Origin of the sequence: Brumimicrobium oceani (assembly GCF_003143775.1) — a bacterium.
GTDB classification, from domain to species: Bacteria; Bacteroidota; Bacteroidia; order Flavobacteriales_D; family Crocinitomicaceae; genus Brumimicrobium; species Brumimicrobium oceani.
In genome coordinates this window covers 1-115343 of record NZ_QFRJ01000007.1, presented here as the reverse complement: position 1 = coordinate 115343, position 115343 = coordinate 1, and the positions used below count along the sequence as shown (strand labels likewise).

82 protein-coding genes, 1 tRNA gene and 1 riboswitch (1 of these 84 running past the window's edge) are annotated in these 115343 nt (G+C 35.6%); of the genes, 38 read left to right on the top strand and 45 right to left on the bottom strand.

The window, feature by feature from the left end; genetic code table 11:
• Positions 1-1723, bottom strand: partial view of a tetratricopeptide repeat-containing sensor histidine kinase gene (locus DIT68_RS10150; protein ID WP_146194184.1) — the 5' portion only. It extends 95 nt beyond the left edge of the window; the window shows 1723 of its 1818 coding nt (coding positions 1-1723); its start codon is at positions 1721-1723; its stop codon lies beyond the left edge, outside the window.
• A 335-nt stretch (positions 1724-2058) separates the two neighbouring features.
• Between DIT68_RS10150 and radA the strand changes: the two genes are divergently transcribed.
• Complete coding sequence (gene radA, locus DIT68_RS10145) at positions 2059-3423, top strand: DNA repair protein RadA (RefSeq protein WP_109359692.1); 1365 nt, start codon at positions 2059-2061, stop codon at positions 3421-3423.
• A gap of 13 nt (positions 3424-3436) precedes the next feature.
• On the opposite strand, the gene DIT68_RS10140 is transcribed toward radA, so the two are convergent.
• The 5 genes from DIT68_RS10140 to DIT68_RS10120 all read right to left on the bottom strand — a co-directional run bounded on the left by DIT68_RS10140 (position 3437) and on the right by DIT68_RS10120 (position 11177).
• Positions 3437-3784 carry a Rieske (2Fe-2S) protein gene (locus DIT68_RS10140; protein WP_109359691.1) on the bottom strand — a complete coding sequence of 116 codons (348 nt, stop codon included), beginning with the start codon at positions 3782-3784 and terminating at the stop codon, positions 3437-3439.
• Between the two features lie 256 nt (positions 3785-4040).
• Positions 4041-6323 (bottom strand): alanine racemase, encoded by a 2283-nt coding sequence (alr, locus tag DIT68_RS10135; protein ID WP_109359690.1) that lies wholly within the window; start codon positions 6321-6323, stop codon positions 4041-4043.
• A 655-nt stretch (positions 6324-6978) separates the two neighbouring features.
• Positions 6979-7554 carry a thymidine kinase gene (locus DIT68_RS10130; RefSeq protein WP_109359689.1) on the bottom strand — a complete coding sequence of 192 codons (576 nt, stop codon included), beginning with the start codon at positions 7552-7554 and terminating at the stop codon, positions 6979-6981.
• 138 nt (positions 7555-7692) lie between these two features.
• Positions 7693-8046: a hypothetical protein gene (locus tag DIT68_RS10125; RefSeq protein WP_109359688.1), complete on the bottom strand. Its 354-nt coding sequence runs from the start codon at positions 8044-8046 to the stop codon at positions 7693-7695.
• Positions 8047-8360: 314 nt separating this feature from the next.
• Complete coding sequence (locus DIT68_RS10120) at positions 8361-11177, bottom strand: alpha/beta hydrolase family protein (RefSeq protein WP_158276160.1); 2817 nt, start codon at positions 11175-11177, stop codon at positions 8361-8363.
• Positions 11178-11318: 141 nt separating this feature from the next.
• Here DIT68_RS10120 and DIT68_RS10115 point away from each other — a divergent pair, with 141 nt between their 5' ends.
• Entirely contained in the window at positions 11319-13124 is a 1806-nt protein-coding gene (locus tag DIT68_RS10115) for a T9SS type A sorting domain-containing protein (protein ID WP_109359686.1), read from the top strand.
• Between the two features lie 2614 nt (positions 13125-15738).
• Here DIT68_RS10115 and DIT68_RS10110 read toward each other — a convergent pair.
• Positions 15739-16083, bottom strand: coding sequence for a hypothetical protein (locus DIT68_RS10110; RefSeq protein WP_109359685.1), 345 nt, complete (start codon positions 16081-16083; stop codon positions 15739-15741).
• A 293-nt stretch (positions 16084-16376) separates the two neighbouring features.
• Positions 16377-16484: riboswitch (SAM riboswitch) on the top strand.
• 122 nt (positions 16485-16606) lie between these two features.
• Here DIT68_RS10110 and DIT68_RS10105 point away from each other — a divergent pair.
• Together DIT68_RS10105 and metH are read left to right on the top strand one after the other, a co-directional pair.
• Positions 16607-17608, top strand: coding sequence for a homocysteine S-methyltransferase family protein (locus tag DIT68_RS10105; protein ID WP_109359684.1), 1002 nt, complete (start codon positions 16607-16609; stop codon positions 17606-17608).
• Between the two features lie 59 nt (positions 17609-17667).
• The gene (gene metH / locus DIT68_RS10100) at positions 17668-20352 is read left to right on the top strand and encodes a methionine synthase (RefSeq protein WP_109359683.1); all 2685 of its coding nucleotides are present in this window, start codon (positions 17668-17670) and stop codon (positions 20350-20352) included.
• A gap of 604 nt (positions 20353-20956) precedes the next feature.
• Here metH and asnB read toward each other — a convergent pair.
• A complete protein-coding gene (asnB, locus tag DIT68_RS10090; protein WP_109359682.1) occupies positions 20957-22795 on the bottom strand; it encodes an asparagine synthase (glutamine-hydrolyzing) in 1839 nt (612 codons plus the stop codon).
• A 51-nt stretch (positions 22796-22846) separates the two neighbouring features.
• Positions 22847-23476, bottom strand: a complete 630-nt coding sequence (locus tag DIT68_RS10085; RefSeq protein WP_109359681.1) for a hypothetical protein — start codon at positions 23474-23476, stop codon at positions 22847-22849.
• A gap of 143 nt (positions 23477-23619) precedes the next feature.
• Here DIT68_RS10085 and dusB point away from each other — a divergent pair, with 143 nt between their 5' ends.
• Positions 23620-24615 carry a tRNA dihydrouridine synthase DusB gene (gene dusB, locus DIT68_RS10080; protein WP_109359680.1) on the top strand — a complete coding sequence of 332 codons (996 nt, stop codon included), beginning with the start codon at positions 23620-23622 and terminating at the stop codon, positions 24613-24615.
• Between the two features lie 205 nt (positions 24616-24820).
• Entirely contained in the window at positions 24821-25012 is a 192-nt protein-coding gene (locus DIT68_RS10075; RefSeq protein WP_109359679.1) for a YwbE family protein, read from the top strand.
• Here the strand turns inward: DIT68_RS10075 and DIT68_RS10070 are convergent.
• Positions 25009-25836, bottom strand: coding sequence for an FkbM family methyltransferase (locus DIT68_RS10070; protein ID WP_109359678.1), 828 nt, complete (start codon positions 25834-25836; stop codon positions 25009-25011). The two genes, DIT68_RS10075 and DIT68_RS10070, sit on opposite strands and share 4 nt — an antisense overlap.
• A gap of 50 nt (positions 25837-25886) precedes the next feature.
• Positions 25887-26726 (bottom strand): universal stress protein, encoded by an 840-nt coding sequence (locus tag DIT68_RS10065; protein WP_109359677.1) that lies wholly within the window; start codon positions 26724-26726, stop codon positions 25887-25889.
• Between the two features lie 417 nt (positions 26727-27143).
• On the opposite strand from DIT68_RS10065, the gene DIT68_RS10060 reads away from it, so the two are divergent.
• From DIT68_RS10060 to DIT68_RS16695, 4 genes are all read left to right on the top strand, one after another.
• Positions 27144-29297 carry a tetratricopeptide repeat-containing sensor histidine kinase gene (locus DIT68_RS10060; protein WP_109359676.1) on the top strand — a complete coding sequence of 718 codons (2154 nt, stop codon included), beginning with the start codon at positions 27144-27146 and terminating at the stop codon, positions 29295-29297.
• A gap of 11 nt (positions 29298-29308) precedes the next feature.
• Complete coding sequence (locus DIT68_RS10055; protein ID WP_109359675.1) at positions 29309-30055, top strand: LytR/AlgR family response regulator transcription factor; 747 nt, start codon at positions 29309-29311, stop codon at positions 30053-30055.
• Between the two features lie 274 nt (positions 30056-30329).
• Entirely contained in the window at positions 30330-30959 is a 630-nt protein-coding gene (locus DIT68_RS10050) for a DsbA family oxidoreductase (protein ID WP_109359674.1), read from the top strand.
• Between the two features lie 45 nt (positions 30960-31004).
• Positions 31005-31151 carry a DUF2281 domain-containing protein gene (locus DIT68_RS16695; RefSeq protein ID WP_109359673.1) on the top strand — a complete coding sequence of 49 codons (147 nt, stop codon included), beginning with the start codon at positions 31005-31007 and terminating at the stop codon, positions 31149-31151.
• A 9-nt stretch (positions 31152-31160) separates the two neighbouring features.
• Here the strand turns inward: DIT68_RS16695 and DIT68_RS10040 are convergent, their stop codons facing one another.
• Positions 31161-33092, bottom strand: a complete 1932-nt coding sequence (locus DIT68_RS10040) for a glycosyltransferase family 39 protein (RefSeq protein ID WP_109359672.1) — start codon at positions 33090-33092, stop codon at positions 31161-31163.
• A 174-nt stretch (positions 33093-33266) separates the two neighbouring features.
• Complete coding sequence (gene leuS / locus DIT68_RS10035; RefSeq protein ID WP_109359671.1) at positions 33267-36077, bottom strand: leucine--tRNA ligase; 2811 nt, start codon at positions 36075-36077, stop codon at positions 33267-33269.
• A 153-nt stretch (positions 36078-36230) separates the two neighbouring features.
• Here leuS and DIT68_RS10030 point away from each other — a divergent pair, with 153 nt between their 5' ends.
• Complete coding sequence (locus DIT68_RS10030) at positions 36231-36545, top strand: DUF3817 domain-containing protein (RefSeq protein WP_109359670.1); 315 nt, start codon at positions 36231-36233, stop codon at positions 36543-36545.
• 414 nt (positions 36546-36959) lie between these two features.
• Here DIT68_RS10030 and DIT68_RS10025 read toward each other — a convergent pair whose 3' ends face one another.
• The 6 genes from DIT68_RS10025 to DIT68_RS10000 form a co-directional block, all read right to left on the bottom strand.
• Positions 36960-38147: a 1-deoxy-D-xylulose-5-phosphate reductoisomerase gene (locus tag DIT68_RS10025; protein ID WP_109359669.1), complete on the bottom strand. Its 1188-nt coding sequence runs from the start codon at positions 38145-38147 to the stop codon at positions 36960-36962.
• 249 nt (positions 38148-38396) lie between these two features.
• Complete coding sequence (locus DIT68_RS10020; RefSeq protein WP_109359668.1) at positions 38397-40799, bottom strand: TonB-dependent receptor; 2403 nt, start codon at positions 40797-40799, stop codon at positions 38397-38399.
• A 213-nt stretch (positions 40800-41012) separates the two neighbouring features.
• A complete protein-coding gene (locus DIT68_RS10015) occupies positions 41013-41552 on the bottom strand; it encodes a hypothetical protein (RefSeq protein WP_109359667.1) in 540 nt (179 codons plus the stop codon).
• Between the two features lie 185 nt (positions 41553-41737).
• The gene (locus DIT68_RS10010; RefSeq protein WP_109359666.1) at positions 41738-42133 is read right to left on the bottom strand and encodes a hypothetical protein; all 396 of its coding nucleotides are present in this window, start codon (positions 42131-42133) and stop codon (positions 41738-41740) included.
• A gap of 55 nt (positions 42134-42188) precedes the next feature.
• Complete coding sequence (gene ileS / locus DIT68_RS10005; RefSeq protein ID WP_109359665.1) at positions 42189-45608, bottom strand: isoleucine--tRNA ligase; 3420 nt, start codon at positions 45606-45608, stop codon at positions 42189-42191.
• A 283-nt stretch (positions 45609-45891) separates the two neighbouring features.
• The gene (locus DIT68_RS10000; protein WP_109359664.1) at positions 45892-48456 is read right to left on the bottom strand and encodes an adenosylcobalamin-dependent ribonucleoside-diphosphate reductase; all 2565 of its coding nucleotides are present in this window, start codon (positions 48454-48456) and stop codon (positions 45892-45894) included.
• Between the two features lie 870 nt (positions 48457-49326).
• Here DIT68_RS10000 and mfd point away from each other — a divergent pair.
• Positions 49327-52683, top strand: coding sequence for a transcription-repair coupling factor (mfd, locus tag DIT68_RS09995; RefSeq protein WP_109359663.1), 3357 nt, complete (start codon positions 49327-49329; stop codon positions 52681-52683).
• Between the two features lie 136 nt (positions 52684-52819).
• On the opposite strand, the gene DIT68_RS09990 is transcribed toward mfd, so the two are convergent.
• Positions 52820-53443, bottom strand: coding sequence for a carbonic anhydrase family protein (locus tag DIT68_RS09990; RefSeq protein WP_109359662.1), 624 nt, complete (start codon positions 53441-53443; stop codon positions 52820-52822).
• 240 nt (positions 53444-53683) lie between these two features.
• Here DIT68_RS09990 and DIT68_RS09985 point away from each other — a divergent pair, with 240 nt between their 5' ends.
• Positions 53684-54262, top strand: a complete 579-nt coding sequence (locus tag DIT68_RS09985) for a hypothetical protein (RefSeq protein ID WP_109359661.1) — start codon at positions 53684-53686, stop codon at positions 54260-54262.
• 96 nt (positions 54263-54358) lie between these two features.
• On the opposite strand, the gene DIT68_RS09980 is transcribed toward DIT68_RS09985, so the two are convergent.
• The 3 genes from DIT68_RS09980 to DIT68_RS09970 form a co-directional block, all read right to left on the bottom strand.
• Positions 54359-55387, bottom strand: a complete 1029-nt coding sequence (locus DIT68_RS09980; RefSeq protein WP_109359660.1) for a hypothetical protein — start codon at positions 55385-55387, stop codon at positions 54359-54361.
• Between the two features lie 124 nt (positions 55388-55511).
• Positions 55512-56672: an iron-containing alcohol dehydrogenase gene (locus DIT68_RS09975; RefSeq protein ID WP_109359659.1), complete on the bottom strand. Its 1161-nt coding sequence runs from the start codon at positions 56670-56672 to the stop codon at positions 55512-55514.
• Between the two features lie 505 nt (positions 56673-57177).
• Positions 57178-57828 carry a nitroreductase family protein gene (locus DIT68_RS09970; protein ID WP_109359658.1) on the bottom strand — a complete coding sequence of 217 codons (651 nt, stop codon included), beginning with the start codon at positions 57826-57828 and terminating at the stop codon, positions 57178-57180.
• Between the two features lie 116 nt (positions 57829-57944).
• On the opposite strand from DIT68_RS09970, the gene DIT68_RS09965 reads away from it, so the two are divergent.
• The 3 genes from DIT68_RS09965 to DIT68_RS09955 all read left to right on the top strand — a co-directional run bounded on the left by DIT68_RS09965 (position 57945) and on the right by DIT68_RS09955 (position 59637).
• On the top strand, positions 57945-58328 hold the full coding sequence (locus tag DIT68_RS09965) for a TraR/DksA family transcriptional regulator (protein ID WP_109359657.1): 384 nt from the start codon (positions 57945-57947) through the stop codon (positions 58326-58328).
• 11 nt (positions 58329-58339) lie between these two features.
• Complete coding sequence (locus DIT68_RS09960; protein WP_109359656.1) at positions 58340-58999, top strand: signal peptidase II; 660 nt, start codon at positions 58340-58342, stop codon at positions 58997-58999.
• Between the two features lie 104 nt (positions 59000-59103).
• Entirely contained in the window at positions 59104-59637 is a 534-nt protein-coding gene (locus tag DIT68_RS09955; protein ID WP_109359655.1) for a hypothetical protein, read from the top strand.
• A 284-nt stretch (positions 59638-59921) separates the two neighbouring features.
• On the opposite strand, the gene DIT68_RS09950 is transcribed toward DIT68_RS09955, so the two are convergent.
• Positions 59922-61184, bottom strand: coding sequence for an LETM1-related biofilm-associated protein (locus DIT68_RS09950; RefSeq protein WP_109359654.1), 1263 nt, complete (start codon positions 61182-61184; stop codon positions 59922-59924).
• A gap of 141 nt (positions 61185-61325) precedes the next feature.
• On the opposite strand from DIT68_RS09950, the gene DIT68_RS09945 reads away from it, so the two are divergent.
• Both DIT68_RS09945 and hxpB read left to right on the top strand, forming a co-directional pair.
• The gene (locus DIT68_RS09945; RefSeq protein WP_146194183.1) at positions 61326-62174 is read left to right on the top strand and encodes a hypothetical protein; all 849 of its coding nucleotides are present in this window, start codon (positions 61326-61328) and stop codon (positions 62172-62174) included.
• On the top strand, positions 62171-62836 hold the full coding sequence (gene hxpB / locus DIT68_RS09940) for a hexitol phosphatase HxpB (protein ID WP_109359652.1): 666 nt from the start codon (positions 62171-62173) through the stop codon (positions 62834-62836). Before DIT68_RS09945 ends, hxpB begins: the two co-directional genes overlap by 4 nt.
• Positions 62837-62933: 97 nt before the next feature.
• Here the strand turns inward: hxpB and hemL are convergent, their stop codons facing one another.
• On the bottom strand, positions 62934-64223 hold the full coding sequence (hemL, locus tag DIT68_RS09935; RefSeq protein WP_109359651.1) for a glutamate-1-semialdehyde 2,1-aminomutase: 1290 nt from the start codon (positions 64221-64223) through the stop codon (positions 62934-62936).
• Between the two features lie 407 nt (positions 64224-64630).
• On the opposite strand from hemL, the gene kynU reads away from it, so the two are divergent.
• The 4 genes from kynU to DIT68_RS09915 all read left to right on the top strand — a co-directional run bounded on the left by kynU (position 64631) and on the right by DIT68_RS09915 (position 69111).
• Positions 64631-65908, top strand: a complete 1278-nt coding sequence (gene kynU / locus DIT68_RS09930; RefSeq protein WP_109359650.1) for a kynureninase — start codon at positions 64631-64633, stop codon at positions 65906-65908.
• Positions 65909-65994: 86 nt separating this feature from the next.
• On the top strand, positions 65995-66876 hold the full coding sequence (locus DIT68_RS09925) for a glycerophosphodiester phosphodiesterase (RefSeq protein WP_109359649.1): 882 nt from the start codon (positions 65995-65997) through the stop codon (positions 66874-66876).
• 233 nt (positions 66877-67109) lie between these two features.
• Positions 67110-68183 (top strand): saccharopine dehydrogenase family protein, encoded by a 1074-nt coding sequence (locus DIT68_RS09920; RefSeq protein WP_233244184.1) that lies wholly within the window; start codon positions 67110-67112, stop codon positions 68181-68183.
• Positions 68184-68343: 160 nt separating this feature from the next.
• Complete coding sequence (locus tag DIT68_RS09915; protein ID WP_109359648.1) at positions 68344-69111, top strand: patatin-like phospholipase family protein; 768 nt, start codon at positions 68344-68346, stop codon at positions 69109-69111.
• Positions 69112-69307: 196 nt separating this feature from the next.
• On the opposite strand, the gene DIT68_RS09910 is transcribed toward DIT68_RS09915, so the two are convergent.
• Together DIT68_RS09910 and DIT68_RS09905 are read right to left on the bottom strand one after the other, a co-directional pair.
• Positions 69308-69682 carry a DoxX family protein gene (locus tag DIT68_RS09910; protein WP_109359647.1) on the bottom strand — a complete coding sequence of 125 codons (375 nt, stop codon included), beginning with the start codon at positions 69680-69682 and terminating at the stop codon, positions 69308-69310.
• Positions 69683-69887: 205 nt separating this feature from the next.
• A complete protein-coding gene (locus DIT68_RS09905; RefSeq protein WP_109359646.1) occupies positions 69888-70238 on the bottom strand; it encodes a four helix bundle protein in 351 nt (116 codons plus the stop codon).
• A 237-nt stretch (positions 70239-70475) separates the two neighbouring features.
• On the opposite strand from DIT68_RS09905, the gene polA reads away from it, so the two are divergent.
• Positions 70476-73283 (top strand): DNA polymerase I, encoded by a 2808-nt coding sequence (polA, locus tag DIT68_RS09900; protein WP_109359645.1) that lies wholly within the window; start codon positions 70476-70478, stop codon positions 73281-73283.
• A gap of 263 nt (positions 73284-73546) precedes the next feature.
• On the opposite strand, the gene DIT68_RS09895 is transcribed toward polA, so the two are convergent.
• A complete protein-coding gene (locus DIT68_RS09895) occupies positions 73547-73903 on the bottom strand; it encodes a helix-turn-helix transcriptional regulator (RefSeq protein ID WP_109359644.1) in 357 nt (118 codons plus the stop codon).
• Positions 73904-74125: 222 nt separating this feature from the next.
• Here DIT68_RS09895 and DIT68_RS09890 point away from each other — a divergent pair, with 222 nt between their 5' ends.
• The gene (locus DIT68_RS09890; protein ID WP_109359643.1) at positions 74126-74746 is read left to right on the top strand and encodes a PD-(D/E)XK nuclease family protein; all 621 of its coding nucleotides are present in this window, start codon (positions 74126-74128) and stop codon (positions 74744-74746) included.
• A gap of 65 nt (positions 74747-74811) precedes the next feature.
• Positions 74812-75216: a hypothetical protein gene (locus tag DIT68_RS09885; protein ID WP_109359642.1), complete on the top strand. Its 405-nt coding sequence runs from the start codon at positions 74812-74814 to the stop codon at positions 75214-75216.
• 19 nt (positions 75217-75235) lie between these two features.
• Here DIT68_RS09885 and DIT68_RS09880 read toward each other — a convergent pair whose 3' ends face one another.
• Positions 75236-75775 (bottom strand): hypothetical protein, encoded by a 540-nt coding sequence (locus tag DIT68_RS09880; RefSeq protein WP_146194182.1) that lies wholly within the window; start codon positions 75773-75775, stop codon positions 75236-75238.
• Positions 75776-76011: 236 nt separating this feature from the next.
• Here DIT68_RS09880 and paaZ point away from each other — a divergent pair, with 236 nt between their 5' ends.
• Positions 76012-78090 (top strand): phenylacetic acid degradation bifunctional protein PaaZ, encoded by a 2079-nt coding sequence (gene paaZ, locus DIT68_RS09875; RefSeq protein WP_109359640.1) that lies wholly within the window; start codon positions 76012-76014, stop codon positions 78088-78090.
• A gap of 59 nt (positions 78091-78149) precedes the next feature.
• Here paaZ and DIT68_RS09870 read toward each other — a convergent pair whose 3' ends face one another.
• The gene (locus DIT68_RS09870) at positions 78150-79187 is read right to left on the bottom strand and encodes an AI-2E family transporter (RefSeq protein WP_109359639.1); all 1038 of its coding nucleotides are present in this window, start codon (positions 79185-79187) and stop codon (positions 78150-78152) included.
• A gap of 203 nt (positions 79188-79390) precedes the next feature.
• Here DIT68_RS09870 and DIT68_RS09865 point away from each other — a divergent pair, with 203 nt between their 5' ends.
• Positions 79391-80608 (top strand): glycosyltransferase, encoded by a 1218-nt coding sequence (locus tag DIT68_RS09865; protein ID WP_146194181.1) that lies wholly within the window; start codon positions 79391-79393, stop codon positions 80606-80608.
• A gap of 164 nt (positions 80609-80772) precedes the next feature.
• Here the strand turns inward: DIT68_RS09865 and DIT68_RS09860 are convergent, their stop codons facing one another.
• The 4 genes from DIT68_RS09860 to DIT68_RS09845 all read right to left on the bottom strand — a co-directional run bounded on the left by DIT68_RS09860 (position 80773) and on the right by DIT68_RS09845 (position 84385).
• Positions 80773-81306, bottom strand: a complete 534-nt coding sequence (locus tag DIT68_RS09860; RefSeq protein WP_109359637.1) for a hypothetical protein — start codon at positions 81304-81306, stop codon at positions 80773-80775.
• A 153-nt stretch (positions 81307-81459) separates the two neighbouring features.
• Entirely contained in the window at positions 81460-82848 is a 1389-nt protein-coding gene (locus DIT68_RS09855) for a hypothetical protein (RefSeq protein ID WP_109359636.1), read from the bottom strand.
• A 167-nt stretch (positions 82849-83015) separates the two neighbouring features.
• A complete protein-coding gene (locus tag DIT68_RS09850) occupies positions 83016-83192 on the bottom strand; it encodes a hypothetical protein (RefSeq protein ID WP_199223411.1) in 177 nt (58 codons plus the stop codon).
• 203 nt (positions 83193-83395) lie between these two features.
• On the bottom strand, positions 83396-84385 hold the full coding sequence (locus DIT68_RS09845; protein WP_109359635.1) for a glycosyltransferase family 9 protein: 990 nt from the start codon (positions 84383-84385) through the stop codon (positions 83396-83398).
• Between the two features lie 387 nt (positions 84386-84772).
• Here DIT68_RS09845 and DIT68_RS09835 point away from each other — a divergent pair, with 387 nt between their 5' ends.
• The gene (locus DIT68_RS09835; protein WP_109359633.1) at positions 84773-87067 is read left to right on the top strand and encodes a helix-turn-helix domain-containing protein; all 2295 of its coding nucleotides are present in this window, start codon (positions 84773-84775) and stop codon (positions 87065-87067) included.
• A gap of 134 nt (positions 87068-87201) precedes the next feature.
• Here the strand turns inward: DIT68_RS09835 and DIT68_RS09830 are convergent, their stop codons facing one another.
• The 5 genes from DIT68_RS09830 to DIT68_RS09810 form a co-directional block, all read right to left on the bottom strand.
• Positions 87202-89805, bottom strand: a complete 2604-nt coding sequence (locus DIT68_RS09830) for a T9SS type B sorting domain-containing protein (RefSeq protein ID WP_109359632.1) — start codon at positions 89803-89805, stop codon at positions 87202-87204.
• A 202-nt stretch (positions 89806-90007) separates the two neighbouring features.
• Positions 90008-91288, bottom strand: coding sequence for a M28 family metallopeptidase (locus tag DIT68_RS09825; protein ID WP_109359631.1), 1281 nt, complete (start codon positions 91286-91288; stop codon positions 90008-90010).
• Positions 91278-92273: a hypothetical protein gene (locus DIT68_RS09820; RefSeq protein WP_109359630.1), complete on the bottom strand. Its 996-nt coding sequence runs from the start codon at positions 92271-92273 to the stop codon at positions 91278-91280. Before DIT68_RS09820 ends, DIT68_RS09825 begins: the two co-directional genes overlap by 11 nt.
• 111 nt (positions 92274-92384) lie before the next feature.
• Entirely contained in the window at positions 92385-93545 is a 1161-nt protein-coding gene (hppD, locus tag DIT68_RS09815; protein ID WP_109359629.1) for a 4-hydroxyphenylpyruvate dioxygenase, read from the bottom strand.
• Between the two features lie 39 nt (positions 93546-93584).
• Positions 93585-94754, bottom strand: a complete 1170-nt coding sequence (locus DIT68_RS09810; RefSeq protein WP_109359628.1) for a homogentisate 1,2-dioxygenase — start codon at positions 94752-94754, stop codon at positions 93585-93587.
• Positions 94755-95154: 400 nt separating this feature from the next.
• Here DIT68_RS09810 and DIT68_RS09805 point away from each other — a divergent pair, with 400 nt between their 5' ends.
• From DIT68_RS09805 to DIT68_RS09775, 7 genes are all read left to right on the top strand, one after another.
• Positions 95155-95511, top strand: coding sequence for a four helix bundle protein (locus DIT68_RS09805; protein WP_109359627.1), 357 nt, complete (start codon positions 95155-95157; stop codon positions 95509-95511).
• A 214-nt stretch (positions 95512-95725) separates the two neighbouring features.
• Entirely contained in the window at positions 95726-96682 is a 957-nt protein-coding gene (locus DIT68_RS09800) for an NAD-dependent epimerase/dehydratase family protein (protein ID WP_109359626.1), read from the top strand.
• Positions 96683-96828: 146 nt separating this feature from the next.
• A complete protein-coding gene (gene cysS, locus DIT68_RS09795; protein ID WP_109359625.1) occupies positions 96829-98310 on the top strand; it encodes a cysteine--tRNA ligase in 1482 nt (493 codons plus the stop codon).
• Between the two features lie 169 nt (positions 98311-98479).
• Positions 98480-98555: transfer RNA gene (locus DIT68_RS09790), tRNA-Met, on the top strand.
• Between the two features lie 361 nt (positions 98556-98916).
• Complete coding sequence (locus tag DIT68_RS16690; RefSeq protein WP_109359624.1) at positions 98917-99159, top strand: four helix bundle protein; 243 nt, start codon at positions 98917-98919, stop codon at positions 99157-99159.
• Between the two features lie 303 nt (positions 99160-99462).
• Positions 99463-100269, top strand: a complete 807-nt coding sequence (locus DIT68_RS09780; protein ID WP_146194180.1) for an AAA family ATPase — start codon at positions 99463-99465, stop codon at positions 100267-100269.
• 885 nt (positions 100270-101154) lie between these two features.
• A complete protein-coding gene (locus DIT68_RS09775) occupies positions 101155-101901 on the top strand; it encodes an SDR family NAD(P)-dependent oxidoreductase (RefSeq protein ID WP_109359622.1) in 747 nt (248 codons plus the stop codon).
• Between the two features lie 66 nt (positions 101902-101967).
• Here the strand turns inward: DIT68_RS09775 and DIT68_RS09770 are convergent, their stop codons facing one another.
• From DIT68_RS09770 to DIT68_RS09745, 5 genes are all read right to left on the bottom strand, one after another.
• A complete protein-coding gene (locus DIT68_RS09770; RefSeq protein ID WP_109359621.1) occupies positions 101968-102843 on the bottom strand; it encodes an OmpA/MotB family protein in 876 nt (291 codons plus the stop codon).
• Between the two features lie 893 nt (positions 102844-103736).
• A complete protein-coding gene (locus tag DIT68_RS09760; RefSeq protein ID WP_109359619.1) occupies positions 103737-104954 on the bottom strand; it encodes a metallophosphoesterase in 1218 nt (405 codons plus the stop codon).
• Positions 104955-105137: 183 nt separating this feature from the next.
• Positions 105138-106328: an acetate/propionate family kinase gene (locus DIT68_RS09755; protein ID WP_109359618.1), complete on the bottom strand. Its 1191-nt coding sequence runs from the start codon at positions 106326-106328 to the stop codon at positions 105138-105140.
• Between the two features lie 9 nt (positions 106329-106337).
• Positions 106338-108446, bottom strand: coding sequence for a phosphate acetyltransferase (pta, locus tag DIT68_RS09750; RefSeq protein WP_109359617.1), 2109 nt, complete (start codon positions 108444-108446; stop codon positions 106338-106340).
• Between the two features lie 305 nt (positions 108447-108751).
• Complete coding sequence (locus DIT68_RS09745) at positions 108752-109588, bottom strand: universal stress protein (RefSeq protein ID WP_109359762.1); 837 nt, start codon at positions 109586-109588, stop codon at positions 108752-108754.
• A gap of 235 nt (positions 109589-109823) precedes the next feature.
• Between DIT68_RS09745 and DIT68_RS09740 the strand changes: the two genes are divergently transcribed.
• Entirely contained in the window at positions 109824-110459 is a 636-nt protein-coding gene (locus DIT68_RS09740) for a carboxymuconolactone decarboxylase family protein (protein WP_109359616.1), read from the top strand.
• Between the two features lie 361 nt (positions 110460-110820).
• Positions 110821-112089, top strand: coding sequence for a DEAD/DEAH box helicase (locus tag DIT68_RS09735; RefSeq protein ID WP_109359615.1), 1269 nt, complete (start codon positions 110821-110823; stop codon positions 112087-112089).
• A gap of 626 nt (positions 112090-112715) precedes the next feature.
• Here DIT68_RS09735 and cls read toward each other — a convergent pair.
• Positions 112716-114173 carry a cardiolipin synthase gene (gene cls, locus DIT68_RS09730; RefSeq protein WP_109359614.1) on the bottom strand — a complete coding sequence of 486 codons (1458 nt, stop codon included), beginning with the start codon at positions 114171-114173 and terminating at the stop codon, positions 112716-112718.
• A 147-nt stretch (positions 114174-114320) separates the two neighbouring features.
• Here cls and DIT68_RS09725 point away from each other — a divergent pair, with 147 nt between their 5' ends.
• On the top strand, positions 114321-115106 hold the full coding sequence (locus DIT68_RS09725; RefSeq protein WP_109359613.1) for a DUF3108 domain-containing protein: 786 nt from the start codon (positions 114321-114323) through the stop codon (positions 115104-115106).
• Positions 115107-115343: the final 237 nt, after the last annotated feature.

The following is a 115343-nucleotide window of genomic DNA, read 5'->3' as shown; positions in this document are numbered from 1 at the left end:
GCATATTTCGCAAACCAAAACCTTTTCGAACCGCTAACTCATCGAATCCTATACCATCATCCACAACTGTAAAAACAATAGCATCCCTTTCCTCCTTCATGCTTATTTCCACCTGTTCTGGAGAAGCGTATTTAATGGCGTTATTTACAGATTCCTGTAGAATTCTAAACAGGTTGATTCCTTCGCTTGGTGAAAACTCAAAACCCTTATCTTCAACCGTGTTCTCAAAACTAAACTGTATATCTTTCGTGTTCTCTTTGGCAATTTCCAAAAAACTCAAAATACGAATATGCATATCTTCTATGGAAAGTTTATCCTTATTCATTGCCCAGATGGTATCGCGCAATTGTGAAATGGTTACCCTTGCAAATGAAGAAAGATCAGTGAGTTTAAACTTGAGTTTTTCCCCGTCCGAAATATATTTCATATTGTCCATGGAAGAAATCAGAAATGTTAACTGAGAACCAATATTGTCATGCAAATCTCTCGAAATACGCATTCTCTCCTCATAAATCTTGTTTTTGGTTTCTGTTTCCGCAATGAGGTCTTTCAGTTGATTTTCCTTTTGAAGATGAAGTTGCTTGGCTTTGAGCTGCCTGTAAATCAAAAGGGCGATAAATAAAAGTAAGGCTAGGGTAATCAAAACACCTATAAGGAGCGATGTTCTTCTGCGAACTTTGGTCTTTTCTTGAATCACGCTTGCTGATTTTATGGCCAATTCCTTCTCCTTTCTCTCTGTATCAAATTGAACTTCTAAAGCAGCAATGGCTTTATTACTTTGCTCATTAATGATTTTATCTTTTAAAGTCTGATTTAAATTTCTGTAGTGCAAAGCTTGTTTGTAGTCTCCAATTTTCTCATAACTAATCGCCAGTTGATCGCTATTTACTTGACATAAATAGGTGTAATTTATTTCCTCTCCAATCTTCATGGAGGCCAAATAATTTTCAATGGCTTTGTCATATTCTTGCTGCTCGAAGTAAACATCCGCCAAGAATCTATAGTTTTCGGCTATTCCGTTTCTGTCCTTTTTAATTGAACGAATTTTGAATGCCTTTTCATAATAATTTAAAGCCTTATCAAATTCTCCTTTAGCAAAGAAAGCCTGTCCTATATTGTTTAAACTATATGGAATTCCCAAACTGTCTTTATTGGCCAAAACAAGGTCATATCCTAAATAAAAATAGTACAGCGCGCTATCTAAATCATCATTGAATTGATGCAAAACCCCAATGTTGTTGTAAGCGGCAGACAAGGCTGTTTCATCTTGGGTTGGTTTTAATATTTTAATACCTTCCCGCATATATTCGAAAGCTGTGGGAAGATTTCTTCTTTTCATTTGGTAACCAATAGAAGCATAAGTTGAGCCCATCCGAACTTGATTCCCACTTTTCTCATAGGCTTCAATTGCTTTGGTCATGGCTAAAACTGAGGTATCGTACTCACCCAAATAATAATAGGCCAAGCCCATTTTCTCGTAAACTCTTCCTACCCGATCAGCATCATTTATCTCTTTGGCTATTGTCAATGCCAATTTATACTGCGCCACGCTTTCATGACCTTCACTATTCATTATTTCAAATGGAATGGCAACGATGGTATCAATTTTTTCTTTACTAGACAGCTTGGGCAAAATCCGATCTAGATTTTCGAAAAACCTTGTTTGCGCTATTGAAAACACACCCAACGAAAGAAATAAAAGAAGAGTAGCGTATTTTATCACGGCTTGTTTTTTAATGAATTACTATCAAAAATATGAATATTATTGATTTGTCCTCAAGAAATCAAATCATATTAAAGAACAGTTTAATGATTGGAATAGCAGCCTATTGCATTTTTATGCACCACCTTCTTGTTTGTATTTTAATAAATCCAATGTCATGGATTACATTTTGAAGATCAGATCAGTCCAACTAATGACTAAATTTAGAGCATTAATTTCTTTCGAATTTCGAAATTTACGTTCACTATTTGGGCAGAAAGCCTTACTTTTATTTCTTGTAGCTTTCTCAACTGAAAAAGTAATGTTGAAACTTTAATCTTATAACGAATTGTAACATGGCGAAGGTAAAAACAGCACATTTCTGTCAAAATTGTGGTCACGAATCAGCAAAATGGTTGGGCCGCTGTCCTTCTTGCAGTGAGTGGAATACTTTTGTTGAAGAGGTAATTAGCAAAGGCAAAAATGAGGTGACTGTTTTTTCAAAAAGCACAAAGAGAACATCCACACCAAAAGCAATTCATGAAATCGTCGACATTCCACAGCAGCGAATACAAATGGTTGATTTAGAATTGAACCGAGTCTTAGGTGGTGGTTTGGTTCCTGGTTCTTTGATTCTATTTGGTGGAGAACCGGGAATTGGAAAATCTACTTTAATGCTGCAAGTCGCGATGCAAGAAACAAAGCAGAAAATCCTCTATGTTTCTGGTGAAGAAAGCGAACAACAAATTAAAATGCGTGCCAGCAGAATTGGAGCGCTAAATGAAAATTGTTATTTACTCACCGAAACGCAGCTAGAGAGCGTATTTAAGCACGCTGAAGAGTTGCAACCCACGCTATTGGTCATCGACTCCATACAAACTATTCACACAGAAGTAATTGAAAGTTCGCCCGGCAGTATTTCTCAAATTCGTGAAAGTACCGCCCAGTTGTTGCACTTTGCGAAACAAACAGACACGCCAGTTTTCCTCATTGGTCACATTACAAAAGAAGGTTCATTGGCTGGTCCTAAGGTTTTGGAGCACATGGTAGACACTGTTTTGCAATTTGAAGGAGACAGAAATCACGTGTATAGATTATTGAGAAGCATCAAAAACAGGTTTGGTTCTACCAACGAATTAGGAATTTATGAAATGTTGGGCACAGGATTACGCCAAGTCGAAAATCCTTCTGAGATTCTAATTTCTAACAACAAAGATAAGCTTTCCGGAAGTGCAATTGCTGCAACACTTGAAGGGTTACGTCCAATGCTTATCGAAGTTCAAGCTTTGGTAAGCACGGCTGCGTATGGAACTCCGCAAAGAAGTGCTACAGGTTTTGACTTGCGAAGATTGAACATGCTTTTGGCGGTAATGGAAAAACGCTGTGGATTCAAACTCGGAGCAAAAGATGTCTTTCTCAATATCGCTGGCGGAATTAAAGTAAATGACCCCGCAATAGATTTGGCAGTGGTAGCTTCAATTCTTTCATCAAATGCAGATTTAGCCATTGAAAAAAACATTTGTCTTTCGGCTGAAGTTGGGTTATCAGGAGAAATTCGTCCTGTAAATCGAGTGGATCAACGCATCTCAGAAGCAGAGAAGTTAGGCTTTGATAAAATCATTATCTCCAGTGACAACAAAGGAATTAAGCAAGAAAATTTTAAAATTGAAATTGTTGGCTGTACGAGAATCGAGGAGGTTTTAAAGGAATTGTTTTCTTAGGTAGTGATTTGTTTCACTCTCCAAACCAACTAAAATAAGTACGCAGCAGAAAAAAACCGTCTTCATTTTCTTCTAAAGGATAAAAATCAAGATATAATCCATGGCCGCGGCCTGTTTTAACATCGAATTTATATTTGTGAACTGGACAAATTACACGTCCATCTACAATTGCACAGCCTTGCATTTTTTGACCTTGATGCGGACAGTTGTTAATAAAGGCATAGATTTCATCTTCTTTTCTTACAAATAGTACTTCACCGAAGGGAAAGTTTTTCGTGACTTCATTGTTCTCTGGGAAATTTTGTAAAAACTCCTCCTTGGAATCTGCTAAATGATATTTTTTGGTTTTATCTGAAAACATGATAGTGTGAAGTTACATAAAGTTTTGAGGAATCCAGACGCCAAATAAAAAAGAGCTACTCCAATTTTAGCTTTTTAATACAGTTTTATAACACATAATTGGATAGAAAATCGATTTATATTTCCCCAATTTATAGCTAAGATTACAAACTAAATATAACGCAAAAAGCAGTTCCCGATTAGTGATAAAACATGATTTTAAGCTTTTGGAAGACCACAAAAACAGAAAATCAAGCACAAAAGTAGACTCATCGCCATCACCTTAAGTAAATACGTGATACTCTTTTACTTATACTAGTCATCACTTCATATGGAATAGTTTTTAATCGATTTGAAAACGTTTTAATCGGAATATTTTCTCCAATTATTTCCACTTCATCACCCGCTTGACAATTCGTATTGCTCACATCTACCATGGTCATGTCCATGCATACATTTCCAACCACCGGACAGCTAATTCCATTAATAAAAACTTGCCCCACTCCATTGCTTAAACTGCGTCTAAACCCATCGGCATAACCTATGCGTAAGGTGGCAATTTCCATGGGTTTTTCTGCGGTGAAAGTTCTGCTATAGCCCACGGTTTCTCCTGCTTGTATAGTTTTGATTTGAGAAATCGTTGTTTTCCATCTTATTGAAGGTAAAAGTTCATCCTCTGCAGCTGTCGAAGTATAACCAAAAACGCCAATTCCTAAGCGCACCATGTCAAAACTGGCAAACTTTCCAAATTTACTTGCTCCTTCACTGTTTAGGATGTGATAGAGAATTTCATCGTCCTGCAATCCATTTTTAAATGTAGTTTTCATCGCTTTAAACTTCTCAATCTGTTCTAAGCTATAAGCAGGATCCGCATTGTCTGCGTCAGCAAGGTGAGAGTAAATAGATTTTACTTTCACTTCAGGGCGCAACTTTAGCTTTTCAATTAGTTCTGCAATGTCTTCGGGGTAAAAACCCAATCGATTCATGCCCGTCTCTACAGTAATGTGAATTGGAAAATCGCTAATATTGTCTTCTCTCAATCGATTACAAAAGGCCTCTAATTGCGCAATAGAAAATATCGAAGGCTCCAATTGAAATCGGATGACATCATCAAAAGCATCAATTTCTGTGTTCATTATTAAAATTGGCAACGAAATTCCATTTTCGCGCAATGTTGTTCCTTCATCTGTATATGCCACACCCAAATAGTCTATCCCTGTTTGCTGCAAAAAATGAGGAATATTGATGTCGCCGGTTCCATAAGAAGAAGCTTTCACCATAACAAGAAGTTTCGTTTTCTCTGGCAGTTTCTTTTGAAAGACAGAAATATTATGCTGTATTGACTTCAAGTCAAATTCTACCCAAGTTTCATGCTTTCGGTTTTTAAACATCAGAACGGTTTCTTTCAATCGTGAACGATAAGATCCTTTAAACAGAATACTGGAGTTTTTTACTGCCAATAATTCCGCTGGAACCTCATTGTTTTCGATAATGAACAATTGAGTAGGCGAGTAACTATTCACAACATTTAAAATGTCCTTTTTTCTGTTCTCCTCAACATAAGAGAGGTCAAGTACTACAATTTTATCTTTGCGTTCATCCGAAGAAAACTGATAGGAAAGTGCCTGTTCAAGTGCATCAACATCAATATTATAAGAATCATTAATAATCAAATTATCATCTTGACCCTCAAACACTTCCATTCTATTAGAGAGCACTGGTAATTGTTCCCCTTTTTTAAACAATATGGACTTCTCAACTCCCAAAAATTCAGCTACATGAAGCGCGATAACACGATTGTTGGAGTAAGACAACTGAGAAAAATCTAATTTTTTCCAAGCATCGTAATCTACAATATCTGAGTTGATTTTATTTTTGCGTAATTCATTTTTGTGTTCGCTTAAAACAAAAGTAATATTGGCATGCTTAAACAATTTTAAATGCTCTGCAGCATGAGCTTTTTGAGATTCAAAATTATCAGCATAAAAATGTCCAACCCCAGTATAAATGCCTAGAGTCGGCGAAACCATATCTTCTATGAACTCCATTTCGTTGGGGTGAGAAATATCCGCCTCTATAATCGCTAAATTGTGCTGGTCATTCATTTCAAGCAAAGAAATGGCTACACCAATTTGAGAATTAAAGCTTTTTGGACTGCGAACAATATTGAATTCATCTGACAGAAGAAAATAAAGCCATTCTTTAATGGTAGTTTTTCCCAAACTTCCTGTTATCGCCAAAACAGGATAAGAAAATTGATTTCTATGGTGCTTTGCAACAGCTTGCAATGCACGCAATGGATCTTCAACAGTAATAATTGTAGCGTCTGCGGGTAGATCAACCGTTTTGTTAACCACAAAAGTTCGAATGCCCTTTTCGTAGGCCTTGTTTATAAAATCATGTCCATTTCTACGCCCATTTAAAGCAAAGAAAACACCATTTCTGCTGGTATTGATTAATCGGGTGTCATAATAAATAATGTCAATCGGATACTCGGGAAAAGATGAGGATTCTCCTGAAATAATTGTGATCAACTCTTTGTGCGAAAGATTTAAATTCATTCTTCGAAGATATAAATAATTCTTTTTCTCAGCATTCAGATTTCAATTGTCCATCTGTGGATTGAAGGAAATAAAGCTGGCTCTATTTGTAATACTGTGGATAATCAATTTGTTCGTTGTTACACGAGAGGGAATTTTAATTGGTATTTCCTGTTAGTTCGTCCGTAAATTGACGGACGAAATATAAAAAAATGTGCATATCCGCTACCATATCAGTTATATATAATAGGTTTAACTATATGAAAATCATGTCTGTGAGGCTGAATTAACATTTAACGATAATCAAAAAGAGATCCCTCATTCGTTTAACTCCTTCGGAGTGAACGGTGTTATACATTATTGATTGGGGAAACTCTTTTGTTGATTAGAAAATCTTCAATAAGTCATATTCAACTAATCTCAAAGGTTTTAAGTTGAAATTAGTGGAAACTTTAAGTGGAATCAAATAAAAAAACCAAAGACTAGGTCCATCCTTATTAATTTGCCTTTCCTTTGGAACTTTACATAATAAAGTTTTAATGCTTATCCGATACTTTACCAGTAAATACATCTCACCCAACAATAATGTGATGCAGCGGTAAACTGATAAGATCCTTCGCAAATTTCTTTTTTCAACTGGTTGGAAAAAGAAATCCGCTTCAGGAGGTCATTAGGGTTAATGCTTAATTTTATTGTAACACGCTCTACATAAAGGCTCATATTCTTGCACCGCTCCTACTAAAACTTGTTCAGTCTCTTTGCTTTTACGATGAGAAAACTGTGCTAAATTTCCGCAAGACATACAAATGGCGTGTACTTTCGTTACATACTCCGCAGAAGCCATTAATAAAGGCATTGGCCCAAAAGGTTTTGCTTGGAAATCCATGTCCAAGCCGGCACAAATAACGCGAACTCCATTGGAGGCCAAATGATTCACTACATCAACTATTCCCTCGTCAAAAAACTGTGCTTCATCTATGGCAACAATGCGCTCTTTTTCCCATAGCTCGAGAATCTCTTTAGAAGAATCCACTTGAATGGCTTCAAAACTAGCACCATTGTGACTTACAACACATTCTTCGCTGTATCTTTTATCAATTCTAGGTTTGAACAATAAGAGGTCTTGTCCAGCAAAATTAATTCGTCTCAATCTACGAATCAACTCTTCTGTTTTACCGGAAAACATAGATCCACAGATCACTTCGATCCAACCTCTGTACTTACCATCTTCTGGGAATTGCTCTAAAAACATAGCTACTTTTGATTTTTTACAAAAATACAAAGTCAGCAAAGCTTTACTATTTTTTAGCAATGAATAAATAAAAAGTTATTCACTAAAACTATTCTCTCGGCTAGACAAAGTCGCTGGGAAATCGGAGCTCATTGAGGATTACTGCTGGTAAGGACAGTTCACCAAAGCAGCTTGATAAGCTTTAGAGAATTGTTCTTGTCCATCCGGCGAAGAATATTTATTACGTAATTCGCGCGAAACTTGGTCAGCTTCCTTTCTTAAGGCATTACTCCTATTCAGAGCGGTTCTATCTCCTTTGTCTACTTTTCTTAAAATGTTAATTGCTTTACAATGAAGGTCAACCAGTTTTTCTACCTCACGTTTTAAAGAGATATCAATAACAGTGCTTTTTCGCACCTGAGTGTCTTCATTAGTAGGGTTTTCATTCGAACAACTGTTAAATGAAAAAACAACAAGGACGGATAGCGAAATTATTAATAATAGATTTTTCATTCTTATTTCTTTTGATCAATTCTAAATCTTTGCAGCGGGCAACTCAATTTCATTGTGTTTCAGAGCTACAGTTTCTGTGCAAAAATAAGAAGTTGTGGAACGATAAACAATCTCACAAAATGGAATAGAGGCATTAAAATCAATATAATGACATAAATCATAATTGTGATCGGACTTTTTAAAGTCTGTTTCCGACCAACCACTATTTACCAACTTTCTTGAGTAAGCGTCTACAATTCCCAGCTTATCTTAGACTATGCATCCAAGTTATATTTCAAAAGATTTTAATCATCAGAAAAAACCCGCTTCCCGAATCAATTGTCCATTTCATAATTCTCCAGTCCATAGTTTTTCCCTTTATCCAAAGCCGGAATTCCAATTTCCAACCATTCTGGCGCAGGTTTTCCTTGTAGGAAATGATCGAAGAACTGACGCATTCGAATACTTAAATCCATGCGGTTTGCGTTTTTCATCAAGTTGTGCTCGTCACCATTGTAGTTTAACATCCATACAGGCTTGTCTAAACGTTTCATGCCGTTAAACATTTCAATTCCCTGATACCATGGAACAGCACCGTCATTGTCATTATGCATAATCAATAAGGGAGTTTCAATTTTTGGAATGCCAAACAGAGGTGAATTCTCTATGTATAACTCAGGTGCTTCCCAAATTGTTTTTCCAATTCGACTTTGTGTATGTTCATATTGGAAGGCACGACTAAAACCACTACCCCAACGAATTCCTCCGTAAGCTGAGAACATATTACTTACCGGAGCTCCCGCCATTGCTGCCGCGTACCTATTGGTCATAGTTATTAGTTGCGCTGTTTGGTAACCTCCCCAAGACTGTCCTTGAAGCCCCATACGTGTACTGTCAATATTTGGATACAGCTCCAGCACTTTATCAGTTCCACTCATAATACTGTTGTATGCACTTTTCCCCGGATAACCCGTCTCATAACGAATGTCTGGTATAAAAACTAAATAGCCCGCAGATGCATATTCAGTGGCGTAAATAATAGAGGCTGTGGGTTTAGGGATGTAATGTGCATTTTTTTGATCGCTGTACATTTCATAAAAATAAACCATTAAAGGGTAGGACTTTGTAGTGTCAAAATCTTCTGGCTTATATAGCAATCCTTTCAAAGTATCTCCAGTGTAAGATTTCCATTTCACCTGTTCAACTGTTGTCCAATTATATTCCGATTGTTGTGGGTTCGTTTCTGAAATCTTCTTCACCCCTTCAAATTTTGTATCTGTGAAATGTAGCTCAGGATATTCTTTTGTTGACATTTGACGGAAAATCAAGACATTACTTTCTTTTGCTTTTTCGATTGATATGATTTTATGATCTGTTTCGTACCATTTTACTAAGTGCGGACTCAATCTGTCGTCTACATAAGAATAAACAAACTCATCCATTGATTCTTGATCTACCCCGAGAATAAAAGAGTGGTCTAAATCCACAAATGTACTGTCGTATTCCAGGTCCCTCAATCGATACAACATATTTGTTGGGTTGCCTTCTTGTTTTGTTAAAGCGATTAATTCTGAGGTCACAAAATTATATTTCCAAATATCAAATTCAGAATATAAGAGAATTTCATCATTATTTAAGTAGCCAGGTGACCTCTCTGGATTTGCTTCAAATGGCATTCCATTGATATCACTTCGCCAATTAATAGAATCCTTGGCAAAACACGTCATGCATTTCTCGACTTTAGTTGCTATGTCGATAAAGTAGTAATTGTTCTCCTCGCTTTTAAAATAGGTAAAACGATTCCCCTTTGGATTAAATCCTGTTCCATAGTTTAAATTGGCTTTAATCAATTCTTTTTCACCCGTAATTATATTTACTCTGTAATAATCATCTGGCCAAGGGTATCTCCAATTATTGGCATAAGCATATTGCTCATTTGACATTCCCATGGCGTAATCGCTATTACCTTGGTCTAGCGGTCTAACAGATAAGGTATCGTTGGCTAGCTGTACTAATTTATTGGTGCCTAAATGAATTACAGATAAGAAGCTTTCCTGTTGGTCACGTTTTAACTCGTTCAATTGCTGAGGTTGTAGTCGCTTGTTTTTATAATGCCATATGTCAAGCACTGCTTTTTCACTATCCAGCAGAGTGTCTTTTTCCTCTTTTACTGGCATCCCTCTTAAGCTGAAAAACAGTTTAGACTCATCCAGAGAAAAATACATTCTACCTTTTGGAGCTGGAGTGTAAGCTTCTGGTAAATCGATACGGTCTTTTGAAATTAGGATTTCCGGCAAATCGTTTCCTATTGACCAATGATAAAGATCATAGGTGCGTAGAGTTTTCGAAGTATCCGTTGAAGCCATAAAGACCAATTCATTTCCTTTATCGCTAAATCCATAATTACCTATATCAGTAAATTCTGTAACGAGCTTTTTCCCGTCTTTGCTAGCAAGGTCATACAATTGCACAGTCGATAAAATTTCTCCAGACTTTTTCATTGCTTTAACAAAATACAAATGTGTGCCTTTCTTATTAAATTCAAAATCTGTTACATTTTCAAATTTCTCTTTTTCGCCAGTCTCGGTATCTAATAAGTACAAGGTATAACCTTCCTTATTGAGTGTAGTTTCTTTTATGCTCTTAAAAGTAGAAAATAAACCCAGTCTAGGTTTTGGAGCCTTCTTCTCCACATCTAAGGTATAAGCCAACACATTTCCCTCTTCGGCAATTGCATAATCATGCAATTTTGAAATTTTCACCAAACTATCTTGCTGCGTAAAATAAATACCTAATGTATCTCTCACCCACTTATCTTTTTCAACATCATTCAGTTTCATATATCTGATGGTGTCGTAGCCCGCGTGGATAGCAAATGCAATCACTTTTTCATTATGGCTGATGACAGCGTTTTTACCTTTCGCTATTTCAATATTGGTATTGTTCTTTGCATTATAAATATTGATTTTACCATCTCCACGGTGAGGATTTATCTCATAAGTCACGAGGTTTCCTTTAGCCGAAAGGTTTTGATTTCTTAAAGACTTCCACTCATTGTATACTGTATGGTCTATAATTTTTTTCTGTGCATTTACCGAATAGCTTATTATTAGACACAGAAGCAAAGTAACTGAAAAGCGTATAGTATTCATGAAATTTAAATTTTTGTTAAAACGAGAAGTTAAAAGCATTATTGGGTGGAAATATACATTTTTTAACGAATTAAAAGCACTTCATGATTATTATAATTGCATTTGTTTCTCTATATTTGTTGAAAATTAAAAGATAATATTATGAAAAAGATTTACGTAATGGCAGCTTTTTTAGGAGCATCTTCATTTGCTTTTAATCAAGTTGTTCAAAAAGCGCCTTCTCAAAAGACTCTACAGACTGAGAAAGCGATTTCTAATAATAATGACGTAGCCAAGGCACAAGGTGTTTCTATATGGGCTAACGATTTCAGTGTAGCAGGTGACTGGGTAATCGATGGGAGTGGACTTCAAGGTTCATGGGTAATTGGTACAACAGCTGATTATAATCCTTTTGTATTCCAAGGTCAGAACGTTACTTTAGACAACTTTATGAATTCACCAGGAATGACTTCTGCCGGAAATGGTTATGCTTTCTTTGATGGGATTCAGTTTGTGGACAACACTTTGGATCAAGTTGCTTGGATTCAAATGGCGAACAGTGTAGATTGTTCAACAGAATCAATTGTAACTTTAAAGTTCGAGCAAGAGTACCGTGCGTTTAGCTCAAACAAAACTTATGTTGAAGTAAGTTTAGATGGTGGAACTACTTGGGAGCAAACAATTGATGTAAACCCAACTGTTGCTGGAAACACAAGTACTACTGAAACAACAGTTTTCAGAAACTTCAATGTAAACAACTCATCAGATGTGAAATTCAGATTCCGTTGGGAGTCTTTAGGAACTACAGGTGGTTACGGATGGCAAGTTGATGATGTAGATGTATTGACATTGGCTGATCACGATATCGCTGTAAGAAGTCACAACTTTGGATCTGTTGGTCTTTACTACAAGCAAATTCCAGTTGACCAGGTAGCTCCAATTGAATCATCAGTTGTTGTAATGAACCAAGGTGCAAATGACGAACAAAACGTTAAATTAAACGCAAACGAGGTAAATGCAGGTGTTTACACTAGTTCTTCAGCGCCAATTACTTTGGTTTCAGGAACAGAAGATTCAGTTGTTGTAACAAACACATTCACTCCAAGTGGACAAGGTTCGTACAAAATTGATTACTCTGTATCATACGATGCTGTTGATGATGTACCATCAAACAACATGTTGAATTCTTATGAATTTAACGTAAACCAATTCATCTATGCAAGAGATACTTCAACTTCTCCAAACACAGTTTATGGTCAGTTGACTGGAAGTGCTGATGCTCCACCAACAGAGGTGATTCCAGCTAACTTATTTGACATCTTTGCTGATGCTCAATTGACAGGTATTCAATTCCAATTTGGAAATGTTGTTACTGAAGGTGCTTTAGTTTATGGTGAAGTATTAGACAATAACTTAGACCCAGTTGCAGCAGGTGAAACTGCACCATACGTTGTTCAAGCAGGTGACGCAGGTAAAACAGTAAACTTAATTTTTGACACACCATTAAACGTAATGGCAGGAGAAACTTACGCAGTATCTGTTAAATGTTTCGAAAACGACTTCTCTGTTGCAACAGCAGGTGAAAGTCCAGCTCAAACATCATTTATCTATTACTTAGATGATGCGACTTGGTACTACACAACAAGAACTCCAGTGATTAGAATGAACTTTGACCCAACATTGAGCGTAGAGAACAATGAGTTATCTAACTTGAATGTTTCTTCAAACTTCCCAAATCCTTTTGCTAACACAACTACAGTTAACTTTAACTTGAAAGAAGCAACTGATGTTTCTTACACAGTTGTTGACTTAACTGGAAAAGTTATGACAGAAGTAACGGAAGGAACTACATTGGCTGGTGATCACTCAATCACTATCGATGGTTCTTCATTCGCTAACGGTGTTTATTACTTAAACATTACAGCTGGTGAATCTACTGTTACACGTAAAATGATCGTGAACAAGTAATCATCACTTGAAAACAATATAGAAAAGAGGAGCCAATTGGCTCCTCTTTTTTTTAACCTTTATTTAAGAGATCACTTTGAAACAAATATAAAATTGGTGCGTTATATAGCTGTTAGGTTTCATAAGTAGTAGTGTTAAACAAGAGAGGAGACGCCCGTTTTCTCTCTTGTTTTGTTTAGGGCAATAATGAATCCCCCACTATTACATAGCTCACTTTTCTATTAGACCAATAAGAAAAGCTTCAATCGAGTACTCTTACAATTTCCGAACTGCTCTTTCTTTATTGCCTTAATTTAAAAGCACATTTATTTTATTCCGAAGTAGCACCTATTTATCTCAATTCACCTTTGAAGTTTACCGCTAAGAAAACTCAACTTTCGGCATGCTCACATTCACAATCTATCATCAAGCATACTCACTCGTTTTGGATGAATGTAAACTAACAGCTAGCGCTAACGACTATTCAACACTTTAACAAGGATAATTACCCAATCTTTACAGCGAAAGCCTTTCTCCATAATCGCGATTGTCCAATTAAAATTAACTTCTACAACTTTGGATTGGAAATCTCTAAATCAACAATCCTTTTTATTCAGTTTTTAAAACCTTTCCAAGGTCTTCATGAGCTAGCTTCGCTACGGCTCTTTTCAAGTAATGCAATTCTGCATGAAAACTCACATTCGGCAGGCGCTCAGTGCAGCGCATTTTCGCTGTGAAATCCCAAATGCTCCGAACTAAGATATTTGGTTCTATATGCAATACTGTCGATAATCAACCTTAATTCTTTTGAAAGTTTATTAGATCTAATACGAATTTAAACATAATCTTAATGAGTTGTATTTTATAGTAATTATCAAATAATTTTTTCTTTCGTGTTGCAAAAAAGAAAATTTTCATTCGTATTTCAGTTAGTTAGTCCCATCATGACGACATATTAAAAACCAAGGCCGTAAGTCCTTGGCTTAAAACAAATAGATATAAAACAAACCCACACAAAATCATATAGAACCAGTTATTTGAAAAATCAAGGGATATAATCAAACAGCTAACCAAAATCCCTTCAAATAAAGAGATATAAAGATGCTGTGAAATTTATTTCGGACGCCAGTGTCTCCATAACCGATTATTCTCAGGGACTTATTACCGGACAAGCTATAAAAACTGACTTAAACCTTCATAATTCTCAGGTAAAATCGGATAAATTTGGATTTAACATATTTTCAGAATACTAAAGCAATAAACCAAAAAAATGGCAGTTTAAATGAATGTTAGGTTTCATAAGTAGTAGTGTTAAAGAAAAGAGGAAACGCCCGTTTCCTCTTTTCTTGCTTTATAGAGTAATTAACAATACCTGAAATCAAAATTCTTGTCCAAAAACAGGCACCAAAGCTAAGATTAAAATTAGCGACTTCTAATTCAATATATTTTCAGAAAATTCAAGGCACAACCCGAAGTGCCTTAAATCTAATTTTTGGAATCACAAAAGCGTTTGGATGATCAACTCTCCATTAGAACATCATTATGGCGGCCAAGCAGGTAAGCCTTAAACATCTTATGTCAATCCACATAAAATAGTTAGTTACAGCTGAACAATATTTTATTAATAAAGATGCCCTAGCTCCCATTAGATGAAAAATAAAAATCATTAACATATTTTTGGAATACGAGGGCAACAAAAACTAAAATTAGAGGTTTATAAGAATGTTAGGTTTCATAAGTAGTAGTGTTAAACAAGAGAGAAGGCGCCCGCTTTCTCTCTTGTTGTTTTTAACAGCTTCATTCCTGTTGAAATACATTAAAGGCAGTATTAAATAACTATTTATTCCCCTATTGAAATTATCGATCTACTATGTTTTAGTTACAGCCGCTTTATCATTACTTCCGAAAAGATTTCCGTTTTTAGGTTTACGCATAGCAAATACGCTACTTTTATCGGACAATTTTGTAAAAATAAAAGGATACAATATGAATCTGTGTGGATAGTTTTCAAATCTTAAATGCTTACCGCTATCTTGCCAGTTCTTTGTGATGAAAACAACTAGCAAAAAATCATCTCTTTGAAGCCAAATTTATATTTAACGATAATCAAAAAGAGTTTCAGTCGGAAGCCTGCGAACTCCTCAGTCGTTTGACTCCTTTGAAATTACAGTTGTCATATATTATAGATTGGGGAATCTTCAATAAGTCATATTAAACTCAAAGCTTTTAAATTGAAATCAGTGGTAACTTTGAGTGCAATCAAAAACTTAATGTGCTAAACGTTATCAACACTTTAAAATACATCTCGTATAAGATGGAGTTCGATTCGCAGTAGAACAATTCATTTTTCAAAGGATTAAAATTGGTTAACTATAGTATTTTATTTAGAACCGATTAAAGGACTACCTTAACTTAAATCATTAACAAATATTTGACTTATTGAGTACAACAAAAGCGTTTTTAAACAGTTATAGAAGCATAGTAGTTAAGTTTCATAAGTAGTAGTGTTGGTTTTAGAGGGAGGAAGATTTAACGTCTTCCTCTTTTTAATTTCACCGACTTAGAGCATCAGCTACACCACATCTGATAGTAGTGCAATAAACTAACATCAATGCCTAAAAATAACGAACTGAGTCTACTTAGACTCCTCTCTCCTATTCGGAACTATAATCCAAACCGCAACGAGTAATGCACCCACCAAAAGAAGATATTCTGCATTTGGAATCTTCAATGCGCTTAATGAAAATCCAAAAATGATTGAAAGGATACTTATAAGTAACAACAACGCAGACCCGTTTAAGCTATTTGATTTCAATAAAGAAAAAAGATGAATTATGACACCAGCCCCTCCAAAAATCAGAGAAAACAATGGAAACAAAGGGCTACTGCTTAAATCGGAAGCCTCAAAAGCAGAGAGTATAAAAGGCAGTAGCATTGCCAGTAACGCCACAACAATTGAATATGTACCCCATTTTGCCATACTTCAAAAGTACCATTTTATTTGAAAAACCCGCTTAAAAAATTAAGTACTGTTTGAACGAAGTTTGAAATTCTACCTTTCTATCGCATCGCTAAATAGGTTCAATGCATACCAGGAATTCAAGATATTCTTTATTCGATGAGAAAGATTACAAAATGACCAATAAATCACCTCATCTATTTTCTTGTCTACTTATTTGTTATTACATTTGAAAAGTTCTTTAAAAGTGCTCCGTCGGAAAAATGAAATTTAAATTTGTTTGTTTTCGGCAAGGTGCTAAGTAGAAACAATAATACTTATAAAGAAAGGTGGAGGGACAGGCCCAACGAAACCTTGGCAACCTTTTAATTCATTAATTCCGGTGCCAATTCCTATTCCAATATTATGGAAATAGATAAGTAGAAAACAAGCCAACATTGGCTTTTTCTCCATCTTACTTCTTTATAAATAATCTACATTTTACTTCAATCAAAAATACTTGGTAGTGAAGATTATGGTATTTATTAATACAATCAAATAAGAAATGAAAAAAGACATTCGTGAAATAGTTAAAGAAAGAACATTGATTCTGGATGGAGCCATGGGAACCATGATTCAAAGATATGACTTAGAGGAAGCCGATTTTAGAAAGGGCTGGTTTGAAGACCACGTTAAGCTATTAAAGGGTAATAATGATTTGCTTTCCCTAACACGACCAGAAATAATCAAGGAAATTCATGCTAGTTATTTTGAGGCAGGAGCAGATATTTGCGAAACGAACACCTTCTCAGGAACGACGGTTGCACAGGCAGATTATGATTTAGAAAAGGCTGTTTATGATATAAATTATCAATCTGCAAAAATTGCAAAAGAAGTAGCAGATGAATTTACTGCTAAAGATCCAAATAAACCACGATATGTCGCAGGAGCCATTGGGCCAACCAACCGAACATGCTCCATATCACCAGATGTAAATGATCCTGCTTTTAGAGCAATAAGCTTTGATGAATTGGTTGAAGCTTATAGTTTGCAAGTAAAAGCATTAATTGAAGGGGGCGTGGACATTCTGCTTGTAGAAACGATATTCGATACACTTAATGCAAAAGCTGCGTTATATGCAATTGACCTTGTTCAAGAAGAAATGAACACTGAACTCCCAATTATGATTTCGGGGACAATCACGGATGCCTCCGGAAGAACTTTAACGGGACAAACAACCGAAGCGTTTTTAATTTCAATATCGCATCTGCCTGTCTTCAGTGTTGGACTAAATTGCGCACTAGGAGCGAAAGAACTAAGACAGTATTTAAAAATAATGGATGAAAAAGCCCCATTTTACGTCTCTGCCCATCCCAATGCAGGACTACCCAATGAATTTGGGGAATATGACGAGACTCCTGAGATAATGGGTGCTCAGATTAAGACATTTCTAGAAGAAAAATTGGTCAATATTATCGGTGGATGTTGCGGAACAACACCCGAACACATCAAAGTTATTGCAGATTTAGTAAAGAAATATGAAGTGAGAAAAATTAAAGCAGAATAAATCTCTATTAAAGAATAGAATTCACTTTCCCATTGAAAAAAGTCCAAAAATATTATAAAATGAACAGCAAAACACTTCCTCCATTAAAACTCTCAGGTTTAGAACCTTTGGTTGTTACACCTGAGTCCAACTTTATCAACATAGGTGAACGTACAAACATGACAGGATCTAAGAAATTCTTGCGTTTAATCAAAGAAGATAAATACGAGGAAGCACTTGAGGTTGCTCTAGACCAGGTTCAAGGTGGTGCTCAGATTATCGATGTAAACATGGACGAAGGAATGATAGACGGAAAGGAAGCTATGATTCGCTTCTTAAACCTAATTGCCTCGGAGCCAGACATTGCTAGAGTACCTATAATGGTAGATTCTTCTAAATGGGAAATTATAGAGGCGGGCTTAAAGTGTATACAAGGAAAAGGAGTTGTAAATTCTATCTCTCTAAAAGATGGAGAAGAATTGTTTATTGAAAGAGCCAAAATTGTGAAGCGCTTGGGAGCTGCAGTAATTGTTATGGCATTTGATGAAGTAGGTCAGGCGGACAATTATGAAAGGAGAATTGAAATTTGCAAACGTTCTTATGATATTTTAGTTGAAAAAGCGAATTTCCCACCGCAAGACATCATTTTTGATCCAAACATTTTTCCTGTTGGAACAGGAATGGAAGAACATAGGAATAATGCTTTAGATTTTTTCAATGCAACAGAGTGGATTCGAAAAAATCTACCAGGAGCAAGTGTATCAGGAGGAGTTTCTAATGTCTCCTTTTCCTTCAGAGGAAATAATGCTGTTCGAGAGGCAATGCACTCTGCTTTTCTATATCACGCCATTCAGAAAGGAATGAATATGGGGATTGTAAACCCTGCTTTGCTTGGTGTATATGATGACATAGACAAAGAACTGCTGGAAAAAGTTGAAGACGTTTTACTGAATAGAAGAAATGATGCCACTGAAAGGTTGTTGGATTTTGCAGAAAATTTCACAGGTAAAAAAAAAGAAAAACTTGTCGATTTAAGCTGGAGAGAACAAACTGTTCAAAAGAGATTGTCACACGCACTCGTAAAAGGAATAACAGAATTTATAGAGGAAGATACAGAAGAATGTCGCCAAAAGTATAAACGTCCAATCGAAGTCATTGAAGGCCCATTAATGGATGGAATGAACGTAGTAGGTGATTTATTCGGAAGTGGAAAGATGTTTTTACCACAAGTCGTTAAATCTGCACGTGTAATGAAAAAGGCTGTTGCTTATCTATTGCCTTATATTGAAGCTGACAAACAAGAAGATGATAAGCCCAATGGGAAAATCGTGATGGCTACGGTCAAAGGAGATGTCCATGATATTGGTAAAAACATCGTTGGCGTTGTATTGGGTTGCAACAATTATGAAGTAATCGATTTAGGCGTCATGGTTCCTGCAGAGAAAATCATTCAAACCGCAATTGAAGTAAATGCCGATGCCATTGGTCTAAGTGGTTTAATAACACCATCCCTAGATGAAATGGTAACCGTTGCCAAAGAAATGGAACGTGCTGACATCAGTATTCCTTTGCTCATTGGTGGTGCTACAACCTCTCGGGTGCATACCGCCGTAAAAATAGAACAGTTTTATACTAAAAATCAAACCGTTCATATTTTAGATGCTTCACGCTCTGTAACCGCAGTTGAAAGCTTATTGGGAAATAAACGTGATATTTTTGTCTCCAACATTAAAGAAGAATACAAGAAACTTCGTGACCATCATGAAAAAAACAATGCACGCAAATCTTACATATCACTAAAAGAGGCACGTCAAAATAAATTCCCTATAGAATGGAAGCAAAGTGATATTAAAGTACCCAATCAACTTGGTGTATATAGCTTTCAAGACTACGACATAAATGAAATATTGGAATACACCGATTGGACACCTTTTTTCCAGACGTGGGAGCTAGCAGGTAAATTCCCTGCTATTCTAGAGGACGAAATTGTTGGTGAGGCAGCAACTAAGCTCTTTGTTGATGCCAAAAATATGCTAAAGAAGATAGTAAATGAAAAATGGCTTCAAGCCAAAGGAGTTTATGGTCTATTTCCTGCAAACTCAATCAATGACGACGATATTGAAATCTACACAGACGAAAGTAGAAAAAAAGTCCTCTACACCCAACGTTCATTGCGCTCACAATTGAAAAAATCTAAGAAAGCTCATAATATTGCCTTAGCAGATTTTATTGCACCAAAAGACACAGGAATTAAGGATTACATTGGCGGATTCGCAGTAACTGCTGGTATTGGCATAGAAAAGCATGTACAAAGATTTAAAGATGACCATGACGACTATAACGCCATTCTATTGCAAGCATTAGCCGACAGATTAGCGGAATCTTTTGCAGAATTACTTCATGCCAGAGTAAGAAAAGAGTTCTGGGGCTATTCACCAGAGGAAAACTTGGATAATGAGGCCTTAATTCGAGAAAAATACAAAGGTATTCGACCAGCACCTGGCTATCCAGCATGTCCGGACCACACAGAAAAACCTGGCTTGTTTAGAATTTTAAACGCCACAGAACACACCAGTTTGAAACTAACCGAACACATGGCAATGTATCCTACTGCTGCAGTTGCGGGGTGGTATTTTGGACATCCAGAAGCCAAGTACTTTGGGGTTGGGAAAATTACTAAAGAACAAGTAGAAAGCATAGCAGCGCGAAAAGGAAAAAGCACTGAGGAAATGGAAAAATGGCTGGGCTCTAATCTCAGTTATTAGTTCAAGTAAATGCTGTTGAATAAGTCTGTAAGGAACAAATTGGCTGAAGCAGCCCACCTTAAAAACGAACTAAGCTTACTGGATTAAACCATTTCTAAACAATTGCTTGACGCGTAAAATAATAAATAATGCTTGTCGGGAACTTTACCAGCAGTTCAATAAATTACAATAGAAAACGGTTTTCTCTTAAATTTGACAAGATCCTTCCATTGTTGAAAATCATAATTTTCAACAATGATCAGGATGACAGTTGTGGAAATTGGTGGGGCAAAGGAGAGGGAAAAAACAAAAGCGCTCTGGCGCTTTTGTTTTTTCCCTCTCCTTTGAAATATGCCCCTAGCCTAATGTCATCCTGAAGAAAATTTCTTTTTCAATTTGTTGAAAATAGAAATTTGCGAAGGATCTTGTCGGTTCACCGCTTAATCACATCATTGATTAGATGTATTTACTAGTAAAGTATCGGATAAGCATTTAATAAATAAAGCAACTAACCAGTAAGTTTAAGAAGCGTAAGAAAGGGAAAAAACGGACGAAATTTAAAACTGGGCTAAGCATAATAATGCGCAAGTGTTATTCAATACACTTACTGCAGAGCACTGTGAAATCATACTCTGCTTTCTGCCCACATATTAAAAACAACAATCAACCACAATTGATTGAAGAGATATGTTTTGCCCGCTAAATATTCTTTTTTCAATTTCAAGATTTCTTCAACTCTATAGAAGTCATATTTTTCCAGAACGTCCTTATTCACATACTGATCTAGAAGGGGCTTTAACTCATTACTCAACCATAAATTTAATGGAATACCGAAGCCCCATTTTGGTCGTTCAAAAATTTCTTTTGGTGCGTATTCGCAGAGCACTTGTTTTAATAAATACTTGCTGCTTCCGTTTTTTCGTTTGAGTTTCTCATCCAGATTTAACGAAAATTCTACCAAGCGATGGTCTAAGAGAGGAACCCTCGCCTCAAGGCTATTTTGCATTGTTGCTCTATCAACTTTAGTGAGCAAATCGCCTGGTAAATAATATTTTAAATCGTGAAAAGATTGACTTTCACTCACCAATAACCTTCTATTTGTTTTGTCCAACAACAAGGGCGCGTAATCATTAGAAAAGGAAAAGTGATTTTTCAGACTTCTCGCCGAATACAAACCCTGGTCTACAGAGAAAATATGAGTAGGAAGGTGCTCGTCTTCTTTAAAATCAAAATACTGACTTGCTCTATTGTTATTTATTTTAGGAGAAAGAGAAAGCCCAGTTTTAATCACCCAGCGTATGGTTTTCAAAGTGGTTAATCGGTCGGCCCAAGTGTACATTCCATATCCCATAAACTGCTCATCTCCTCCATCACCAGTAAGCACCATAGTTACCTGTTCACTGGCCATTTTAGAAACCAAGAAAGTGGGAAAAGCAGAGGCATCAGCAAATGGCTCATCATACCAAAGAGGAATTTTAGGAATTAAATCTTGAACATCTTTATGCGATAAAACAAATTCGTGATGCTTTGTCCCTAAGTGGTTTGCTACTTTTTTGGCATACTCACTTTCATTAAAAGACGCCTCTTCAAATCCGATAGAAAAAGTAGAAATTTGCTGATCGGAAATTGACTGTGCTACGGCAGCAACGGTTGAAGAATCTATTCCTCCACTTAAAAAAACACCAAAAGGAACATCGGACTGAAGTCTGTATTCTACACTAGATTTTAATAAGTCATGATATTGTCTTTTGGCTGCTTTTTCATCAGAAATAAGCTCCTTTTTCACTTTATCTTCTATTTTCCAGTACTTTTTTATCAGAAAATCAGCTTTATTCAATTGAATATATGCGCCTTCTTCTAGTTTATTTACCGCTTTATAAATGGTGTGTGGCGCAGGAATATAACCTAATCTAAAATAATGCTGAATAGCTGCTTCGTTCCACTCCTTTTGATTAACAAATGGCGCAATGCTCTTAAGTTCAGAAGAAAAATAGAGCGTTTCTTCATCCCAAGAATAATAGAGCGGTTTAATACCTAATCGATCCCGAAAAATAAAAAGCTCTTCCTTTTCATCATTCCAAATAGCAAAAGCAAACATTCCATTAAATTTCTCGACACATTCTGGACCCCAAGCGATAAAAGCATTTAGAATTACTTCAGTATCAGAAGAGGTAGAAAACTCCACTCCATCGTTTTTCAAAATCCCTCTGATTTCCTTAAAATTGTAGAGTTCACCATTGTAAACGAGCGAATACTTCCCACATTTCGAATGCATAGGTTGGTTTGCTGCATCCGACAAATCAAGAATACTTAATCTTCGGTGACCTAATCCGCAAGTTTTGAAATCATTCACAAATACACCATCTGCATTTGGTCCACGGTGAGCAATTGTATCGGTCATTTTACAGAGCTGACCTTTATCTACCTTTGCTCTTCTGTTAACAATTCCGGTTATTCCACACATGATATAATTATTGATTAGGAGCTTGAGCCATTGAAATAAATGAAGGATTAATTACTTCGTTTGACCTGCTTTGATGTCTAAATGAAAGTTACTATTATAAGCATTTTGAAGCACCGTAAACTTAAATATCGATCTATCATGATAAACTTTAATCCATCCCATTCGATTCGAAGAAAGCCTAACTCCGATGAACTTATTACCCGATTCCAGTACAACATCTTCCGCTACTTCTGCATCTTCTAGAAATATGAATGCATTACTGGAAACGGAGCTTGTGTTACTAATCAAGTCATCCTGCGCCAAAACCCTCACTTGATTCATCGCCTCTTCTTTTACAATAATTTTATTTTCCAAACCAATAGCTTCCATGAGGATACTTGAATTGTGATTCTCGCAGGAATCTACTGAACTTACGAATTCATAATGGGTAGTGTAAGTGAATTTGAAATCTTTTAAACCATCATTATCCACATCTATTTCCAAAGACTCAGCTGAATCTAGAGGAAAAGGGATTAATTCTGAGCAATGCGGAGAATAAATACGAGACAAGCTATCCACAGGCTTTAGTACCAATTGCGGACTGTATTTATGAGAAGATATTTCATCTTTAAGCTCCTTCACTTTGTCACAAGAAGAAACAATGAATGCAATTAACACAAGAAAAATCAGGTATTGTTTCATTGAATTAGTTTAAAAGGGTTAATCCGTTAGCTCTTAATTTACAAGCATTATCGCTTTAAGCTAGCTTCAAAATTAATCATTTCTAACTGTTAATTCAAAAAGTATTTTGCTGTTGTTAAACTTAGACGTAATTTTGCAGCGCTATGGTAAAAATTCGTGATATAGAATTAGGAGACTTTCCTTTGTTGCTTGCTCCGATGGAAGATGTAAGCGACCCGCCTTTTCGTGCTTTATGCAAGGAAAATGGTGCAGACTTGATGTACACGGAGTTTATTTCTTCGGAGGGCTTAATTAGAGACGCTGTAAAAAGTGTAGAAAAGCTAGATATTTTCGAATATGAACGCCCTGTGGGAATTCAGATTTTCGGAAATGATATTGAAAGCATGAAATTAGCCACAGAAATTACCGCCAAAACAAATCCTGATATCATCGATATCAACTACGGTTGTCCGGTAAAAAAAGTAGCTTGTAAAGGTTCTGGCGCTGGAATTCTTCAAGACATTCCTAAAATGGTGAAGATGACCGCGGAAATTGTTAAAAGCACATCTTTGCCTGTTACAGTGAAAACGCGTTTGGGTTGGGACGATGACACCAAATACATTGTTGAAGTTGCCGAACGCTTACAAGACGTGGGAATTGAGGGGATTTCTATTCACGGTCGCACCCGAAAACAAATGTATAAAGGCGAGGCAGATTGGTCTTTGATCGCAGATGTAAAAAACAACCCAAGAATGCATATTCCTGTTTTTGGAAATGGCGATATTGACACCCCAGAAAAGGCGGTTCTTTATAAAGAAAAATATGGCGTTGATGGTATTATGATTGGACGCGCCTCGATTGGTTATCCATGGATTTTTAATGAAATAAAACACTTTAGAAATACGGGGGAACATTTACCCGCTCCAACTTTGGAACAACGTGTAGACGTAGCCAGAAGGCATTTGGAAATGAGTGTGAAATGGAAAGGCGAAAAACTCGCCATTGTTGAAATGAAACGCCATTATTCAAATTATTTTAGAGGCGTTCCTCACTTCAAAGCTTTTAAAACAAAGTTGGTCACCACATTCGATTTAAATGAGGTTTATGATACGCTAGATGAAGTTGCTGAAAAGTTTAAAGGTGTTGAGCTCTTGGTTTAGCTCCTCCCTATTCTAAACTGTTTTCATAAGCTTTGTTCACAATTCGTCTTGGCGCTTGCGTTTTGAGATTGCAAAAAATCGGATACAACTTTGGGACGCTTGCATAACTGCTAACAAAGCGCTATCATTGTATAGAATTGTAGGGATGCATTGCTGTCTTTACTTTATTGGTAAATCATTTTATACGAATCAAAAGCACATAAAAATGTCAGGGAATAATCGCAATAACGTGCACATTGGTGCGGAGGTGAAAATAGTGCTAAAAAAGGATCAAAGAAGCGGAAAATTAACTGAAGGAGTTGTAGAAAAGCTTTTAACCAGCTCCCCTACTCATCCTCATGGAATTAAAGTTCGTTTGGAATCTGGTGAAGTTGGAAGGGTGAAAGAAATTCTTTAAACGCTAAACAAATAGTTTTTTCGATCTAGGCAAATTGGGCTTTCTGAAAGCTTCCCTTCGTCGGAAATAAAGTTCTTTTTGTAGCCCAAATCAGTTAAAAAACCTTCTACTTTTTCTTTGGACGCACCATCATCCTCTCCTTCTAAAATTTCAATCAGGATTTTTGGATAAAATTTTCTTAAAGTTTGCTCCAAGCCCAAAAGTGTAGAATATTCAAATCCTTCAATGTCAATTTTAATAAAATTGATCGTTAAGCTTGGAGCCCGCAATAAATAGTCATCAATTGAAACGACTTCAACTTCTTCTTTTACTGCGTTTTCCACATAGTTAGCAGTCACCATACCCAAATTATCTTCGCTTTCGTCATGATATAAAGTAATTCTACCTGATTCGCTACCAACGGCGAGTTTTTCGATTTTTACATTTGTTAAATGATTAACTTCTGCGTGTTTTTTTAAAGCCTTATAATTGGTTAGAAAAGGTTCAAAACTTATAACTTTTCCATTTATACCGACAATTCTGGAGGCATGAAGGGTAAAAACACCCAAATTTGCACCTAAATCAAGAAAAGTATCTCCAGGTTTTAGGTGATTTTCCAATACACCAAGTTCTGCTTTTTCGTATTCTCCAAGAAAGAAAATATTCTCTTGGATCCAATCATCTAATTTCAAATCTAGCGTAAAACCATTATAATCAATAGAACATTTCACCCCTTTAAACAGCTTATAAGGTTTAAAAATTCGTTGATGAATTCCGTAAAATCTTTTTCTAAAGAATTGTAATTTAAAAGCTTGTTTAAATATTTTAGCCAGTAAGATTCTCATTCAACTCGTCTAGTAATTCTCATTTCTATCATTGTTTAGTACTCAGCCTCTTACTTTGCAGGTAAAGTAAACAGCGGAATACTTAATCGTTGAACGATTTGTTTTGAAATACTCTTTTTAAATATATGCGTGAAAAAGTTGCGTTTTCTTGGTTGAATCGCCAAAATATCGATGTTTTGATTGATGTATAATTCACAAACTGCTTCTTCAAAGTTATTGCCAGAAACCACAAAAGAGTCTAATGCTTCATAATCAACTCCAAGTTTCTTTTTCCAATTTTCCATATTTTCTGATGTCACATCATCTACATCTTTTTCATAATGGATACTGCAAACATCCGCATTAAAATGAGATGCAAATTTATTTACCTCATTAAAAGAAACTATTTCCTCATCCTTATAATTGGTAAGATAAGCGATTCTATCGATAGAATTTGTAGGGCTACTTTCTTCTGGAATACTCAACACATTACAAGGTGCACCATCGATAACACCCGAGGCTACAGATCCCAAAAATACTTCCTTCAATCCTGTGGCTCCAGTGGTTCCCATCACAATATAATCCGCCTCTTCCAATATAGCCAGATTAATTATTTTAGGAACAATTTGACCTTCTGCCATAAGGTGTTTAAAGTCCACATCGCCATATCCTTTTTCTTCTGCTTTTGAGCGCAATTTTCCAACTGATTTCTTAAAAGATTCCAGGCTTTCCATTTCCATAATTTCAAATACCTCTTTTGAAGTGTTATGTAAAGCTCTGCCCAATTCGGGCAAACTGTATACATGGGCTAAAACTAATTCCGCATTTAATTTACGGGTTAAATTTAATGCATAAAAGAAGGCGTTTTCCGCTGCATCAGAAAAATCTGTAGGAAAAAGTATTTTAATCATTGTAGTTTGTTTTACTAAAAAATTCCGTGTCAATTCAAAACACTAAGTTAATGTCAAAATATGTTTTTGTCCTATTATTTCTTTAATTATTCACATTTGCGGATAAAAAAGTTTTTAACCTCTCGGAAGGCCTGACAATAATCAGTGCATCATGCATTTAACCCAAGCGAAAATCAAGTGAATTATTATTCCTTTTGAAGATAAAAATGGAGTGTGCTTAATTTATTCTGTGATTTTCATTAAATAAGCTTTTATTTTTATACATTCATTGCTCTAACTGTCTTTAGCGCTTGATGAGAAACAAAAATAATTTACAATATAAATTGTTTTAATCTTAATGTGTTACCGTCCATAAACGGTTTACTCAAGGAAATAAAAGCGATGGAGACAGTACTGTTTTAGCTATACACTAGATTTATGAAATTCATTATTTCGACTTTTATTCTAATTATCTCATTTGCACTTTTCGCAGGCAATGAAATAAACTATGAACGAAAAATCGTAAATGCACAGACCAATGCAGAAAAAGAAAAACACTACCTCTCCTGGATTTCTTATCTGAGTCAAAGTAATACTTTGGCGTGTGATTCAGTGATCAAACAGCGTTCGAATTATATTTCACAATTATCAGACAAAGGAAAAATTGCCTTGCTTGTAACGCAATTTAACAATACCAGATTGGGTGGCACAAAAAACACCTTTGACATCATAGGGCAGGAATTACAGAAAGAGGATTTACTTTTGGTTGAGGGAATAATAAAATGCTTAAAAAAGGAAACTATTTCTGAAGAAGAATACGCAAAAATTAAAGGCAACATCGAACACTACAAAGATGCGACACGAAAAAGTGTTTTCTATGCCATATCTACTTGTAAGGCGAATATAGATGAGCAATCCATCATAGACTTCTTTAATTTATCTATCAAATACGCAAAACAAAGTGATGTAAAATCTTTAGCCTCTTCCATTCATGATATTGCCTCATTATTTTATTTAGAAATTGAAGATTTTCAAAAAGCAATTCAAAATCAACAAAAAGGAATCTCTTTTGCAAAAGAAAACAAGCTTTCTGCAAATACTGTGAGTCATTTGGTGAGTATAGGACACATTCATTTCGAATTAGGTCAGTTCGACAAAGCAGAGGAAGCATTTCTAGAAGCTCAGGAACTACTTAAAGGTCTAAACATAGATTATGTTTCGGGTCAACTTTACAATTACTTGGGAGAACTATACAACGCCAAAAAGGAGCTAAGCAAAAGTATACAGTACTATCAAAAATCATTAATCAATTTTTATAACATTCAATATAATACAGGGCTGGTGAATGTCCATAAAAATATTGGAAAAGCTTATTTCGATAAGGGCGACATTGATTTAGCAGCCAAAAACTATGAACTCAGTCTGCAATTCTCAGCCATCACCACAGGAGATGAAGAAAAAGGCGAGCTCTACTGTTTAATATCTCAGCTACACTTATCGAAAAACCAATTACAACAATCTGAAGTCTATATTAAAAAAGCGATAAACTATTGGCAGAATAAAAATCTAGTTTTACCACTTCATAAAGCCTATTTTAAATATGCCGAAATTAAGTATAAACAAGGAAATCATAAAGAGGCCAATCTTTACTACAGACAATATATAAAAATGAGTGACAGCATTTATAGTCAAGAAACTGATCGTAAAGTAGCAGAACTCAGTGAACTTTTTAAAACGGAGCAGAAGGAGCGAAAAATAATTGAGCAAGAGAAAAAGTTGGAAGAAGAACTCTCCGAACGTTTATTAATTCAAAATAAGCTTACTTACTCAAAAAAGCTAAATCAACTAATTCTAGCTATTCTTTTGGTCTCCATTGGTCTTTTCGTGGCCATTTTTGTCCTCATAAAAAACAAAAACAAACAAGAGCAACTGAAGAAAAAACAGAGAGAAATAGAATTACAACAAACCCTCCTCCGTTCCCAAATGAATCCGCATTTTATTTTTAATGCAATGTCTGTGATTCAAAGCTATATTTATGATGAAGACATTAAAAACTCCTCAAAATTCTTAGTGCATTTTTCAAAGCTAATGCGCTTAATGCTAGAAAATAACGCCAAAGAATTTATTAGTTTAGAAAAAGAAATAGAGATTATTAATCGTTATTTAGTCATTCAGAAAATGCGTTTCGAAGACAGATTTGATTTCACCATTGAAAGCGATTCAATAGAAGACCAAGCAAGAGTTTTTATACCTCCCATGTTGGTTCAACCTTTCATCGAAAATGCAATTGAACATGGCGCTTTAGACAAAGTTAATAATGGATTAATCCGAATAAAATATGAAATTGTTGGAAATTTATTTAAATTTATCATAGAGGATAACGGTGTTGGAAGAAAGGCTTCCTCAAAGAAAAAAAAGTCTGCTGACTCAGAAAATCATCGCAGTATGGCCATTGATTTAACGAAAGGAAGGATTTCATTACTCAATGAAAAGCACAAAAGTAAAGGATATTTACGCATTGAAGATTTAAACCAAGAAAAAGAGACGGGAACACTAGTCACCATTACAACGCCCTTTAAAATTAATTATTAAAATACTCGCTTATGGACTACAAGGTTATCATTATAGATGATGAAAGACGCACGCGCTCAATGTTAAATAAAATGGTTTCACAAACAAATTTCCCTTTGCAGGTGGTTGAAGAAGCAGATGGTGTTGAAGCGGGCTTATTGGCAATTCAGAAACATCAACCAGATATCGTTTTACTTGATATTCAGATGCCAGACGGTTCCGGGTTTGATTTGCTGGATAGACTAAAAAACAGAGATTTTCAGATTATTTTCGTGACCGCTCATCAGGAATTTGCTATTCGTGCCATAAAATTCTCAGCATTGGATTACATCTTAAAACCTGTGGAAATAGAAGAACTGGAAAGTGCGCTTGAAAATGCAATTGATGCTATACAAACAAAGTCTGATCTATCAGTGAGATACGAAGCTTTGGTCAATAATCTAAAACACAACAACAAGAGAATCGTTATTCGCACCAAAAGCTCCATGTACGTTTTTGACGTGAAAGATATTGTTCATTGTCAATCCGACAGAAACTATACTTATTTTCATTTAAACGATGGTCGAAAAGTCTTTACTTCTCGCACTTTAAAAGATTATGAAGATACTTTGTGTTTGCCAGATTTTATACGTTGTCATCGATCTCACATCATTAACATCAACTATTTAGAACGTTACGATAGAGGAGATGGAGGAACAATTGTAATGAAAGACGGAACTGAAATCCCATTGTCTAGATTAAGTAGAGAAAGGTTTATGGAAATTCTAGACTCTTTGTAATCTGCATTATCAAACGCTCGGGCCTGTAAAAAATGAAATTCAGTACTCCTAAAAAACAAATTCTATTGACAATTGTTAGGATTCACAGTTTTGGGACTCGCAATTATTAAATAGTGTTTGGGCGGAAACACAACTTGAGTTTATCTTATCTTTTTTCTTGTCGGCTGATGCTAAGGCATCTCCTAAAGAAATAAAAATAAAATAATTCTCAAAATCTATACAATTTGTAAAAATCGTCTGTTTCCGACCAAGCAAAATAGAAAAAGATAAAAAAATGAAGTTAGAAATTTGGAGTGATGTCATGTGCCCTTTTTGCTATATTGGAAAACGCCGATTGGAGAAAGCCATTGCCGCCTTGAAACTCGAGGATATTGAAATTGAATACAAAAGCTTTTTACTTAACGCTGATTTAAAAACGGATCCCAGTTTAAATGCTCAACAGCATTTAGCAGACTCTAAAGGGATGTCTTTGGAGCAGGTAAACCAAATGTTTGGCCAAGTTACCGCCATGGCAAAAGGCGAAGGATTAAACTTTGACTTCGACAAATCAATTGTAGCCAATTCAATTAATGCCCATAGAATTTTACATTTAGCCAAAAAAGAAGGAAAGCAAGCAGAAGTTAAGGAGCTTTTACTCAAAGCGCACTTTGAGGAAGGAAAAAACATAGATGATGCGCCAACGTTACAAGAATTAGCTGAAAAGGTGGGAATCTCTAAAGATAAGTGCATGGACGTACTACAAAGTGATGCATTTTCTGATGATTTAAGAGCTGATATTCAAAAAGCAAGAAGTATTGGAGTACAAGGCGTTCCGTTCTTCGTAAAAGATGGGAAATATGCCATTTCTGGTGCTCAGAGTGTGGAAGTTTTTATGGAGTTTTTGGAGAAGGCAGGGATGGAATAGAATTTAAACTGAAGGCTCTGGCGTGATTGGAATTGGGGAGTTTACTTGGGAGATGAGTTAGTCGATTTTATAGAGGTTCTGAAAAAGCAATCAAAAGATGGTGGAGAAAAGAATATTCCAAAATTCGGAAGTTGGAAAGGGCTTTTCAAGATGAAAAAATATTTTGATGACACGATTAAAGATTTTAGGTAAATAACCCTTCTAAAAGCCATTAAAAACGCCATAAACAACTTCATTTCCCTCTCTCAACTTCACACTAAAATCATCGAGTAAAAACATCCCCTTATTTTTATTCCAAACCACGGCTTTCAGCTTTATATCGCTGTAATTCAAATAAATATCCGACAGCTTAAGCGTAACATATGCTTTCGACCAATCTGAATTTGAACGGTCTGAAGTTTTTAAAGCATCCAATGGAATTCCCGTCCAGTAAATTGACTCTCCTCCAGCCTCTAATGCCACCACCAGTAATGCACCATTAAAATCTTCCAATGACTTTGCTTGAACCGAAAAATCAATGAAATTCGAGTTGCCTTTCATGATTTCATTAAGCCCAATATCATAGCTGGGTCCCCATTCATTTAAGGAATCCATCAAGTAAGATTTATGTCCGGAAACAGCGCTTCTACTCGTAAGATTTTGAGGAGCATAACTCCAAAATGATTCAGTATCCTTTTCAAAATCCAAATGAGAAATTGTGGAAATGCGATTACCAGATTGAGTAGCTTTCTTCGAGAAAAGATAAGTTGCTCCACCAAAATAATTATTCTCAATTTCCATATTTGGATAATACTCCATAATGATTGGAATAGCCACCGGATCTATATTATGTAAACTTCCTAAATAAAGTTTGTCGTATTGATCAAAACGCTCAGAGATAAATGATTTTAGTTCCTTCATCGATTCAAAATCGGCATACCATTTATAGTTTCTATCAATTTCTAATTGTTCTGTGTAGTAATCATTGATGTGCTCAACAGATTGAATAATGGACAGCACACTTTCTTCTTTTTCGTTTATTTCCTTATAATCCTCAAGCACTTTAACGTAACAAGACTGATAGAAATAAGTGTAATGCTGTCTTTCAAAAATCAATGAATAGCATCCAGCAATAAGAACAATTGAAACTAAAATAAGATTCGTTTTGGGCTTACAGTTTGGCAAGTGACCAAGGATTAAAAACAGAATAAAGGTGAAGCTAAAAATCAACACAGAGTAATGTAGAACAGCGCTAAAATAAACCGAATAAAAATAACCCACTAAAAAGGGAATTAAAAACCAAGTAAAAAATAAAAGATAGTGCTTCCAGTTGATTTTTACCGACTTTTTTGTGAATACAAATCCCAAAGCGATTCCTAAAATCGTGAGCATAAAAACCCAAGAATGATTAAAGATGAAACTGATAAAACCAATTAAAAAATCAGGCTTCGGTTTGGCGAGCCACTGGTCTATACCGCCTAAACTCAATTGATAAAAAAAGATCTCAAGATGAGGGACGTACAAAACAAAAATCGCGACTCCCATTAATGAATATTTGAGCAAATATTCTCTTTTTATAAAAAAAGCACCACTTATTCCAACAATTGCAGCGAAAAGCAGACTAAAATGATGATTGTAGGCACATAATGCTCCAGAAATAACAAATAAAACTCCATTCAAATAGAAGTTCTTTTCAGGTTTTTGGATGAGTTTAGTGAGGTAATAAACCATCATTAGTGAGAACAACAAACCGCTAATATATGGTCGCGCAATTTGACTAAACATTACCGTATACTGCAAAGTTGCGACAGTTGCAGCAGTTAACAATCCAACAGTTTCATTAAACCATTTTTTTCCGATGAGATAAGTAAAATAAACCGCCAAAACTCCAAAAACGATGAATGGAAACTTGAGTGCTTGTTCTGAAAGACCAAATATTTTTGACCAATAAAATAGAAAAACTTGCACTCCTGCTGGGTGTCCGTCAATTTTAACTCCTTCGTTAATTAAAGCAGAAAAAGAATCGAAATGGAGGCGATCTAAAGCGCTAAATTCATCGTGCGTAAACGGAATTTCCGAGAAATTGAACATTCTTAAAACAACAGAAATCACCAAAATGACGATGAGAATCCATTGATTTGAGCCTTGTTTCATAGAGATCGGGGTTACAATTTTATGATAGATGTAAAATTACTGAAAATTAACCGTATTTGCGCTGTAATGGAACGCGGATGACGCGGGTTCATCCCCACCTGTAGAGGCGCAATGCATTGCGCCTCCACGGGTGGGGTCACATTGCGCCTCCACGGGTGGGGAATTTTCAATTACCTAAACCACAATATTCACAATTCTACCTGGAACAACAATCACTTTTTTGGGTGCTTTTCCTTCCAAATATTTTTGAGATTTTTCCATGGCTAAAACCTCTTTTTCGATGTCTTCTTTCGATAAATTGTTTGGCAATTCAACTTTGAAACGCATTTTCCCGTTGAAACTTACTGGATATTCAAATGCGTCTTCTACCAAATAATCTTCGTTGCAAACTGGATATGTTGCGTCATTTACAGAGCCTTCATTTCCTAGAATAGACCATAATTCCTCAGCAATATGTGGCGCGTAAGGGGCTAACAAAACCACTAAATCTTGTAAAACTGTTTTGTTGTTGCACTTTTGCTCTGTCAATTCATTCACACAAATCATCATCGCAGAAACGGAAGTGTTGAACACATATCTGTCCATATCTTCCTGCGCTTTTTTGATGGTTTTGTGTACCGATTTCAATGCTTTTGCATCAGCTTTGTCATCAGAAAGATTCACATTTCCATCTTGGTCATGGAACAATCTCCACAATTTACGTAAGAAATTATTTACTCCATTGATTCCTTTAATGTCCCAAGGTTTTGCTTGTTCAATTGGCCCCAAGAACATTTCATACATTCTTAAAGTATCTGCACCGTATTTTTCAACTAAATCATCTGGATTCTGAACGTTGAATTTAGATTTTGACATCTTTTCAACTTCATTTCCACAGATGTATGTTCCATCATCTTCTAAGATAAATTCTGCATTTGCATATTCTTCTCGAGATGCTTTGAAAGCTTCAATATCTAATTTATCGTTGTCTACAATGTTGATATCGACGTGCAATCTTGCAACTTTATATTCTTTACGTTTTCCGAAGCTGATGAATTTACCACTTGCTTTATCACGGTAAACAAAACTACTTCTTCCCAAGATCATTCCTTGGTTAATCATCTTTTTAAATGGCTCTTCGAATGGAATATGTCCCATGTCATTCAAGAACATTGACCAAAAACGAGAGTACAACAAGTGTCCCGTAGCGTGCTCTGCACCACCGATGTATAAATCTACATTACTCCAATAATCCACTTTTTCTTTGGCAACAAATGCTTTCTCGTTGTGTGGATCCATGTAGCGCAAGAAATACCAAGAACTACCTGCCCAACCAGGCATTGTGTTCAATTCCATTGGGTGAACATGCTCTTCTTCGGCTCTTTCTCTTCCAACTAATTCGTTCTTTTCAGTATCCCAAAACCAGTTGTCTGCATTTCCTAATGGTGGTTTTCCATCTGGAGTTGGTAAATATTTGTCTACTTCTGGTAATTCGATTGGCAAAAATTGATCTTCAATAGTTTTCGCTACGCCATTGTCGTAATACACTGGAAAAGGTTCTCCCCAATAACGTTGACGAGAGAAAACAGCATCACGTAAACGGTAATTTGTTTTCGCTTTCCCTATTTTTTTGTCTTCTAAAACTTCAATTGCTTTTTGAATCGCTTCAGCAACTTCCAATCCGTTTAAGAAATCAGAATTAGCGATTTTTCCTTTCTTTTCAGTGTATGCTTCTTCTTCAATTGAAACGTCAGCAAATATATTTTTAATTGGAATTTCGAAATGCTTCGCGAAATCATAATCACGCTGATCTCCACATGGAACCGCCATTACAGCACCTGTTCCGTAAGAAGCCAAAACATAATCTCCAATCCAAATTTGAATTTTTTCTCCACTCAACGGATGAACAGCATAAGCTCCTGTGAATTGCCCAGAAATCGTTTTTGTGTCCGCCATACGGTCACGCTCCGACTTTAATCCAGCTTTTTGCTGATAAGCATTCACTTCATCTTTGTATTCGTCTGTTGTAATTTGAGTTACCAATTCATGTTCTGGTGCTAAAACCATAAATGAAACACCATAAATTGTATCAGGACGAGTAGTAAAAACTTGGATTTCCTCATCATGATCTGCAACAGCAAAATTAACGGAAGCACCAACAGATTTCCCAATCCAATTGCGTTGAATGTCTTTTACTGCATCCGACCAATCTAACTTATCTAAACCTTTCAATAAACGTTCAGCATAAGCTGTAATTCGCATGGACCATTGACGCATTAATTTTTGCTCCACAGGATGTCCACCACGTTCTGAAACGCCATTCACGATTTCATCATTGGCCAAAACAGTTCCCAGAGCTGGACACCAATTCACCCATGAATCTGCCAAATACGTTAAACGGTAATCCATTAAAACAGCATCTTTTTGCTTGGCATCAAAAGCATTCCATTCCTCTGCAGAAAACTCTGTTTCATAAGCAGTAACAGCATTTACACTTGTATTTCCTTCTTTTTCAAAAACAGAAACTAGGTTTTCAATTGGCATTGCCTTACTGGCGTCATTACAATAATAAGCAGCAAATAATTGTTTAAAAATCCACTGTGTCCATTTGTAATATTGCGGATCTGAAGTTCTTACTTCACGAGACCAATCGAAAGAGAAACCAATTTTATCCAACTGCGAACGGTAGCGTTTCAAGTTTTCTTCCGTTGTAACCGCAGGATGTTGACCTGTTTGAATAGCATATTGTTCTGCTGGCAAACCAAAAGAATCATATCCCATTGGATGTAAAACATTGAAACCTTTCAATCTTTTGTAACGCGCATAAATATCTGAAGCGATGTATCCCAGTGGGTGTCCGACATGTAATCCTGCCCCTGAAGGATAAGGAAACATGGATAAACCGTAATATTTTGGCTTTTCACTGTCAATTTTGGCCACATAAGTATTGTTTTCTTGCCAATATTTTCTCCACTTCTTCTCTATCTCGTTAAAATTGTATTCCATGCCTTTTGCTGTTTCGTTTTTGAAAGGGCAAAGATAATTTTTTTTAAGGTTATATAGTTATGTAAGGGTTTAGAATAAAAACTCGGTGCAGCGTATTTTTAACAAATCACTAACCCAAACCACTCTTTAAAATCCATATCTTTGCACAAAAAAATGAATTTTTCAACTAGTTTAGGAATACTCCGCGTTTTGGCTTTGGTAGAGGGAATTTCTTACCTCGCTTTAGGATTAACGATGCCTTTAAAATACATGTATGAAATGCCAATGCCTAACAAAATTGTAGGAATGGCCCATGGCTTTTTGTTTATTTCTTATTGCATCATGGTTTTCGTGGTGAACCAAGATAAAAAATGGTCTTTCATGACCAACTTCTGGGCTTACTTTGCTTCCTTGATTCCTTTTGGAACTTTCGTAGCAGATGCTAAGATCTTTAAGAGAGAGCAAGAGAAGGAATTGATTTCTAGGTAATCATATTGAAAACACCTATATTTGCTTTAGAATTTAGGCACGGCCAGGACCCTTCTAACAATCTTGTTAGAAAAACGAGCGTTATGTTTATTGCATAGCGCTTTTTTTGTGTCTCTCGTAACCAAAAAACACTAGAAAAACAGACAAATAAAAAGTCAGGTCTAATGCGTAATCAACCTAGAAAAGCGCCAAATTTCTTTAAAAAATCGAAGAAAAGAGACAAAAACGTGAATAATTAAATAAAAGCCGTTAACTTTACTCAGAGAAGATAGTAGGTATTTTTAAAAAATATATTCAACACACCCTAAACCATTTAACTTACTACTCAAGGGCGCTGTGTTGAATTGCACAGCGCTTTTTTTAGCGGAAATCTAAGTTCTAATTTACACAAGCATAGCCTTGAAACCCCAACTACTACTTATCAACAATTAATTCCATTGCAAGTTCCCTTGCAGCCGCATCAATAGAAACATAGTCTTCATATTTTGGCTTCAAAATATTGTTAACCCCCATCATTGTTTTCTCATTGATGATGGCAATATCCAAAAAGCCTATTTTCTTGTCTAAAAATGCCTGAACAGTGATTTCATTTGCCGCGTTTAATGCGCATGCCGCTGTTCCTTCCATTTCCATTGCTTTGTAAGCCAAATCTAGGTTTCTAAAAACTTCTCTGTTCGGTTGTTCGAATGTTAAGTTTGGGTAATCCATAAAATTGAATCTCGGGAAATCAGTTTTCAAACGCTCGGGATAAGTCAATGCGTATTGAATTGGTAATTTCATATCTGGTAATCCCATTTGTGCTTTCATGCTTCCGTCTTCAAACTGCACCAACGAATGTACAATCGATTGTGGATGAACGATTACATCAATTTGATCTGGTTTTAAAGCAAAGAGCCATTTCGCTTCAATTACTTCCAAGCCTTTATTCATTAAAGTGGCAGAATCAATCGTGATTTTCGCTCCCATTTCCCAATTCGGGTGCTTTAAAGCTTGTTCTGGTTTTACCGTTTTTAATTCTTCCGTTGTCCAACCACGGAATGGTCCTCCAGAAGCTGTCAAGTAGATTTTCTCAATTTTATTGTGGAATTCTCCTACCAAACATTGGAAAATAGCGGAATGTTCAGAATCTACAGGGTAAATATTCACTCCGTTTTCTCTGGCCATTTTAGTGATCATCTCACCCGCTACAACTAAAGTTTCTTTGTTGGCCAAAGCAATTGTTTTCTTTGCTTCAATGGCATGCATCGTTGGCTTTAATCCGGCATAACCCACAAGAGCTGTTAAGATAATATCAACATCAGAAAATTCAACCACCTGACATAAAGATTCTTTTCCACCGTAAACATGAATATCGTGTTCTTGCAAAGCATCTTTCACCTTCATCAAGTGGTCTTTATTGACAATCACAACCGTATTGGGTTGGAATTTTATCGCTTGTTCAATCAACAAGTCTGCATTGTTATTTGCTGTGATGACTTCCAAATCAAACAAATCTGGATAAGCTTCAATTACTTCCAAAGCCTGTGTACCAATAGAACCAGTACAACCTAAAATGGCGATTCCTTTTGTCTTTTTCTCTTCTTGTTGGGCTCCTGTATTCACGTTGATGTATTTTAATTGCGAAAATAGGAAACAATTGGGAAACAAATACGAATTACGAAAAGGAGAATTGCGAATTGTGGATCTTGCGAGAGGATTTACGGATTTTCTTTATAATTATTTTATTGCGGAATGTACGGACATTTGCAAATCGTCCCTACTCATTACCGCGCAAAATATCCTTCTGTTTTCAACCTAAAAAAAAGGACTGCCCATCGACAGTCCTCTTCCATAAATCAACTTTTCTGCTTTTTAAAAATTAGCAATCAAAGACAAAACAAAGTTTCTTCCTGCTCCGGAAAGCCCTGAGCTATAAGAACGATACCTTTGGTCTGTGATGTTTTCTAATCCTCCACTCACTGTGAAATTATCATGGAATTGGTACATTGCTTTTAGATTAAGCGTGTACCAACTTGGTGAGTAGGTATTTCCATTTTCATCCAATGCGTAAATATCAGTTTTACCTTGCTCACTTACGGATAAATCAGCATGCAATCTTTCTCCCTGATATTGTGCATTCACTTCTAATTTCAACTTACGATAAGTATAGCTGCAACGTGTTACACCAAACCAAGGCGCTGCATGACGTGAAGGACTCAACGAGCCATCGTCCATTTCCTCTTCACCCATTTGGTAGTTGAATTTTGAACTCAGAATAAATCCTTTGGTCAAGTTAATATCAATTCCCGCTTGGATTCCGTAAACATTCGCATTAGCTGCATTTTGAAGTGCTTGAACTTGGCTCATTGAACCATCAAAAATGATACTATCCATTCCGTTCAACTGAAAATCTCGGCGAACCAATGCATTTTCAAGAATTGTGTAGTAAGCTGTTAAATCTATCTTCAACACATTTCCAAACACTCTCGTTAATCCTAAATCTGCATTATACGCATACTCTGCTTTCAAGTCAGGATTTGGAATAACCACTGCGCCTGGTTCAGAATCAAAAACTTTTCCAATATCATCCACATTTGGAGATCGAAAAGCCGTTGAAGCATTGAAACGAAGAACAGTTTTTGAATTGATGCTATACACCGCTCCAATTCCTCCAGTTAAGGCTCCGTTATTTAAGTTTGCTTCTTGAAATGGGAAATCGAAAAAAGTATTATCAAATTCCGCATCCAACAGATAATGTGTATAACGCACACCCCCTTGAAGCGTTAATTTTTCCGTGATTTTGTGTTCATCGTTCAAATACACGCCCATTGATTGCCATTCTGACTGCGGATAACGAGAAGAAGTTGGTGCAGAAATCTCTGTATTGATGTCTTCTCTAATCCCCGTTGATGTTACATCATTCATCACATATTCAACACCATAAAACAAGTTGTTCTTCGCACTGAAACGCTTTGTGAAATCCGCATTTAATGAATAAGCAGTCACGTTTTCTTCTCGTGTTCTGCGGCTGTTGTCGTTGAATTTTCTATCAATACGACTTTCCACAAAATTCTGATGTGCAATTCTGATACTCATTTGGTCATAAATTGCATTAGAAGAATAGTTTGTGATTGACAACTGATTCATCATCCATTTTTGTGGACCATATCCCCATTCTGCATATTTCGGCAAGCCATTCTTCAATTCTGTATGCCTATCATAACGCCCATAAGAACTTGTTTCTGAAAAATGAAATCCATATTCGATGTCCCAATTTTTATTTGGAGCAAAGCGCACTTTTTGCATTAAATTGATCTGACTGTATGCACTTGGCACCTGTAATAACTCATCTTCTTGATTAATCACCACGTCTACAGTGTCAATTCTTTGTACATGAAAAGGCTTCAGGTAATCGTCTGGGCCTTTACTTCCTTGACGTAAGTGATCAAATTTATTAGCAGAAACACTGGTCACGATTGCCCATTTTTCCCAACCCACATTCACATCAAAATGGCCTGTGTTTTCATTGTTTGCTGATGAATAACGCATCAGTGCTTTTCCTTTCACGTAAGGTTGATCATCAAGCGAAAATTGTGGTTTAAGCGTTTGAAAACTCATCACACCTCCGATGGCATCACTCCCGTAAATTGTAGAACTCGATCCAAACAAAACTTCAGCATTCTCCATAGCTAAAGGATCTAATGAAATTACGTTTTGAAGATTTCCACCCCTAAAAATCGCTGTGTTCATTCGCACACCGTCGATGGTGTACAATAAACGATTTGTCGCAAAACCACGAATCATAGGGCTTCCACCACCTTGCTGACTTTTCTGAACGAAGACATCTCCAGAAACACTCAATAAATCTGCGGCGGTTTGAGGATTTTGTAAAGCAATATCCTTTGCCGTTAATCGACTTATTTTGTGTGGAACATCAGAGGAGATTTGACTCCATCTGTTCGCAGAAATCACGACTTCGTTAATCATAAAAACGCTTGAAGCCATTTCTACTTTAAAGTTATTCGCTTCCAAAGTTTTGAAATCAATCTCCAAAGGCTCATAGCCATACAATCTAAATATGATATCACTCATTCCGCCAAACTCAGCAATATCCGCTTGTCCTTTGGCATCTGTGAGCACCATTTTTGTTGCACCCTTATTGCCAATTTGAACAAATTCAATTGGCTCCATTGTAGTTTTATCAACGACAGTAATTTGTTGCGCCATTGATAAGGAAATACTAAATAGCATTCCCATGAGTATTTTAAATCTCATTTATTTTGTTTTAGTTTAAAAAATATGATTCTATTGTACAGCCATTCCCCTCCATATAAAATGAAGAAATTCTGTACTTCGTCTCTGCAAGAAAACCGGATATATTAAAGGCTTTGATTCATTTCAAAGATACACCTACTGCAAAACTTCCCGAGATATTCCTATCACAGAGTCCTGTAATCTCTTGCAAAAACGACTAAAATTTGAATTATTTTAAACTAAAAACTGCGGTGGTGGTGACAAAGGTTTAGTTTCTCTTTGGAGTAAATTGGATTTATCTTTAACAAAAGGTGGAGAATACTGGTCTTGTTGAAAGGGAGGTTCTAAATCGATTTTAAGGTCATCACAATAAACATTTCGAATCACAAAATTCAAATAATTCGATTTAGAACGTTCCTCAGGATTTTGATTGATTAAAGCATTGGTTAATGAAGCGAGTTTCCTGTTCAACTCGGTTTCTTCATGATCCCACCATAAATCATATTTCACAGAGTCTTCAGAGTAATAACGGGTGACAATATCATACATTTCACCTTGAAATTCAAATTCTTTTCCATGAATCCAATTCAACAAAGTTGCTGTATCATTTTTGGCAAAAGTAAATTGAATCAGTTCATCTTTTGGAATTCCTTCCATCAATTGGCGCTTTACCGTCTTTTGAATCGCTCTTTTTTCAAACTTCAACCATCCATAAATTCCAATAAATGGCAGTATAAGTGCCAGAATAAATAATATTGGAATTCGGTTTTTCATTATAGCAAAAGTAAACATTACATACGAAAAAACTGCATTTGCAGCTTACTGATGATTGATTGGTAACTTCTCAATGATTAGTGCTGTTGATAAGAGACTAAAGCTTAATTCAATAGTGATAGATGAACATCGTATTGCACTTGCTCAACTTATAAAAATGTTTAGTCGAAACTTAAAAAATCGTATTACGACAAAATAAATGCAAGAAAAACAGCTGCTATTCCAATAATCCAAACCCTTGAAAAAAGTGAAAATAATTTTATAAGCTTTTCTGTTTTTATTGAGATAGCTTGATGATTTAAGCGCTCAATTGCTGAAAGATTTATTAAGCTATTGACATATTTACGAGTAAATTTAATTGATCCGAAGTTAATAATCATCCTTAAGAAATGAGTAGAACTACTGCCAATTTTATCGGTAGACTGAGCCAAAGGGTTCGTGCTTGCAGTATGTGTATATTGAGTAGGAATTGAAGCTAATTCGGAATTTATTTTCTTCTTAACAACTGCTATTCTCAGCATAGTTACCATTCCGATAACCCAGCAAATAAGAAAAACGAAAGCAAAAGAAATTCCAGTCATAAAGCAATTGAAAAACTCTCGGTGAGGCCGAATACCTCTCCGAGAGTCTATTAAATTATCCTATCTTTTCTAAACCAATCGTAGAATCGCCTTCCACTTCAATATCGGCATCATAAACATTCCCTTCAGCTTTTCCAAGAACAATATCTTGGGCCAAAACTTCTGCTGAAATATAAGCCTTATTGGCTTCAACTGCTGCTTTAATTTCTTCTGTTGTTTCCACAGTAACAAGAATCTTATCTGTCACTTCAAATCCAGCTTCTTTTCTGAAATTCTGAATACGGTTGACCAATTCTCTAGCAATTCCTTCTTGTTTCAACTCAGGACTAATTGTAATGTCCATTGCTACAGTAATTCCTCCTTCTGAAGTAACTAACCAACCTGGAATATCATCTGTTACGATTTCAAAATCACTTATTTCAAGTTCAATATTTTCGCCATTTAACTCACCACTCCAACCATTATTCGACTCCACAGAAGCTATTTCATCCGCTCCCCAGTCTTTCACCATTCCAGCAATTGCCTTCATTTGTTTTCCATACTTAGGACCAATGGTTTTGAAATTCGGCTTAATTTTCTTTGTTAAAACGCCTGTTGTATCTTCCAACAACACCAATTCTTTCACGTTAATTTCAGAAAGAATTAAATCTTGAACATGCTCTATTCTAGATTTAAAACTTGGGTCTAAAATAGGAACCATAATCTTTTGCAATGGCTGGCGTACTCGAATTTTCTCCTTTTTACGTAGGCTCAATGCCATTGAGGAAACCTGCTGAGCAATTGCCATTTGTGCTTCCAATTCTTTGTCTACATCCTCAGTATTTACTGTTGGGAAATCAGCCAAATGAACAGAAGTGGCTGCGTGTCTTCCTGAAATTTTATTTAAATCAGAGAATAATTCGTCCGTATAGAATGGTGCAATTGGCGCACTCATTATTGCTACAGCCTCCAAACATTCATACAAAGTTTGGTATGCCGAAATTTTATCTGTCGAGTAATCACCTTTCCAGAAACGTCTTCTGCATAAACGAACGTACCAGTTAGACAATTGATCGTTTACAAAGTTCTGAATAGCACGACCCGCTTTTGTTGGCTCATAACTTTCGAAAGCTGTATCCACCTCCTCGATTAATGAGTTCAGTTTTGAAATAATCCAACGGTCAATCTCTGGTCTTTCACTTGTTGCAATTCTTTCTTCGTTATATGCAAATCCATCAATGTTGGCATACAAAGCAAAGAAGGAATAGGTGTTATAAAGTGTTCCAAAGAATTTACGTTGTGTTTCTTTAATTCCAGCTTCGTCAAATTTCAGATTGTCCCAAGGTGAAGCATTCGTTACCATATACCAACGTGTGGCATCTGGACCAAATTCTTCTAAAGTGATGAAAGGATCAACAGCATTTCCTAAACGTTTTGACATTTTTTGTCCGTTCTTATCCAAAACAAGACCGTTTGAAATCACATTTTTGTAGGCTACAGAATCAAAAACACTTGTTGCAATTGCGTGAAGTGTATAGAACCAACCTCTTGTTTGGTCTACTCCTTCTGCAATAAAGTCTCCAGGGAATGCTTTTCCACCGTCGATTAATTCTTTGTTTTCGAAAGGGTAATGCCATTGCGCATAAGGCATAGAACCAGAATCGAACCAAACATCAATTAAGTCTGCTTCTCTTTTCATTGGTTTTCCTGATGCAGAAACCAATGTAATTTCATCAACGTAATTTTTATGTAAATCTACCTTTTCGTAGTTTTCTTTCGACATGTCATTCACATCAAAATCAGCCAAAGGATTTGTATCCATTACACCTGCTTCAACGGCTTTTTGACATTCTTCTTTCAGTTGTTTGATTGAAGAAATACAAATAGATTCTTCTCCTTCCTCTGTTCTCCAAATTGGAATTGGAATTCCCCAATAACGTGAACGAGAAAGGTTCCAGTCGTTTAAGTTTTCTAACCATTTTCCAAAACGTCCAGTTCCCGTAGATTCTGGTTGCCAATTGATGGTCTTGTTCAATTCAATCATCCTGTCCTTTTTGTCCGTTACTTTAACGAACCAAGAATCTAATGGATAATACAAAATTGGTTTATCCGTTCTCCAACAGTGTGGGTAACTGTGTTCGTATTTCTCAACACGAAACGCTTTATTTTCTTCTTTTAATTTGATAGAAATCAAGACATCAGCAGATTTTTCTGGTGCTTGACCTTCATCATAATATTCATTTTTAACGTACATTCCAGCAAATTCACCCATTTCTGGACGGAATTTACCTTGTAAGTCAACCAAAGGAACAGGATTTCCATTCGCATCTGGCACCAACATTCCAGGAACATTTGCTTGTTTTGCTACCAAAGCATCATCAGCACCAAAAGTTGGCGCAGTGTGTACGATTCCAGTACCGTCTTCTGTGGTAACGAAATCTCCTAAAATTACTTGGAATGCATTTTCAGGGTTCTCCATTGGCTGAGCATAAGGCAATAACTGCTCATAACGAATTCCTGCTAATTCCTTTCCAGTGAAAGTTTCTCCTACGAAAAATGGAATCTTTTTATCTCCTTCTTTGTATGATTTTAGGTCTTCCACTGTTTCAACTTCCGTGAATTTCTTGTTGAACTGCTTTTTCAATAAAGGTTTTGCCACAACAACGTTGATTGGTTCAAAAGTATATTGGTTAAAGGATTTTACGATAACATATTCTATTTTTGGACCAACTGTTAGTGCAGTGTTCGAAGGCAAAGTCCAAGGAGTTGTTGTCCAGGCGAGGAAATGAATATCCTCCCCCTCGTTCCCCCTCCAAAGGGGGATGTGTGAAGAATGCTCATCTTTGATTACTTTAAATTGAGCCACACAAGAAGTGTCTTTAACATCTTGGTAACATCCTGGTTGATTAATCTCGTGAGAAGACAATCCTGTTCCCGCTTTTGGAGAATAAGGCTGAATTGTATAGCCTTTGTAAATCATGTTTTTCTCATACAATTGACCCAACAACCACCATACACTTTCCATGTATTTTGATTCATAAGTAATGTATGGGTTTTCCATGTCTACCCAATATCCCATTTTTTCAGTCAGGTCATTCCAAACATCGGTATAACGCATTACTGTTTTCTTACATGCTGCGTTGTATTCTTCAACAGAAATTTTATCTCCGATATCTTCTTTGGTAATTCCGAGTTCTTTCTCCACACTCAACTCTACTGGCAAACCGTGTGTATCCCAACCTGCTTTACGGTTCACTTTGTAACCTTTTAGCGTTTTATAGCGACAGAATATATCTTTAATGGAACGCGCCATCACGTGGTGAATTCCAGGTAATCCATTGGCAGAAGGCGGTCCTTCAAAAAACACGAATGTTTTGTCATCGTCTTTTGAGTCAATAGATTCTTGGAAAACATTTTCTTGTTTCCATTTTTCAGCAATTTTCTTTGCTGATTCGGGTAAGTTCAACCCTTTATATTCTGTGTATTTTGCGCTCATAATTTGCCTTTATTTTGCAGTTTGCAAATTTAGTCATTTTAATCGGAAACGCTACTGAAATTAAAACAAGCTATCGCGAGTTTGCAACTCGTGGTCTTGTTTTAATTTCAGTAGTTTGGTTTTAACTAAATCTAAGGAATACAAAAAGCGAACTCTTTTCAGAGTTCGCTTTTTGTATAAATATATCTTATTTAGATTTCCCTATCGCTAGTTTTTTATAATATGACCACGATTTGCAAACTCGCGGCAGCATATTATAAAAAGCTGTGGTCTTAGCTAAAAATTAGCCACACTTACTGTGTCCACAGTTAGTACAAGTCAAACATCCTTCCTGAAACTGTACACTTTTTTGGTGACATTCTGGACATTCGTTTTTACTTTCTGTTCCATCAGGAATAAATTTCTTCACTACTCTAGAAACACCGTTTTTCCAAGTGTTCAAAGTGTCGTCGCTTAGGTTTAAAGAACCCACCAAATCAACAACGTGCAACAATGGCATTCCATGACGTAAAACACCAGAAATCATTTTTGCGTAGTTCCAGTATTCTTTATCAAAAGATCTTGACAAACCTTCAACAGTAACGTTATACCCTCCTCTATCTTCATATTGGAAATCGTAACGACTGCTATCATCGCTTTTCACTTTTTTGATAAATCCTGTTTTCACATCGTTAGGAATTCCGTTGAATCCATCCCTGCGACCTGTGAAAATCTCGTACGGTCGTCCATCTAACATTCCAACAAAAGCGATCCATTCTTCCAAGTTATTTTGGAAACGAACAACCTCTGCTTCTAAACGCTCTGGTCGTTCTGGTGCGTGGTGATCATCAAAGTTTACGCTTTTTTCTTCCTCTTTTTCAGTAGTTGAAACTAAAACACCTGATCTCGAGCCATCACGGTAAACTGTTACACCTTTACATCCAGACTCCCAAGCAGTTTGGTAAACTTTCCCTACCATTTCTTCTGTTACATCGTTTGGTAGATTCACAGTTACAGAAATAGAGTGGTCAATATGTTTCTGAACACGTCCTTGCATTTCTACTTTCTTCACCCAGTTAACATCATTTGATGTAGCTAAGTGGTAAGGTGATTTTGCAATAATTGATGCAATTTGTTCTTGGTCCATTTTACGCACCTCTTCCAAGTCGTATCCTTTAGCAATTAAGTAAGTTTCAAATTTATGGTGGAATACTGGGTATTCTTGCCATGAATCTCCAACTTCATCAACAAAATCTACAACTGCATCCTTATCATCTGGGTTTATTTTTCTTCTTCTCATGTAAGAAACCATAAATGCAGGCTCAATTCCAGAAGTTGTTTGCGTTAATATGGAAACCGAACCTGTTGGCGCAATTGTCAATAAAGCGATATTTCTTCTCCCGTGCTCTTGTAAACGTTCGTAAAGCGCTGGATTTTCCTCTTTAATTCTCAACATGAAAGGATTATTCTCCTCACGTTTTGCATCCCAAATTGGGAAAGCACCTCTTTCTTCCGCCATAATGCTAGAAGATAAGTAAGCACCATGCTTCAATCTCATGTGTAACTTTTCAGAGAAATCGTTTGATTCGTCTGTACCATAGCAAATTCCCATTGCTGCCAACATATCTCCTTCGGCAGTAATTCCCAATCCTGTTCTACGACCTTGTTCACACTTCTCACGAATACGCATCCATAAGCTCAGCTCAGTATTTTTTACATCTTCTGATTCTGGATCATTCTTTATTTTATTGATGATTTTATCTACTTTTTCAAGCTCTAAATCAATTAAATCATCCATTAAACGTTGCGCCATAACCACATGTTTATCAAACAATTCGTAGTCAAAAGAAGCTTCGTCTGTAAATGGGTTATTCACATAAGAATACAAGTTAATGGCCAACAAACGACAAGAATCATTTGGACACAATGGAATTTCACCACATGGGTTTGTAGAAACTGTTTCAAATCCTAAATCTGCGTAGCAATCTGGAATTGATTCGTTAATCAAAGTATCCCAGAACAAAATACCTGGTTCTGCAGAAGCCCATGCATTATGTACAACTTTATCCCAAATTCTCTTTGCGTCAACAGTTTTTGTAAACGAAGGATTTTTAGATTTTACTGGGTAAGTTAATGTATAATCGCCGCCTGTTAATGCAGCTTTCATGAAATCGTCAGATATTTTAACAGAAACGTTGGCACCTGTAACTTTTCCTGCTGTAGTTTTTGCATCGATGAATGCTTCAGAATCTGGATGATCTATTGCTATAGACTCCATCAAAGCACCTCTTCTTCCACCTTGAGCAACTTCTCTTGTTGAGTTTGAAAAACGCTCCATAAAAGGAACAACTCCGGTAGCTGTCAATGCTGAGTTTTGAACAGGAGAGCCACTTGGACGAACAAAGGATAAATCAACACCTACTCCTGCTCTTCTTTTCATTAACTGAACCAATTCTTGGTCTAATTTCAATATTCCACCGTAAGAATCTTCATCTTTTTCATTTCCAATCACGAAACAATTTGAGATAGAAACGAACTGAAAATCGTTACCGATTCCAGCCATTGGACTTCCCTGTGGGATGATGTATTTAAAGTCCTTAATTACATCATAAATTTCCTGTTCACTAATTGGATTTGGATATTTCGCTTCAATTCTGGCGAACTCCTTTGAGATACGTTTATGCATTTCATCTGGGGTTCTTTCATAAAGGTTACCCATTGCATCTTTCAATGCATATTTCTTCATCCAAACCTCACCTGCAAGTGTGTCGCCTTTGAAATAATCAATTGCAGATTTCAAAACTTCCTCCTGAGAGTAGCTCTGTAAATCGCTTTTGTTCTGAGTTTTAAGTGCCAATCCTTCGCTCATATCACTATTTGTTTTTAGTTATCATTTTTTCTTATTGTGAAATAGGTGGTACAGTTAAAAATGATTTTGTCTGAAGAGAAAACTGGTTATGATTTCAAATCTGGGTATAAAATTAGAAACTTTAATTGACAAATTTGGGTGCTATAATTTTTTCATCGTTTATAGTTATGCACATTTTTTTGAGAAGTCCATTTGATAAAAAAATCAACAATTTTGTAATGTCACATCCACAAAGGAAGTTGCGATAAAACCAGCTTTTTTTTGATGTGAATTTATTGTTAATAAGACAGTGGTTTTTAAATATTAACAAGCCTTGTTAATAAATGAAAAAAATATTTCTCTAGCGCATTGTAAAAATTGATATATTATGAGACCTGTAATCAAAAAGACAAAACGCTTTATTTCCCTTAATTCACTTCGTTTTTTAAAGGTGGCGCGTGAACAATTTTAGACTTAGTGATTTTGGTAATTGTGTTTAAAGCATCTTTTCCCTCATTTCATTTTAGAAATAAGTAGATGTCGAATAAGCAATATTTATTTCCCATACAATAGCCATATTCTGCCAAAGTACTTTTTAGAAAAGGGAGAATTCTTACCATTAACAAAAACCACATATTAACCTCTGCCTGTGTTCCAAAATGAAACTAATCAACAGCAGTTCATTTAATAGAAATTGCTATGAAGTTTCAATTCCATTTTTCTAACAATAATTAACAACAACTACTTTCCTTCCAATTTCACTGAACCAAAACCATTACTTCTTGTTCACTTTTGCAGTATTGTAATTCCCATTTGATATTTTTTTGCGAAATACAGCAGATTGGGAATAAAGCGATAGATAACTTATCTTTGCACCTCCAAGAATTGAATATGACGATAAAACAAATAAAAGCAGAATTTAAAAAGTCGAGTGGAGTAATCTCTACAATTGATAAATTACAAAATCGTCCTACGAAAATTCAATGGAAAGGTGTTGTAGGAGCAAGTAAAGCATTCAACGCTAGCACAGTTGCAGAACAGGTTCCCGGTCACCATTTATTTATTTTACAAGATAAAGAAGAAGCTGCTTATTTCTTGAACGATTTGCAGGGACTTTACCTAGACGATGACCGCGTGGTGTTTTATCCTGCTTCCTACAAGGTTCCCTACAAATTAGAAGAAACCGATAATGCAAACGTTGTGGGAAGAGCGGAGGCTCTAGACAAAGTAACAAAGTCTCCAAATTCCTGGATCGTTACTTACCCAAAAGCTCTTTTTGAACGCGTTCCAACCAAACAAAAGCTCTCTACCAACACTTTTAAAATTGAAAAAGGAGAGGAATATGATATCGAATTTTTGACTGACTTTCTTTTAGAGCATGAATTTCATATTGTAGACTTTGTATATGAACCTGGTCAATTTTCTATTCGCGGAGGAATTGTAGATATTTTCTCTTATTCGAATGACCAACCTTTTAGGTTAGAGTTTTTTGGTGATGAATTGGAGACCATTAGAACATTTGACCCAGTTACCCAACTTTCCATTAAAGAACATGCTTTCTTTCATATCGTTCCAAATATTCAACTGTCGCTTGACCAAACTGAGAACGGAAGTTTCCTCTCTTTTGTAGGAAAAGACACCACACTTTGGATCAGCTCCTACAAAGAAATTAAGGGTCAGCTAGAAACAGAATATAAAAAGGCTGCATCAATTTTTAATGAGTTGCCAGAAACAGGAGCCAAACACACACCACCTTCTGAGCTGTATTTTCACCCAACGGATTTAGAAAAAGAACTTCAACTGTTTACCCAAATTGAATGGGGACCAGACTACACCAATAAAGATGCTGCAGTAATTCAGTTTACAGACAAAGCACAACCTGCTTTCAACAAGAATTTTGATTTACTAACAGAAGACCTAAAACAACGCAAGAAATTAGGATTCAAAAACCTCATCTTTTCCAATCAGCCAAAACAAATTGAAAGATTGTTGGACATCTTTAGAGACATTCAAGCTGAAGTCGAGTTTACGCCAATTAACACTGGAATCCATGAAGGATTTATTAATGAAGAATTGAAGTTGGTCTGCTATACCGACCATCAAATATTTGAACGGTACAACAGATTTAGACTAAAAGAAGGATTTCGCCAAGCAAAACAAGCCTTAACGTTAAAAGAATTGCATAATTTACAAAAAGGAGATTATGTAACACATATTGACCATGGAGTCGGACGATTTAGCGGTTTAGAAACGATTGACGTTAACGGAAAACCACAAGAAACCATTCGACTTGTATATAAGGACAACGATGTTTTATATGTTTCCATTCACTCTTTGCACCGTATTTCTAAGTTCACTGGGAAAGATGGAACGGCACCTTCAATGAACAAATTAGGCACGCAAACTTGGGCAAAACTCAAGAACAAAACCAAGAAGAAAATCAAAGAAATTGCTTTCGATTTAATTCAATTGTACGCCAAAAGAAAGAGTCAGCCGGGATATGCGTATACCCCCGATACTTATTTGCAGAATGAACTCGAAGCTTCTTTTATATATGAAGACACTCCAGACCAGTTAAAAGCAACCGAGGCTGTGAAAGAGGACATGGAAAAAGACACTCCCATGGACCGCTTAATTTGTGGCGATGTAGGTTTTGGGAAAACAGAAATTGCAGTTCGTGCAGCCTTTAAAGCGGCAACAGACGGAAAACAGGTAGCTATTTTAGTTCCTACAACCATTCTTTCGCTTCAACATTATAGAAGTTTTAAAGAAAGGTTGAAAGACTTTCCTGTTCGTGTGGATTACGTGAATCGATTTAAATCGACAAAGCAAAGCAATGAAACTTTGAAGGATTTAAGCGATGGAAAAATCGATATTCTTATTGGAACGCATAAAATTGTGAGTAAGAATGTGAAATTTAAAGATCTTGGATTAATTATTATTGACGAAGAGCAAAAGTTTGGTGTTTCTGTAAAAGACAAACTAAAAACACTAAAAGCCACAGTCGATACTTTAACGTTAACCGCTACTCCAATTCCAAGAACCCTACAATTTTCATTGATGGGGGCACGAGATTTGAGTATAATTAGCACTCCTCCACCCAATCGTCAGCCTGTATTAACTGAAATTATAGAATTTGACGAAGAAACAATTCGAGATGCCATTTCTTATGAAGTTAGTCGAGGTGGACAGGTTTATTTTGTACACAATAGACTTGAAAATATTCAAGAAATTTCTGGAATGATTCAGCGTTTATGTCCAGGTGTTCGTGTGGGAATTGGTCATGGACAAATGGATGGGAAAAAGCTCGAAAAAGTAATGATGGATTTCATAGAACATGAATACGATGTTTTATTGGCTACAACAATCATTGAATCAGGGATTGATATTTCCAATGCGAATACAATGATCATCAACAAAGCCAACAACTTTGGCTTAAGTGATTTACACCAATTACGTGGACGTGTAGGGAGATCTACAAAAAAAGGATTCTGCTATTTGATTGCGCCACGCTACAACATGCTCACCTCAGAGGCACAAAAACGATTGAATGCCTTGGTACAATTTTCAGATTTAGGATCAGGGTTTAGTATTGCCATGAAGGATTTAGATATTCGAGGAGCTGGAAACCTATTAGGAGGAGAACAGTCTGGATTTATTGCTGATATTGGATTCGACATGTATCAGAAAATATTGAATGAAGCCATAGATGAATTGCGTCAATCTGAATTTAAAGATTTATTTGAGAATAGGAACAGCGACAGCTATCAATCATTTGTTCAAGAATGTGTTTTAGAAACCGACATGGAAATCAGGATTCCTGATGATTATGTAAACAATGTTTCCGAACGTCTTTCCTTGTATCAAGAGCTAGATAGTTTAGCAACAGAAGAAGAATTAAAACTATTTGAAACACAGTTGGCTGATCGTTTTGGTCCAATTCCAGCTGTGGTTGAAGATTTGCTGCAATCAATAAGATTACGAAGAAAAGCACAAGAAGTTGGATTTACACGTTTAATTATCAAATCTGAAAAAATGATTGGATATTTTACTGAGAATCCGGCACACATTTATTATCAAAGTCCAATATTTACGCAGGTATTAAATTATATACAAAGCAACCCGAAAGGCGTAAAAATGAATCAGAAAAATGATAAATTAAGATTGGTATTTAGTAATGTTGGAAATATTGATGAAGCATTGGAAAAAGTGAGTAAGATAATGATGAGGGCTGAAAAGCAACAATAAACCCTTTGAATGAATTAGGTTTTTCGGAACAAAAAAAGAATTGAATTTACGCTTCTTTTTTTGTTCTGAAGAACCCCAAGTTTATTCCTTAATTAAACTTTTATACTTTAAAAAAAATGTTACTCCATTGGATGTCTTATGCTCCTATATAAAACTCTACTTTTCCAGTTTCTATATCGTACATTCCTCCAATTACCTTGATGCGACCAGATTGCTCCAACTCACGCAGAATCGGGCTTTTTTCACGTATTTCTTTCATTGAATTAAGTACGTTTTCTTTACCCACAAGATTCATCGCCTCTTTGGTTGTAATGTCATCAAATTTTTCTTTTGCTTTTTCTATCGCTGGATTAATTTTCGCCAGCATATTTGTAATATTCCCAAGCTTAACACCATGACAAGCAGAAGTTACCGCGCCACACTTGGTATGTCCCATTACCATGACCAACTTAGAACCGGAAACCTTACATGCATATTCCATAGAACCTAGCACATCATCATTCACAATATTACCTGCAACACGTGCGTTAAAAACATCTCCAATTCCTTGATCAAAGATCTGTTCAGTCGTTGTTCTTGAATCTATACATCCTAAAACAATTGTATGCGGGTATTGACCAACGGCTGTTTGTTTTACTTGAACCATTAAATCCCTATCCATCATTTTACCGGCTACAAATCTCTTATTTCCTTCAATAAGCAATTGTTTTATCTCCTTTGGGGTTAATTTACTCTGGTTTTCTTTTGTCTGGGTATGCATATGCAATCGATTAATTTAAGTAAACCTGATGTACGCCAGGTCCAATTAGTAAACATTATAATTAATGTAAAAATAGAAATTAAGTACGATGGAGTCTCCAAGAATTTCTGATTTTTTATCAAAAAAACATATTTCCTCCTCTTGCAAATGCTTAACTTGGCACAAAATCTGTGAAAGGAAGTGAAGTTTCAAATCACAGAATTAGAAGATTATTATTTACTTTTGCTCAAAATATTTTCGATGAAATTAATTGTTGTACTTTTCTTATTGGCCCTTACACCAGCTGTTTTTTCACAAAATGAATGGTGGAGAATCGGAAAAAGTTCTGAAACAGAAACAGAAACGGAACAAAAGAAAGAAACCCCGAAAGAAGCTCCTCAACAAATAGAAGAACTAACTCCTCAAAAATCAGATGACATATGGGTTAGCGATAGCATTAAGGAACCAAAAACAATAATTCCGGGAAAAGTAGACATTGTTAAAAGCACAAATGTAGAAAAAATCATTAAGTTTAAATCTGCGACTATACCGCCAAATATGGGACCTATGATGGATGGTTATCGAATTCAGTTGTTTTTTGATCAGAACAGAACAGCAGTGGATAAAGCCAGGTCTACATTCTTACAAATGGACGATGAAACGCCAACTTATGTAGAATATAAAGCCCCGAATTATTTCTTAATGCAAGGCGATTACAGGACACAACTGGAAGCAGAAAAATCGCGTGCAGCATTAATTTCTGAGTTTCCTGAAGCCATTGTGGTTGAAGATAAAATCTATTTGCCTGAGATTATAAAAGATGAAGTTGAAGAGGAATAATTGAGTTTTAGAGTTTGTAAGTTTTAAAGTGGGCAAGTTTACAAGTGGTCAACTTGAAAACTTGAAAACGAAACAAATTGATAACCAAGTAACAAACTAAATAAAATCAAACCCGGTCACGTATGTTGGAACATCATAATCTATCTTCTGTTCTCCTTTTGGTGTTCTAATGACCAAATCTACCTCTTGAACTCCGTTTACTTTATTGAGTAAGCCCCAGTTCACTTTATCTTTGATTCTACTGTAAATCGGTTCTTTTTTATCTGCCCACCAAATAATCGTATTCGTCTTTTCGTGAAATAAAATTCCTTCAAACAGCATTTCTAGGTGTTCTGCTTTTGATTCTTGACTCCAAATAGAATCAACTACTGTAAAAACATGTGAGTTGGGACGAATTACTTTTCTTAAACCCGGAACAAAGGGAATGATGTTTCGCATTAACCCTCCGTTTTTTCCTGGCAATCTGGTAATTTTCCATTCCGCACTATGCGTTTTAGCGAAAGCAACTATTTTTCCGTTTATCGTCAAAGTGTAAAAAGGATCTTCATTAAAAGTGTGTTTTGTGAAATACAATGGCCGATTTCCGTAGCTTTCTTCTACCTTTTCTCGAATAAAGTCATTGACTTTTGTTGCTTCTACCTCTTTCTTCTCCTTGGGTTTTACCCTACTAAAACTCTGTGTAGCGATTTTAGCAGCGGTATAAAATTCAAAATTTTGACTCATCCAAAGCGAACGTTCATTTCTTGGATCGATATAGGCGTAAAATAAATCTGGGGATTCTTCCTTCCCTTCAAACGCGTCATCAAAAAAGCCACCAATTCGTTTTTTTAATCCAGAATTAGTGGCTTTAGATCTTGGTTGTTTACTCGCAGCTTGCATTCCTAAATCAAAAGCAAAATAGCGAACATACCAGTTTTTAGGCCTTCTGCAAAAGGTGATATTTCCTAGCACCTTATCGTTGCGTTCTAAATTAAGAAATAGCGGACGATACACTTGTTTTATGCGCTGTTCTAATCTTTGGTGCTGATACCGTGCTCCATTTGATCCTAAGGTTACGGATTTCAACAACTCCAAAACATCGTCGTTGTAGCTTTCACGCAATACAAATGGAGGGTTTATCTTCATCTTATTAAGTATTAAAAATATTAATAGTGAAAAGTAGGATAACCGTTTCGCTACTTTTCACTAAATTACAAATATTCGAAACTAAAGCGCTCAAATTCGCAAGGCGTGCTCAAAATGTTTCAATTTAGAAACTCATTTCAACTATTTTTTCTGCTTCAATTGGCGTTAGATCGTTACGTTCACCCATCGCTTCCCAGCCTCTTTCCTCAAAGCGTTCTCTAATTATTTTTGGCGTTGATTTATAGTCATCCGTGTAGTCGGAAAGATTTGTTTTTATCCCTAAAGATTCAAAAAAGGTTTTGGTTCTGTGAATTGCTTCCTCGCCGCAAGAACCTTCCAATCCGAAGATACGTTGACCGTACTGAATTAGTTTTTCCTTCTTATTTTCAAATTTCACCTTGTACAAGTTTGGGGCAATAATCGCCAATGTTCTTGCATGATCAATTCCATGCAAAGCAGTGAGTTCATGTCCAATCATGTGAGTTGTCCAATCGTATGCCACACCCGCTCTAAGTGTTCCGTTCAAAGCCATAGTGGCGCACCACATTAAGTTACTTGCTGCTTTATAATCGGCAGGGTCTTCCAATACTTTTGGTCCAATTTCAATTAAGGTGGCAAGAATTCCCTCAGCGATTCTTTCTTGTAATAAATTATTAGAAGGATAGGTCATGTACTGCTCCAAAGTGTGCATGTAAGCATCAACAATTCCGTTAGCAATTTGCTTTTTTGGTAGCGTTTTCACAACAGTTGGGTCTAAAAATGAGAATTTAGGAAAGCCTTGTGGTCCGCCCATTGTTCTTTTCTCTTTTAATCTGCTGTTTGAAATTACCGCTCCCGAATTCATTTCAGAACCTGTTGCAGGAAGCGTTAAAACTGTTCCAAAAGGAAGCGCATATTCAAATTTACACCCTTTTTTCTGTGTTAAAACATCCCATGGATTCCCATCATATTTTGCTGCTGAAACAATAAACTTCGTTCCATCAATTACAGATCCACCGCCAATAGCTAAAACGAAATCAACTGGGTTTTCTTTGATTTGTTCAACGGCTTTCATTAAAGTATCATACTCCGGATTGGCTTCAATTCCAGAAAACTCAACTACTTCATAGTCTTTTAACGCTGACATTACTGCATCATAAACGCCGTTCTTTTTAATGCTTCCGCCACCGTAAGTAATCATCACTCGTTTTCCAGCGGTTGACTCTTTTATTTTTGATGGAATTTGGTCGTAAGTGTCTTTTCCAAAGATAACTTTTGTTGGATTGTAATATTCGAAATTGTTCATTTGGTATTTTTTATTGTGTTTTTAACTTGATTCTGTAAATCTCATCTAGCACTTCAAGCTAGGTAAATCACAGACTTTAAGAACAAGTTTAATTGAGATTAGTTTTATAAGCCCCTAAAATAAGAATATTGAAGGTGGTAGAATGTTAAAATATACGAAGACTTGGGTGGGATGGGGTTTGTGCTTGATAATGATTAAGGTTTAATTATTAATGTTTAACGTGGTTTTGGTGGCTGCTTTACTCGGGGTTTGCGCTGTAATGGAACGCGGATGACGCGAATCTTCGAACGCGGATTGTTAAGGATTTTCTTAGTTAGACAGTTGAATGATTGATCACTCTTTGTTAACTGTTATTTTCGAAAACTCACAATACCTTCAACAGGCTAAGTCGGCATGATAGCTATCCGTCGACCAGCTTATTGAAGATAACAGAATCCTAAATCCAACATGTAGATAAAAGCATACAGCTTAAAGCATACAGCTTAAAGCCTACCGCCTAAAAACATCAAATCGTCTCAAACAAATCATCCATGGGCCTGCGCACTTTTTTGAATTTCAACCTATAATCTTCTTCTGATCTATATCCCAAAGCAAAAATCACAACGGCATCGAGGTTTTGATCTGTAAAGCCTAAATCTTCATTTAATTTTTTCCTGTTAAAACCTTCCATCGGACAAGCATCAATTCCTTCTACTGCGCAAACGGTCATCAAGTTTCCTAGGGCAATATACACTTGATTATCCATCCAAACTTTTTGCTGCTCTTCAGGAATGGACAAACTCACACGCAAAGATTTATCATAATCTACCATCGCTTGATTTGAAACTTCCATTTCGTTAGTTTTTGCAGCAGTTTCAATAAATGTATCGATGTCTTCCGGTTTAACATCTGTTTTTCGACACATAATTATCAGGTGAGATGCATCTTCAATTTGCGGTTGATTATAAGCAATTGGCGTAATTTTCTTCTTAATGCTTTCAGATTCCACCATCACAAACTTCATCAATTGTAAACCCATTGAAGTTGGTGTAAGCTGAAGAGCTTCTTTCACACGACTAATTTGTTCTTCCGATAGTTTCTTTGAAGCATCGAACTTCTTTACTGCATACCTCCAATTTAAAGCATCTATAACATCCATATTTCTTTGAATTTGCATTATAATAACGATTATTTACAAAAATACTTTTTCACAATCGATAAAAGCACTTGATTGAAAACCAAATTCGATTATATTTGTTCATTGTGAAATTCAAAATCTAAACTATTATAAATATGGCAAAAGAAAAGACAAGATTCTCAGACGAAGATTTACAAGAATTCAAGGAAATTATTGACAGCAAATTAGTCGAAGCAACAGAAGACTTACAGATATTAAAGAACTCACTTTCTCATAAAGATGACCACGGAACGGATGATACAGGACGTTCATTCAACATGATGGAAGACGGTTCTGACACTTTATCGCGAGAGGAAATGGCGCAATTGGCTTTGCGTCAAGAAAAATTCATTACAGCTTTGAAAAACGCTTTAATTAGAATTGAAAATAAAACTTACGGTATTTGTAGAGCAACTGGAAAATTAATTCGTAAAGAGAGATTGAAATTGGTTCCTCATGCCACTTTGAGCATAGAAGCAAAGAACGCACAAGACTCTTAAATAATTAAGGTTTGAGAAAACGCTATTTAATTACATTCGGTTTAGTTCTTTTGGTTTTGATCATAGATCAGGTGGTTAAAATCTGGGTCAAAACCAGCTTTGCTTTCGATGATCCGAGCGTGCCGCTAGTTGGTAATTGGCTTTATTTAAACTTTGTTGAAAACCAAGGAATGGCCTTCGGAACGCAACTCGGAGGTGGAATGTGGGGGAAACTCACGCTTTCCATATTTCGTATTGTGGCCATTGGTGCGATCATTTATTACATTCTAAAGCAAATCAAAAAACCAGAAGTAAAAATGGAGTTTTTTATCGTTGCAGCATTAGTTCTCGCTGGAGCCACAGGAAACCTATTCGATTCGATGTTTTACGATTTCATTTTTAGAGATTATTTTGATCCTTGTATTTCCTACAATCAAGTAGAAGGGTCAGGAATATTTGAAGAATGTTCCTATTTTGGCTACACTGAAATGGTAGAAGTTCGTCACCGCGGATTTCTGTTTGGAAACGTAGTTGATATGTTTCAATTCAGAGTTACATGGCCAACATGGGTTCCATGGCTAGGCGGCGGACAAGTGTTTCCAGCAATTTGGAACGTTGCAGATTTTGCCATTTCATGTGGAATGATTTATGTTTTAATTCGTCAAAAAGTGTTTTTCCCAAAGGAGAAATAAATAGGAATGGAATCTTTATCACTTCTTCAGTTTGGTCTTTATAAATCCATGAGTCGATATTCGCATTGAAATAATGTAATTTCGGCTTTCAGAAAATTAAAAAAATGAAACAGATATATTTAATCCTTGTTTTAATTGCTTTGAGTTTAATTTTCTCAAGTTGCAAAGAAGAAAGTTCAGCAGAGGATTCAGAATTAAATGCTAATACAGAGAACTCAAATTCAACCGAAGATGTAGATAATTTCGTAAGATTTGATTTACGTCCTTATGAACTCAATGCAAATTTATTGGTTCCTAAAAACGAAAGAGCAACAGTGCTGCACCAACTAGACACTTATGTTTGGAATTTAAAAATGGGGAAACAAACTTATGTTTCAATTATGGATTGGGGAACAGAAAACGGGTTTGAGAAATACCTCAAAAAATTAAATAATCACACGGAAACTGTTGATTTCATAGAGAAAGAAGAGGATTTTGTGGTTTACACCTTAACAACTGGAACAAGTAAAGTAACTTATCACACAGCGGCACAACATGAAATTGATGGAATAAATTACTTATTCGAATCAAGCAGCAATGGTTTGTCTAAAGATGGAGTTGAGGATGCTATATTGACGGTAAAAAGCGTTCAATCTTAATGATCAAGGTTTAATTATTAACGTTGTAGGGCTGAAAAATAATGTTTAATCATTAATTTCTAACGCCCAGGGCTTTGAATTTCAACGATTTTTAGATCCATTCATAACAACCAAAAAACCTTTGTGGTTACAGCACTGAGTGTGAGTATTGAGTACTGAGGCGAGATCAATTGGCATTTCCTTTTCGCTTGCTCTAAACTCTACGAACTTGTGCCTACTTCGTGGTTAAACCGCCATAAACACTAGACGTCAGTAGAGTTTAAACACCACACTTGGTTAATCAATTACAATTTATCATTCCCCCTCTCCACTTCATTTTCTTTAAAAGCTGAAGGAATTAAATCTGGAATAATCTTTAAAATTAGCGGCAATAAAATCAATCCTCCAGGCAGCATAAAAATAGCCAGTGCCGGTAATGATTTTGCTAAATCTTTAAATTGAGCTTTTACTTTCTCTTTTTCTTCAGAATTTAATTCTTGCGTAAAAGACTTATTCACCAGACTAATTAACTCCTTACTTTCTCTTAATTCTTCAATGAATTTATCCTTGTTTCTTCCGAGAATTTTAATCCATCGTTTAGAAAAATTCCCATACAATTGCTCATAAGAAGAACGTTCTTGTAGAAAAGTTATTTGGTGATTATTGGCCATTACAAACCGCTCAATCATGATAATTGAACGTTCCATTTGTTCGTTATCAACATTTAAGTGCTTACACAATTTATAGAGGTAAACGATTTCTTCACTCATTGCCGATAAATCAGAATGCACTGTTAGCACGGCCATATCCACAAGGTAAAACTTATACAAATCATCATTTTCGTCTGGTAAAACGATGTCTTCAATGTAGATTTCCTCGTTGGCTAACTTTTGTTTAAAGGCTTTTCTACTGCTATCGTCCATGTTTGCAGAAGCAAGATAAACGGTTAGAATTTGATCTTCTATTTCAGCAATTTTATGATCAACCCTTGACATTACACCAATCGTATTTAAAGCCCCCAAAAGAAAAGCATCATAACTTTCCTTGAGTTGTTTTTGATTGATTAGAAACGATCGAAAGGCCAAAACATCCAAATAAACAAGGCTATTATTAAGGTAGTTTACCCACAATTGATTACTGATTGTTTTCTTTAGGTGAACTCGCCTTTTAAGAATCCCTTCTAACTTGATGACGTCTTTTTCTTTGAATAAAAGTTTAAGCACGTTAATGGAAACAGTGCTATTGTACTGCTCATAAAAGACCAAAAGAGAAGCTACGAACTCTTCTTTATTTACAGTTTTCTTCTCAGAAAGATAAACAAGGAGTAGGCATTCAAATAGCAGAAACGTAGTTTTTTCATCGCTTGTCCACTTTTTAGAAGTTTCACCTTTAAAAAACAGGAACTCACTCGGAAAACCAAAAACAATTCCAGAATTAAAGAAAACATTGTGCAAGAAGTTTTCCTTGGAAACATAACTTGGTTGAGCAATTGAGTTAATATCAATTACGCCTTCATTAATTAATGAGAAATATTTATCAATCCAATTTTTTGCACCTGGCTGCATCATTTTTGAGCTCTTCTGAAATTTAAATATAAAGGTATATAATTCTAAAGTTTAATTATGAATATTCGCAAAATAAAAAGTGTTGTTTTAAGCCCTATCTTTTCTTATTATTGTAGGAATATGCTCAAATTCAAACAAATCAATATGTACAAATTCTGGATACTCAGCGTTTTTTTTCTTTTTGCTTGTACAAGTCATTCTCAGAATAAAATAGCCTCTTTACCTCCCGCTTTGGTTGAAAGCTCTGCACTTATAAAACATAAATGCTCTTTCCTATCATTGAATGATTCTGGGAACAAAGCAAAAATTTTAGTTTTTAATAAGAAAGGTAAAATCAAGCATTCATGTGTTTTAAGAAATGCTACAAATGTAGATTGGGAAGCAATGGCTTACGATGGGAAAGAGTTTTTGTACATCGGTGATATTGGAAACAATGAAAATAAACGTAAAGATCTGGTTGTTTACAAAGTAAGAATAGACGAGGTTTTAAATAACAAAAGTGTGGAAGCCGAAAAGATTTCATTTCATTATCCTGAACAATCAAATTTTCCGCCAGAAGAAGCTCAACTTTATTACGATGCAGAAGCGATGGTTGTGAAAGAAAATGTTTTGGGCGAAAGTGAATTGCTGATTTTCACCAAAAACAGAACCGTGCCCTTTGATGGGATTTCTAAGATTTACTCTTTACCTCTAGTTCCTGGCGAATATGAGGCAAAACTGCTTACAAACTTGCATTTGCCCGCTACAAATTGGCGTGAGGAAAGTATAACAGATGCAGCTTTTTATAATCAAGATGAATTATATATCCTAACCTATGCTAAACTGTACATGTATAAATATGAAAATGAAAAATGGGTTCAGAAAAAGGAATATTTACACGACTCATGGACGCAAAAAGAAGGAATTGCTGTGGACAAAAAACATATTTATTTGACCGATGAAAATGAATCTGGAATCTTTACGAGTAACTATTTATATAAGCTAAAAAAATGATGGATTTCAAAAATATAGACACCGTAATCTTCGACATGGACGGAGTTCTAATTGACTCAGAGCCATTATGGAAAGCTGCTGAAATAAAAGTATTTGCTAGCATTGGAATTGATTTTATGGCTGTTGGCGGCGAAAAAACTGTCGGATTAAGAATTGACGAAGTGATAGATTATTGGTTCGAAAAATATCCGTGGAAAAACAAAACGAAAGCCCAAGTCGTTGATGAAATCATGAACGAAATGGTCAACGGAATAAAAGCCCATGGTCAACCCATGAAAGGCGTTGTTGAAATTCTAGAATTCTTTAAATCCAAAGGAATGAAAATCGGTTTAGCGAGTTCATCATTTCAGATTTTAATTGACACCAGTCTTGAAAAACTAGGAATTACCCATTTTTTTGATGCAACTCTTTCTGCGCAAAATTGCACTTATGGAAAGCCCCATCCAGAAGTATATATTGAAACTGCAAAGTTGTTAAAAAGCGAGCCACAAAACTGTTTGGTGATAGAAGATTCTCTAAATGGAGTTATCGCAGGAAAAGCTGCAAAAATGAATGTTGTAGCAGTTCCCGATGGAACACATGAGATTACAGAGCAATTGAAAGTGGCTGATTTACAAGTAGATAATTTAGGGGAATTGTTAAATGTTTTTATCACCGTGTAGCGGCGCAATGCATTGCGCCGCTACACGGTGGCATTGCGCTGCCAAAAAATGGCATTGCGCCTCCACAAGGTGATAAAAAAACATTCATCGAAAAATTTTACCCAAACACCTCATCCAAAGCATTCTTAAACTGCTGTGCAGCATTTTCAAGAACCTCTTTTGTGTGAACTTGCGACACGAACCCAACTTCATATCCGCTTGGTCCAACGTAAACACTTCGTTCTAAAAGTGCTTTATGCAATTTTTTAAACGGAGTCATATCTGTGTTAATTTGAGATGCACTTCTTATTGTTGTGTCATCAGCAAAAGCGATCCAGAAAATAGAACCTATGGTAACAAGTTTAAAATCATAGCCTTTTTCTTTCGCATAACTATTTACGCTTTCCACCATTGTTTTAGTACGCATTTCTTGGTCTTCGTAAAAACCAGGCTTCGAACAAATATTCAATTGCGCTATTCCTGCAGCCATCGCCACTGGGTTTCCGCTTAAAGTTCCTGCTTGATAAACTGGTCCATCTGGTGAAACACTTTGCATAATGTGTTTTTTCGCGCCATAAGCTCCAACAGGTAGTCCACCACCAATAATTTTCCCGTAAGAAACAATATCCGGAGTAATGTCATAATACTCTGCTGCACCCGAAAATGCAACACGGAATCCAGAAATTACCTCATCGAAAAATAATAAAACATTGTGTTCTGTGCACATTTCACGCAATTTCAATAAGAAAGATTTTTCCTGAAGTAATAATCCATTATTTGCTGGGATAGGTTCAATAATTACACAGGCCAATTCGTGGGCATACTTTTCAAAAGCAATTTCCAAGGCATTTACGTCATTCAAAGGAATTACGATTGTATCTGCCACGACATCTTCAGGGATACCCGCACTTGAACTCTCACCAAAAGTCACCAATCCAGATCCGGCATTCACCATAAGAGAATCCACATGCCCGTGGTAACAACCCTCAAACTTCAAAATTTTATTTCGTCCAGTAAAACCACGTGCTAAACGAACACCCGACATGACTGCCTCGGTTCCTGAACTCACAAATCTAATTTTATCAATGTACGGATTTCGTGAAATAATGATTTCTGCTAACTCGCTTTCCAATTTTGTAGGTGCACCAAAAGTAGTTCCGTTGGACAAGTTATCTACGATGTTTTTATGCACATCTGGGTGCGCATGTCCTAAAATAAGCGGTCCAAAACTACAACAAAAGTCGATGAATTGATTTTCATCCTCATCCCAAATATAAGGACCTTTCCCTTTTTTTATAAATAATGGAGCACCTTCTACTGCCTTGAAAGCACGCACTGGAGAATTTACTCCTCCAGGGAAATATTCTAATGCTTTTTTATATAACTTTTCAGAATTTGAACGTTTCATTTTGAACAATTTTGATTTACCACAAACTTAATGATTCCTTGGGAGATTTGTGAGCTTTATGAATGAATAATGTTGATTTGAATGTTTGATTTCTTAAAGAGAACTTTCACTTAAAAAATCAAATATTTCTGTGAAGAATATTTCTTTTAAAAAGATGTTATTCCCAATCTTGCTATTTGTATTTATCTATTACTTTTTGAGACATAAATACAGATATAGTTTTTTATAATTGTATTTATCTATCTGATAAACCGAGATAAATACAGATATAGTTTTTTATAATTGTATTTATCTATATTATTTTAGGCATAAATACTACTCTCGCATATGTACATTTTCTAAATTTTTATAGAACGCTACTGTTTAATTTTATATTTTTCGGATTCGATAACAAAAACACTCAAATAATGTCCAAATACCAAAACACTCTCGCTTTTGCACAAGAAAAAGACCAAAACGATCCATTAAGAAAATGGAGAGACGAATTTTATATTCCTGATTTCCATGAGAAACCTGTGGTCTATTTTACGGGAAACTCTTTAGGATTGCAACCTAAAAGAACACAAAGCTACATTCAGCAAGAATTGAACGATTGGGCAAAATGGGGTGTTGAAGGACATTTTGATGCAAAAAATCCTTGGTTTTCATACCATGAAATTCTCACAGAAAAAGCAGCAAAAATTGTTGGAGCAAGCAATAAAGAAGTAGTCATCACGCATTCATTAACTACGAACTTGCATTTATTGATGGCTTCTTTTTACCAACCCAAAGGAAAACGCATCAAGATTTTATGCGAAGGGAAAGCTTTTCCATCCGACCAATATGCATTGCAATCGCAAGTTAAATTTCATGGTTACTCCATAGACGAAGCCATCGTTGAAATATTCCCTCGAGAAGGCGAACATTTATTGAGACACGAAGATATTATCTCTAAAATCAACGAATTAGGCAATGAATTGGCAATGGTTATGATTGGTGGAATGAATTATTACACAGGTCAACTTTTTGATATGAAAACCATCACCGAAGCTGGACATAAAGTAGGTGCAAAAGTTGGTTTCGATTTAGCTCACGCAGCAGGAAACGTTGAACTTTCACTCCACGATTGGAATGTAGACTTCGCAGCGTGGTGTACTTATAAATATTTGAATTCTAGTCCAGGTGGAGTTGCTGGACTATTTGTTCACGAAAAACATGTTACCAACGACGATTTACCACGTTTTGCAGGTTGGTGGGGTCATGATAAAGCAACACGTTTTAAAATGCAACCCGAATTTCAACCAATTCAAACAGCAGAATCTTGGCAGTTAAGTAACGCTCCTGTCCTAGGAATGGCGGCGCATAATGCATCACTAGATATTTTTAATGAAGTAGGAATGCAAACAATTAGTAAAAAACGAGATGATTTAACAGCTTATTTGGAGTTTGTAATTAATGAAGTTTCAAATGGATCAGACAATGCAAATTTTGAAATTATTACTCCAAAAAATCCTAAAGAAAGAGGTTCTCAGTTAAGCATTTTGGCCCATGGACAAGGAAAGGATTTATTTGATGCCATGACCAAAGAAGGTGTTATTGCAGATTGGAGAGAACCCAATGTAATCCGTATTGCTCCAGTTCCATTGTATAATTCGTTTGAAGATGTTTATCGCTTTGGGGAAATTTTGAAAAACTCAATTTCATAATTGGTGAAGTTAAAACAACGCTAGCTTACAAAAGCAAAGTGAAAACCCAATATAACAAGCGTTACTCTCTTTCCAAAACTTGAATTATGCACATTAAAAATGGACTAATTTTCATCATCCTGTTCTTTGCATTTCTCCTTTCCTCTTGTTCGGAGGAAAGAGCAGTAAAAACCTATGATAACGCTTTGATCATTGGCCATAGAGCAACAGGCGTTGGCGTAAACGATGGATTTATTGAAAACACTTTGCCCGGCATTATTGAAGTGCTCAAATATGTGGACGGTGCAGAAGTTGATATACAAATGAGCAGTTCCAAAACACTTTGGGTTTTTCATGATGGCCTATTTACTCATCTTGACAAAAATTCACAGGCCTTGGTTGATTCAGGGAATTATTATTGCGTACTTCAAACACCCGATAGTATTCTTGAAAAACTAAAAATCAATAGAGACGGAGTGGTGGATAGACTCTATAAATTAGAGGAAGTTTTTGAGGTCTTTTCTAAAAGCAAAGAGAAAATACTTACACTTGACATTAAGGGGTATTTTGAATCTGAATGCGTCGAGAACAGCAATGTAGATCATCAATATCAAAAAGAGCTGGCCGAAGCGCTTTACGAATTAGCAATAAAGTATGATATCAAAAATCAAATTATTGCGGAAACGGTCTACACTCCTATTTTTGAGCGTCTGAAACAATTAGATGAAACATTTCAATGTTATTATTTAGTAATCGATAAATTGAACGAGAAAATAGACTTGGCTCACTCAAAAAACTTGGATGGATTATCAATAAACCTTCATGATTCCACAGTAAACTCTGAAATTATAAATCAAGCAAGAGAGAAAGGTTTAACAGTAAAATTTTGGAATATTTTGTCTGAGGAGAGTTTAACTTTGGCAGAGTCATACAAGCCTTATGTCATCGAAATAAGTAATTTAGAATTGATAAGAAAACAGGGGGAATAAGTTTTGAGAGGTAAACCTTTCGATGTAATGGAGCGCGGATCTTCGCGGATTTTTAATAGGTAAGTGTCTAGCAGAATTATTCACCTCTCCCATTGCTCAGTAAACTTGAGGGCGATATTGATTTTTATTAAACACTCCTTTTAATCAAATAAAACTTGTAAATTTCGAACTAAGTCATTAAACTGAAAGATCATTTTCAGGTTAAAAACGGATCATTGCAAAATTATAAAACGATGATAAAGAAAATAGGTGTTTTAGGATTAGGAAAAGTAGGGAGTCTTGTAGCTACTTTATTGAGTACAAAGTATGAAGTTGAAGGAATGGATCAGGCGAAATCCAATGAAGAGTTTTCCTTTGAAATTAAAATAGGCGATGTTTCAATAGACAAAACCATTCGTGAATTCCTTAAAGATAAACAAGCAATTGTTTCTTGTTTGCCTTACTTTTTGAACATTAAGATTGCCCAAACTGCAGCAGATATAGGTGTTCATTATTTTGATTTAACGGAGGATGTCCCAACGCTGAATGCTATTCAAGAAATGGCAAAAAATAGTAAAGCTGTCATGGCGCCGCAATGTGGATTGGCTCCAGGATTTATTGGGATTTTAGGCGCAGGATTGTACAATCAATTCTCTGAAATTCGTGCCGTAAAATTAAGAGTTGGGGCGCTTCCTCTTCACCCGATGGGACAGTTGGGCTACAGTTTTACTTGGAGCGCAGACGGTGTAATCAATGAATACATCAATGACGCTGAAGTCATTCACAACGGAGAACGTAAAATGGTGAGTTCCCTCGACGATGTAGAATCTATCAACATCAACGGTCGCCAATACGAAGCATTTTCTACCTCTGGTGGTTTAGGAACAATGTGCGCAACTTTAGACGGAAAAGTAGACACTTTGAACTACAAAACCATGCGCTATCCTGGTCACCGCGATGGAATGAAGCTTTTGCTTTACGATCTTGGTTTAAAAAACGACAGAAAAACAGCCAAAGAAATATTGATGAATGCTTTACCTTTAGTTGATGACGATATCGTTTTGGTTTATGCTGCGGTAGAAGGAAAAATTGATGGTCAGTTAAGAAGAAAAGAATTCAGTGAATCTTATAGAAACATCGAAATAGAAGGAAAAGACTGGAGAGCCATTAGCTGGACCACAGCCTGTAGCATTTCTGCGGTAGTAGATTTAGTTTCAGAAGGGAAATTGAAAAATAAAGGCTTTATTAAACAAGAGGAAATTCCTTTTGACTTATTCATTGAATCCCATTTTGGAACCATGTATGAAAAATTTAAAGACGATAAATAATTAATTTTAAAGGGGGAAATTTGTAATTTTAATGTCACCGTAAATTATTTTGATAGCATATTGTAGGACGCTTAATAAACGAAAGCAGAAATTTCATTACAACAGGAAGCAAACTTCCCTACAATACATTTATACAAAAGAATAAAGTGAAGAAAACAACATGAAAATTGGCTTAGTTTTATCTGGAGGAGGCGCTAGAGGTGCAGCGCACATTGGAGTTTTAAAGGCTTTTGAAGAATATGGAATTTCCGCTACTCACATTGCAGGAGCAAGTGTTGGGGCAATTGTGGGCGCTATGTATGCGAAAGGAATTCATTGGACAAAAATGCTAGAGTTCCTAAAAGAAACCTCTGTTTTTCACGCCAAAAGATATGCTTTTAGCAAACCCGGCTTTTTAGACACTGAAAAGTTTTATGATGATCTAAAAAACTACTTCCCAATAGATAATTTCAATGATTTAAATAAACCCTTATTTATTACCGCCACAGACATACTAACAGGTGATTTAAAAATTTTCAGCGAAGGTCAGCTCATAAGGGCCATAATCGCTTCATCCTCATTTCCAGGAGTTTTTACACCTACAGAAGTAGACGGTTCATATTATATAGACGGCGGAGTATTAAATAACTTCCCGGTTGAACCACTCACAAATTCATGTGATAAAATCATTGGAGTTTTTATCAACTCACTAAAGCAAATTGATATACAGGAATTAAAGCACTCCTATTCAGTAGTAACAAGAGCATTAAAAATAAGGGCCACTTCAGATTCAATCAACAAATTTGGCGCTTGTGACTTCGTAATTTCCCCTCAAGAGCTAGGTGACTATGCTGTTTTTGAAATGAATAATATTGATGCTATTTTTAAAGTAGGCTACGAAGCAGCTGTTAAAAGTTTGGAGGAAAACAATTACAAAAAGTTAAAATAAAAGCTTTAAGAAGTGGATTAAAGGTTTTTTAAAAAGTGCTTTTTTGACGGATAGTCTGCATTTGTTCAAAACAAAAAACAGGATGATCTTAATGATTTCATCCTGTTTTTTTTTTAATGCTTACACAATAATGAATTTCTAATTTCTATCGATTTCACACTTTTATATTGTGATTAAATAATTTTAAATCTTCTGCCTAAGCAAGTGTAACCTCCTTTTGAAGTTTCAAATAAGAAAAATAGGAAAGAGTTATAGTAATTACTGCAAAAATAATTAAACCATAAGAGTGATAACCATTTGCAATATGTGCAATTAGGGCAGAAATAAGGTTAATAGCAAATCCTGCGTAAGCAAAAGATTTTAATGTTCTTGGTACAAAAGGCAGTACCAATGCTAATACTCCTAAAACTTTGAAAACAGCAAGTTGTATTCTAAAGAAATCTGCAGGAAAACCAAAGTGGATAAAGGCTCCCTTCATTTCTTCGGATGTAAGATATCCATAAGCGCTAAATAGCATAAAGGCAGAAAACAAGCCTGTTGATATCCAAAACATTAATTTGTAATTTTTCATGTCAAAATTGTTTTTAGTAAATTATTAGAGCGCAAAGGTAATTGATAGGTGCTTCACATTAGCTATGCCTTTCCTTTTAGAAAGTGGTATCCAATAAGAAACTAATGCCTTGATACAAAATAATTACGAATTTTTTAATTACGAATTACGAATTGCTGCGCATCGTAAAAATTCGTAATTCGTATTTGATTCAATTCGTAATTATCTAACTGCTTCTCATGGTTTTTTGAATGCTTCCAATTATTCTTAGAATTTCATCAACATCTTTTAATAAATCTCTACTTAGTTCAATGGGCAAATAATGAGAGTCTCTTAAAAGCCGAACCCAATATTTAGTTTCTCTTGCTTCTTTATACGAAATTGTCAATTTAGCGAAGAAGTCTTTTCTAGATTGACCACCGATAGCTTCCTCTACATTCGCTCCAATTGATGTGCCCGAACGCAGGATTTGTTTACTTAAAACATACTCCTTTTTCTCGTATTGCAGAAATTTGAATGCTTGGATGATTTTTAATGAAAAAGCATAGCTCTTTACTTGAATAACGTTTTCTTTCATGTGATTTAGGTTTTTAAAAAATTACGAAATTTTCAATTACGAATTACGAATTGTTGTACTCATAATTTTCAGATATTTCCAATTAAGATACATAAATAGATATAATAATTCATTTTTTTTTATGTTAATTTCCATTTGCCCTCTTCCAAATTCGTAATTCGTAATTGATCCCATTCGTAATTAAAAATTTTCCCATTAAAAAAGCTATCTTTGATTTCAAATCAAATTTTTACATATATGCTCACTCCAAAAACGGATAAAAAACTTTTCTTACTTGATGCTTTCGCCTTGATTTATAGGTCTTATTTTGCTTTTTTCAAAAACCCTAGGATGAACTCCAAAGGAGAAAATACCTCCGCAGCTTTTGGATTTACAAATGCCATGTTGGATGTCATAAAGAAAGAAGAACCAACACATATTGCCGTGGTTTTTGACCCTCCAGGAGGAGCAACAAATCGTATTGAAGAATATGCAGAATATAAGGCGCAACGTGAAAAAATGCCCGAAGACATTCGCAATATGATTGAACCCATAAAGCGAATTATCGAAGCTTTTAAAATTCCAATCTTGATGAAAGAAGGATATGAAGCGGATGATGTGATTGGAACTTTGGCGAAAATGGCTGAAAAGGAAGGTTTCAAAACTTATATGATGACGCCCGATAAGGATTTTGGTCAGTTGGTTTCGGAAAATATATTCATGTACAAACCGGGCCGTGGTAAAAAACCAGCCGAGGTTTGGGGCGTTCCCGAAATCCAAGAAAAATTTGAAGTTGAAGATCCTTTGCAAGTGATTGATATTCTCGGAATGTGGGGAGATGCCTCGGATAATATTCCGGGTATTCCTGGCATTGGAGAAAAAACAGCCAAGAAGTTGATTAAACAATACGGATCAATGGAAGGTCTTTTTGAAAATGTTGACCAACTCAAAGGAAAGCAAAAAGAGAATGTGATCAATTTTAAAGAACAAGGAATTCTTTCGAAAAGTTTAGCGACAATTATCACAGATGTTGACGTGGTTTTTGATGCCGAAGATTTAGAAATTTGTCCACATGATGAAGAGAAAATCCGTGAAATATTTACTGAATTAGAATTCAGAGGAATTGCTAAACGTGTTCTTGGAGAAGAGTTGGTAATTACGGCAGATAATGCTGGAGTGGATAACGGTCAATTGGATTTATTTGGTTCGCCAGCAACCCCAGAGCAACATGAAGCTGTTTCTAGCGATGAAATGAAATCCTTAGAAACAGAAAAAGCAAATTACCATTTCGTTGAATCTGAAAAAGACCAAAAAGAGCTTTTAGAAACTCTTTTAAAGCAAAAATCAGTTTGTTTTGACACAGAGACGAATAGTTTAGAAGCTAGAAATGCTGATTTAGTGGGAATAGCTTTTTCATTTAAAGCAAAGGAAGCTTATTATGTTCCTTTCCCAGAAGATTTTGACGCTGCTAAAAAATTACTGACACTTTTTGAACCTTTCTTTAGTTCGGAAAAAGTAGAGAAAGTAGCGCACAACATAAAATATGACGAACAAGTAATAAATCGCTATGGAATTAAGCTAAGAGGTCCTCGTTTTGACACGATGATTGCACATTACTTGCTTTCTCCTGACAGCAAACATGGAATGGATGATTTGGCGGAGTATTATTTAAAATACACCACTTTCCCTATTGAAAATTTGATTGGCAAGAAAGGGAAAAACCAAAAATCTATGCGCGATATCGATCAAAAAGACATCGTAGATTATGCTTGTGAAGATGCGGATATTACTTGGCAATTGAAGGAACTTTTTGAACCAGAAATTCAGAAAGACCACCTTAAAGATTTGTTTTACAATATAGAAATGCCTTTGACTTCTGTTTTGAAAGCAATGGAACAAGAAGGGATTCAGCTGGATATTGAAAGTTTGAAAACATTTTCTGAAGAGTTAGAAATTTCGTTAAATGAAATCGAGGAAAAGGTAATTGAATTGGCAGGAGAAGAATTCAATTTAGCTTCACCAAAACAATTAGGTGATATTTTATTTGAGAAACTTGAAATTGCCAAAAAACCAAAGAAAACCAAAACAGGACAATATTCAACATCGGAAGACACACTTCAAAAACATGTAAACGATCACGAAATTATCCCCTTGATTTTAGACTATCGTTCTTTAAGAAAATTGAAAAATACTTATGTTGATCCTTTACCGACTTTGGTTGACGAACATGACGGAAGATTGCATACACATTACATGCAAACTGTTGCAGCAACAGGAAGATTAAGTTCTACAAATCCAAACTTGCAGAACATTCCGATCCGAACGCCAAAAGGACGAGAAATTAGGAAAGCTTTTGTAGCGAAGAATGACGATTATTACCTCATGGCTGCCGATTATTCTCAAATAGAATTGCGCATTATTGCTGCTTTGAGTGAAGATAAAAACATGATTGAAGCTTTCCAAAACGGTCATGATATTCACGCAGCTACTGCAGCAAAAGTTTTTGGTGTTGACATCAACGAAGTGAGTCGAGAGCAAAGAAGCAATGCAAAAGCCGTCAACTTTGGAATTATTTATGGTCAATCCGTATTTGGATTATCTCAAACTTTAGGAATTTCCAGGAAAGAATCGAAATCAATTATTGACAGTTATTTTGCACAATATCCTACAATAAAAGCCTACATGGAAAAAGTGAAGGAAGACGCCAAAGAAAAAGGATATGTGGAAACCATCATGAAACGCCGTCGTTATTTGCCAGATATTCATTCCAAAAACGCCATTGTAAGAGGTTTTGCCGAAAGAAATGCCATTAACGCACCAATTCAAGGTAGCGCTGCCGACATTATCAAAGTGGCAATGATTAATATTTACAATAAAATGAAGGAACAAAACCTTACTTCAAGAATGTTACTTCAAGTGCATGATGAATTGGTTTTTGATGTGTTGAAATCTGAAAAAGACATTGTTTCAAAAATCGTAAAAGAAGAAATGGAAGGCGCAGTGGAATTGGTTGTTCCATTGGATATTGAAATGGAATTTGCCGGGAATTGGTTGGATGCGCACTAGTAGGGACGTTTTGCAAACGTCCATATCTATTGCGCATTGGGTAAAACATTTCCCATTCTCCAAAAGAAATGTGTTTTTTTTTAGGGCAGTTTATGTAGGGGCGATTCACAAATCGTCCTTGCATAGCGCACCTGCAAAATTGCCCAATATTATCACCCGATCAAATCTTCTAATGAATAATTCTTAATTTCCTTTTTCTTGACTTTAGATAATTCATAAAGTCTATTTTTATCTTGAATATCTAACCAAAGCATAGGATCATTTTAAAATATAGTTCCAAAAACTAAGGCTAATTCGTGATTCAATGCACGTTCACCTTTTATGAGTTTTGTTAAATTGGATGGTCTCATACCTATATAATCAGCAAACTTGTTTTGTCTAATTTCAAAAGCATTTAGAAATTCTTTTAAAAAATCACCCACCAATTTAAAATGTTTGTCCTTAGAATTTAAATAATCTTCCATTTTGAATTTAAGAGACATTAGCTCGACCACTTTTTTCTGTTCAATCGAACGTTCTCTTGATTTGTTTAAAAGAATAGCCTGAAACTCATTAAACTCTTTAGTCCCAACATCCATTCTGTCTGTTAAAACTTGTGCTTTGTTTTCTTGATTTTTCATGATATCTAGTGTTAAGACTGCTTAGAATCATCAAGATAAGGAATGTTTCTTAAAATTACAGATACAATACCTATTTGTGTAATAACTTATTCTCGGCGACCACTGATTTAATCAAACTATCGGGTTTTGTTTTATATTGGGCTTTGTTATTTCAATAAAAAATTTATATTTAGTTCCCAAAAGATAAAAGGTGTCTTTTAATCTAAAATCAAATTAATACTAATGAATTACGAGATTAATAATGTCAGCAGTCTACCAAGTTTTTTTAATTATAAAGAAGAAGATACTGATAACGGTTATGAAACAACGCAAGATTTCTTTTTAAGCTGGACATTAAGATGTTCTCAAGAAAAATATAAAGACACAAATCCAATTGTCTATAATTATAGTAGAAAAATACTTTATGCTTTGATAATTGGAGAAAATGATAACCAAAACATTTATAATGTAAAAAGTGAAGTAAATGAAAGTTTTGTTGTTTTAGAAGTCAAAACTTATAGACAATGGAAGCAAATTGATTTACTTGTTGAGATTAAAATTAGAAATAATAATAAAGAAGAAAAATATGTTCTTAATATCGAAAACAAATGGTATACTAACATTAGAACTGGTCAATTAGAGAAGTCAAAACAAGCAGTAGAAGAAGTATACAATTCTGAATTTAAAATAGTTAACCTTCTAATCTTTTGTGATGATGAAAAAATCAATGAAAGTATTAAAAATCAATGTACAGATATCAACTACAAAGCACTATCAATCATTGATCTGAAAAGGTTATCTAATATAGATAATAACGAGATAAGTAACAACTATCTATTTGATGAATATTGGTTTAGATTCTAAAATTAAAAACTAGAGACAAATTCAATAAAACAGTATTTAAACCAATTTTTTTAAATTAAACTTAAATGATATTATTAGGAACGTTCGCTGGAGGTCAAATTGTAGTCTTATTGATTTTTCTTTTGCTTATTGTATTTATGATTTGGAGAATCATTAAATACTATAATTATAAATCAAAACAAGGAAAATTAAAAGGTTCTTTACTTAAGACTATCGGTGTACTACTAATTGTTATTGTTGGAGTTACTCTTCCGTTTCACTATGTAATTGAGGAGGGAAGCGCTTTTCCTAAAGCAAATCTCACATTTAAAAATACTTTCATTACATCAAGTGATGTTAAAGCAATAATAAAAAGATATAACCAAGCTAGTTTTATGGAGAAAATGCAAATAAGAAAGGATCCTTTTATAGAAACTCTATTTGAAAAAGGAATTTTAACGGAAAGCACTAACTCCAACAGTGATTTTTAAGCTAATAAAATCTAAAAAATTAATTTTCCATAATTTCTTTAATTTGGAAAGTCCATTCAGTATATCTCTCACCATCTGCAATATAAAACTTCACTGTGTTCTTTTCTTGATCTATAATTAATGAATTATAGATCGCACTATATTCTTCTGAGAGTGATTCATCATTTTCTCTAAATTGACTTATCTGATAAGAATCATGAGAAGTTGCTATGTCTGTTTCAAAATATTTTTCATTTATATTAATAGTATCCCTAGTTTTTATGTATAGCTCCCCATCTGGAAGTTTTACAGTTAATTCAGCATAGTTGAAATCGTATGTTAAGAAAAAATCATCGCTGAAGCTTTCAGCTGTATATTTGGAGGATGACATATGTTCATGACTTTTGATTTCTAATTCCTCTGAATATATTTTGAAATTTTTTTGACGGGTACTTTCTTCACTGTTATTGTTTTCACCACAGGAACTAATTAAAAATAAAAAAGCAAATAAAATAGGAACGATGTTAAAACGATTATTTATTTGAATCATTATTTTCTTTTTTAGAATTGATTTAAGCATGTAATTAAAGTTTAGAGATAGATTTGCATTGTTTATCAATTAGTTGTTTTGACAAGTCGATAAATATAAACATAATTTAATCATTAACAAATCTGAGTAATTTGTTTTTTAATCATATAAGAAACAATCTTTTGAATCCGATTAAGTATTTCAACCAATATTCTTTTTTTCACCCTTTAACCCAAAAAATCGCCAAAAGAAACTTATATTTAGTTCCCAAAAGATAAAATACAATTATGCAAGAAATAAAAAGCTACATCTGTGGTGAGTGGAAAAGTGGAGAAGGTGCTGAAACCGAATTGCACAACGCCATTACGGGTGAGAAAATAGGAAGTGTTTCCAGTAAAGGATTTGATTTTGCTGAAATTTTAAATTACGGTCGCACAACTGGTGGTGAAAAGTTAAGAAAAATGACTTTCCATGAGCGTGGTCGAATGTTGAAAGCACTTGCGCTCTATCTTTTAGACAACAAAAAGAAATATTACGAAGTGAGCGCTTGGACAGGTGCTACAAAAGGAGATTCTTGGGTCGATATCGAAGGTGGAATTGGAAATTTATTTGCCAACGCATCATTGAGAAGACAATTTCCAGATTTACCTTATTATGTGGACGGAGATCCTGCGATGTTGTCAAAGAATGGAACTTTCATCGGACATCATATCATGGTGCCTAAAGAAGGGGTAGCGGTTCACATTAATGCATTTAACTTTCCTGTTTGGGGAATGTTGGAGAAAGTGGCCGTGAATTTAATGGCCGGTGTTCCTGCGGTGGTCAAACCATCTAGTGTTACAAGTTATTTAACGCAAGTTGTGGTGGAAGACATTATCGCTTCGAAAATTCTTCCTGAAGGTGCTTTACAATTGGTTTTGGGTTCTGCCCGAGCATTAATTGACAATGTAACTTCTTCGGATATTGTAACATTCACAGGAAGTGCAAGCACAGGTTTGAAATTAAAATCTAATCCTGTTATTACAGAAAACAACGTTCCTTTCAACTTAGAAGCTGATTCGCTAAATGCAATCGTTTTAGGGAAAAAAGCAACACCAGATACTCCTGAATTCGCCATTTTCGTAAAAGAAGTTGTGCGTGAAATGACAACAAAAGCAGGTCAGAAATGTACTGCAATTCGTCGTGTTTTCGCTCCAGAAGAATTAATGGATGATGTACAGGAAGCTATTTCCGCTCGACTTTCTAAAACAGTAATGGGTGATCCATCTGTGGAAGGTGTGAGAATGGGTTCTTTGGCGTCTCCAGACCAAGTGAAAGAAGTGCGTGAGAAGGTAGAAGAATTGATGCAGTCACAGCAAATTGTTTATGGTGACATGGATGAGTTTGATGTTACTGGAGCAGAAAAACACATTGGCGCTTTCTTCCCGCCTATTCTTTTCAGAAACGACAATCCGTTCGAAAAATTGGATGTGCATTCTATTGAGGCATTTGGTCCAGTTTCAACGATTATGCCCTATAAAACGATAGAAGACGCCATTGAATTAACCAAATTAGGAAAAGGTTCATTGGTATCATCAATTGTTACGCCGTGTAATGACGAAGCAACGCAATATGTACTTGGAGCTGCGAGCATGAATGGTCGTATTTTGGTATTGAACGAAGAATGTGCTAGAGAAAGTACAGGACACGGTTCACCATTGCCATTATTGACGCACGGAGGTCCGGGAAGAGCTGGAGGTGGTGAAGAAATGGGTGGAATGCGTGGAGTTATGCATTACTTGCAACGTACAGCAATCCAAGGTCACCCAACAACAATTACTGCAATTACGCAAGTTTATCAGCAAGGCGCAAAAGGAAACGAAATTGATGAGCATCCTTTCAAAAAGTACTACGAAGAATTGAATGTAGGCGATCAGTTAATTACGGAATCACGAGAAATTACAGCAGACGACATAGATCAATTTGCTGCTTTATCAGGAGATAATTTCTATGCTCATAAAAGAGATACGAATTTTGAAGGAACAATGTTCGACGAACAAGTCGCGCATGGTTATTTCTTAATGAGTGCTTCTGCGGGATTGTTTGTAGATAGCTATGAAATGAATCCTGTTTTGTTGAATTACGGAATTGATAATTTACGTTTCACAAAACCAGTTTATGCAGGTGCTAAAATGCATGTTCGTTTCACGTGTAAAGAAATGATTCCAAATGATACTACACCAAAAGAAGATGATCCAAAGACCTTAATTAAAAGAGGAATCGTGAAATGGTTAGTAGAAATGTTAGACGAAGATGCAGAAGAACCTTTGGTTGGATTTGCAACGATTTTAACGATGGTTAAATTGAAAGATCAATCCGATAAATAATTTTTTTGTAGCGACGCAATGCATTGCGTCGCTACAAAAAAACATCATTCGTAATTAAATCACGACATAATCCGAGCATAAACTGCAGTGCCCGGGAATTTCTCCATTATTTTCTTGATTAATGCCGTAAGAGGAATTGAGAGAATTAGTCCTGGAATTCCCCAAAGAAAACCCCAGAGGGCTAACATAACCAAAACCGTTACTGTATTTATTGAGAATGACTTCCCCATAAGAACGGGTTCAATAATTCCTCCAAACAAGGCCTGAACCCCAGTAATAACCAAAATAAAGAACAACAATGAACCGCTCACATTTAATTCTACGAGCGCAAACAAGGTCAACACCACAACCGAAATTACAGAACCTATCATTTGGATAAAGTTGATTAGGAATGCAAATACTCCCCAGAATATTGGGAAACTCACGTCAAATGCATAACAAGCTAAACTAAAGCCTAATCCTGTGAAAAAACTTAGGATGAATTTCACGACGATAAACTTAAATATATCTTTTTCAATCTGTCTAAACGTTTTCACCGAGGCATAGAGTTGTTTAAATATGAGTAACTGCATGACCTTTTGCATATTTACAGAGCCTGCTAGCAACAACACCATAAAGAAGAGCGTCATTAACAACATACTAACGAAGTTCTTCGCCATGTTTAAACCACTCCCAACATTTCCAAAAAGATTAGAACTTACCTTTTCATCACTCATTAATGCCTGAAGATTCGTCTCTTCCTCTGCAGGTTCAATACCCATCAAATCGACCACAGGAGCCGCAACATCGTTGAGTCTGTCGTTAAATTTATCCATAAAATCTGCATCTGCATTCGCCAACTCCTTTCCTGTGAGTTGAACCATTTCATAGGCTCCTTTAAAACCAGCAGAAACAAGCACAAGAACAACAATTACCCCAATAAAATTTGGAACTCCTTTTCTTTTAAACCACCTCATCAAAGGTGAAAAAAGTAATGCTGCAAATAATGCAAAAGTTAATGGAATAAATATTATTGATAGTACACTTAACAAGTACATTACTAAGGGAACTACTATAATTAGTAGCAACTTTCGGATGGCTAAAAGTTCTTTTCGCATTTTAATTGTTTAGAGAGTTCAATATTAAGAAATAAAAACAAAAGATTGCTTATGAATAAAGTCGCAAATTTATAATTAATGATAATTAATTCTTCAACTTTGTGTATTGCGAATCCACAAGGTCAGAAATAAACAGAATTAAGTCCTCCCGACTAAAGTTTTACTATAAAATACTTATATTTAGCATCTCAAAAAAAGACAACTTGAACCACAAAGTTTTATACCTTTCTTACGATGGAATGACAGACTCACTTGGGCAATCTCAGGTGCTTCCCTATCTTTTTGGATTGGCAGACAAAGGTGTTTGTGTGCATTTGGTAAGCTTTGAAAAAAAAGAGTTTTCCGAAGATATTCCCCGAATAAAAGAACGCTGTGCGGAGAATGGAATTTTATGGTACCCGCAAACTTACACAAAGAAACCACCTTTAATTTCGACTGTTAAAGACATTCGGAAAATGAAAAAAAAGGCTTTAAGTCTGCATGAAGCAGTTGGCTTTGATATAGTTCATTGTAGAAGTTATATACCAGCAATTGTTGGTCGATTTCTACAACGAAAGAAGCAACTTAAACTTGTATTCGACATGCGAGGTTTTTGGGCAGATGAACGCATTGAAGGCGGGATTTGGGACAAAAACAGTCCGATTTTTAAAAGAGCCTACAACTTTTTTAAGAAAAAAGAAATCGAATTTTTTAATGAATCTGATGCCATTGTTTCCTTAACAAATAATGGAAAACAAGAAATAGAATCATGGAAAAACCTTCCCAATCGTTCTGAAATTGAAGTCATTCCGTGTTGTGTCGATTTAGATCATTTTCATTCTGACAAAGTTGATCAAACAGCTCTTGAAGAGAAAAGAAATCAACTTAGAATTTCGAAAGATGATTTCGTTTTGGGCTATGTTGGCTCTATCGGAACTTGGTATATGTTGCCAGAAATGCTAGATTATTATGCTGTTTTACGTCAAAAGAAATCCAAAGCTAAATTTCTATTTATTTCTCGTGAACCAAAAGAAAATATTGTAAACCTCGCCAAAGAAAAAGGCATTCCAGAAGAAGAAATTATCGTTACAGGGACAACGCACAACGAAGTTCCCACTTATATTTCACTTTTCGATTTTTCCATCTTTTTTATTCGTCCAACATTCTCCAAAAAAGCTTCTTCCCCAACCAAACAAGGTGAATTAATGGCACTTGGAATTCCAATTATTTGTAATGCTGGAGTTGGAGATACAGATTTGATTATCAAAGATTCGAACGCTGGAATTGTGTTGGAAAATCTCGATAATGAAAGTTATCAGGCGTGTAATTTAGATCCTTCTGAATACGATAAAGCTGAAATCCGAGCTGGTGCTGAAAAATGGTACAGTTTAAAAAACGGAGTGGAAAAGTATTTTGGGATTTATGAAAGACTGGGCCGATAAAAATCGGCAGGGAGAGATTTTAGGGAGAGGAGCAAAGTGAGACTTCGGCTGCGCTCGTCTCCACAGGGAGAGAATTAAGGGAGAGGGACAGAATCAGAGCGGAGAAAGAGAGAGGAGAGCGTTAATGATGGAAGTTAAAAAGTTAATTTCTCAACTGAGTATTATTACTTACCAAAATATCCATCATATTTATTTCTTTTATTTAGAGTTACAGATTTCAGTTCCACTTCTTTTACTTTTTCAAAATGAATTGAAATGCAAATAGGTGTATATCGTGGATAATGACCCATTGCTTCTGCAATTGGAAAACAAATTAAGGATAAAGTATTATGGTCATTGATTTCAATATTTGTTTGCCAACTGATAATCGGATAACTTATCTCATGAATTATAAATTGAACGATTATTTCATCATCTTTCTCTTGAATTGAAACAATAGAATCTTTTAGCTTTCGTGAGTCATACCATGGTAAGTTAATCTGCTCAGCGTATTCTGAGGATATTTCACAGGTTAAAATGTCCTTTACAATTAATCCATCTTCTTTTAGTTTAGAATGGTTGATGCTTTTATGGAAACTCTCAATTATTCGGGTAGATGTTTTTTGAAAAAAAGTAGAATCTTGATTTTGTGCGTAAGTATTTGAAGAAAGTACAAGGATTAGAATGATTGATATAAATGAGAGAACGGATCTAATCATAATTGTTTTTTTACCTTGTACATTTCAGATTGAAATGGGTTCAATTGTATAAATGGTGAGTTATGAAAAACAATTTAACTCCAACTGAATTGTCATATTTTAATGTGAAATTCGGAATATTTCCGATTATCTACAAATAATTTTACATAAAAATCAATTCTCAATCTCAATTCTACTGTACTCAGAATCATCCAATTTAAAATAATTGGGATTCAATTTTGAAAGATCATAAATTTCCCATCTTCTAAACATGTATTCGGAAGGTAGAATTTTTTCATTGTTTTCTGAGAAATAATAATCGTCATCTACTATTATTGAAACGCATTTTTCATTGTGAATTGAACTAAAAATGAGTGATTCAACAGGGTAAGACCAATTGGCATCGTAAATTAAATCATCCTGATTCACCACGAACTTAGTACCCTTTTTATCTTGTACTACATCCATGATTTCCTTCATTTCATCTAATCGATAAGTGAATTGCTTTCCTCCTTCCCAAATGGATTGAATTCTGAAGAGAAAAACAATCGAAATTAAAGACAGAAAAGAATATTTCAAAATGCGGATGTTTAGAAGTGAAATGCAATAAACAAAAGTGAAACCAGCGAGAAACATTAAGGAGAAATTGATTTGTTCCTTGTATCGAGAAAGATCAAAGCCATACGAGGAAATGTTTACCATTGCAATCAACCCAATCAAAAACAAGGAATAACCGAGTAAAAAGAGGTATTTCTTTTTGAAAATCAATATTCCAATTGTCGACAAAACCAAAATTGCCCAATCCCAATAATTTTTAAAAATGTAAGAAAACCACGATTTTAAATAATTGAAATCGTAGTTATTATTGACTAAATTATTAAGAAAATCCGCTGACTTTCCCTTTTCGTATTCGCTAATCACGAGTGGTTTTAAAAGCACAAACAACACAATTAAACCTGCATAAGGAAGATACTTTTTAATCTTAAAATCCTTTTTTTCGAATGCATAAACTAAAAGTGTGTAGACAAAAAGAATAATGGCGTAAAAATGTGCTGTGATAATAAAAATAGCCAAAATAATCAAAGGAATGTGTTTCCACTTATGTCTTGATTGGGTGAAAATAACGTAAAATAGAACCAGAAGTCCCATGGCATAATAAAATTCAAACATGGGCACAAAGAACCCAGAAGTAATGCCTAAAAGCTGAATAGAAAGCAGCATTAATCCGGCAGTAATATCTTTGAAAACATAGCGACTAATCAGATAAATTGAATAAAAAAACAACACATGTCCGATCGAAGAAAGCAAAACAACGGTTCCCATTTTAAGTCCAAGATTACTTGCTAAAAAAGGCGCTATTTGCGATAAAATCAAAATATACCTGTCGTGTTCAACCCAAAAAGACTCATTATTTACAACACGAAAAAAGTAATAGGAAGCATCAGCTACAAGGCGTTCTTCTCTGTATAAAATTGCCAAAACAATCAGAAGGAAAAAGAAAAAATGAGTCAGTGCATCAATTATTTTAACATCAGCACTTTTATTTTGTAGCGGTTTCAACATGTTTTTCCATAAGGGTTTGTAAGGTGGTAAAACTATGAAATTAATTCCTAAATGCTAATCGTGAACTTTACTGTTAGTTTATTAAGTGCAATGAAAGATATTCTCTTCGATTTGTTAAGACCACTCAATTGTACGTTTTATGGCAAACCAAAGAAAAAAGGTGATATTCAAGAGAGAAACCTTTTTGGTGCACGTTTCTTCACAACTATTCCAATATCTTGCAATTTTCTTCCCAATTCATCATCCTTCGCTATCATTAAGAAATCGTTTTCAAGACCTAAAACGTGCAGCACATTCAAGTAATAACCAATTCCAACTCCTTCATAACCTTTTTCATTTGTCATAAGCTTTAATTATAATTCTATATGAATGAATAATCTAAAAATAAGATGGATAGAAGATTTCATACACAAGGATATAAATAATTGTTTTTCAGAAAAAGGCATAAATAACAATCATTTTTCACATGAAATAATCACTTTTCATGAAAACTCACCTGTACTAACCGTTTTTCACAAGAAAAGGCTCCAAAAATTCATACTGTTTTCTACCCCTTCAAAAACTTCTCAATCTGCGCTTTTATTTCCGCAACATCTTGGTCCATCATGCATTTAAAATGACCTTTCGGACATTTCGCAAAACCTATTTTTGAACAAGGTCGGCATTTCAAGTTTTTTACTTGATGAATAGAGTAAGAATTTGGCGCTTGTGGTCGGTAAGGATACATGCCTAATTCAGGAGTTGTATTTCCCCAAATACTCACAATTGGCAGGTCAAACGCCGCTGCAATATGCATCATTCCTGTGTCATTTGTAATTAACAATTGCGCATCTTTTACCACTTGTGCCGATTCGTGAATTGAAAGTCCACCACAGGTGTTGTTGATGTTTTTATTGGGCAACAGTTTCTTGATTTTATCGGCCTCTTCTCTATCTCCAGGACCACCAACAATTACGATTGGCATGGGAATATCAGCCAAAACTTCCACCATTTTCTCAGCAGGCATTCTTTTAGTTGCAAACTGAGCACCAATGGCCACCGCGATATATTTTTCTTGTCCAGGAAAGCGTTTAGAAAACGATATAAAATCAATTTTTATTCTGAAGTCAATTCCTTTTTCATCATTCTTAACTCCTAAAGGTTTTACGGCTTCAAAATAGCGGTCTACAATGTGAATACCTGGCATTAAATTCCATTTAAAATTCACATAAAGCCATTTCTGCACATTCAATTTTGGAAATGAAAAACTCTCTTTTCGTAAAGCACTTTTGATTTTTGAGGTACGTAAATTCTTGTGTAAATCGATTACATAATCAAAATCAGCAACTTTTAAATCTGCTAAAACCAAGTGATTTTCTTCTCCCCATTCATGAACGAAATCTACATGCGGACTGGTAGCGTAAAGATCTGAAAATTGTTTTTTCGTTAAAACATGTAATTCTACATTCGGGAGTTGTTCCTTAATGCAACGTAAAACGGGACTTGTGAGCACAATGTCGCCGATAGAACTGAAACGAATGACAAGAATTTTGGTCATGCGCAAATGTAATAATCAATCGCGAATTACGAATTGTTTAACAACGAATTGTTTGACTTGGTTTTATTTGAAACGGAGGAATGAATATTCTATTCGGTCAAAAAGGATTTATTAAACAATATTGGGATTGTAGGGGCGGTTTGCGATTTGTTGGGGATGGTTTGCGATTTGTAGTTGTAGGGGCGGTTTACAAACCGCCCCTACACCGCAAAACCCTACGTAATTCTTCCCCAAAAACCAATTTATTTTCAAAAACATTTGCTTTCTAATTAACTTTTTCATTATCTTAATTTAGAGTTGGGTGGAAATTCGAAGCTTTAATTTTGCTGTATCTCCCCTCAAACATTACTTTAGCAACCACCAAGATTTGGATAAAAATAAACGATAATGAAGCAAATTACAGCCGACATTAAGTCTCCTGCAGATTTTACAGAACGATTCATCAATCAAACCAATCATCCTGTGTTTTTAACAGGAAAAGCGGGAACAGGAAAAACGACTTTACTGAAAAAGATTATTGAATCTACACACAAGAATACTGTTGTAGTTGCTCCAACCGGCATTGCCGCCTTGAATGCGGGTGGTGTAACCATTCACTCCTTTTTTCAAATGCCATTTTCAGCGTTTATTCCAGAAATGGGTCAGCCTCCTTTTGTTGGTCAAAGAACTCAGTTCAACACCAAAACTACGCTTCAGCAGCATTTTAACATGAATAAGAAAAAGCGTTCTATCTTTTTAAAATTAGAGCTTTTGATTATCGACGAGGTAAGTATGTTGCGTTCAGACTTACTAGACGCCATGGATTTTATGTTGCGAAAAGTGAGAAGAAATGACACGCCTTATGGTGGTGTTCAGGTCTTATTTATTGGAGATTTAATGCAACTTCCACCAATTGTGAGAAGAGAAGAAAAAGCAGAATTGGACAAATATTATAGAGGAAGTTTCTTTTTTCATGCGCAAGTTGTTCAAGAATATCCGCCACTTTATATTGAGTTGGAAAAGATCTATCGTCAAAGTGATCCGGAATTTATTGAGGTTTTAAATAACTTAAGAAACAATCACATTTCTCCAGAAAACGTTGATTTATTGAATCAATACGTAAAACCCAATTTTGATGCAACGGAGCACGAAGGCTTTATTACGTTAACAACACATAATGCCAAAGCAGATGAAATAAACGATAAAGCGCTGCGTGCATTGCCAGGAAAAACAACGAATTATGATGCAGTAATTACCAAAAAATTCCCTGAATACATCTACCCAATTCCAAAAACAATGGAATTGAAAGTAGGAGCGCAAGTCATGTTTATTAAAAACGATTTGTCGCATGAAAAACGTTATTATAATGGTAAAATTGGAAGAGTTACTGCTTTGTATCCAGATGAAATAAAGGTTTTATTCCCAGAAGAAAACTTAAGCATTTCTGTAGAACAATACGAATGGGAAAACGTGAAATTCTCCTTGGATGAAAAATCTGGAGAAATTAAAGAAGAAGTAATTGGAACTTTTGTTCACTTTCCTTTAAAATTGGCTTGGGCCATTACGGTGCATAAAAGTCAAGGTTTAACATTTGAAAAAGCTGTCTTGGATTTATCCAATGTTTTTGCTCCAGGGCAGGCCTATGTTGGTTTATCGCGCTTGGTTTCTTTGAAAGGATTGGTAATGACAAGTCCAATTCGCTTAAATGGCTTGCGTAACGATCAACATGTTGTGAATTATGCCAAAAACAAGGCAGACCGTGAATTATTGTCTCGTAAATTAGAATTGGGAACGGTAGTTTATTTACAAAATAGATTGACGAAAACCTTCAACTGGGATGCAATGGTTAGTCGCTGGTTATCATTAGAAGCATCACATAAAACTGCTGGTCCACGAAGCGAAATGGCCAAAAACAAAGTGTGGTTTGAGGAGCAAATTAATTCTTTGATGAGCACTTTAGAGCCTTCAAAAAAGTTTAGATCTCAATTAATACGTATTTGTCAGCCCAATAATATGGACATCGACTTGCTCTACGAACGTTATGAGGCGGCCTACAATTATTTCATCAAGATTTTAGAGCCCATTTTTAGAGGAACCATTAAAAAACTCTTGTTATTGGGGAAGAAATCGAATGTTAAGCAATATTCTGAGGATTTAGGCGAATTAGATGACTTGCTCACTGAAACGATTTTAGAACTAAAGAAATCAAGAAAATTGATTCAAAACTTGTATAACGGAAAGGAACTTTCAAAAGAGAACATTTGGGATGATCAGATACGCAACTTTAAAATTGCAAAAGTTCAAGTGGTAAAAGAGGAAATTCGTCGAGAAAACCCTGCTTTAGGTGAATTAGACGACTTCTATGAGGAGAAAAAGGCGGCTACAAAGAAGAAAGAAAAAAGCAGTAAACCAAAAGTTACGACCTTTGACAAGACCTTTGATTTATTTCAAAAAGGAAGAACTATTCAAGAAATTGCTGATGAGCGAGTTTTAACAGAACGAACTGTTTATGGTCACATAGCACGATTAGTTAAAGATGAAAAGCTGGAAATAGACGCTGTTCTTGACCAAGAAAAAATCGAGATCATGAAAGATAAATTAGGAAAAGAACTTGAAATGACTTTATCAGAAGCCAAAGAATTGGTAGGAGAAAGTATTTCTTGGGAAGAATTAAAGATTTATCATGCTGGGTGTTTGAGGTAAAAGCACTGCGTCTTTCATTTTACTTTTTGAATGGTGAAAAGGTTTCGATGTATTTATAAAAAACCGCAAAGCAACAAAGAGAATAAACTCTCTGGCTTTGCGGAATCCACACTACTACATGCACCTTAAATATTTTAACGATTCACATGAATATAACCGTGTCCAGTTATATTTTCACCATTTTTTCCTTCGGCAGAGTATTTTATGAAATAAACTCCGTCATTTACATTGTCTCCATTCCATTCAAAATCTATTGAATCAAAAGCATAAACTTCTACTCCCCAACGGTTCAAAATGAATCCTTCTATCGAAACTACATTCTCAGATGTGATTTTATAAAAATCATTCGTACCATCGCCATTTGGAGTAAAAATATTTGGCAACACCACATAAATATCTCCTGATTCTAGATTAATAATTTTTGTAATTGTGTCTGTACAAACTCCGTTTTCTACAATCAAAGTTACAGGATAAACCCCACCGTTATCATAGGTTTGTGTTTCATCACCATCGAAAGTTGAAGAATTTCCATTCCCAAAATCCCAAAAATAATTTATTCCATTAATGCTATGGTCTTCAAAATAAATGGTCATTGGAGCCACGCCAGAAGTTGTATCTGGAATAAAGTCTGCGATTGGAGAAGGATAAACGATAAGCGAAGTTGACAATGTATCCTTACAACCATTGGCATCTGTTCCGATAACTTGATAATTAAATGTTCCTGCGCTTACTGTAATCCCTTCACCATTTGTTAAAAGTGGTGTCCATTCATAAGTTGCGGCTCCATCTGCGGTAAAAGCAACTACATCTCCAGCACAGGCTTCATTAACTTCATTAATTAATGAAATTGTTGGATTTTCGTTTACATCAATTAAAGTGTCCAAACTGTTTTCACATCCATCACCAGAAATTGCAGTCACCGTGTAAGTTGCCGTTGTATTTATTACAAACGGAGTTCCATTTATTACACCATTATTCCAAGAATAAGTACCCGTTCCATTGGCATTTAACTCTATTGAATCTCCTTCACATGGAGTATTGTCAAATGGATCTAGTGTAATTGTAGGTAAAGGATTAATTATTTGATTATAATCTTGTGGATTATTAGCAGTACAACAATTAATAATACCTGGAAAAGGAGTGAAAGAATAATTGGCATTTGTGCTTGTACTTAAAAATAAAGTATCACCTGTAGATACATTTGTCGCAGTGAACTGATTCGTTCCATCAGAATAGTCGATATCGACTGGGCTTGTTACGTTTAGAACTTCGAAAACAACCCAAGCTTCTTCACCTTCACAAACCGGTCCGCTAGATTCAATAATTTGATAACTTTCATCAATATAACCTATTGTAATATAGCGAGTACTATTCATCGGAATTTGAGTTGTTGAAATTCCAGAAACACTTAATCTTCCGTTATTTTCGCTGAACACAATTCCGCTGGTTTGTGAATAAAGATCAGCGTCAGAAAAGTCTCCATCTAAATCAACCATTAATCTAATTTTTGATAAATCTAAATTGGCAATTGGTGTACAAGGTTCTAACAGTATGTCTACATTAAAATCTTGATTAAATTCTGTATTTGTTATTTTATATTCTCTTGCTAAACGAGAAGAAATAGGACTTGGAGCCTCAGTGTTCGAAGCTACGGAACCACACAAACTAGCAGAATTGTGTCCTACTGTTACATAAGAAATATCGGCATTAAATACACCTAAATTATCTTCATTTGAAATGGCAAGCGCATCAATATAAATTCTAAACTTATCATCGAATGTATGTGATTGTTTTTGTGTTAAATCCTCGATATCATCACGTCCTATTCCGATTACATCATTGTGGTATGTTGGAGTTAAACTAGCGTCCCAAATTACTGTTCCATCAGTTGCAACATAATCTCCATTTGTTCCGCCCCCTTGATTAATCAATGAAACTCCATATTTAATTGCTAAATAAGTATGAACTTTATTCATTTCCAAATCTGTTAAGTCTCTGTTGAAGAAAATAAATTCATGCTGATAACCATTGTATGCTGACGTTCCAATACCTGGATGATACCCAAAGTACAAACCGTCTGAACCTGAAGACTGCGAAGCAACCGATGAACTTAGGAGGTTTCCTTTGCCGTATGCTTTCATACTTGTTGCATTAGAACGGTTTCCTTTATAAGAAATAATACTGGGCAAATTATTTTCAGAATAGTCTCTTGAAGAATTGGTGGAATTTACAAAAGTTTTACCGATTGCCAATCTTCCAACTGCTCCTAAATTTCGACATTGCAAACCAGTGCTTCCTGAGTTGTATAAGGTAATATGACCATTCCCAGAAGGAGGAGTTGGCATATAGTATGAAGAGAAATAAGTTCCCTGGTCATTGGCGTTCAGATTAGTTAATAGCGCTGGTGGATTTGAATTTCCCAAACCTTGAACTGTTGCTAAATTATTTCCTACGTAAGAATTGCCTGAAAAATGAATTGTGCGATTGTAGTTGGAAACATCTCCTGTTGGAGTAGGCTCCAATTGTGGATAAGGCGCTTGACCATCTGTTACAGAAACTGCTGCAGCTCCACTTGGAAATTGCGTTGTCCATGATGTAACATTTCCTGCAGCTAAATCGTCTGCTCGAAACCAAGAAGTTAATCCTGTTGTACCAACCCCACCTGGTGAAATTTGTGCGTGAGAATGAATCGCAGAAACAAGAAATAGAAAACAAATAAATTTATTCATAGATCTCATAATAATTGTGTTTTAGTGTTCACAAAAATATAGAATTGAAATCTGGAGAACAAAAATTCAGCGCCTACAAAAGGTCTACATGAGGCTTTAATACACCTGTTAACAGTGGTTTAAATAGTTTTGAAAATCTTAGGTTTAAAAAAAGTTATATTCTAAAAACTCAGTTGATTATCATTTCAAAAGAACAATATATCATGAGTTTTTATAGTTTTTCCACAAACTCCACCAACAACTTCACGATATTATCATAGGCAGAAAATGATAATTCTTCATAGGTGTCATGAACATCGTGGTAGTTTTTATTGGGTCCCATCGTATAAATGAAAAATGAGGGAACACCGTTCAAATGAAAATGATAATGATCGCTATTTGCGGTTTCACCTCTAGATTTTACTTGACTCAAATAGTTTTTTTCATCATTAATTGCTTTAAATTTCGCGAATTCTTTCTCATGTATTCTTCCATTCACTGCCGTAATACCTTCTTCGCCGCTTCCCATAATATCGAGATTCAGCAAGAATTTTATTTTAGAAAAATCCATCGATTTGTTTTCTACGAAGTATTTTGATCCCACAAGTCCGGCTTCTTCGCCAGCAAATGCAATAAAAACTATGTTATATTTGCTTGGATTCTCAATAAAATAATCAGCCATAGAAACTAACATTGCTGTTCCACTTGCATTGTCATTGGCTCCCGGAAAGTAAGTTTTAGGGCTTGTTCCCATTCCACCCAAATGATCATAATGTGCTGTAAAAACAATGGTTTCTGCTTTTTTTGATTTCTTCTTGGCTGGAAGGTATCCAACTACGTTCTTGCTTTCGAAATTTTTGATGAATTCAGCCTCGATTTTCACCTTGAATTCTGTTTTAGCCTCAATTTTCCCTGATTTTATGTGTAAAACGGGATTTTTCATTTGTGTTCTCCCCACCGACCAAGTGAATTTTTGATCTGTTGAATAAACAACTGCAGCCAGTTCAGTTAAAGAATTAAATTGATGCACGGCATAATAAGATCGCTTTGGAGACATGCCAGTAAGATCAATATAAAAACCGTTTTTCTCACCGCGCCTAACCTGCTCAGCGAATGGAGCTAATAATTGGGTTTGCGATAAAACACTTGTATCCAATTCAACTAAATTCAATTCTCCATCAAAAGAACCGGAAGAAGGATCTACTAAATAATCAATTCCTGGGGTTAAGATTTCATTTCCTGCTTTCACTTCTATTACTCCCGGAAAAGTATTGACATCAAGCGAAAAAGGTTGCAAATAAGAATCGTTTTTCAAAAAAGGCTGCAAACCTGCATTTCTAAATTCGTCTTGAAGAAAATTCGCTGCTTTATTGACGCCATTATTCACGTATCCTCTGCCGTAAAGAGAATCACTGCACAACACCTCTGTAACACGTCTTGCTTTTTCAACTTGTCCAAATGTCAAGAATGAAACTAAAACTCCAAGAAAAAGCAAAAAGGGTTTAGTCAACATATCTTCTGGTAATTAAATGCGCAAATTCATCGACCGAAGCATCTTCTTTATTCCAATTTTCTTTGGCGGCAATTTCACTTAATTTATTTAGCGCCACCTCATTGCTTTCTAATTGATCTAATTCTTCTATGGTCTCATTAAAGTTACTTGCATCGCCAGCAAACAATTCATTGATAAACAACATTCTGTCGTTTAGTCCTATTGCTCCTTTTAAGGAATGAATTTTGGAAGTCCCCAATTTGTCGCCCCTCGCTTCTTTATTGGCTTTTGAAAACCTTGCATAAAAAGAAGCAACTTCAGCGTTGGTTTCCTTTAACACTTCATTTAAGGATGGTTTTGACTCTTCCGATATTGCTACAGTTTCCTCTTCCTTTATTGAAGGTTGAGGAATATGCTCTTCTTTCTGTTCTTCGATAGATTCTCCGTTTTCGACAGTAGACTCAGGATGTTCTGTAGTTGCTTCCACTTTTTTGCTTTCTTCAACTGCTGAGTCAACTTCTGGAGCTGTTTTCTCTTCTACTTTGGCGGTATCAAACCCACCAGAAAAATCAAACTGAACTCTTCCATCATCTTCCGTCACCTGATTTCCAGTTTCGGTTTTCTGATCAGTCTCAGGCTCTTCAATTTGCGCGGATTCTCCTGCCATTTCCTCACTCCAATCTGCTTTCTGCTCTTCAGCTATTTCATGTTGTTTTAGAATTGGCTCATCTTGGCTTTCTGCAACCACTTCTGGTGTTTCATTCCTTGTGAACCCTTCCTTGTCATTTGAAAAAGGCAAAACTGGATTTACCACTTTTTCTGTTGACTTTCCATAAACATTTTCTTCTTTGGCCTTGTACGCCAAAATCACCGCTCTTTCATAGAGTTTTCTCGAAAGTGTTTCAAACTCCTCTAATTCTTCCTTAGATAATTTCGATGTTGAAAGTTGATTGCTTAACTCTGATAATCTTGAGCTAATAGACTGAAGGGTGTCAAATGAATTCATAAAATGATAAAATAATTTGTGATTCAAAAATAATCATAAATGATAACACCTCCTTCCATTAAATGAAAGAAGGTGTTAAATTCTCGTTGCAAGATTTGTTTTTACACGTTTTTACAAAGTACCTCTTAATTCTTGTTCGCGCTCAATAGATTCGAACAATGCCTTAAAGTTACCCGCACCAAATCCTTTTGCTCCCATTCTTTGAATTACTTCAAAGAACAAGGTTGGACGATCTTCAACCGGTTTTGTAAAGATTTGTAATAAATAACCTTCTTCGTCAGCATCAATCATTATTCCCAGTTCTCTCAATTGGTTGATATCCTCTTGAAGTTTATGATCGTGTTTATCTAATCGTAAAGGCACGTCATCATAATATGTTTTCGGAGGTGTACTTAAGAATTCAATTCCTCTTTTGCGCATTTCGGCAACCGTTTTTAAAATATCATCTGTAGCCACGGCAATATGCTGAACTCCTGAACCTTCATAGAAATCTAAATACTCTTCAATTTGAGATTTTTTCTTTCCTTCAGCAGGTTCGTTAATTGGGAATTTGATACGACCATTTCCGTTTGACATTACTTTAGACATCAATGCTGAATATTCCGTTGTAATTTGTTTGTCATCGAAAGAAAGGAAGTTAACAAAGCCCATAACATCTTCGTACCATTTTACCCAAGTATTCATTTCGTTCCAACCCACGTTTCCTACCATGTGGTCGATGAACTTCAATCCAACAGGCTCTGGATTATAATCAGACTCCCACTTTCTAAAGCCTGGTAGAAATTCTCCTTTGTAGTTCTTGCGCTCAACAAACATGTGAACTGTCTCTCCGTAAGTATAAATTCCAGCGCGAACAACTTCTCCGTGCTCGTCTGTTTCTACAGTGGGCTCCATGTAAGATTTCGCTCCTCTTTTCACTGTTTCCTCGTAAGATTTACGCGCATCATCTACCCATAAAGCAACGATTTTTACTCCGTCACCGTGTTTCTTTACGTGCTCTCCAATTTCTGAATCGCTTTTCAAAGCTGTTGTCAATACAATTCTAATTTTGTCTTGTTTTAAAACATAAGAAGCTTTGTCTTTTACACCAGTTTCTAAACCTGCATAAGCATGAGATTGAAATCCGAAAGCTGTTTTATAAAAGTGAGCTGCTTGCTTTGCATTTCCCACGTAAAACTCAACATAATCTGTTCCCAATAAAGGAAGAAAGTCTTGTGCTCCGTCAAATATTTTTTCTAATCCGTATTCTACATTCTTAATATCTTTTGCCATTGCAATATTTTTATGATTGTTTTTATATTCTTTACTTAACTATTTATCCTCCTCTTCTAACCAACTGTAAACGTAATCAGGATCACTAATATCCAATGCCGTTTGTGTTAGTTTTAGTGGCTTAAAGGTATCCACCATTACTGCAGTTTCTCCAGTTTCAGTTTTACCAATACTTCTTTCCATTGCACCTGGGTGTGGTCCATGAGGAATTCCCATTGGGTGTAAGGAAATAAACCCTTTTTCTATGTGGTTTCTTGACATAAAGTCTCCATCCACGTAGTAAAGCAATTCATCTGAATCAATGTTACTGTGATTATAAGGTGCAGGAACAGCTTCTGGGTGGTAATCGTACATTCTTGGTACAAATGAACAGATTACAAAGTTATGGGCTTCAAACTGTTGATGAATTGGTGGTGGTAAATGAACGCGTCCTGTAATGGGTTCAAAATCTTTGATGTTAATCGCATAAGGAAAATTGTAACCATCCCAACCTACAACATCAAAGGGATGTGAAGCGTAGGTTAAATGATGCAGTACATTTTGCTTTTTAATTTTGATTAGGAAATCTCCCTTGGCATTATGTGTTTCTAGTTCACTTGGCGCTCTAAAATCTCTTTCACAAAATGGCGAGTGCTCCATCAATTGTCCAAACTCATTTCTATATCTTTTTGGCGTGTACATTGGAGAAAACGATTCCACGATAAACATGCGGTTTTCTGTTCCATCAAAATGAATTTGATAAATAATACCTCTTGGTACAATTAAGTAATCTCCGGGTCCGAAAGGAATATTCCCCAGCATTGTCTTCAATGTTCCTGTTCCTTCATGAACGAAGAGCATTTCATCTGCATCCGCATTTTTATAGAAGTAATCTTCCATAGAGTTTTGAGGAGCAGCCAACGCAATATTTAAATCATCATTAAACATAACGATTTTACGGCTGTTCAAGAAGTCCTCCTCCGATCTTACATTAAACCCACTAAGCATCTGACTTCTAACAGATTTTTCTAGTGCTGCATGCGGAGTAAGGTCTATTGTATTGCCTATCTCTTTCACCATCGTTGGGCGATGAACATGATAGATTAAAGAGGCTGTACCACTAAAACCTTCTGTTCCAAATAATTGTTCATAGTAATAACCCCCTTCTTCTTTCTTAAAAGTTGTATGTCTTTTATGAGGAATTTTACCAAGTTTTGTATAAAACGGCATAAATTTAAATTTAAAATGAATTGATGTGATTTATTAGCGGACTCAAGATTAACAACGAAATCACTCTGGATCGCGTTTCAACAATGCTTTTCTTTTGGTATTTAAACTCTCGAATAAATTCATAAAAAAGGAAATTCTTAATTCACACAAATATACATAATTCAATTACGAATTACGAATGTTTTAATTAGGAATTCGAATTTGGTCAGGTTTTGGGCGGTAGGCTTTAGGCTGTAAGCTTTAGGCCGTATGCCTAGCGCGTATAGCATAAAGCATAAAGCGCATAGCATGCAGCGTAAAACATCAACCCCATTCTAGTTGTAAAAAAAAGGATGTTGAACCTAAAAGATGAAATATTTGCTTATCTAGAGAGGATATATTAACTATAATCACTTTAAATATGAGGAATTTCAAAAAATATGACATTTGGAAATTGAGTCACGCCTTAACATTAAACATTTATCAAATCACCCAAGAATTCCCATCTAAGGAACGATTTCAAATTATATCTCAAATGCAAAGAGCAGCCTATTCCATACCTTCAAATATTAGCGAAGGAGCGGGACGACAATCTGATAAAGAATTTAATCGTTTTCTACAATATTCCTTAGGTTCGGCTCACGAATTAGAGTATTTCATATTGCTTTCTAAAGACCTTAGCTACATTGATGAAAAAACCTATATACAAATTGATCAACGTATAAATATATTGAAAAGTAAAATGTATAGTTTAAGTCAAAGACTGATTGGTGGATGAATTTAGGGCGGTAGGCTGTGGGCGGTAGGCTTTATGCGGTAAGCTGTAGGCGGCATGCTTTATGCGGTAGGCCGTAGGCTATAACCACAAAGCAAATAGCATATGGCATACAGCGTAAAGCATACAGCCTAAAGCCTAAAACAAAGAAAAGTATCTAACTTTAATTCTATAGTCGTGGCAAGTACTTATATTTGTAACTAGAAAAAAGTAAACTATGAAAAAGATTTTAGTTATCGGTGCAGGAGGTCAAATTGGTTCAGAACTCGTGCTATTATTGGAAGAGAAATTCGGCAAAGAAGCTGTTTTGGCTTCCGATATTAAAGAAGAATGTCCAAAAGCCTTAAAAAACTCCAATTATGTTGCTTTAGATGTACTTGATAACGATAAATTGTCTTCAATTGTTAAAGAAGAAAACATAACCGATGTGTACCTATTGGCTGCATTATTATCTGCAACAGCTGAAAAAGACCCAAAATTCGCTTGGAAACTAAACATGGAGGGGTTATTCAATGTTTTAGACTTAGCAAAAGACGGGCACATTAAGAAAGTATTCTGGCCGAGTTCGATCGCTGTTTTTGGTCCAACCACTCCAAAGCGAAACACACCACAACATACCATAATGGAACCGAGCACAGTTTACGGAATATCCAAACAAGCGGGGGAACAATGGTGCGCATGGTATCATGAGAAATACGGCGTTGATGTACGCAGTATTCGTTACCCTGGGTTAATTTCACACACTTCTCTTCCTGGAGGCGGAACCACAGACTATGCCGTTGATATTTTCTATCATGCAAAGCAAAATGCAGAATATACTTGTTTTGTGAATGAAGAAACTGCACTTCCTATGATGTATATGGACGACGCTGTTCGTGCCACGGTTGAATTAATGGAGGCTCCAGCAAGCAAAATTAAAATCCGCAATTCTTATAATTTAGGTGGAATTAGTTTTACGCCGGAAGATCTAAAAGAAGAAATCAAGAATCAGATTCCAGATTTTAAAGTGAACTACAAACCAGATTTCAGACAACAAATTGCTGATTCATGGCCGGAATCAATTAACGATGAAAGCGCTCAAAAAGACTGGGGCTGGAAGCATGAATATGACTTAAAAAAGATCGTAAATATCATGCTTAACAATGTAGACACCAAACTTTTGTTTGACAAATAACATCAGCTTTCCATAAGAAATATAAATGATTGATATTTCTAAATATTTCATTTCAAATGCTAGGGTTTATAATTGAGCTCTAGCATTTACTTTTACTGTACCAAATTTAGTAATTTAGCAGTTAAAAGATTTCAAAATATTTTCCAATGCTATATAAAGAAAACGAACTCAAAATAAACAACAGTTTAACTGGAGAAAAAGAAGTATTCACATCCATCCTAGATGGATTTGTTGGACTTTACGTTTGTGGACCAACTGTTTACAGTGATGTTCACTTGGGAAACTGTCGTACCTTTATTTCTTTTGATGTTATTTATCGCTATTTAATGCACTTAGGCTATAAAGTACGCTACGTAAGAAATATTACTGACGCTGGACATCTTGAAAATGATGCGGAGGAAGGAGAAGATAAAATTGCAAAAAAAGCAAGATTGGAACAATTGGAACCCATGGAAATCGTTCAGCGTTATACTTTAGATTTTCATAAAGTATTGCAACAATTTAATAATCTACCACCAAGCATAGAACCAACTGCTACGGGGCATATTATAGAACAAATCGAAATGATTTTAGACATCATTGATAATGGATTTGCTTACGAAGCCAATGGTTCAGTTTACTTTGATGTTGAAAAATATAATGAGAGCAATAATTACGGTGAACTTTCAAAACGCAGAATCGAAGATTTAGTCGCTGGAACACGTTCACTCGATGGACAAGAAGAGAAAAAGTCTCCGCTTGATTTCGCTTTATGGAAAAATGCCAAACCAGAACACATCATGAAGTGGCCTTCGCCTTGGGGCTTAGGATTTCCGGGTTGGCACTTGGAATGTTCTGCAATGAGCACCAAATATTTGGGAGAAAAATTTGATATTCATGGAGGAGGAATGGACTTAAAATTCCCACATCATGAATGTGAAATCGCACAAGGAACAGCAGCCACGGGAGAAAAGCCTGTAAATTATTGGATGCATGCTAACATGTTGACCTTGAACGGAAAGAAAATGAGTAAATCAACAGGAAACACTTTGCTTCCAGAAGAATTATTCTCAGGAAACAACGAGGTTTTAGGAAGAGCGTATCACCCAATTGTTGTGCGTTTCTTTATGATGCAAGCACATTATGCGAGTGTTTTAGATTTTAGCGCAGAAGCTTTAAACTCCTCAGAAAAAGGCTTCCTTCGTTTAATGGAAGCAATACAAGTTTTAAAAGAAATTAAAACCAGTGAAAAATCATCCATTGATGTTGAAGCTTTAATTCAGAAGTTCTACACCGCGATGAATGATGATTTTAATACACCAGTTTTAGTAGCTCATTTATTTGATGCAGCGAAATATATTCAAGCTGTAAATTCAGGAAAAGCAACTATTTCTGCAACTGACAAAGAAAGATTAACAAAGGAATTGAATGCATTTGTATTTGACATTTTGGGCTTAGCTGAACTTTCAGAAGAGCAGGAAGGGAACAATGAAAGTCTGGAAACAGTGATGGAATTGGTGCTTCAAATGCGACAACAAGCCAGAGAAAACAAAGATTGGACAACAGCGGATGCCATTCGAGATAAATTGAATGAAGCGAAAATTGTCATAAAAGACGATAAAGAGGGTGCAACATGGAAAATTCAATAGAAATAGGTTGTTCTTAAAGACTTAATGTATAGGTCTTTGTGATTTATTGTCAAATTATTTCACTAAAACATTTTGAAATCAATTAAATGTCCGTATCTTTGCAATCCGTTTGAATACGGAAAGCGTAACGCAAGCGCATCGAATTAGATAAAATTACACAAAGATATATTGCGGGGTGGAGCAGTTGGTAGCTCGTCGGGCTCATAACCCGAAGGTCATAGGTTCGAGTCCTGTCCCCGCTACCATTAAAATGGCAATTGAGAAATCAGTTGCCATTTTTGGTTTTACAATATTTACTCAGCGGGCTCATTGCACTCTGCTTTTTTCTTTTGTACCTCACTCCATAAAACCAGCACCGATTACACAGAGTGAGAAACAGAGCGAAAGCGAAGTTTATCCTCTGGTTTTTTATTTCTGCACCCACTCTCTTTCTCACTCTGAAAAAGCCTTTCACCCCAAAGAAACCCACAATATTGAATCTCTCTTTTAAAAAGAATCCTTATCTTCATAAGAATAAACCACTTAGAATCTAGATATCATGTTTGATTTTCAAAAGCTAATCGTTTATAAAAAGCGAAACAATTTCAATCTTCCTGTAAAGATTTAATTCTCGATATTAACTTTGACCGCTACGCTAATGATCAATTGGGACGAGCTTCATTTAGCGTAACTCTCAACATTGCAGAAGGTTCTGGGAAATTTTCAAAAAAAGATAGAAAAAACTACTTTACAACAGCCAGGGCGTCAATTTTTGAAGATCATATTTCAACAGAAGCTAATGTAGTAACCGACGGGTGGGCTTCTTACCAGCCTTTGAAAGAAACACATAAGAAACTAAAGCAAATCTAGTAATGATGCTAATTTCAAAGAATTACACATTCAAATACGAAATTTCAACAATTGGCTTAGAGGAACGCATTCTTATTGCGATTGGGATAAACTACAAGACTACATAAATGAATATATTTACAGACTAAACAGAAGAAACTTCAGAAAATCACTAGTTGCCAACGTTTTAGACAGATTGCTGAAAACGCGAATGGCAGCAGTCAACTATCGTATGAAGAGTTACGGCAAATTCATTTACCTGATCTGAGACAATGTTATCAGTTTGGATACGAAGAATACCATGAGGAGACGCTAGCGGACATATTGTCTGAACTGAACGGCTTAATTGGTTTAGACAATATCAAGCAAGAAATCGAAGAAATGGCGCGCTACATTGAAATCCTTAAACGACGAAAAGAAAGTGGTTTAAGTACTGACATGGCAGGAATGCACGCTGTTTTCATGGGTTCTCCAGGTACAGGAAAAACTACCGTGGCGCGATTACTAGCTAGGAAATATAAGTCACTGGGGATCATCAAAAAGGAAGTGCTAGTGGAAGCCAGTCGACAAGATCTTGTTGCAGAATTTGTTGGGCAAACGGCAGTAAAAACCAATAAATTGATCGACAAAGCCATGCATGGAGTCCTGTTTATTGATGAGGCGTATGCACTTACTTCAAGAGGTGGGAATGATTTTGGACAAGAAGTAATTGAGGTTCTACTCAAACGAATGGAAGACGATCGCGATAACCTAGTGGTTATTGTTGCTGGTTATCAAGAACCGATGAAACAGTTTTTGGAAAGTAATCCAGGTTTACCGTCTAGATTCAATAAAAATTATATTTTCAAAGACTTTAATCAGAAGGAACTACAGGAGATTTTTATGTTTTATCTTGAAAAGTCGTCTTACACATTAGACCAACAAGCAGATACATTATTGCAAACTCGCATCGGCGAGAAGCTCAATACAAAAACAGAATTTTTCGGAAATGCCAGATGGGTGAGGAAGTTATTTGAAGAGTGTAAAATCTCTCAAGCACAGCGATTAAGTATGATGAGTTTTATAAACGAGCAAGATTTGCAGTTGTTGACAAAGGATGACCTGTTTAATGCGTTTAATAAAATGAATTAAAAATCAACGAAAAAATCTAATAAAAACCCCTTACTTTTATAGAAGAAAGTACTGTTATAAATTGAATAATTTGATTCCTCTTAGAGTTACCAATAATTTCAATTTAAAACCTTTGAGTTTGGTTTAATATGAGTTATTAAAGATTTTTCCGAACAACAAAAGAGACTCCTCAATACTCGGTGTTTTCGGAATGATAATCGATAAGCAACTTTCCTCAATCGATAATATATAACACCTTACATTCCGAAGGAGTTAAACGACCGAGGAGTTCTCGGGCTTCCGACTAAATCTCTTCTTGATTATCGTTATTTGTTAATTTCACTTCCAATAATTGGTTTTTAGATAGTTACTTTCGTCATAAAGAACCGATATGATCGTGGGTAACCACATTGGATTATTAAAGTTTCAGTAAAAACTCTTCCATTACAAGATTAGCTTTCAACTAAGCTTTGCTACAAGAATCCTATTCGTTTTTTTGCCCACAATTATTTATTTTTCAGTTGTTTTCGTGCATTATACAAAGTTCGGCAACGTAGGCTTTTTGCCCTGCGCTTCTTGTTTCCAGTCCTGAAAGCCCATAATGCAGTGAGCGGGTAATAGCATCGATTGTTTAGCGCGAAGCTCTTTCCCTACTCCATCCATAACTGTAGTCTTCGCTACTACTTTCGGGGATTAAAACAAGTGCTTTTTCTAGTAAAGTACCATTGATTATCAGAGCACTTAACCTTCAAGGAAACATAAATCGCCACCCCTCCCCCACAATTCCAAAAAAACACTAAAATCCACCACAAAGTGAAGGCCAGCTCATAAAAGCCATAAAATTTGACTATCTTATATGCTTACCTCTCACATTTGGTAAGTAGAGAGCATTTGAAAAAACACAATATGAAAAATTTAGAAAATCAAGTCATTATCGTAACAGGTGGCGCGTCTGGAATTGGTGGTGCGATAACGAATGTTTTGGCTCAACGTGGGGCGAAAATTATAGCAGTTGATATCAACGATGAAGCAGGAAAGAAAAAGGAAGAGGAAAATCCTGCCAAAGTAGTTTTTATGAAAGGCGACGTTTCAAAAAAATCAACGGCAGAAGAAGCAGTAAAATTAGCTGTTTCAAAATTTGGAAAACTAACGGGTCTCGTAAATAACGCACATGCTTCTCGACAAAAACCATTGATGGACTTAACGGAAGAAGATTGGGCTTTGTCCTTTGGAACTGGGCTGAATGCAACTTTATATTTTATGAAATCTGCCTATTCGGAATTGTCAAAGAATGGTGGAGCAATCGTAAACTTTGGTTCTGGAGCAGGGTTAGAAGGTCAAAAAAATCAAGCGAGTTACGCAGCAGCAAAAGAGGCAATTCGAGGATTAAGTCGAGTGGCTGCCAATGAATGGGCAAATGATAATATTCGTGTGAATGTTGTTTGTCCCATGGCGTTAACAGATGGTGTAAAACATTGGAAAGAAAATTTCCCAGAGCAATACAAAGAATCCAAAGATAAAATCCCTCTGAAGAGATTTGGTGACCCGGAAAAAGATGTAGCACCAATTGTTGCTTTCCTTTTAAGCGATGATAGTCAATATATGACTGGCCAAACGGTAATGGCTGACGGAGGTTCTATAAAATTGAGGTAAAAAACATATCCCGCCAAAACTCTTTATTTAATGTAGTTATGGCGGGATATAAAATAAAAATGAAGGTTAATTCTTAGAAACTGGCGGCTCTAACAATTTAAAGAATTGATCTAATTTTGGTAAAATAATGATTTCTGTTCTTCTGTTAATTGCTTTTCCTTTTGCGGTTTCGTTTGACATTTTTGGAACATACTCAGAACGTCCTCCAGCCGTCATTCTTGCAGGATCAACAGCGAATTTGTTTTGCATTAACCGCACGATTGAAGTCGCTCTTTTTGCGCTCAAATCCCAGTTATCTGTCATGCAATCTGTTGAAATTGGAACATTATCGGTGTGTCCTTCGACCAAAACATCTAGTTCTTTGTGGTCATTAATGATTTTTGCAATTTTCCCCAACACTTCCTCTGCTTGAGTTCCTACTCTGTAACTTCCAGATTTAAATAACATTTTGTCTGAAATTGAAACGTACACGACTCCTTTCTTTACCTCAATAGAAATGTCTTCATCATCAAAATTATCTAAAGAACGTTTAAGATTCATTACCAAAGACAGGTTAATCGAATCCTTTCTTTGCATGGAACTCGTTAAGTCTTTAATGTATTTATTTTGCTCGTTTAAGGCCTCCAAAGACTTTTTAATGCTTTCCGCACCTGACTGGCTTACCACAGAAAGCGCAGATAACTGATCTATTAAATTAGAGTTTGTACTTTTAAAATATTCTAATTGTTGATTCAAATTTTGCGATTTATTTCGCTCATTCGATAAATCCGATTCTAAGATCAATCGTTTGTTTTTGCTCTCATTTAACTCCTCGGTACAATTGGCCAATTGCGTTTCAAGCGTTGAATTTTGATTTAAAGAGGCTGTATATTTCTTCTGACTCACACAAGAGCTTAGGAAGACCACACTCAATAAAAATGGCATAAATATTAGTTTTTTCATTGCTTTTGAATTTTAATACCAAACTAAACATAATAAAGCATTCTATTTGTTAATAATCATTAATCCAACTTGAAAATGAGAAAATTAGAGGAAAACAAAGCTTTGAGATTAAAAAAACTGGAACAAATTAATTTGAATAAAGAGAAATTCTTTTCCCATTAGAATGAACAAAAATGATCGCTTTTGCATTGTATACTATTTGAAGCTTTTCAGAAACATACACTAATTTTAAGACATGTCTGTTTCCGAGTAGAAACAATTTAATTTTAAAGAAAAATATTTTAATGACTTTAGACTTATTCCGCTTGCTTATCGATTTCGGACTATTTGTCCTTATTTGGATAGTGCAACTCGTTATTTATCCAAGTTTCGTCCATTTTTCAGCGGAGAACTTATTTGTGTGGCATCAAAAATATACCCAACGGTTCTCAATTGTTGTTATGCCCTTAATGCTTTCACAAATCTCTATCGCGCTTCTTCAACTTATTCAAGCTCAAAATTGGTACACGATTTCAAGCAGCGTTATCATTGTTGTGCTTTGGCTAACCACATTTAAAATATTTGTCCCTTTGCATTTTAGTATCCACAACAACAAACCCATAGAGAAAGCTTGCGAAAAACTGGGAACTAAAAACTGGATGCGAACTGCCCTTTGGACCATCTTAATCATTCTGTCTGTGATTTTCTTCACTCAAAACCACATCTAGCGACAATAAACCAGCAAATTAGAGAGTACAACAAAATCATATTCCGCCAAAACTCATGAAAAAATAGAGTTTTGGCGAAATATAAAATAGAATACCCTTTGACTGCTCAAGAAATTGAGCCTGACAAGAAAAGTACAGAATTCAGAAAAAACCTTGGATAACAGAATGTTTAGACTATAAAAATATTTAATTACTCTTCAACTCTATCAAAGTAATTTCAGGACGCATTCCAATTCTTGCTGGAAAACCCAACCAACCCAAACCACGATTCACATATAAATATTGTTCCTTGTGTTGGTATAAACCCGCCCAATGTTTGAATTTGTATTTTATCGGACTCCATTTCAAATTTTTATACTGAAAACCAGCTTGCATTCCATGGGTATGCCCCGCGAGCATTAAAGAAACATCTGTTCTATCAATTACTTCTTCTGTCCAGTGTGTGGGATCATGAGAAAGCAATATTTTAAATGGTATATTTTTGACTTTCTCCAAAGATTTCTCTAAATCTCCATATTGTTTGAAGGGTGGTTTACCCCAGTTTTCTACTCCCACTAACGCTATTTCCTCATCATTTTTAGAAAGAACTACCGCTTCATTCATCAGTAATTTAAAATCGATTTTCTTGAAAAAGTACTGAATCAACTCAAAGTTTTTTCGCTTTGCTTTGGGTGATTTCCATTCGCTATAATCCCCATAATCGTGATTTCCCAGAATAGCATATTTTCCTTCTGTTGCTTTTAATTGATTAAAAACATGATCCCAACCCCGCAGTTCTGCTGCAAAATTGTTCACTAAATCTCCTGTGATAACTATATAATCCGGATTTAATGAATTAATCTTCTCAATAGCAGGTTCCAATTTTTTAAAAGCAGAATTAAAACTTCCTAAATGTAAATCTGAAATTTGAACAATCTTTAATCCATCGAAAGATTTGGGTAACTGACTAAATTCCATGGTTTCATGATAAACTTTAAAGCGATAAAGCGCCTTAAATATCCCGTAAAGAATAACGAAAAAAGGCAGAAACCCAGACAATAATCCAACGAGCGTTATAATTAAGAAAGACGCTCTTTCGGAGAATAGAAAATTAGTAAAATAGAGTGATGAAATGACCACTACAAAAATCAATTTTGGTGCAAAAGACAAAATTCCCAAACCATAAAAACGCCCAATCCACCTTTGTTTCCTGATGGGATTTAGTTTATCTAGCGTAACTTTTAGCACTAAAATAGAAGTGATTAACCCAAAGGTAAAGACCCAAAAAAGGAGCTTAATCAGAGTTTGTAAAATTGGAGAATCTATAAATTGAGTAATCGCCTGCAGCCAATAAAAAGCAGCAATATCAATCAATAAAATTGCTATACACAATAAAACAATTTGAAATAAAGATACTTTTTTCATTGTAATTACTATTTACCCTAAAACGCTGAAGACAAAAAACTTCTACAAGAATCCGCGTGAGAAAAACACCTCAACAAACCCTTCTGCCCTAATCTGCGAAATCCGCGGGAGAAAAACATCCCACAAACCCTTCCGCGATAATATGCCAAATCTGTGGGAGAACTAAACGCAAAACACAAAAAATCACCCATTCACCACTAAGAAATACGCCTGCTTTGCAATCTCCAATTCCTCATTCGTTGGAATCACCATGACCTTCACCTTAGCATTCTCCTCACTGATTTCTCTAATTTCTTTAGAATTTTGTTCGTTTTTGTCTTCATCAATTGAAATACCAAAGAAATCCATGTCTTCACACGCTTTTTTACGAATAATTGAAGCATTTTCCCCAATTCCAGCAGTAAAAACAATAGCATCCACTCCATTCATCGCTGAAATATAAGATCCTATGTATTTTTTAATGCGGTAAGCATTCATTTCTAAAGCCAGAACACAATCTCTGTCTCCTTTTTCAGCCTGTGAAATAATATCTCTTAAATCACTGTAGCCCGTGAGACCCAGCATACCACTTTCTTTCGTAAGCAATTTGTTGACCTCATCCAAAGAATAACCCAAGGTATTCACTAAATAGAACAACACCCCATGGTCAATATCACCACTTCTCGTTCCCATAATTAAACCATTTGAAGGCGTAAACCCGAGACTGTGATCTATACTTAATCCATCTTTTATTGCGGTCATGCTGCAACCATTTCCTAAATGAATCGTGATGATTTTAGATTTTTCGAGTCCTAAATATGCATTTGCTTTTTCTGAAACATATTTATGACTAATGCCATGGAAACCATAAACTTGAATTGCCTCATCTTCAAACAATTTCTTAGGAATAGCAAATCTGTTGGCTTTTTCTGGAATCGTTTGATGAAAAGCAGTATCAAAAACAGCCACTTGCTTAGCATTCGGAAAACGTTGTTCTGCTACAACAATTCCCTCTAAATTCGCAGGATTATGCAAAGGTGCCAAAGGAATACATTTTTCAATTTCGGTTTTCACCTCAGGAGTAATCAGTGTGGTAGCTGAAAACAAGTTTCCTCCGTGAACGACACGGTGACCAATCACTTCAATTTCATCCCTTGTTTTTATTACACCATTCTCACTGTCCAATAAAAGCTCTGCTATATTTTGAAGTCCCTCATTATAATTGAAAATCGCTTTTGTTTGTTTAAAATTGACGCCGTCTTTTTTATAATTTACGATAGCGTCTTCGGAGCCCACTTTTTCCAATAATCCACTACACACCAATACTTCCGATGGCATTTCAATCAATTGAAATTTTATGGAAGAACTTCCTGAATTGAGTATTAAAATCTTCATTCTATTATTTTAAATGTCTTGCGCTTGAATAGCTGTAACAACTACCGTATTGAAAATATCTTCGATGGTACACCCTCTACTTAAATCGTTGACCGGTTTATTTAACCCTTGAATAATGGGTCCAATTGCCAAAGCTTTCGTTTCTCTTTGGACTGCTTTATAAGTATTATTTCCTGTATTCAAATCTGGAAAAATAAATACATTGGCTTGTCCGGCAACCTCAGATTCTGGAAGTTTTAATTTCCCAACATTCATATCTACCGCGGCGTCGTATTGAATTGGACCTTCGACTTTCAAATCTGGTCGTTTTGATTTTACGATTTGAGTTGCCTCCCTTACTCTTTCCACGTCTTCTCCCACTCCCGAAGATCCGGAAGAATAAGACAACATGGCAATTTTTGGATCTATGTCAAAAGCTACGCTCGTTGCAGCAGAAGAAATAGCTATTTCCGCCAATTCCTCGGCATTTGGATTTGGATTTATGGCACAATCTCCGTAGACTGAAACCCGGTCTTCTAAACACATAAAAAACACAGAGGAAACTATTGAAGCATCTGGTTTCGTTTTAATAAACTGTAAGGCCGGACGAATGGTATGTTGCGTTGTATGAATTGCCCCAGAGACCATTCCATCGGCATCGCCTTTGTACACCATCATTGATCCAAAGTAAGAAACATCTTCCATTAAATCTTTTGCCATCACAAGATTAACATTTTTGTGTTTACGCAATTCGAAAAGCGTGTTTGCATAGTCCTCAAAATATTCAGATGCTACCGGATTAATGATGTTTATTTTATCTAAATCTAGCTCCAAATCAAGGGCTGTGATTTTTTCGGCAATTTTCTTTTTGTCACCAAGCAAAGTAAGTTCAGCGGCATCCACATCGATTAATTGTTTGGTAGCCCTCAGTACGCGTTCATCCAGTCCTTCTGGCAAAACAATATGCTTCTTTTTAGATTTTGCTTTTTTCAACAAATTGTATTGGAACATTCTCGGTGTTACTGCCTTTGTTTCAAAAGTGATTAAACGCTCAATCAGTTCATCCACCTTCACATATTTCTCAAAATCTTTAATTGAAGTATCAATCTTTTGCGTGTTCTCGGCATAAATCTGAGATTTTATAGCCCCAATTGCGTTTACCACAGCGAAAGTCCCGCCATTTACGGCAATAATAGGCACAACATCCGACAGTCCTTTGATCAATTTATTGATCGACTCTGCCGGCACTAAGCCTCCTGTTAGCACAATTCCAGAAACACTAGGGTAATTATCTGAAACATTGGCTTGTAAAGCGCCAAGAATAAGGTCTGCCCTATCTCCGGGTGTAATCACCAAACTGTCATTCTTATTTAAATGATTCAAATAATTGGGCAACTGCATGGCTCCAACACTAAAGTATCCGGCTTGATTATTTATGAAATCGTGTCCAAACAAAACTTTAGCATCCAGAACTTTAACGATTTCTTTAATGGATGGATTTGCCAAAACAGGATTCACTGGAATGGCATTTACGATTACATTCGCAGGAAAATGTTTTGTTAATTCATCAGTCACCAAAGTGATGTTGTCTTGTTCCACCTTATTGGCAATTACTGATAGTACTTCAACACCTTTGTCACTAAAAGTATCGTAGGCCATGCGCAAGTTTCCCACCAATTCATTTAGTGTTTTTCCCACTCCACTCTCAAGTACAATGGCTGGAACACCAAGATTTTTGGCAATCAAAACGTTGATATCAAATTCTCCGATAGATCCTTCACCTGTAAAACTGGTTCCTTCCACCAATACGAAGTCAAAACGTTCTTCAACCGCCTTATATTTATCGATAATCTTAGCTATAACTTCATCGTCTTTGTTGTCATTTTTCAGTCGAATAAACTGACTTCTGGTATAGGCAAAAGCGTCTTCAAATTTTAAATCTAAATTGAAATAACGAATGACAGTATTGATGTGATTATCGATTTTTCCTTCCTTGAAATCATCTATAATGGGTCTGAAATACCCCACTTTTGAAGCTTTCCCCAACAATAATTGCATCAATCCTAAGGACAGGATAGATTTTCCGCTGTTGGGCTCTGTTGTTGCAATGTAAACTGCTTTATTGGCTGCTTTTCTCATGATTAGCGTAGCTATTTTATTTAAAAACTATTATTTCCTTAATTCCAACAAACTTAAGGATAACACTCCATAAAGCAAGTCAATTTTACCCGATTATATGTCATTTTAATGGCATTTTAAAGTGGTAAAGAATCAGGAATTGAGAAAAGGCTTAGCAGAGAAAATTGGATTTAAACAGGCATTAAGCGTTTATACTCTGATGTTAGTTTAAAAAACGCTTAACACCAAATTAATAATTTGTTTTTAAGCGTTTTTTTAAACCAAAACACGAATTTGATCTAATTAAGAGACTGTATTTATTCTACTTATGAAGGAATTACCAAAAATGGAATTTCTAAATCAAAACCTATTTCATTGATTTTGTTCTTGAAAAATAAATTCTCAAAGAAGGAATGTTTGTTATTGATCATTACCAATAAATTAATGTTGTGTTCCTTTTGGAAGGACTTTACCACTTCAGGAATCTTTTTATCCTCCTTGGTGTGTAATTCAAAATCTGTTCCCTCAAAGTAAGCCTCCAAAAGATTTCTATTTTCAATCTGTTTAACACTCAGTTTTCGCTCAAAATAAACGTGTAAACTATTTACTTTTGATTGGTACTGAGTTGCGATATCAAGAATTGGTTTTAAATGATTTTCTTTAAACTCAATTTTGTAATCGGAAGGAAACAATATATTTTTTGGAGTTTCAAATTCCAAATCGTTAGGAATCGCCAAAGTTGGACATTTCGCATCGTTTAGTACATCAACCGTGTTTGAACCGAAAAGAACTTTCATCGCTCCAGTTGCTCCTTTCGTTCCCATTACAATGAAATCAATTTTATGCTCTCTTTGCAATTCATCAGTTGCACCAGAAATAGAATTGAATGAAGAAACTTGTGTTATGGTGTGTTTTGGATTTTTGAAATAGTCCTGAATTCGCCGACTCATCTTTTCCAACCCATCTTTTGAAGCTGTTTTGATGGTTTCTAATAAGCCAAATTCAGCTGGGTTTTGAACTGTGAATTCAGCTCCGTAAACAGTGAGCTTATAAGTATTCAACAAGAAAAAATTGCATTCTTCATTCTTAAACAATTGCACCGCATAAGCAATGGCGTTCCAAGAATTGTGAGAAAAATCTGTTGGTAATATTATGTTCTTCATAGTGAATTTTTCCTCTAAGTTAGACATTACTAAAGAGTTTAGAGGCTAAAATCAGGCTGATTTTTATCAGTTTTAAAAATGTTAACAATTTGGTAAAAAGAAGTGTACAGTATCCTAAACATGATCTTCAACTCACGGAAACGAAATAATTCAGCAAGTCAACGTGACTATTGTTACACCCTTTTCCACCTGTTGTGCTTAACTTGCGCTGTTGGCTCGATTAAAAAATAAAAAAATGAAACAGGACATCACTATACCTCAAGAAATAAGTTCAAGGGCAGAGTTTAAGCGTAAATTTAGCTTTGCACAAATGTATAACTCCTTTATTTATGCGGCAGGAGCATTTTCCATTTTATCAAAAAATAAGAAAAGTGCTTTATTGCATCCAGATTTCGTTGAGCGATTACAACTAGCGGTAACCGAAGTAAACGGTTGTGCAGCATGCTCCTATCAGCATACAAAAATGGCCTTAAAGCAAGGGATGAGCAATGAAGAAATCAGCAGTTTTTTAAGTGGAAAAGACAATTTTATAAGACCTGAAGAGGCAAAGGCCATAGTTTTTGCTCAACATTTTGCAGATGAAACAGGAAAACCAAAAAAATATGCTTACGATTCTATTGTCGAAGAATATGGAGAGGAAAAAGCTGAAATTATTCTGGCTGCATGTCAAGTGATGATTGCAGGAAACATGTATGGAATCCCTGTAAGTGCTTTTCAAGCGAGATTGAAAGGAAATAAGTTTAAAGACAGCTCCTTATTTTACGAATTAGGAATGATGATTTCTGGAATTTTAGCACTGCCATTTGTGATTATTCACAGTGTTTCGCGCAGCTTGTTAGGCTTGGCAGGTAATAAGTTTGCTAAAGACTAATTGAATATTGAAGAGACGAAAACTGTTTTGGCATGCAAAATTAATAGAAGAATGCTATCATTTTTAATCAAAAAGCCCATCAGGATATTTTACCAGTAGTGAAATAATTTAAGTTCCATTCCCTAGCAAATGGTTTGCGCTATAATGGAACGCGGAACTTGTCCCGCATTTGTTATCGGGATAATCACGGATTTTCAGCTCAGGTGAATTCAAAAAAACACGATAACAATTAAACCTTGACCATTACAAAACCCCTACCACATTAATAGTTAAACATTACAACAAACACCCCTATCGCGTTAATAATTAAACATTAACAATTCAACATTAAAATTGTATCTTTGCAACTTATATATAATACATGACATTTAAACAACTCGGCTTAGCCGACCCTATATTAAAAGCCCTCGAAGAAGAAGGCTACGAAAATCCAACTCCCATTCAAGAACAATCTATTCCTATCTTATTGAAGGGAAAAGACCTTTTAGGTGTGGCACAAACCGGAACAGGTAAAACTGCCGCTTTTGGAATTCCAATTTTACATCATTTATACAATGCTAATGCGCATTCGAAAGGAAAACGTAAAGTTCGCGCTTTGGTCGTTACTCCAACGCGTGAATTAGCCATTCAAATTGATGAAAGCTTTAAGAATTATGGTAGACACACGGGTTTAAGAACCACAGTGATTTACGGAGGTGTAAAACAAACAAAACAAGTGGCTCGCCTTAAACAAGGTGTCGATATTTTAGTGGCTACTCCAGGTCGTTTGCTTGATTTAGAAGACCAGGGTCACCTTTCTTTTCGCGATTTAGACTTTGTTGTTTTGGATGAAGCAGACCAAATGTTGGACATGGGTTTTATTCATGACATCAAGAAAATAATTGCTAAACTTCCTCCAAAAAGACAATCGCTTTTCTTTTCTGCAACCATGCCGAAATCAATTGTTGAATTGTCCAGGAAAATTTTGGGCGAGTTTGAACAAGTTACCATTAAGCCTCAACAAGCAACGGCTGAAAAAGTAGACCAAGGAGTTTATTTTGTGAGTAAAGAGAATAAGGTAGAGCTTTTAACTCACCTGATTAAAGAACGTCCAGGAGAATCTGTTTTGGTTTTTTCGCGCACTAAACATGGAGCGAATAAAATCGTAAAAAAACTGGATAAGGCAGGTATAAAATCTGCCGCGATTCACGGAAATAAGTCACAACCACAACGAGAAGCAGCCTTAGGTGGATTCAAAGAGGGATCTATTCAAGTATTGATTGCTACAGATATTGCAGCAAGAGGAATTGATGTTGATGACTTATCTTTAGTGATTAACTACGAGTTGCCCAATGTGGCAGAAACTTATGTCCATAGAATTGGACGAACAGGTCGTGCTCACGCAAGCGGTATTGCTCTATCTTTCTGTGCCAATGATGAACGCGCCTTTTTGAGAGGAATTGAAAAACTAATAAAACAGAAAGTTCCTGTAATGCAAGCTCATCCTGAGGTAGAGGAAGAAATAGAAGATAAATCTGTTAAGCCTGCAAATCCACAACAACGTGGCCGTGGTGGAGGCGGTGGAAGAGGAAGAAGACCACAGGGAAAAAAAGGGAACAATTCCAGAGGGAAATCCCCAAGAAGAGATTAAGGTTTTAAACATTTAGTGCTTGGTCGGAAACAGACGAATTTTATAATTTAGAATGCTTATCGGGAACTTTACCAGCTATTTAATTTACTACACTAATAAAAAGTACTCTCTATTAACCAGGCCAGATCCTTCCAGGGTTGAAAATCTTAATTTTCAACCCTGATCAGGATGACAGTTGTAGGCGCTGGGAAGCAAGTGAGAGGGGAAAAGCTTAATGTCATCCTGAAGCGGATTTCTTTTTTCAACTGGTTGGAAATAGAAATTTGCGAAGGATCTTGTTAGTTTACCGCTGAATCAAATTATGGTTGGCTTAGACATATTTACTGGTAAAGTATCGGATAGGCATTTAAAATAGTTTATTTTTGATGTGTTTCCGTTCAGGCACTATTTAGATAAAGCAGTGAAGTTTTCACTGCTTTTCTTTTTATCATCATCTTAAAATAGCCTGCGACCGTAGAAATCTTAATCTCGTTTGAATACGCCCCAAGACTAAGATTATCCTACACGAATCTCTTTTTCAATTGGTCATCAATAAAAACTTTCGAAGAAGCTTGTCAGTTCGCCGCGGAATGGAATGCTTGATTCGATAAATTTACGGCGAAGTATCCGATAAGCGATTAAAACAATTAGAGTAATGGAGAGCCTAGTCTCACAGTTCTCTCCAACAGCTTCGCTCTTTTGGAACGATTATACCATTCTTCAGGAATAATTTTTTCTGATTCTTGAAGGTCTTGATAAAAAGCAGCTTTTAGCTCTGCTGTTGTTTCTTCATCGTAGACAATCGCGTTTACCTCAAAATTAAGATCAAAACTTCTATAATCCATATTTGCTGTTCCCACTATTGCAACCCTATCATCAACTACCATTGTTTTTGCATGCACAAAGCCTTTTTGGTAAAGGTAAATTTCAACACCTGCCCTCAATAATTCACTAAAATAAAAGCGGGAGGCTATACTTACTATTTTTGAATCGGACTTTCCTGGAACGAGTAATTTTATTTTAACACCACCTAAAGCAGCCACTGCTATTGCCTCTATCATACTTTCTCCCGGTATAAAATAAGGCGTTGTAATTAGCACCTCTTCTTTGGCCAAATTGATAGCTTGCAATAAAGAATAGAGGATAGTTGGTGTTGGAGAATCTGGTCCACTGGCAACAATCTGTACAATTTTATTATCATTCAAGGTGAAGCTCTCCGGTGGGGGGAAATACTTATCGCTCGGTGTTACCTCGTCATTTGCACAAAAGTTCCAATCACACAAAAAAGTATGTTGCAGGAAATATACAGAATGTCCGTTCAATTGAATATGCGTATCTCGCCAGTACATTTGATGAGCCTCAGGATGATTGATGTATTTATCGCTCACATTAATTCCGCCTACAAAGGCCTCTTTCCCATCCACAATAATTATCTTTCTGTGGTTTCTATAATTCATTCGATTGGCCAAGTAAATGAATACGATCTTAGAAAAAGGAAAAACTTTTACTCCACCGGCTTCCATTTTTTTGTGCAATTTTCCCCTTACCGCTTTACTTCCAAAATCGTCATAGATAAACCTCACCTCTACACCTTCCTGTGCTTTTTCAATCAACAAGTCTACAATTTGATTTCCGATTATGTCATTTTCAAAAATATAAAATTGAATATGAATGTGGTGTTTAGCATTGCTCATCGATTCCAATGCTTCTGGAAACATTTTCTCGCCATTTAGCAGCAATTTCACTCTATTGTTATCGGATATACTGCTCGAAGTATCCGTTGTGATCATGTTTATCAACTTCTTGTAATCCTTTAATAAAGGTTTGGAATTCATGTAAGTTGATTTGGCATACTCTAAAACCTGATTTTTTAACTTTGCAGACAGCTCCGCATCTTTTATGAGCTTTTTGGAGTACATTTTTCGTTTCCTGTAGTTAATTCCTATGGACAAATAGAAGATTATACCAAGAACAGGAACCAAAATCACAAACAATAAATAAGCAAGCGTTTTTGATGAACTTTGTGTATCATAAATAATACGAATGGAAACTGCGATTACAATTACTGCATATATAATTTGTATTGCCCACCAAGCTATCCACATACTATCTCCGCTTTAAAATCGTTTTTAGACTTGTTACACTTCATTTTTCATTCAATAAATTACATTTTTTGAAATTAGTAAAAAAAACTTGAAAAAGTAGTGTGGCAAGTTTTTTGCTTCTTGTGCATTGAATCAAATTTAAAAGCTATGAAAACAATTATTTCAATACTTATAATGTCGGCATTGCTAGTTGGAATGACTAGCTCAACGAAAATTTATTATCCCAAAGTTCAAAGTAAAAGTTTTACGAGTGGAGAAAAATTAACTTATAGAATTAGCTACGGAATTGTGGATGCTGGCGAAGCTATTTTAACAGTAAAAGAAACCTATAAAAAAGGAGCAAATGGAAGGCCTCTATACCACGTAAAAGGTGAAGGTAAAACACTCGGCGCATTCAACTGGTTTTATAAAGTAGAAGATGTTTATGAATCTTATGTCGATAAAGAAGGTGTTTTTCCGTGGTTGTTTGTTCGCGATATTAATGAAGGTGGTTACGAAAAAGAGCAAGAATATGTCTTTAAGCAGGACAAACAAAAAGTAATTACTGAAAAAGGAAAGTCTTTTAAAGTTCCCATGGGAATCCAAGATATGATTTCATCTTTTTATTATGCCCGAACACTGGATTTTTCTAGTATGCGAGTGGGAGAAATTTCTGAATTTAAAGTTTTTATGGATGAGGAAATATTTCCTTTAAAAGTGAGATATGTAGGAAAAGAAGATGTTAGCATTCGTAAAGGAACATTTGAATGTTTAAAGTTTCAACCTGTGGTGCAAGAGGGAAGATACTTTGAAGACCCAGATGATGTAGAGTTTTGGGTAACCAATGATGCCAACAGGATTCCCGTTTTAGTAAAAGCTAAAATTCCAGTGGGGAGCATTAGAATGCACCTAGTAGGATGGGAAGGATTGGTTGGAGATATTGCCAAAAAATAAAAATTGAACCCCTTTTAAAAGGAAACGCTCAGTAGAAATATTGAGCGTTTTTTTGTTTGATCAGTAAAATCAATCGTTTTAAGTCTATGATAGACAAGGTAGATTTTTTCGGGTCATGTGAATTTTAAGGGGATTTGATTAATTTTACCTACTAAAAACATCGATGAACTCATCCTTAATATCTCATGTTTTACCTGAGGAGCTTATAAAGTATTTTGATATAAAAGAAGTTTTAGT

Coding starts and splice junctions, on each gene's coding strand:
- DIT68_RS10030 (WP_109359670.1), top strand. CDS start 36,231: ATGAATTTTTCAACTAGTTTAGGAATACTCCGCGTTTTGGCTTTGGTA.
- DIT68_RS10055 (WP_109359675.1), top strand. CDS start 29,309: ATGGACTACAAGGTTATCATTATAGATGATGAAAGACGCACGCGCTCA.
- DIT68_RS09950 (WP_109359654.1), bottom strand. CDS start 61,184: ATGATGCAGCCAGGTGCAAAAAATTGGATTGATAAATATTTCTCATTA.
- DIT68_RS09820 (WP_109359630.1), bottom strand. CDS start 92,273: ATGAATTCATTTGACACCCTTCAGTCTATTAGCTCAAGATTATCAGAG.
- mfd (WP_109359663.1), top strand. CDS start 49,327: ATGACGATAAAACAAATAAAAGCAGAATTTAAAAAGTCGAGTGGAGTA.
- dusB (WP_109359680.1), top strand. CDS start 23,620: ATGGTAAAAATTCGTGATATAGAATTAGGAGACTTTCCTTTGTTGCTT.
- DIT68_RS09735 (WP_109359615.1), top strand. CDS start 110,821: ATGACATTTAAACAACTCGGCTTAGCCGACCCTATATTAAAAGCCCTC.
- DIT68_RS09805 (WP_109359627.1), top strand. CDS start 95,155: ATGAGGAATTTCAAAAAATATGACATTTGGAAATTGAGTCACGCCTTA.
- DIT68_RS10110 (WP_109359685.1), bottom strand. CDS start 16,083: ATGGCAAAATGGGGTACATATTCAATTGTTGTGGCGTTACTGGCAATG.
- DIT68_RS09830 (WP_109359632.1), bottom strand. CDS start 89,805: ATGAGATCTATGAATAAATTTATTTGTTTTCTATTTCTTGTTTCTGCG.
- DIT68_RS09740 (WP_109359616.1), top strand. CDS start 109,824: ATGAAACAGGACATCACTATACCTCAAGAAATAAGTTCAAGGGCAGAG.
- DIT68_RS09885 (WP_109359642.1), top strand. CDS start 74,812: ATGATATTATTAGGAACGTTCGCTGGAGGTCAAATTGTAGTCTTATTG.
- DIT68_RS09905 (WP_109359646.1), bottom strand. CDS start 70,238: ATGAAAGAAAACGTTATTCAAGTAAAGAGCTATGCTTTTTCATTAAAA.
- DIT68_RS09980 (WP_109359660.1), bottom strand. CDS start 55,387: ATGAAGATAAACCCTCCATTTGTATTGCGTGAAAGCTACAACGACGAT.
- DIT68_RS09990 (WP_109359662.1), bottom strand. CDS start 53,443: ATGCATACCCAGACAAAAGAAAACCAGAGTAAATTAACCCCAAAGGAG.
- DIT68_RS10105 (WP_109359684.1), top strand. CDS start 16,607: ATGAAAAAAGACATTCGTGAAATAGTTAAAGAAAGAACATTGATTCTG.
- DIT68_RS09985 (WP_109359661.1), top strand. CDS start 53,684: ATGAAATTAATTGTTGTACTTTTCTTATTGGCCCTTACACCAGCTGTT.
- DIT68_RS09845 (WP_109359635.1), bottom strand. CDS start 84,385: ATGACCAAAATTCTTGTCATTCGTTTCAGTTCTATCGGCGACATTGTG.
- DIT68_RS09880 (WP_146194182.1), bottom strand. CDS start 75,775: ATGCTTAAATCAATTCTAAAAAAGAAAATAATGATTCAAATAAATAAT.
- DIT68_RS09915 (WP_109359648.1), top strand. CDS start 68,344: ATGAAAATTGGCTTAGTTTTATCTGGAGGAGGCGCTAGAGGTGCAGCG.
- DIT68_RS10000 (WP_109359664.1), bottom strand. CDS start 48,456: ATGAGCGAAGGATTGGCACTTAAAACTCAGAACAAAAGCGATTTACAG.
- DIT68_RS09755 (WP_109359618.1), bottom strand. CDS start 106,328: ATGAAGATTTTAATACTCAATTCAGGAAGTTCTTCCATAAAATTTCAA.
- DIT68_RS10040 (WP_109359672.1), bottom strand. CDS start 33,092: ATGAAACAAGGCTCAAATCAATGGATTCTCATCGTCATTTTGGTGATT.
- DIT68_RS09745 (WP_109359762.1), bottom strand. CDS start 109,588: ATGAAGAACATAATATTACCAACAGATTTTTCTCACAATTCTTGGAAC.
- DIT68_RS09860 (WP_109359637.1), bottom strand. CDS start 81,306: ATGATTAGATCCGTTCTCTCATTTATATCAATCATTCTAATCCTTGTA.
- DIT68_RS09945 (WP_146194183.1), top strand. CDS start 61,326: ATGTACAAATTCTGGATACTCAGCGTTTTTTTTCTTTTTGCTTGTACA.
- DIT68_RS10115 (WP_109359686.1), top strand. CDS start 11,319: ATGAAAAAGATTTACGTAATGGCAGCTTTTTTAGGAGCATCTTCATTT.
- asnB (WP_109359682.1), bottom strand. CDS start 22,795: ATGTGTGGAATAACCGGAATTGTTAACAGAAGAGCAAAGGTAGATAAA.
- DIT68_RS10085 (WP_109359681.1), bottom strand. CDS start 23,476: ATGAAACAATACCTGATTTTTCTTGTGTTAATTGCATTCATTGTTTCT.
- DIT68_RS09770 (WP_109359621.1), bottom strand. CDS start 102,843: ATGAAAAAACTAATATTTATGCCATTTTTATTGAGTGTGGTCTTCCTA.
- hxpB (WP_109359652.1), top strand. CDS start 62,171: ATGATGGATTTCAAAAATATAGACACCGTAATCTTCGACATGGACGGA.
- DIT68_RS09890 (WP_109359643.1), top strand. CDS start 74,126: ATGAATTACGAGATTAATAATGTCAGCAGTCTACCAAGTTTTTTTAAT.
- pta (WP_109359617.1), bottom strand. CDS start 108,446: ATGAGAAAAGCAGCCAATAAAGCAGTTTACATTGCAACAACAGAGCCC.
- polA (WP_109359645.1), top strand. CDS start 70,476: ATGCTCACTCCAAAAACGGATAAAAAACTTTTCTTACTTGATGCTTTC.
- DIT68_RS10125 (WP_109359688.1), bottom strand. CDS start 8,046: ATGAAAAATCTATTATTAATAATTTCGCTATCCGTCCTTGTTGTTTTT.
- DIT68_RS10075 (WP_109359679.1), top strand. CDS start 24,821: ATGTCAGGGAATAATCGCAATAACGTGCACATTGGTGCGGAGGTGAAA.
- DIT68_RS10070 (WP_109359678.1), bottom strand. CDS start 25,836: ATGAGAATCTTACTGGCTAAAATATTTAAACAAGCTTTTAAATTACAA.
- cysS (WP_109359625.1), top strand. CDS start 96,829: ATGCTATATAAAGAAAACGAACTCAAAATAAACAACAGTTTAACTGGA.
- DIT68_RS10050 (WP_109359674.1), top strand. CDS start 30,330: ATGAAGTTAGAAATTTGGAGTGATGTCATGTGCCCTTTTTGCTATATT.
- radA (WP_109359692.1), top strand. CDS start 2,059: ATGGCGAAGGTAAAAACAGCACATTTCTGTCAAAATTGTGGTCACGAA.
- DIT68_RS10140 (WP_109359691.1), bottom strand. CDS start 3,784: ATGTTTTCAGATAAAACCAAAAAATATCATTTAGCAGATTCCAAGGAG.
- DIT68_RS09955 (WP_109359655.1), top strand. CDS start 59,104: ATGAAACAGATATATTTAATCCTTGTTTTAATTGCTTTGAGTTTAATT.
- DIT68_RS09775 (WP_109359622.1), top strand. CDS start 101,155: ATGAAAAATTTAGAAAATCAAGTCATTATCGTAACAGGTGGCGCGTCT.
- DIT68_RS09825 (WP_109359631.1), bottom strand. CDS start 91,288: ATGTTGACTAAACCCTTTTTGCTTTTTCTTGGAGTTTTAGTTTCATTC.
- DIT68_RS09970 (WP_109359658.1), bottom strand. CDS start 57,828: ATGCAAATTCAAAGAAATATGGATGTTATAGATGCTTTAAATTGGAGG.
- DIT68_RS09895 (WP_109359644.1), bottom strand. CDS start 73,903: ATGAAAAATCAAGAAAACAAAGCACAAGTTTTAACAGACAGAATGGAT.
- DIT68_RS09920 (WP_233244184.1), top strand. CDS start 67,110: ATGATAAAGAAAATAGGTGTTTTAGGATTAGGAAAAGTAGGGAGTCTT.
- DIT68_RS09975 (WP_109359659.1), bottom strand. CDS start 56,672: ATGAACAATTTCGAATATTACAATCCAACAAAAGTTATCTTTGGAAAA.
- DIT68_RS09855 (WP_109359636.1), bottom strand. CDS start 82,848: ATGTTGAAACCGCTACAAAATAAAAGTGCTGATGTTAAAATAATTGAT.
- DIT68_RS09850 (WP_199223411.1), bottom strand. CDS start 83,192: ATGACAAATGAAAAAGGTTATGAAGGAGTTGGAATTGGTTATTACTTG.
- DIT68_RS09835 (WP_109359633.1), top strand. CDS start 84,773: ATGAAGCAAATTACAGCCGACATTAAGTCTCCTGCAGATTTTACAGAA.
- hppD (WP_109359629.1), bottom strand. CDS start 93,545: ATGGCAAAAGATATTAAGAATGTAGAATACGGATTAGAAAAAATATTT.
- DIT68_RS10015 (WP_109359667.1), bottom strand. CDS start 41,552: ATGAAAAACCGAATTCCAATATTATTTATTCTGGCACTTATACTGCCA.
- DIT68_RS10130 (WP_109359689.1), bottom strand. CDS start 7,554: ATGTTTTTAGAGCAATTCCCAGAAGATGGTAAGTACAGAGGTTGGATC.
- kynU (WP_109359650.1), top strand. CDS start 64,631: ATGTCCAAATACCAAAACACTCTCGCTTTTGCACAAGAAAAAGACCAA.
- DIT68_RS09800 (WP_109359626.1), top strand. CDS start 95,726: ATGAAAAAGATTTTAGTTATCGGTGCAGGAGGTCAAATTGGTTCAGAA.
- DIT68_RS09870 (WP_109359639.1), bottom strand. CDS start 79,187: ATGCGAAAAGAACTTTTAGCCATCCGAAAGTTGCTACTAATTATAGTA.
- DIT68_RS09760 (WP_109359619.1), bottom strand. CDS start 104,954: ATGAAAAAAGTATCTTTATTTCAAATTGTTTTATTGTGTATAGCAATT.
- DIT68_RS10060 (WP_109359676.1), top strand. CDS start 27,144: ATGAAATTCATTATTTCGACTTTTATTCTAATTATCTCATTTGCACTT.
- alr (WP_109359690.1), bottom strand. CDS start 6,323: ATGAATTTAAATCTTTCGCACAAAGAGTTGATCACAATTATTTCAGGA.
- DIT68_RS10020 (WP_109359668.1), bottom strand. CDS start 40,799: ATGAGATTTAAAATACTCATGGGAATGCTATTTAGTATTTCCTTATCA.
- DIT68_RS09725 (WP_109359613.1), top strand. CDS start 114,321: ATGAAAACAATTATTTCAATACTTATAATGTCGGCATTGCTAGTTGGA.
- DIT68_RS09965 (WP_109359657.1), top strand. CDS start 57,945: ATGGCAAAAGAAAAGACAAGATTCTCAGACGAAGATTTACAAGAATTC.
- ileS (WP_109359665.1), bottom strand. CDS start 45,608: ATGAGCGCAAAATACACAGAATATAAAGGGTTGAACTTACCCGAATCA.
- DIT68_RS09910 (WP_109359647.1), bottom strand. CDS start 69,682: ATGAAAAATTACAAATTAATGTTTTGGATATCAACAGGCTTGTTTTCT.
- leuS (WP_109359671.1), bottom strand. CDS start 36,077: ATGGAATACAATTTTAACGAGATAGAGAAGAAGTGGAGAAAATATTGG.
- DIT68_RS09810 (WP_109359628.1), bottom strand. CDS start 94,754: ATGCCGTTTTATACAAAACTTGGTAAAATTCCTCATAAAAGACATACA.
- DIT68_RS10010 (WP_109359666.1), bottom strand. CDS start 42,133: ATGACTGGAATTTCTTTTGCTTTCGTTTTTCTTATTTGCTGGGTTATC.
- cls (WP_109359614.1), bottom strand. CDS start 114,173: ATGTGGATAGCTTGGTGGGCAATACAAATTATATATGCAGTAATTGTA.
- DIT68_RS10065 (WP_109359677.1), bottom strand. CDS start 26,726: ATGATTAAAATACTTTTTCCTACAGATTTTTCTGATGCAGCGGAAAAC.
- DIT68_RS10120 (WP_158276160.1), bottom strand. CDS start 11,177: ATGAATACTATACGCTTTTCAGTTACTTTGCTTCTGTGTCTAATAATA.
- metH (WP_109359683.1), top strand. CDS start 17,668: ATGAACAGCAAAACACTTCCTCCATTAAAACTCTCAGGTTTAGAACCT.
- DIT68_RS09925 (WP_109359649.1), top strand. CDS start 65,995: ATGCACATTAAAAATGGACTAATTTTCATCATCCTGTTCTTTGCATTT.
- hemL (WP_109359651.1), bottom strand. CDS start 64,223: ATGAAACGTTCAAATTCTGAAAAGTTATATAAAAAAGCATTAGAATAT.
- paaZ (WP_109359640.1), top strand. CDS start 76,012: ATGCAAGAAATAAAAAGCTACATCTGTGGTGAGTGGAAAAGTGGAGAA.